The organism is Streptomyces sp. WI03-4A (assembly GCF_033792105.1).
Lineage (GTDB): Bacteria > Actinomycetota > Actinomycetes > Streptomycetales > Streptomycetaceae > Streptomyces > Streptomyces collinus_A.
The window spans coordinates 1-115,343 of the sequence record NZ_JARAUO010000002.1 but is presented as its reverse complement, the minus strand read 5'-3'; the positions used below and the strand labels follow the sequence as shown (position 1 = coordinate 115,343).

Annotated in this window: 92 protein-coding genes and 27 pseudogenes (1 of these 119 running past the window's edge); 61 read left to right on the top strand and 58 right to left on the bottom strand. The window is 68.4% G+C overall.

Annotated features, from left to right (window positions below; translation table 11 throughout):
- The 4 genes from PV343_RS03470 to PV343_RS03455 all read left to right on the top strand — a co-directional run.
- Positions 1-1,213, top strand: the 3' portion of a protein-coding gene (locus PV343_RS03470; RefSeq protein WP_319145259.1) for a WD40 repeat domain-containing protein. It extends 2,981 nt beyond the left edge of the window; 1,213 of the gene's 4,194 nt are visible here — the last part of the coding sequence; the start codon falls outside the window, past its left edge; the stop codon is at positions 1,211-1,213.
- A gap of 132 nt (positions 1,214-1,345) precedes the next feature.
- Entirely contained in the window at positions 1,346-1,618 is a 273-nt protein-coding gene (locus PV343_RS03465; protein WP_319145258.1) for a hypothetical protein, read from the top strand.
- A gap of 837 nt (positions 1,619-2,455) precedes the next feature.
- Positions 2,456-3,556: a matrixin family metalloprotease gene (locus PV343_RS03460; protein ID WP_319145257.1), complete on the top strand. Its 1,101-nt coding sequence runs from the start codon at positions 2,456-2,458 to the stop codon at positions 3,554-3,556.
- Between the two features lie 11 nt (positions 3,557-3,567).
- A complete protein-coding gene (locus PV343_RS03455) occupies positions 3,568-3,960 on the top strand; it encodes a DUF6281 family protein (protein WP_319145256.1) in 393 nt (130 codons plus the stop codon).
- Between the two features lie 358 nt (positions 3,961-4,318).
- Here PV343_RS03455 and PV343_RS03450 read toward each other — a convergent pair whose 3' ends face one another.
- The 4 genes and pseudogenes from PV343_RS03450 to PV343_RS03435 form a co-directional block, all read right to left on the bottom strand.
- On the bottom strand, positions 4,319-4,594 hold the full coding sequence (locus PV343_RS03450; RefSeq protein WP_415923446.1) for a hypothetical protein: 276 nt from the start codon (positions 4,592-4,594) through the stop codon (positions 4,319-4,321).
- 51 nt (positions 4,595-4,645) lie between these two features.
- Positions 4,646-6,067, bottom strand: a complete 1,422-nt coding sequence (locus tag PV343_RS03445) for a M1 family metallopeptidase (RefSeq protein WP_319145255.1) — start codon at positions 6,065-6,067, stop codon at positions 4,646-4,648.
- Between the two features lie 118 nt (positions 6,068-6,185).
- A pseudogene (locus tag PV343_RS03440) lies at positions 6,186-6,443 on the bottom strand (transposase); the annotation flags it as partial.
- Complete coding sequence (locus tag PV343_RS03435) at positions 6,444-7,208, bottom strand: hypothetical protein (protein ID WP_319145254.1); 765 nt, start codon at positions 7,206-7,208, stop codon at positions 6,444-6,446.
- A 322-nt stretch (positions 7,209-7,530) separates the two neighbouring features.
- On the opposite strand from PV343_RS03435, the gene PV343_RS03430 reads away from it, so the two are divergent.
- Positions 7,531-7,818: a hypothetical protein gene (locus PV343_RS03430; protein WP_319145253.1), complete on the top strand. Its 288-nt coding sequence runs from the start codon at positions 7,531-7,533 to the stop codon at positions 7,816-7,818.
- Positions 7,819-8,989: 1,171 nt separating this feature from the next.
- Here the strand turns inward: PV343_RS03430 and PV343_RS03425 are convergent.
- Positions 8,990-9,178 carry a hypothetical protein gene (locus tag PV343_RS03425; protein ID WP_319145252.1) on the bottom strand — a complete coding sequence of 63 codons (189 nt, stop codon included), beginning with the start codon at positions 9,176-9,178 and terminating at the stop codon, positions 8,990-8,992.
- A gap of 106 nt (positions 9,179-9,284) precedes the next feature.
- Here PV343_RS03425 and PV343_RS03420 point away from each other — a divergent pair, with 106 nt between their 5' ends.
- Positions 9,285-9,494: a DUF4839 domain-containing protein gene (locus tag PV343_RS03420; protein ID WP_319145251.1), complete on the top strand. Its 210-nt coding sequence runs from the start codon at positions 9,285-9,287 to the stop codon at positions 9,492-9,494.
- On the opposite strand, the pseudogene PV343_RS03415 reads toward PV343_RS03420, so the two are convergent.
- Positions 9,446-9,775 (bottom strand): annotated as a pseudogene (locus PV343_RS03415) (DUF6083 domain-containing protein); the annotation flags it as partial. The gene PV343_RS03420 and the pseudogene PV343_RS03415 overlap by 49 nt on opposite strands.
- Positions 9,776-10,414: 639 nt before the next feature.
- Between PV343_RS03415 and PV343_RS03410 the strand changes: the two are divergent.
- From PV343_RS03410 to PV343_RS03400, 4 genes are all read left to right on the top strand, one after another.
- Positions 10,415-11,959, top strand: coding sequence for a restriction endonuclease fold toxin-2 domain-containing protein (locus PV343_RS03410; RefSeq protein ID WP_319145250.1), 1,545 nt, complete (start codon positions 10,415-10,417; stop codon positions 11,957-11,959).
- Positions 11,960-11,985: 26 nt separating this feature from the next.
- Positions 11,986-12,432 (top strand): hypothetical protein, encoded by a 447-nt coding sequence (locus PV343_RS03405; protein ID WP_319145249.1) that lies wholly within the window; start codon positions 11,986-11,988, stop codon positions 12,430-12,432.
- A gap of 148 nt (positions 12,433-12,580) precedes the next feature.
- Positions 12,581-12,904 carry a helix-turn-helix domain-containing protein gene (locus PV343_RS40275; RefSeq protein WP_415923445.1) on the top strand — a complete coding sequence of 108 codons (324 nt, stop codon included), beginning with the start codon at positions 12,581-12,583 and terminating at the stop codon, positions 12,902-12,904.
- Between the two features lie 120 nt (positions 12,905-13,024).
- Positions 13,025-13,899 (top strand): IS5 family transposase gene (locus PV343_RS03400; RefSeq protein WP_415923444.1). Its coding sequence is split into 2 segments (ribosomal slippage): positions 13,025-13,406 and positions 13,406-13,899, totalling 876 coding nucleotides; the frame shifts between segments, so codons are not numbered across the junction.
- 141 nt (positions 13,900-14,040) lie between these two features.
- Here PV343_RS03400 and PV343_RS03395 read toward each other — a convergent pair.
- The 4 genes and pseudogenes from PV343_RS03395 to PV343_RS03380 all read right to left on the bottom strand — a co-directional run bounded on the left by PV343_RS03395 (position 14,041) and on the right by PV343_RS03380 (position 15,938).
- Positions 14,041-14,610 (bottom strand): hypothetical protein, encoded by a 570-nt coding sequence (locus tag PV343_RS03395; RefSeq protein ID WP_319145247.1) that lies wholly within the window; start codon positions 14,608-14,610, stop codon positions 14,041-14,043.
- Between the two features lie 675 nt (positions 14,611-15,285).
- On the bottom strand, positions 15,286-15,426 hold the full coding sequence (locus PV343_RS03390) for a hypothetical protein (RefSeq protein ID WP_319145246.1): 141 nt from the start codon (positions 15,424-15,426) through the stop codon (positions 15,286-15,288).
- Positions 15,427-15,541: 115 nt separating this feature from the next.
- Positions 15,542-15,607: pseudogene (locus tag PV343_RS03385) on the bottom strand (recombinase family protein); the annotation flags it as partial.
- 43 nt (positions 15,608-15,650) lie between these two features.
- Positions 15,651-15,938 carry a recombinase family protein gene (locus PV343_RS03380; protein ID WP_319145245.1) on the bottom strand — a complete coding sequence of 96 codons (288 nt, stop codon included), beginning with the start codon at positions 15,936-15,938 and terminating at the stop codon, positions 15,651-15,653.
- A gap of 75 nt (positions 15,939-16,013) precedes the next feature.
- Here PV343_RS03380 and PV343_RS03375 point away from each other — a divergent pair, with 75 nt between their 5' ends.
- From PV343_RS03375 to PV343_RS03365, 3 genes are read left to right on the top strand one after another with little or no spacing between them, the layout of a single operon-like run.
- Positions 16,014-16,772, top strand: a complete 759-nt coding sequence (locus PV343_RS03375; protein WP_319145244.1) for a hypothetical protein — start codon at positions 16,014-16,016, stop codon at positions 16,770-16,772.
- Positions 16,769-17,113, top strand: coding sequence for a transcriptional regulator (locus PV343_RS03370; protein ID WP_319145243.1), 345 nt, complete (start codon positions 16,769-16,771; stop codon positions 17,111-17,113). Before PV343_RS03375 ends, PV343_RS03370 begins: the two co-directional genes overlap by 4 nt.
- Positions 17,110-18,318 (top strand): acetylhydrolase, encoded by a 1,209-nt coding sequence (locus PV343_RS03365; protein WP_319145242.1) that lies wholly within the window; start codon positions 17,110-17,112, stop codon positions 18,316-18,318. The genes PV343_RS03370 and PV343_RS03365 overlap by 4 nt, the downstream gene beginning before the upstream one ends.
- Here the strand turns inward: PV343_RS03365 and PV343_RS40270 are convergent.
- The 4 genes and pseudogenes from PV343_RS40270 to PV343_RS03355 all read right to left on the bottom strand — a co-directional run.
- The gene (locus PV343_RS40270) at positions 18,219-19,112 is read right to left on the bottom strand and encodes a Tn3 family transposase (protein ID WP_415923443.1); all 894 of its coding nucleotides are present in this window, start codon (positions 19,110-19,112) and stop codon (positions 18,219-18,221) included. The genes PV343_RS03365 and PV343_RS40270 overlap by 100 nt on opposite strands.
- 25 nt (positions 19,113-19,137) lie before the next feature.
- Positions 19,138-19,329: pseudogene (locus PV343_RS40265) on the bottom strand (Tn3 family transposase); the annotation flags it as partial.
- Between the two features lie 16 nt (positions 19,330-19,345).
- Positions 19,346-19,510: pseudogene (locus tag PV343_RS40260) on the bottom strand (Tn3 family transposase); the annotation flags it as partial.
- Between the two features lie 16 nt (positions 19,511-19,526).
- Positions 19,527-19,752, bottom strand: a pseudogene (locus PV343_RS03355) (class I SAM-dependent methyltransferase); the annotation flags it as partial.
- 309 nt (positions 19,753-20,061) lie between these two features.
- On the opposite strand from PV343_RS03355, the gene PV343_RS03350 reads away from it, so the two are divergent.
- Positions 20,062-22,221, top strand: coding sequence for an NACHT domain-containing protein (locus PV343_RS03350; protein ID WP_319145241.1), 2,160 nt, complete (start codon positions 20,062-20,064; stop codon positions 22,219-22,221).
- A gap of 103 nt (positions 22,222-22,324) precedes the next feature.
- Here the strand turns inward: PV343_RS03350 and PV343_RS03345 are convergent.
- Both PV343_RS03345 and PV343_RS03340 read right to left on the bottom strand, forming a co-directional pair.
- A pseudogene (locus PV343_RS03345) lies at positions 22,325-22,450 on the bottom strand (low temperature requirement protein A); the annotation flags it as partial.
- 77 nt (positions 22,451-22,527) lie between these two features.
- Positions 22,528-23,389, bottom strand: a pseudogene (locus tag PV343_RS03340) (IS5 family transposase).
- A gap of 6 nt (positions 23,390-23,395) precedes the next feature.
- Between PV343_RS03340 and PV343_RS03335 the strand changes: the two are divergent.
- Complete coding sequence (locus PV343_RS03335; protein ID WP_415923442.1) at positions 23,396-24,286, top strand: transposase family protein; 891 nt, start codon at positions 23,396-23,398, stop codon at positions 24,284-24,286.
- A 4-nt stretch (positions 24,287-24,290) separates the two neighbouring features.
- Here the strand turns inward: PV343_RS03335 and PV343_RS03330 are convergent.
- Positions 24,291-25,058, bottom strand: a pseudogene (locus PV343_RS03330) (IS701 family transposase); the annotation flags it as partial.
- A gap of 143 nt (positions 25,059-25,201) precedes the next feature.
- On the opposite strand from PV343_RS03330, the gene PV343_RS03325 reads away from it, so the two are divergent.
- Positions 25,202-25,570, top strand: a complete 369-nt coding sequence (locus PV343_RS03325) for a hypothetical protein (protein ID WP_319145239.1) — start codon at positions 25,202-25,204, stop codon at positions 25,568-25,570.
- Here the strand turns inward: PV343_RS03325 and PV343_RS03320 are convergent.
- The 4 genes from PV343_RS03320 to PV343_RS03305 are packed head-to-tail and all read right to left on the bottom strand — an operon-like array spanning position 25,562 to position 32,080.
- The gene (locus PV343_RS03320) at positions 25,562-25,849 is read right to left on the bottom strand and encodes a hypothetical protein (protein ID WP_319145238.1); all 288 of its coding nucleotides are present in this window, start codon (positions 25,847-25,849) and stop codon (positions 25,562-25,564) included. The genes PV343_RS03325 and PV343_RS03320 overlap by 9 nt on opposite strands.
- A complete protein-coding gene (locus PV343_RS03315) occupies positions 25,849-30,555 on the bottom strand; it encodes a putative T7SS-secreted protein (protein ID WP_319145237.1) in 4,707 nt (1,568 codons plus the stop codon). Before PV343_RS03315 ends, PV343_RS03320 begins: the two co-directional genes overlap by 1 nt.
- Positions 30,555-31,223, bottom strand: coding sequence for a hypothetical protein (locus PV343_RS03310; RefSeq protein ID WP_319145236.1), 669 nt, complete (start codon positions 31,221-31,223; stop codon positions 30,555-30,557). The genes PV343_RS03315 and PV343_RS03310 overlap by 1 nt, the downstream gene beginning before the upstream one ends.
- An 8-nt stretch (positions 31,224-31,231) precedes the next feature.
- Positions 31,232-32,080: an SseB family protein gene (locus PV343_RS03305; protein WP_319145235.1), complete on the bottom strand. Its 849-nt coding sequence runs from the start codon at positions 32,078-32,080 to the stop codon at positions 31,232-31,234.
- 626 nt (positions 32,081-32,706) lie between these two features.
- Here PV343_RS03305 and PV343_RS03300 point away from each other — a divergent pair.
- From PV343_RS03300 to PV343_RS03285, 4 genes and pseudogenes are all read left to right on the top strand, one after another.
- Positions 32,707-33,252 carry a GNAT family N-acetyltransferase gene (locus PV343_RS03300; protein WP_319145234.1) on the top strand — a complete coding sequence of 182 codons (546 nt, stop codon included), beginning with the start codon at positions 32,707-32,709 and terminating at the stop codon, positions 33,250-33,252.
- A gap of 473 nt (positions 33,253-33,725) precedes the next feature.
- Positions 33,726-34,448, top strand: a complete 723-nt coding sequence (locus PV343_RS03295; RefSeq protein WP_319145233.1) for an ABC transporter ATP-binding protein — start codon at positions 33,726-33,728, stop codon at positions 34,446-34,448.
- Positions 34,445-36,679, top strand: coding sequence for an FtsX-like permease family protein (locus PV343_RS03290; protein WP_319145232.1), 2,235 nt, complete (start codon positions 34,445-34,447; stop codon positions 36,677-36,679). Before PV343_RS03295 ends, PV343_RS03290 begins: the two co-directional genes overlap by 4 nt.
- A gap of 1,297 nt (positions 36,680-37,976) precedes the next feature.
- Positions 37,977-38,853 (top strand): annotated as a pseudogene (locus PV343_RS03285) (IS5 family transposase).
- A 15-nt stretch (positions 38,854-38,868) separates the two neighbouring features.
- Here PV343_RS03285 and PV343_RS03280 read toward each other — a convergent pair.
- Together PV343_RS03280 and PV343_RS03275 are read right to left on the bottom strand one after the other, a co-directional pair.
- Positions 38,869-39,264 (bottom strand): Imm7 family immunity protein, encoded by a 396-nt coding sequence (locus PV343_RS03280; RefSeq protein WP_319145231.1) that lies wholly within the window; start codon positions 39,262-39,264, stop codon positions 38,869-38,871.
- A 548-nt stretch (positions 39,265-39,812) separates the two neighbouring features.
- A pseudogene (locus tag PV343_RS03275) lies at positions 39,813-40,596 on the bottom strand (IS5 family transposase); the annotation flags it as partial.
- 393 nt (positions 40,597-40,989) lie between these two features.
- On the opposite strand from PV343_RS03275, the gene PV343_RS03270 reads away from it, so the two are divergent.
- A complete protein-coding gene (locus tag PV343_RS03270; RefSeq protein WP_319145230.1) occupies positions 40,990-41,118 on the top strand; it encodes a hypothetical protein in 129 nt (42 codons plus the stop codon).
- Positions 41,119-41,240: 122 nt separating this feature from the next.
- Here the strand turns inward: PV343_RS03270 and PV343_RS03265 are convergent, their stop codons facing one another.
- Together PV343_RS03265 and PV343_RS03260 are read right to left on the bottom strand one after the other, a co-directional pair.
- The gene (locus PV343_RS03265; protein WP_319145229.1) at positions 41,241-41,660 is read right to left on the bottom strand and encodes a hypothetical protein; all 420 of its coding nucleotides are present in this window, start codon (positions 41,658-41,660) and stop codon (positions 41,241-41,243) included.
- A 256-nt stretch (positions 41,661-41,916) separates the two neighbouring features.
- A pseudogene (locus PV343_RS03260) lies at positions 41,917-42,832 on the bottom strand (transposase family protein).
- A gap of 189 nt (positions 42,833-43,021) precedes the next feature.
- On the opposite strand from PV343_RS03260, the gene PV343_RS03255 reads away from it, so the two are divergent.
- Together PV343_RS03255 and PV343_RS03250 are read left to right on the top strand one after the other, a co-directional pair.
- Positions 43,022-46,114: a VCBS repeat-containing protein gene (locus tag PV343_RS03255; protein ID WP_319145228.1), complete on the top strand. Its 3,093-nt coding sequence runs from the start codon at positions 43,022-43,024 to the stop codon at positions 46,112-46,114.
- Between the two features lie 149 nt (positions 46,115-46,263).
- A complete protein-coding gene (locus tag PV343_RS03250) occupies positions 46,264-46,608 on the top strand; it encodes a hypothetical protein (protein ID WP_319145227.1) in 345 nt (114 codons plus the stop codon).
- A gap of 368 nt (positions 46,609-46,976) precedes the next feature.
- Here the strand turns inward: PV343_RS03250 and PV343_RS03245 are convergent.
- Positions 46,977-47,073 (bottom strand): annotated as a pseudogene (locus PV343_RS03245).
- A 223-nt stretch (positions 47,074-47,296) separates the two neighbouring features.
- On the opposite strand from PV343_RS03245, the pseudogene PV343_RS03240 reads away from it, so the two are divergent.
- Both PV343_RS03240 and PV343_RS03235 read left to right on the top strand, forming a co-directional pair.
- Positions 47,297-47,491: pseudogene (locus PV343_RS03240) on the top strand (ATP-binding protein); the annotation flags it as partial.
- A gap of 249 nt (positions 47,492-47,740) precedes the next feature.
- Positions 47,741-48,310, top strand: coding sequence for a GNAT family N-acetyltransferase (locus PV343_RS03235; protein WP_319145226.1), 570 nt, complete (start codon positions 47,741-47,743; stop codon positions 48,308-48,310).
- Positions 48,311-48,587: 277 nt separating this feature from the next.
- On the opposite strand, the gene PV343_RS03230 is transcribed toward PV343_RS03235, so the two are convergent.
- Together PV343_RS03230 and PV343_RS03225 are read right to left on the bottom strand one after the other, a co-directional pair.
- Complete coding sequence (locus tag PV343_RS03230) at positions 48,588-49,052, bottom strand: hypothetical protein (RefSeq protein WP_319145225.1); 465 nt, start codon at positions 49,050-49,052, stop codon at positions 48,588-48,590.
- 378 nt (positions 49,053-49,430) lie between these two features.
- Positions 49,431-50,300: an RNA-binding domain-containing protein gene (locus PV343_RS03225; RefSeq protein WP_319145224.1), complete on the bottom strand. Its 870-nt coding sequence runs from the start codon at positions 50,298-50,300 to the stop codon at positions 49,431-49,433.
- Between the two features lie 302 nt (positions 50,301-50,602).
- Here PV343_RS03225 and PV343_RS03220 point away from each other — a divergent pair, with 302 nt between their 5' ends.
- Positions 50,603-51,343, top strand: coding sequence for an SAVMC3_10250 family protein (locus tag PV343_RS03220; RefSeq protein ID WP_319145223.1), 741 nt, complete (start codon positions 50,603-50,605; stop codon positions 51,341-51,343).
- 147 nt (positions 51,344-51,490) lie between these two features.
- On the opposite strand, the gene PV343_RS03215 is transcribed toward PV343_RS03220, so the two are convergent.
- The 3 genes from PV343_RS03215 to PV343_RS03205 all read right to left on the bottom strand — a co-directional run bounded on the left by PV343_RS03215 (position 51,491) and on the right by PV343_RS03205 (position 53,462).
- The gene (locus PV343_RS03215) at positions 51,491-52,186 is read right to left on the bottom strand and encodes a hypothetical protein (RefSeq protein WP_319145222.1); all 696 of its coding nucleotides are present in this window, start codon (positions 52,184-52,186) and stop codon (positions 51,491-51,493) included.
- A 447-nt stretch (positions 52,187-52,633) separates the two neighbouring features.
- Complete coding sequence (locus PV343_RS03210; protein WP_319145221.1) at positions 52,634-52,849, bottom strand: hypothetical protein; 216 nt, start codon at positions 52,847-52,849, stop codon at positions 52,634-52,636.
- A 1-nt stretch (position 52,850) separates the two neighbouring features.
- Entirely contained in the window at positions 52,851-53,462 is a 612-nt protein-coding gene (locus PV343_RS03205) for a helix-turn-helix domain-containing protein (protein WP_319145220.1), read from the bottom strand.
- Positions 53,463-53,606: 144 nt separating this feature from the next.
- On the opposite strand from PV343_RS03205, the gene PV343_RS03200 reads away from it, so the two are divergent.
- A complete protein-coding gene (locus PV343_RS03200; RefSeq protein ID WP_319145219.1) occupies positions 53,607-54,341 on the top strand; it encodes an SDR family NAD(P)-dependent oxidoreductase in 735 nt (244 codons plus the stop codon).
- A gap of 33 nt (positions 54,342-54,374) precedes the next feature.
- The gene (locus PV343_RS03195; protein ID WP_319145218.1) at positions 54,375-54,998 is read left to right on the top strand and encodes an NADPH-dependent F420 reductase; all 624 of its coding nucleotides are present in this window, start codon (positions 54,375-54,377) and stop codon (positions 54,996-54,998) included.
- Between the two features lie 143 nt (positions 54,999-55,141).
- Here the strand turns inward: PV343_RS03195 and PV343_RS03190 are convergent.
- Positions 55,142-55,396 (bottom strand): annotated as a pseudogene (locus PV343_RS03190) (hypothetical protein); the annotation flags it as partial.
- On the opposite strand from PV343_RS03190, the pseudogene PV343_RS03185 reads away from it, so the two are divergent.
- Positions 55,392-55,589 (top strand): annotated as a pseudogene (locus PV343_RS03185) (TerD-family protein); the annotation flags it as partial. The pseudogenes PV343_RS03190 and PV343_RS03185 sit on opposite strands and share 5 nt — an antisense overlap.
- A 138-nt stretch (positions 55,590-55,727) precedes the next feature.
- On the opposite strand, the gene PV343_RS03180 reads toward PV343_RS03185, so the two are convergent.
- Positions 55,728-56,006 (bottom strand): hypothetical protein, encoded by a 279-nt coding sequence (locus PV343_RS03180; protein ID WP_319145217.1) that lies wholly within the window; start codon positions 56,004-56,006, stop codon positions 55,728-55,730.
- 285 nt (positions 56,007-56,291) lie between these two features.
- On the opposite strand from PV343_RS03180, the pseudogene PV343_RS03175 reads away from it, so the two are divergent.
- Positions 56,292-56,393, top strand: a pseudogene (locus PV343_RS03175) (VOC family protein); the annotation flags it as partial.
- A gap of 404 nt (positions 56,394-56,797) precedes the next feature.
- Positions 56,798-56,968, top strand: a complete 171-nt coding sequence (locus PV343_RS03170) for a DUF5670 family protein (RefSeq protein ID WP_011113206.1) — start codon at positions 56,798-56,800, stop codon at positions 56,966-56,968.
- Between the two features lie 394 nt (positions 56,969-57,362).
- Here the strand turns inward: PV343_RS03170 and PV343_RS03165 are convergent, their stop codons facing one another.
- Positions 57,363-57,893 carry an RICIN domain-containing protein gene (locus PV343_RS03165; RefSeq protein ID WP_319145216.1) on the bottom strand — a complete coding sequence of 177 codons (531 nt, stop codon included), beginning with the start codon at positions 57,891-57,893 and terminating at the stop codon, positions 57,363-57,365.
- A gap of 958 nt (positions 57,894-58,851) precedes the next feature.
- Here PV343_RS03165 and PV343_RS03160 point away from each other — a divergent pair.
- From PV343_RS03160 to PV343_RS03125, 7 genes and pseudogenes are all read left to right on the top strand, one after another.
- The gene (locus tag PV343_RS03160; RefSeq protein WP_319145215.1) at positions 58,852-59,913 is read left to right on the top strand and encodes a hypothetical protein; all 1,062 of its coding nucleotides are present in this window, start codon (positions 58,852-58,854) and stop codon (positions 59,911-59,913) included.
- A 101-nt stretch (positions 59,914-60,014) separates the two neighbouring features.
- Positions 60,015-60,116: pseudogene (locus PV343_RS03155) on the top strand (lamin tail domain-containing protein); the annotation flags it as partial.
- Positions 60,117-60,624: 508 nt separating this feature from the next.
- Positions 60,625-61,212, top strand: coding sequence for a hypothetical protein (locus PV343_RS03150; protein WP_319145214.1), 588 nt, complete (start codon positions 60,625-60,627; stop codon positions 61,210-61,212).
- Positions 61,209-61,865 (top strand): hypothetical protein, encoded by a 657-nt coding sequence (locus PV343_RS03145; RefSeq protein ID WP_319145213.1) that lies wholly within the window; start codon positions 61,209-61,211, stop codon positions 61,863-61,865. The genes PV343_RS03150 and PV343_RS03145 overlap by 4 nt, the downstream gene beginning before the upstream one ends.
- Positions 61,865-66,522, top strand: a pseudogene (locus PV343_RS03140) (putative T7SS-secreted protein). Before PV343_RS03145 ends, PV343_RS03140 begins: the two are co-directional and overlap by 1 nt.
- Before the next feature lie 16 nt (positions 66,523-66,538).
- Positions 66,539-66,859, top strand: a complete 321-nt coding sequence (locus PV343_RS03130; protein WP_319145210.1) for a hypothetical protein — start codon at positions 66,539-66,541, stop codon at positions 66,857-66,859.
- Between the two features lie 895 nt (positions 66,860-67,754).
- A complete protein-coding gene (locus PV343_RS03125) occupies positions 67,755-68,012 on the top strand; it encodes a helicase associated domain-containing protein (protein ID WP_319145209.1) in 258 nt (85 codons plus the stop codon).
- Positions 68,013-68,435: 423 nt separating this feature from the next.
- Here PV343_RS03125 and PV343_RS03120 read toward each other — a convergent pair.
- Positions 68,436-68,879, bottom strand: a pseudogene (locus tag PV343_RS03120) (maleylpyruvate isomerase N-terminal domain-containing protein); the annotation flags it as partial.
- 139 nt (positions 68,880-69,018) lie between these two features.
- Complete coding sequence (locus tag PV343_RS03115) at positions 69,019-69,210, bottom strand: hypothetical protein (protein ID WP_319145208.1); 192 nt, start codon at positions 69,208-69,210, stop codon at positions 69,019-69,021.
- 160 nt (positions 69,211-69,370) lie between these two features.
- On the opposite strand from PV343_RS03115, the gene PV343_RS03110 reads away from it, so the two are divergent.
- Entirely contained in the window at positions 69,371-70,225 is an 855-nt protein-coding gene (locus PV343_RS03110) for a hypothetical protein (protein ID WP_319145207.1), read from the top strand.
- A gap of 261 nt (positions 70,226-70,486) precedes the next feature.
- Positions 70,487-70,651 carry a hypothetical protein gene (locus PV343_RS03105; protein ID WP_319145206.1) on the top strand — a complete coding sequence of 55 codons (165 nt, stop codon included), beginning with the start codon at positions 70,487-70,489 and terminating at the stop codon, positions 70,649-70,651.
- A 671-nt stretch (positions 70,652-71,322) separates the two neighbouring features.
- Here PV343_RS03105 and PV343_RS03100 read toward each other — a convergent pair.
- Both PV343_RS03100 and PV343_RS03095 read right to left on the bottom strand, forming a co-directional pair.
- A complete protein-coding gene (locus PV343_RS03100; protein WP_319145205.1) occupies positions 71,323-71,520 on the bottom strand; it encodes a hypothetical protein in 198 nt (65 codons plus the stop codon).
- 809 nt (positions 71,521-72,329) lie between these two features.
- The gene (locus tag PV343_RS03095; protein WP_319145204.1) at positions 72,330-72,497 is read right to left on the bottom strand and encodes a hypothetical protein; all 168 of its coding nucleotides are present in this window, start codon (positions 72,495-72,497) and stop codon (positions 72,330-72,332) included.
- Between the two features lie 342 nt (positions 72,498-72,839).
- On the opposite strand from PV343_RS03095, the gene PV343_RS03090 reads away from it, so the two are divergent.
- Together PV343_RS03090 and PV343_RS03085 are read left to right on the top strand one after the other, a co-directional pair.
- Positions 72,840-73,043, top strand: a complete 204-nt coding sequence (locus tag PV343_RS03090; RefSeq protein WP_319145203.1) for a CU044_2847 family protein — start codon at positions 72,840-72,842, stop codon at positions 73,041-73,043.
- 10 nt (positions 73,044-73,053) lie between these two features.
- Positions 73,054-77,187 carry a trypsin-like peptidase domain-containing protein gene (locus tag PV343_RS03085; protein ID WP_319145202.1) on the top strand — a complete coding sequence of 1,378 codons (4,134 nt, stop codon included), beginning with the start codon at positions 73,054-73,056 and terminating at the stop codon, positions 77,185-77,187.
- A gap of 26 nt (positions 77,188-77,213) precedes the next feature.
- Here the strand turns inward: PV343_RS03085 and PV343_RS03080 are convergent.
- From PV343_RS03080 to PV343_RS03070, 3 genes and pseudogenes are all read right to left on the bottom strand, one after another.
- Positions 77,214-77,724, bottom strand: a pseudogene (locus PV343_RS03080) (IS5 family transposase); the annotation flags it as partial.
- Positions 77,725-78,093: 369 nt separating this feature from the next.
- Positions 78,094-78,474: a glycine cleavage system H protein gene (locus tag PV343_RS03075; protein WP_319145201.1), complete on the bottom strand. Its 381-nt coding sequence runs from the start codon at positions 78,472-78,474 to the stop codon at positions 78,094-78,096.
- 1,085 nt (positions 78,475-79,559) lie between these two features.
- Positions 79,560-79,814 (bottom strand): Type 1 glutamine amidotransferase-like domain-containing protein, encoded by a 255-nt coding sequence (locus PV343_RS03070; RefSeq protein ID WP_319145200.1) that lies wholly within the window; start codon positions 79,812-79,814, stop codon positions 79,560-79,562.
- 19 nt (positions 79,815-79,833) lie between these two features.
- Between PV343_RS03070 and PV343_RS03065 the strand changes: the two genes are divergently transcribed.
- Positions 79,834-80,262, top strand: a complete 429-nt coding sequence (locus PV343_RS03065; protein WP_319145199.1) for an SCO4402 family protein — start codon at positions 79,834-79,836, stop codon at positions 80,260-80,262.
- Between the two features lie 471 nt (positions 80,263-80,733).
- Here the strand turns inward: PV343_RS03065 and PV343_RS03060 are convergent, their stop codons facing one another.
- The 3 genes from PV343_RS03060 to PV343_RS03050 form a co-directional block, all read right to left on the bottom strand.
- Positions 80,734-81,627 (bottom strand): hypothetical protein, encoded by an 894-nt coding sequence (locus tag PV343_RS03060; protein ID WP_319145198.1) that lies wholly within the window; start codon positions 81,625-81,627, stop codon positions 80,734-80,736.
- A 322-nt stretch (positions 81,628-81,949) separates the two neighbouring features.
- A complete protein-coding gene (locus PV343_RS03055; RefSeq protein ID WP_319145197.1) occupies positions 81,950-82,387 on the bottom strand; it encodes a hypothetical protein in 438 nt (145 codons plus the stop codon).
- 92 nt (positions 82,388-82,479) lie between these two features.
- Positions 82,480-82,842, bottom strand: coding sequence for a PRC-barrel domain-containing protein (locus tag PV343_RS03050; RefSeq protein WP_388240832.1), 363 nt, complete (start codon positions 82,840-82,842; stop codon positions 82,480-82,482).
- Between the two features lie 91 nt (positions 82,843-82,933).
- On the opposite strand from PV343_RS03050, the pseudogene PV343_RS40255 reads away from it, so the two are divergent.
- Positions 82,934-83,218, top strand: a pseudogene (locus PV343_RS40255) (ISKra4 family transposase); the annotation flags it as partial.
- Positions 83,219-83,330: 112 nt separating this feature from the next.
- Here PV343_RS40255 and PV343_RS40250 read toward each other — a convergent pair.
- From PV343_RS40250 to PV343_RS03030, 3 genes and pseudogenes are all read right to left on the bottom strand, one after another.
- A pseudogene (locus tag PV343_RS40250) lies at positions 83,331-83,549 on the bottom strand (NAD(P)H-dependent oxidoreductase); the annotation flags it as partial.
- A 124-nt stretch (positions 83,550-83,673) separates the two neighbouring features.
- A pseudogene (locus PV343_RS03035) lies at positions 83,674-83,772 on the bottom strand (carbohydrate ABC transporter permease); the annotation flags it as partial.
- Between the two features lie 100 nt (positions 83,773-83,872).
- Positions 83,873-84,964: a GH12 family glycosyl hydrolase domain-containing protein gene (locus PV343_RS03030; protein WP_319145519.1), complete on the bottom strand. Its 1,092-nt coding sequence runs from the start codon at positions 84,962-84,964 to the stop codon at positions 83,873-83,875.
- A 319-nt stretch (positions 84,965-85,283) separates the two neighbouring features.
- Here PV343_RS03030 and PV343_RS03025 point away from each other — a divergent pair, with 319 nt between their 5' ends.
- From PV343_RS03025 to PV343_RS03010, 4 genes and pseudogenes are all read left to right on the top strand, one after another.
- Positions 85,284-87,251 (top strand): acyl-CoA dehydrogenase, encoded by a 1,968-nt coding sequence (locus tag PV343_RS03025; protein WP_319145195.1) that lies wholly within the window; start codon positions 85,284-85,286, stop codon positions 87,249-87,251.
- A gap of 215 nt (positions 87,252-87,466) precedes the next feature.
- A pseudogene (locus PV343_RS03020) lies at positions 87,467-87,652 on the top strand (2,3-diaminopropionate biosynthesis protein SbnB); the annotation flags it as partial.
- Positions 87,653-87,813: 161 nt separating this feature from the next.
- Positions 87,814-89,553 (top strand): serine/threonine-protein kinase, encoded by a 1,740-nt coding sequence (locus PV343_RS03015; RefSeq protein ID WP_319145194.1) that lies wholly within the window; start codon positions 87,814-87,816, stop codon positions 89,551-89,553.
- A gap of 317 nt (positions 89,554-89,870) precedes the next feature.
- On the top strand, positions 89,871-91,016 hold the full coding sequence (locus PV343_RS03010) for a DUF3103 family protein (RefSeq protein ID WP_319145193.1): 1,146 nt from the start codon (positions 89,871-89,873) through the stop codon (positions 91,014-91,016).
- A gap of 1,206 nt (positions 91,017-92,222) precedes the next feature.
- On the opposite strand, the gene PV343_RS03005 is transcribed toward PV343_RS03010, so the two are convergent.
- On the bottom strand, positions 92,223-92,867 hold the full coding sequence (locus PV343_RS03005; RefSeq protein WP_319145192.1) for a GAP family protein: 645 nt from the start codon (positions 92,865-92,867) through the stop codon (positions 92,223-92,225).
- Between the two features lie 773 nt (positions 92,868-93,640).
- On the opposite strand from PV343_RS03005, the gene PV343_RS03000 reads away from it, so the two are divergent.
- The gene (locus PV343_RS03000; RefSeq protein WP_319145191.1) at positions 93,641-94,219 is read left to right on the top strand and encodes a fasciclin domain-containing protein; all 579 of its coding nucleotides are present in this window, start codon (positions 93,641-93,643) and stop codon (positions 94,217-94,219) included.
- A gap of 5 nt (positions 94,220-94,224) precedes the next feature.
- Here the strand turns inward: PV343_RS03000 and PV343_RS02995 are convergent.
- Together PV343_RS02995 and PV343_RS02990 are read right to left on the bottom strand one after the other, a co-directional pair.
- Positions 94,225-94,562 (bottom strand): annotated as a pseudogene (locus PV343_RS02995) (hypothetical protein); the annotation flags it as partial.
- A gap of 84 nt (positions 94,563-94,646) precedes the next feature.
- A complete protein-coding gene (locus tag PV343_RS02990; RefSeq protein ID WP_319145190.1) occupies positions 94,647-95,918 on the bottom strand; it encodes a hypothetical protein in 1,272 nt (423 codons plus the stop codon).
- Between the two features lie 127 nt (positions 95,919-96,045).
- Between PV343_RS02990 and PV343_RS02985 the strand changes: the two genes are divergently transcribed.
- On the top strand, positions 96,046-96,522 hold the full coding sequence (locus PV343_RS02985) for a hypothetical protein (protein WP_319145189.1): 477 nt from the start codon (positions 96,046-96,048) through the stop codon (positions 96,520-96,522).
- Positions 96,523-97,120: 598 nt separating this feature from the next.
- The gene (locus tag PV343_RS02980; RefSeq protein ID WP_319145188.1) at positions 97,121-97,354 is read left to right on the top strand and encodes a hypothetical protein; all 234 of its coding nucleotides are present in this window, start codon (positions 97,121-97,123) and stop codon (positions 97,352-97,354) included.
- 10 nt (positions 97,355-97,364) lie between these two features.
- On the opposite strand, the gene PV343_RS02975 is transcribed toward PV343_RS02980, so the two are convergent.
- The 4 genes and pseudogenes from PV343_RS02975 to PV343_RS02960 form a co-directional block, all read right to left on the bottom strand.
- Positions 97,365-97,733: a hypothetical protein gene (locus PV343_RS02975; RefSeq protein ID WP_319145186.1), complete on the bottom strand. Its 369-nt coding sequence runs from the start codon at positions 97,731-97,733 to the stop codon at positions 97,365-97,367.
- A 195-nt stretch (positions 97,734-97,928) separates the two neighbouring features.
- The gene (locus tag PV343_RS02970; RefSeq protein WP_319145185.1) at positions 97,929-98,114 is read right to left on the bottom strand and encodes a GNAT family N-acetyltransferase; all 186 of its coding nucleotides are present in this window, start codon (positions 98,112-98,114) and stop codon (positions 97,929-97,931) included.
- A 254-nt stretch (positions 98,115-98,368) separates the two neighbouring features.
- Positions 98,369-98,848, bottom strand: a pseudogene (locus tag PV343_RS02965) (transposase); the annotation flags it as partial.
- A gap of 249 nt (positions 98,849-99,097) precedes the next feature.
- Entirely contained in the window at positions 99,098-103,594 is a 4,497-nt protein-coding gene (locus PV343_RS02960) for a CHAT domain-containing protein (RefSeq protein WP_319145184.1), read from the bottom strand.
- A gap of 161 nt (positions 103,595-103,755) precedes the next feature.
- Here PV343_RS02960 and PV343_RS02955 point away from each other — a divergent pair, with 161 nt between their 5' ends.
- From PV343_RS02955 to PV343_RS02935, 5 genes are all read left to right on the top strand, one after another.
- Positions 103,756-104,112, top strand: coding sequence for a hypothetical protein (locus PV343_RS02955; RefSeq protein ID WP_319145183.1), 357 nt, complete (start codon positions 103,756-103,758; stop codon positions 104,110-104,112).
- Positions 104,113-104,120: 8 nt separating this feature from the next.
- Positions 104,121-104,945: a hypothetical protein gene (locus PV343_RS02950; protein ID WP_319145182.1), complete on the top strand. Its 825-nt coding sequence runs from the start codon at positions 104,121-104,123 to the stop codon at positions 104,943-104,945.
- Positions 104,946-105,669: 724 nt separating this feature from the next.
- Complete coding sequence (locus PV343_RS02945; protein ID WP_319145181.1) at positions 105,670-105,978, top strand: hypothetical protein; 309 nt, start codon at positions 105,670-105,672, stop codon at positions 105,976-105,978.
- A 359-nt stretch (positions 105,979-106,337) separates the two neighbouring features.
- Positions 106,338-107,234 (top strand): hypothetical protein, encoded by an 897-nt coding sequence (locus PV343_RS02940; protein ID WP_319145180.1) that lies wholly within the window; start codon positions 106,338-106,340, stop codon positions 107,232-107,234.
- 249 nt (positions 107,235-107,483) lie between these two features.
- Positions 107,484-107,909, top strand: a complete 426-nt coding sequence (locus PV343_RS02935; protein WP_319145179.1) for a DUF5958 family protein — start codon at positions 107,484-107,486, stop codon at positions 107,907-107,909.
- A gap of 195 nt (positions 107,910-108,104) precedes the next feature.
- On the opposite strand, the gene PV343_RS02930 is transcribed toward PV343_RS02935, so the two are convergent.
- The 3 genes from PV343_RS02930 to PV343_RS02920 form a co-directional block, all read right to left on the bottom strand.
- Entirely contained in the window at positions 108,105-108,401 is a 297-nt protein-coding gene (locus tag PV343_RS02930) for a hypothetical protein (protein WP_319145178.1), read from the bottom strand.
- 376 nt (positions 108,402-108,777) lie between these two features.
- The gene (locus PV343_RS02925; protein ID WP_319145177.1) at positions 108,778-109,485 is read right to left on the bottom strand and encodes a hypothetical protein; all 708 of its coding nucleotides are present in this window, start codon (positions 109,483-109,485) and stop codon (positions 108,778-108,780) included.
- 1,326 nt (positions 109,486-110,811) lie between these two features.
- Positions 110,812-111,171: a hypothetical protein gene (locus PV343_RS02920; RefSeq protein WP_319145176.1), complete on the bottom strand. Its 360-nt coding sequence runs from the start codon at positions 111,169-111,171 to the stop codon at positions 110,812-110,814.
- Between the two features lie 308 nt (positions 111,172-111,479).
- Here PV343_RS02920 and PV343_RS02915 point away from each other — a divergent pair, with 308 nt between their 5' ends.
- Positions 111,480-111,644, top strand: coding sequence for a hypothetical protein (locus PV343_RS02915; protein WP_319145175.1), 165 nt, complete (start codon positions 111,480-111,482; stop codon positions 111,642-111,644).
- A gap of 150 nt (positions 111,645-111,794) precedes the next feature.
- Here PV343_RS02915 and PV343_RS02910 read toward each other — a convergent pair whose 3' ends face one another.
- Complete coding sequence (locus PV343_RS02910) at positions 111,795-112,526, bottom strand: hypothetical protein (protein ID WP_319145174.1); 732 nt, start codon at positions 112,524-112,526, stop codon at positions 111,795-111,797.
- 185 nt (positions 112,527-112,711) lie between these two features.
- Between PV343_RS02910 and PV343_RS02905 the strand changes: the two genes are divergently transcribed.
- The 4 genes from PV343_RS02905 (at position 112,712) to PV343_RS02890 (ending at position 115,027) form a co-directional block, all read left to right on the top strand.
- Positions 112,712-113,011, top strand: coding sequence for a hypothetical protein (locus PV343_RS02905; protein ID WP_319145173.1), 300 nt, complete (start codon positions 112,712-112,714; stop codon positions 113,009-113,011).
- Between the two features lie 127 nt (positions 113,012-113,138).
- Positions 113,139-113,426, top strand: a complete 288-nt coding sequence (locus tag PV343_RS02900; RefSeq protein ID WP_319145172.1) for a hypothetical protein — start codon at positions 113,139-113,141, stop codon at positions 113,424-113,426.
- Positions 113,427-114,130: 704 nt separating this feature from the next.
- Entirely contained in the window at positions 114,131-114,385 is a 255-nt protein-coding gene (locus PV343_RS02895) for a hypothetical protein (protein ID WP_319145171.1), read from the top strand.
- A gap of 54 nt (positions 114,386-114,439) precedes the next feature.
- Positions 114,440-115,027 carry a hypothetical protein gene (locus tag PV343_RS02890; protein ID WP_319145170.1) on the top strand — a complete coding sequence of 196 codons (588 nt, stop codon included), beginning with the start codon at positions 114,440-114,442 and terminating at the stop codon, positions 115,025-115,027.
- Positions 115,028-115,343: the final 316 nt, after the last annotated feature.

The window sequence follows — 115,343 nt, the reverse complement described above, 5'->3', positions numbered from 1 at the left end:
CGGCACCACGATCGTCGCGGGCACCGCACCGACCCACCCGGACTCCGAGGGAGACCCCGCCTCAGTGTGGTTCCTCTCGGCCACCACCCTGGCGCCCAAAGCACCACCGGCGGTCACTCACCCCGGAGGAGTGACCGCGCTGGCTATCAGCGACGACCGCGCGTACACCGGCGGGTTCGACGGGCACCTGCGCGCGTGGAAGTTGAACGGAAAGCCGGTCCGGAACAGGACCATCGCGGCAAAGGTGTTCGCCGTGACCGCCACCAAAGACCCAGACCTGCTGGCCGCCTCCACCACCAACGGGATCGGCTTCTACGACGCCGCCACCCTCGAGCAGACCGGACCGTCGATCCCGCTGACGGACCCCAAGGCATTCCTGTCCGCCCTCGCGGTCAGCCCCGATACCCGACTCCTCACCGCCACGGCCGGAGCAGACCAGGACCCTCCAGTGACGTCCATGCAGCAATACCGGCTCGGCCGCGACCAATGGACCGACGAGGCCTGCGCCATCAGCGGCGGCGACCTGAGCGACGCCGAGTGGGCGCGGTACGGAGACCCGGGACTCGACAGGCAGCCCCTGTGCACCGGCCACGACCGGGCCTCCTCCCCGGCCCGGCCGTCGCCTTCCCCGACCGACTCCGGCGTGACGGGAACCAGGAAGGCGGCTCTGGTCCCGGCCAGCGGGCCGACCCGAACGCAGCATCACGCAGACTGCAGAGACTTCGGCGCGGCCGCACACCACACCTGCCACACCTTCGACGGCGGCCGCTACGCCTGGGTCAGCACACGTTCCGGCGGCCGGCAGACGCTGACCATCTACCGGTCGGAGAGAACAAACTGGCGAGCGGTGCTGCATACGCCCTCGGACACCCGACCGGAACGGGTGCAGATCTGGGCAGCCACCACAGCGCCGAGAGAGAAGGCCGTCGCCATACTCGTGCACTACCAAGGCAACCACGATGCCACCGCCCTGTCCGTCGTGGAGGACGGAAGAGTGCGCTACAGCATCACGGGCTCTGCCACGGTGGTCAGACCCGAACGCGGGGCGCTGCACCTGTGGAACCCCGGCTACATCTCCACGGACGCCTTGTGCTGTCCGACGGGCGAGGTCTCCACACTGATCGGCAGGGCGAGCGACGGCTCGTGGATGACACGCGATCAGCAAGCCGTGCCTCGCACTCAAGCACCTCCCTCTTCCGCTCCCACGCTGTAAAGGCAGCAGGCTTTCCAAGCCGCACCGCTTCCTGTGATGCAGCTCACTCCCCCTCCATCGTCACAGAGGACTCCTGATTCGCTCCACCCCTCCTTGACAGCCCGTCACCGGCCCCTGCAGGAGGAGAAAAACATGACCGGCGTACCCGACATGATCACGACGGCACAGTCCACCGTGGAAGCGGCAGGGGTCTCCGTCGAGCTCACCCCGCCATGGATGGTGGCCTTTATGACGCTGCCCCTGATGTTCGTACTGCTCAGCAGGGCCCTGCCGCGAGACCAGGGGCCGGACACGCGGCCCGCCGAGACCGACGAGAACGCGACGGCCATGCTGCGGCTGACCAGCATCATCGCCGTCTTCACGATCGCCATCTTCGTGGCCACCATCATCCTGCCCCTGCTGTGACGGCCGCCGATTCGCCGCCCCAGGCTGAAACCCTCGGGCGGCGAAGCCGCGGCGGCAGCACATCGGCGGCCCTGACTGACGTTGGGCCACGACAGCACTGCTAATGACCCGACCGCCACAAGTTCCTCGAGATCCGCCGCAACATAGTGCGGCATGCTCGACGATCCGGAAGGGGTGGAGCGGGCGTTCGAGAACGCTGGGCGGCCCTCGGGGGTTGCGAGTGAGGCGTGCGTGGTGGAGTGGGTGCAGCGGGCTACAGACCATCGCACGGGCGACTGTTGAGCGCGGGCGCGGAGGCCCCGGATACGACGCTTCTTGGAGGGTCTGCCAGTTCTTCCGCTTCCCTGGGAGGACTGACGAAGACGACGCCGGGGGCTTCGCGAGCAACTCGGTTGATGTTCATCTTCGTTCGGCGCGGACCCGGCGTACGCCGAGATGTCCGCCCTGACCGCACCCACCTTGTCCCACCATGGCGCCGTCCTTGCAGTTCCGCGTAGAACAGGGCCACATGAGGCGCCCAATTTCACCGAGGTCTGCCCCGGCCCCTGATCCGGAACCGGAGATAACCGCAGATCAACTGGATCAGGCGAGCACTGATCGACTCAAACGGAACCCAGCCGTGGCGAGCGGGCCACGACAACCAATTGCGCGCAGCGAGACCACCGTTGTGGTGACAGTCACTGGTGAGTGGCCGCGAAGGGGGCAAAATAGCGCATGATGGAACTTCGTAAGCTTACCGCTCTGTCTTAAAATAGCATAATTTACGATCAGTTGACGGTTACTTTCCACGTACTTGATCATCTCCCGCGCAGCGGGGGGACATCCAGGGGGTGGAGAGTGGCGGTGCGCAATCCAGGACTCATAGGCAGAGCGATCACGGCTTTCGCGCTCGCGGCTTCGCTTTCGGCGGTTGCCAGCGGCACGAACGTGGCCATGGCCGGAGCCGACGTCTGCGAGCTTGGCGAGGGAGAGCTGACCATCGGCGACCTGCCTGCTGGCTCCTCTGTCATCTCGTGCGATGCCGTCGGGCGGGTCGTGACGTATGACGGTACGGGTGTGACGGTGCCTGAACCTGGTACGGCTGTGAGTATCGACATGCTGACCGCGGACGGCGACACGCACGGGTTCACGCTTCAGGTCGGGACCGACGGCAAGGTTTCCTACAACCTTGGCGACGCCAGCACGGACACCTCCACGGCCGGCTCCGACAGGTTTGATCCTTTGGCGAACACCGCCGACCCAGCGGCCGATGTGCCGGCGGAGGGCGATGCGGTTGCCGACCCCTCCGACGCCTCCGAGGGTGCTGAGGTGGCCGATATAGATGCTCTCAGCGCACCTGGGGCTTGCAGCGATGGTGCGTACAAGACGAACGATCTGAAGGAGTACGGTACTTACAATTGGTACATCGGTGATGACCCGATGCCCGGGGGGCTGTCCCGGACTGACGCCAAGTGGGCGTTCTATGACGCCATCGACAACATCACTGATAGCTACAACAACTGCGGATACGGCGACTCGGTCGGCGCGAAGACGAACTTCCTGTCCGAGACTGGCCGCGAGGCGAGCGTCAGCAAGACGGGCCGCTGCACCGGCAACGACGGGATAAGTGTTTGGGACGCGGGAGACATCAAGGACAGCGCCGTCGCGACCACCTGTACGTACTCATGGTCCATGCCCGGTGTCAAGAACGACCTGCGTGAAGCTGACGTCCGTTTCAACACGCACGATTACGACTTCACCAACAAGCCGACCGGCAGTTGCTCGAACAAGTACGACATCCGTTCCGTTGGTATTCATGAAGCCGGCCACGTCTTCGGGCTGGGCCACGTCGGTGACGGACACGAAAACCTCACGATGTTCACGAACTCGTTCGTCTGCACGACGAAGGCCAGGACGCTCGGCAAGGGTGACGTCCTCGCTCTTCGCAGCGTTTACTAAGGAGACCGTTGATGAACTTGGCCGGGCGATCCGTGAGAGTGCTGCTGATGGCGGCCGTGGTGGCGTCGGCAGCCGGCTGCACATCCGGCAGCAGCACGTCGGATGAGACGGCGTCGTGCGCCTACCAGGTCACTTACAAGGGGCGGACGTACCGAGACGTCGCGAACGTGGAGTTCGCGGTCGGAGGCAAGCTCGGCACTGCCACCAAGCCGCCTTGCGACGACACCGGCGGCCAGGACGAAGACCGGGAGCCGGCAACGACGAAGACCGCCTATGCGGTGAACGGCGTTTCCCCCGAGGTGGCCATCGCCGTCGGGGACACACCCGACGACGCGACGTTTGTCGCCGTCTACTCGGGCAACAAGCTCCCGCCCGAGGTGAAGAAACTGATCAACGGCTCATGACGCAGAGTGCGGGGCACCGCCGTGCAAGTACTGGCGGTGCCCCACGCCAATCCGGGTCCGTGCGTGCCGGGTTTCGACGTGCCAACCGGTCAGCTCACCATGTCCAGCCCCGGGACCGATCCTCTCGACGGGCCGAGCCTGACTGTTCCCGCTGGATTGCTACGTGCTCGGGTCTCTTACCTCCCGGCCGGACCACCACCGGTCGGCACTGGTGGAGGTCCCGGCGACCACTTCCTGTATCAGGTGGATCTCTGGCCCTCCGATCGGACGTACGGACTCGTCATCGTCAAGCAAGGGCCGGAAATCTGGGCAGGGTAGGCCACAGGGCCACGTCGTTCAGATGATGTGTACTGGTTGATCACATGATGCCGAGGGTGATCAGTGGACGGTTGGCGTCGCGGGTGTGGTGGCGGAGTCCAGCGGCGATGTTCGTCTGGTTGGCGAGTCGGAGAGCGCCGATGGCCAGGTTGCGCAGGGATGCCATGGCACGTGGAGCGGTGCCGGTGCGTACGCGGGAGGCGTCCTCGGCGTACGTGGTGTCCCTGACGTGGTGGATCTTGTTCTCGATGCCCCAGTGGCCGCGGACGCGGCGGGCGATCTCGGTTGCGTCGGGCCCGCGTACCCCGTCGGTCACCGTCATCGTGGCGCCGACGGGGTACGCCCGTCACCCGCGAGCGGAACGACTTCAGCGGATTCGGTGCTTCCGCCAGAAGGGGCCGAGGTCCCTGTGCGTCATCGACTGTGCGGCCTTCTTGAAGTCGACGGTGGTGGAGACGCCGTACCAGTGGTCGTGGGCGTACTTCTTGATGAGGCGCCCCATGGTGCCGGCCCCGAGGACGTGCTCCAGGTCGGCCAGGACGCAGGGGCCGATCCCGTACACGACCTGGAAGTACTCGCCACGGTGTGTAGACCAGTAGGCCATCGAGTTGGTGAGCGCGGCGGTGGCGCTCGGCCAGGAGTCGTCCGGCGAGCACTCGAACCCGTCCCAGCGGTAGTAGCGCGCGTTGGCGTACTGAGCGAAACTCTCGTCCAGCCAGGGTGAGTTGTACTCGTCGTTGCCCACGACGCCGTACCACCACTGGTGGGCGATCTCATGGACGGTGGCGCCGCCCTCCTCCTCGGTGCCGAGGATGACCAGGCCGGGGTACTCCATGCCGCCGGCGAACCCGGGGGTCATCACGAGGTCTATCTCGCCGTACGGATAGCGGCCGAACTCCCTGCCGAACCGGTCGATGGCGGCGACGCCGTCCTTGCGGTTGAGGCGGACACCGGCGGCGGGCGTGTTCGGCGACCAGTACGACTTCACGCGCACGCCGTCGGGCGAGGTCTGGGTCGCGGTGCGGAACGGACCCGCTGCCCATGCGAAGTCCCGCACCCGCTTGGCGACGCTGTGGGTGACCGTACGCCCGGTACCGCCGGGGCGGGTCCATGTGCTGCCGGTCGCCGGGACCTTGAGGGCGGACGGGTGGTCGAGGCGCACCCGGAAGTCGCCCGCCAGGGTGTAGAAGCTCTCGCCGTACGACACATACGGATCGAGGTGCCACCCCCTCGCGTCGTGCACGGCGAGGACCGGCAGCGCGTTGCCCAGGAAGCGGAACGCGCCTTCGCGGCCGAAGCGGTTGTTGCGTGCGGGCACGGTGAGGGCCACGTCGAAGGAGACGGCCGTCCGCTCACCGCGTGCGAGCGGCCTCGGCAGAGCGATGCGCAGCGCCGTGCACTTCACGCCGGGGCGGCCCGGAGTGCCGCCGCGCACGTGGGAGACGCGGACGGGAGACGGTCTTCCGGATGTCCCGCAGCCGTCCTCGCCATTGCCCCACAGGCGTATGTACACCTCACGCAGGGGCCGGCTGGAGGCGTTGCGGAAGGACACCGTCTGCCGGCCCGCCCAGTGGGAGCCGTCGGCGTCGGCGCGCAACTTCACGTCGTAGCTGGGGCGGTCAGGCGTCGCGGGTTCGGCCGCTCTTACCGCGGCGCCGGGCGCCGGGCCGGACGGCGTGCCGGCCTCGGCCACGGTGGAGCCTGCTGTCGCGAGCAGCGCGAGCAGGGCGACCAGCAGACGGCGACCGGTTCTTGAGGAGCCCGTGAGCGACGAAGGCAACGAAGGCATGGCAGACGACATGCCAGCGGATCTTGTCACAGGGTTCCCCACGGCCGACACAGGCCCGCGCGAAGAGGGGAGATCGGCTCCGCTTGGGCGGCGAAAATGCCAGAGTACGCAGGGGCCCTCAGCTACTCCTCACCTGCCGGCTGAGTGCCAGGTTGTGCAGGCGGGCGATGCCCCTCATTGCGTGATGGACGCCGTCGCCCTTCAACCGGCAGTCTCGGAGGATCTTCCAGGTTTTCATGCGGGCGAAGGCATGCTCGACACGGGCGCGGACCTGGCGGTGGGAAGCGTTGTGCTCCTCCTTCCAAACCGGCAGTTCGCTCTGCCCGCGCTCGCGGCGGTGCGGGATGATCAGGCCGGTGCCCCGGTAACCGCTGTCTCACTTCACTGCGACATGGTCCCCTGGCGAAGTCGACGGCGCGGTGGTGGTGTTGCCGTAGTACACCCAGCGCCACGTGCCCGTCTTGGATGCCTTCACGGTCGTCCTGAGATCACCCGAGCTGTTCGCGTATACCTTTTTCACCGTGCTGTAGGAGGTGGCGTCACTGGGCTTGAACTGCAGGCTCACCAGGCGGCCTTCGTAGGAGGCGTACTTCTTGGTCTCCCAGTTGGCCCGCGTGACCTTGCCGGTCACGGTGATGGTCCTGCCCTTGGATACCGGCTCGGGTGAGGCGTTCACGGTCAGGCGGGAACTGCGCTTGACGTAGACCGTGAGGTCCTCATCATCAGTGTCACCGCCGCCGCCCTGGAAGGACACCTCGGCCGCGACCTTCCAGGCTCCGGCCTCGCTGTTGTGCATGTCCCACACGCTCGGGTCGAAGTACATCGTCTCGTTGAAGTCGCAGACGCCCGGGCTCACCTTGGTGCAGTCGCTCGTCTCGATGGCGTGCCACAGTCGATCACCCGTGTTGCCGCGGTAAAGGAACACCGCCGGCCACTGCCACTTGTGGGTGGTCGCCATCCGGAAGGAGCTCGGCACTGCGACCTCCTTCGACGCCCCGATCACGAGGGGCTTGCCGCCGTTCACGTGGACGCGGGTGAACGAGACCCCTCCCTCAGCCGCTCCGGCCGGGATCGTGGCCACGCCCGTGAATGCCGCCGCCGCCCCACCGGCCACGACAGCTCTCCAGAGCTTCTTCCCCACCTGATCTCCTATCTCTGTACCGAAGGCGCCGGGGGCTCATCCTCCGGCGCCTTTCAGACAGCCGGGATCCACGCTGGGTTGTGCACCTGTGGATCACGATCGGGCGTCAGACGATCTTCGCCTCGCACGAGGTGAGGCACCCGGCACCGGAGGGGTGCGATTCACGCGGCGAGGTCGCGCATGGCGGCGAGCTTCTGCTCGGCGGCGGCGAGGCTGGCCTCGATCGCGGTGACCTCGCCGAGCCATCCCTGGTTCCTCGCGAAGTCCCCTATCCTCACGAGGCAGTTGGTATGAACAGTTCATTCAGGGGGCGCGGAGCCGTATGGCCGACGAGATCAAGTACGAATACAAGACTGTGCAGACTGTTCGCGGCACCGACGGCTTGGTGATCTCGAAGATGCAGAAGGACGGCTGGGAGCTCGTGGAACAAGCCCAGGGCATGTTGCGCTCCACCCTCGACTTCCGCCGGCCGAAGAAGCCCCTGCCGCGGCTCTTGATCGGCACCGCGGTGGGCGGCCTCGTGATCCTGGCCATCGTTATCGGCGTAGCCGCACGGCGGTGCGCGCCCGGAGTTGTTTCAGGCGGTTTCGGATGCGGGTCCGCGCCATGACCACAGCCCGCGGCACCGCGCATGGACGCCCGAGGAGAGCACCAGATCTTTAGGGAGCTGCGGGCCATGGCCTCGGACCGGATCACCGTTCACCCACCGCCTCGACAACGTGAGGATGGCCGACCGAGTGATCGTCCTCGACCAGGGAACCGTGCGGGAGCAAGGCTCCTTCGACGAACTCGTCGCGACCGAGGGGGGTTTGCTCGGCGAGCTGTACGCCCTCTCCCAGGAAACGGTGGTTACTGCGAGTGCAGAGCGCTCCGCCACGTCGACTCCGACCACGCCAAGCGGATCTGGGACGCGGCTGAACGCGTCGGCATGACCAGGGCCCTGCGTGATCTCCCCAAGGAACTGGAGACGCTGCTCGCCCGGTCGGTGTGGGGCGGCCACGAGCTGTCCGGAGGGCCTTGACTACCGGATCTCCGTCGAGATCGGGTCGAGGAAGAAGAGGCACTGCTTCGCGTTCGTCCCGACCGACGGCAAGGTCCTGTGGGACGGCACCGACCTGGCCGGCGCCGACGCGGCCGACTCGCATGGCGGGGCGGCCTGGGATGACCTGGACGCACGCGTCCGGCCCTGACCGGACGCCGCCGCCCGCTGAACCTCCCGTCACCCGACGCACCTGGACCGATCGGCCCGACCTGCGCGCCGAGTGCCTCCAGGGTGCCCTGCCCGCCGCGGTCATGGCCATCTACGACCTCAGCGCCATCCCATGCGCCGAGCAGCTGCGCTGGCGCGCCCAGCGCTGCCCGCGCGGCCCGTACCAGGGCGCATGCGAAAAGGGCCGCCCCCAACCCGCCCCCAACCCACCCTTCCTGCCGCCCATCTCACTTCTGCGTCAGCCGCTGCCGAAGGCCTGCCGTCCCGGCCAACGGCCTACAGCCCTGTGAAGGGCGGAAGAGTAGTGCGTAACCCCTGCGCAGGCCATGACGCTACTCGTCAGCCGGGTACAGTCCGCGTTCGCGGCCGCTGGACGCTTGCTCGGGCGTGCCTGCACTCACCCTGGGGGGCGGCCCTGGGCAGGGTGAGCTCAAGGGCGCGGGAGGGCGTCATGGTCGGTCTGCCTCGTGTGCCCTGCCGGTGAGGCCTGAGCGTCGGGTGCGGACGGGAAGGCCCGGACTTCGCGACAAAGTACAAGGGCAAGACGGTCGCCTTCCGCAGGCACCTCGACTCACTCCCACCCGCTCAAGCTCTGCCCGACCATCCAGACCTGGGCGACCCCTTGGATGTCGCCTATGGAGTGCTCCACGCCGGCACGGCTCGCCGTGCCCTGACTGCGGTCCTCGCCGGCGATCGACTGCCGCAGGACTGGATGGAGGAGATCACCGCCCCAGGAGCAGAGGACGAGGACGAGCAGCACGCCTACATCAAACTTCTCACCGCCATCGGCGACTACCGGCCGACTTCCAACGCGAGCGAGCCGCGGCCGTTATGCACCCCGGCGCCGCCTCGGCTCGATCGTGCACATGGCGCCCCACGGCGACTACGACACCCGCTACGACTTCCTCCTGGGCCCAGGCGACAAGGGGCCGAACACGGGGATCGGCCCGGCCTTCAAGTACGAGGGCGACCGGCGTAGCCCGGTCAGCTCGGGAGGCGGCGGGGGAGCGTTGCGGGCGGGACAGACGGCGGCGTGCGGCAGACGGCACCAGCTGCTGCCGTCTCCACCCGGGTAGGCGACACCGGAGCTGACATGCCAGCGGCACGCGGCAGGTACCTGGGCGGCGGGAAGTTCGTGCGGATGAAGGCGGACGGGCCGCTGAGCGCCGCGGTGGTACCACTCGATTCGGTTGCCGCAGTGGCGGCATCGGTCGCCACCGCCCCAGGTCCGTGGAACGAGTTGGAGCAGGCGCGATGGCTGCGTAGAGCCCCTGAGAACGTAGCCAACGAGACCGCCGCTGAACTGCTCGACGTCATTCTGCTCGGCCAAGCACCAGCCCGCCCCGATCGAAGGCATGCCGCGGACTGGGTACTTCGAGCCGGCTCCTCCCGCGCAGTAGGCGCGATCGGAGCGCTGCCCCAACTGGCCAGCGTGTACCTCACAGCACACACGAACCCGGAATCCAGCAGTGGCCTGGTCGAAGTCGACCAGATGGCGCGCGCCTGCGGTATCCAGCCCGCGGAACTACCAGCCACGCTTGTCCGACTGGCGGCAACAGGGCTGCTGGGGGCATGGCAGGCTTGCCCGGACTCGGGAGATCTGCAGTGGACCCTCGCACGCGGCACGAGGTGAGGACCACGCCCGTAGCCATTCGGCCCGAGCGAGCACTCGGCGAAGGACAGCAACGACCCCACGCCGCTACCCGAACCGATCGCTGACGCCGAAGCCCGTCTGGCCTACGTAGCAGTCACGCGAACACGCCAGAGGCTGGATCTGGGAGGCCTGTCCTGGATCCACGAGACAGCTACCTGACGACTCCCAACCGCCAGCACCGGAAACCCTGGATCATCACTGCCGACTTCGAGGAGGCACGAGTGCAGCGGGCGGGGCCGAAAGACGTGTCACCGCCGATGGCTCATCGTCATCCCTTCGCCTGAGCTTGCTGTTCATGGCCATGCACGGTGATCACCGGCGTCGGCAGCGAACGGGGCATCGATGGATCTGCGGCATCAGACGGAGAACTTCGTCAACGCGTCATGGTCGATGGTGGGGCTGCGGGATCTGGTCTACGACATGGTGGGCCTGCTGTTCACGGAACTGAGTGCTCATGGCGGTATGGCGGGTGACGGTGCGGCCGGTAGAGCCTTTGCCGAGGTGTACACCGCAGCCGTGAAGGCGGTCTTCGACCAGTCAGGCTTTGCCCACCAGGTGATGGCAAGCGGCGCGGGAGCCCTGCTCAACGCATCGGAGGAACTCCTCAAGCGTGACGACAAAGTCGCAGCCAAGCTGTTGGAACAGAGCCCGTTCACACCCGGGGTCGGTGATCAGCCGGCCGGCCCGGACTGCACTCCGCGCGCCAGCCACAACGCCGAGGACTTGCCTAACGTCGTCGGCAAGACCAGCGGCATCGATCAATACCTCTTCAACGAGCGATTCCTCGGCCAGCCGGACAAGCTGCGGACCGTCGCCAAAACCTGGCGCAGCGCGGCCAAGATTCTCCACGACGCCTACTGGGACTCTCGCGACGCATGGAAGACAGCCACCCTCGATCAGGCGGGCCACGCCGCTGACGCGGTCGAGGGCTTCTTCGAGAAGTTCGTCGGCAAGACACCACCACCCGGCGAAGTGGGTAATCACGACACTCTCCTGGCGAACCTCCCCACAGCCTGCACGATGCTCGCCAACGCCTGCGACGCCTACGCCGACCACGTCGAAACCGCCAAGCAACGCCTTCCTCTGGAGAACAGCGGACTCGAGGGCGACTTCCTATGGCCCTGGCAACAGCCACAGTTCGGAGGCGACGGCCACGACGGCGGCCTGCATGACCTCATAGCCGGCGACACACGCATCACCTCGCTCGGCAACATCCCTCACGCACTGGACAGCTCCCAGTCCCGGGTGAAGATGCCCCAACCGGACAACGGCGGCTTCCTTCCCAACCTCCCGCCGTTCCTCGGCCCCCTGATCCGTGTCCCGACGCTCGTACCGGCCGCTTACCGTCCCCTGCCTCACAGCACGCCGCACATTCAGCCGGTCCCTCCGGCGATGCCTCCCGACCCGCGGTTCCCCCAGCTCACGCCCAGCCAGGGCCAGAACTTCCAGACGTGGCTCGACTCTCTGGGCAAAGGGGATATCTCCGGCGGCAAGCCGGCCGAGCAGGCCTACCAGAGACGCGTGTCGGGCTTCCCGGAGTTCGAGGTACCAATCCCAGCAGGAATCAGTCCGTCCAACACGCTCATGGTGGACGGATTCCGCAACCTCGACGGGATGGCGGTCGAGGCAAAATACGTCAACAAGCCGAACCAACGGTGCTACCGCTCGCTGGAGGACCTCCGCAAGAACCACGCGACCGGCGACAGAGATTTCCTCTACAAGGGCGACCGCTTGGAACTCCGCAAGTACGCGGCAGCGCTCAACGACCCACGCAACAAGGAGATGCGCGGTGTCGAGACGGTCACCAACAACCAAGACGCCGTCCAGTACTGGCGCATCATGATGGCGGCCTACGGCGTCAAAGGCCACGCCCGTTACGTCCCCTGACCAGCCCAATCCCAGGAAGTACCGCTATGGAACCGGAAGAGATCGCGGAACTGCGCACCACGTTCGTCTTCACCCCACCGCGTGGGCAAAGCTGGGGGCTAACCTTCGAGGGATTCGAAGCCCGGCTGCGTGAGCGGAATCCGGATACGTTCATCCGAATCGATGACGAGGAAGACGGCCCGGTCCGCGGATCATCGATGATCTTCGGGATCACTTTCGACGACGAGACCCTGGAAGGCTTTGCCAGCCTCCAACCCGAGGGCGTGGCCATCCGGGAGTGCAACGCCCACATGGCAGCCCGGGTCGCCCTCTGGCTTCGGAACAACGTGGCACCGGCCGACGTACCCGTCATGTTCAACACAGACTGGGGAATCGAGGAAGGTCTGGAACCCACCCTCGTCCCCGACGCCACTCGCCCACGGATCGTGACGGCACTCGTGCAGCACGTCGAGGAGACCGGCGGCCTCGACTGATATCGCCTCGACGGTTACCTGCACGACGAACAGGCCCCTGTACTGCAGGGCGTTCACCACACCCGGCTGGCCTAGTCATCGCTACTCACCTTCAAAGCGTGGTGTCGTAGGGGCTGACGCCTCATGAACCCTGCGATATGCCGACCGCATGAGGTATGCGCAAGGGGGCCGGACTGACCGACGAACGGCGACCTTCCGCGAAAAGTTGAGGATGGAGGCGGCCGAGCGCTTCAGGCAGGGCGACGAGAACACGGTCATCGCGCACGACCTGCGGGTCAGCGTCTGGTCGGTTCAGCGGTGGCGCAGGGCCTGGTCGCAGAACGGGCTTAGGGCCCTGGCATCCAAGGGCCCGGCATCGCTGCCGCTGCTCAGTGACGAACTGTTCGCCGTGCTCGAGCGGGAGCTGGCCAAGGGCCGGTGGCACACGGCTGGCCGGACCAGACCTGGACCCTGTCGCGGATCAAGACGCTGATCGGGCGACGGTTCCACTAGAGCTACACCGTGCAAGGGGTGGCCGCCCTGCTCAAGCGGCACGGCTGGAGCTGCTAGGGTGCGTTTCAGAAGTGGATCTTGATGTGTCAAGATCCACTTCGTGGGGAGGCACGATCTGACGAATGCGCAGTGGGCGAAGCTGGAGCCGCTGCTACCGGTCGGGAAGAAGCCCGGACGACCACCGGTGCACACGAAGCGGCAGTTGATAGACGGCATACGCTGGCGCACCCGCGCTGGTACTCCCTGGCGGGACGTGCCCGAGCGGTATGGCCCGTGGCAGACCATCTACGGTCTGTTCCGGCGTGGGCACCGCGACGGTACCTGGCACCGCATCTTCGAGCAGCTGCAGGCCCGGGCCGACGCCCAGGGGCTGATCACCTGGGACGTCTCGGTGGACTCGACCATCGCCCGCGCCCACCAGCATGCGGCGGGTGCCCGCAAAAAGGGGCTCTGCAGGTCGAGCCGCCAGGGGGTGTCTTCACCGAGCCTGACGACCACGGGCTCGGACGCTCCCGGGGCGGGCTGACCACCAAGCTCCACCTGGCGGTCGAGCAGGGCCAGAAGCCGATGTCGCTGGTGATCACGGCCGGACAGCGCGGTGACTCCCCGCAGTTCCAGGTGGTCCTGGGACGTATCCGGGTGCCCAGGCTCGGGTTGGGCCGCCCGCGCACCCGGCCCGACAAGGTTCGCGCCGACAGGGCGTACGGCTCCCGCGCGAGCCGCGGCTATCTGCGCAAGCGGGGCATCCGCTGCACGATCCCGGAGAAGCGCGACCAGATCGCCAACCGCAAGAAGCGAGGTTCCCACGGGGGCCGGCCGCCGAAGTTTGACCCGGCCGACTACAAGGAGCGCCACGCGGTGGAGTGCGGGATCAATCGCCTCAAGAGGCACCGAGCCGTGGCCACAAGGTACGACAAGTTGGCGGTCCGCTACGAGGCGACCGTGCTGGTCGCAGCCATCAACGAATGGCTATGACCAGCACATTTGAAACGCACCCTAGGGATCTTCCGCGGCGGGAGTGGCCGGTTCGGGGGGCTAGGACCAGCATCCATGCACGATGCCCCGACCACCCTTCAAGATCTTTGAGACGGCTCGTCCACTGGCACGCCGTCCGTATCAGCGCCCGTTGGCCTCCTTGAGTTCGGCCACGGTGCGCATCCACCTCTCCCCGAAGCCGACGGCCCCCGTGTCGTCGCCGGGCATGCTGAAGATGTCCGGGTTCTCGGCGAACTGGGCCATGAGGATCTGGTACAGCCCGTCGAAGAGCGGCTCGAAGAAGACCGCCAGGGACTCGGCGAATGGGGGAGGGGTCGATGGCGATGACGTGGTCCAGGAACGGGAACATGCCCCACTCGTCGATCCGCTCCCGCAGCGCGGCCTGCGCGGGGGTGTCCGCGGCAGGAGCAGTCCGTGCAGCACGTACAGCGCGTAAAACATACGCATCCCGACCAGCACCTCTCGTGCGCGCAGCAGCTTCTCGTCAGTCGCCCGCTGCACCTGGGCCACGATGTCCGCGTTCTGCTGGAGCAGTCCCCAGTCCACCTCGGACCCCTCGCCGCGCTCCGCGGCACCCAGCATCTGCGTCCAGTCCTCGGCCGTCAGCCCGAACATGCTGAAGGCGGCGAACGCCTCGGCCAGCGCGTCCGCCCCGACCTCCTGCGCGCCCAGGCCGATCGCGGCGGCCACGTGCACCATGCTCCTGCCATCCGGCCCCCGGCCTCGACCGGCACGTCCCCGCCGGCTTCGAGCGCCGCACGCACCAGCGCGAGGTTGGGCCCGCCCGCGATACGGCCCCATGAGCCGCCCGGCCGCCGCGTACAGCGCGTCCTGCCCTTCCTCGCCGGCCGCGCTGCGCGCGAACTCCACCAGCCTCTGCGACGCCGAACGTTGCAGCGCCCACGCCAGGGCCTCGCGCACGGCGGCCTCCGGCGGCTCCGGCACCGTGACCGTTCCCGGCGCCGCCCACGGCGTCCCGGCCTCGGTGAACCACGCCAGCACGGCCAGCCGCCGGTCCCGCCCCTGCCGAAGATGCCGGGCCAGCGCCGCCGCACTCTCCACCACCAGCGGATCGACCGCGTCGACGACCGATCCCCGGCCCCGCCCGAGCCCAAGGGTGAAGGCAGCACTTGGCGGACCGCCCACGGGGTTCCGCAGCAGCCGGGGAAGGACTGGCACGCCGAGCTGATGGAGCGCTGGAGAGCGATGCACTGACGACGCACCAGTGCCCCGCGTCAGCCTGGCGTAGGACACGGCGCACGGCCCCCTATCCAGCGGGCCGGCCACCGTCAGTCAGGGACGCCGAAAGCGGGTTGGTGTGGGTCAGCCCTCGGGGAGGAGCGGAACGGCCAGTAGCAGGATCGGTCAGCTGCCAGTGAGCTGGTTCGGAACGCGGCCGGAGGCGCGGAGTTCCTGCAGGTCGGGGATGTGGTTGTAGAGGGTGCCGGGGCTGACGTCGATGAGCTTGACGATCGAGGTGATCGAGTTCTCGGGAGCGGGCAGCATGTCGCGGGCGGCAACGGATGATCTCGGGGGTGGCGACGGTGGGCCTCCCGCCGACGCGGCCTCGGGCGCGTGGGGCATCCAAGCCCTCGCGGGTACCGGAGACGATCAGCTCGCGGATGAACTCGGCGAGCGCGGCGAAGACGTGGAAGACAAGCCGGCCGCCGGGGGTGGTGGTGTCCAGGCGCTCGTGCAGCGAGCAGAACCCGATCTCGCGGCGGCGCAGTTCAGCCGACCATATTCACCAAGTCCTTGTGGGAGCGGGCGTAACGGTCGAGCGCGGGGACCGCCAGGGTGTCGCCGGCGGCGAGGAAGGCGTGGCAGGCCCTGAGCTCGGGCCGGAGGTCGTCCTTGCCGGACTTCTTGTCGGCGAAGATGCGCCGGCACCCGGCCGCGGTGAGGGCATCGATCTGGCGGTCGAGCTTCTGCCCGCCGGTGGACACCCGGGCGTAGCCGATGAGGATCTCGGTGCGTTGGGCGGGTTCGGCGACCAGGAGATCGAAGGTGTCAGCCACCGGGTTTTCCGGATCCGAACTTGGAGTGCACACAGATTTCTTGCCATAACTGGTTTGTGATGCAAAGCTGACTGGGTGACAGACGCTTCGATGCCCTCGCAAGGCACGCCTCACGAAGTCCTCGCCGGTCTCGGTGAATTGACCCGCAAGGTCCGAGCCGCTCAGCGCGGCACCTGGTTTCCTCTCCTGCTGCTCGGCGCGCTCACGCTGGGCGGCATCCTGGTCAACCGCTTCACCTTCCACGTCGAGACCGTTCCCTGCCCGGCAACCGCCCCCGCCGCAGGCATGGGCTGCACCGTGGGGGTGAAGCAGGGTTCGCCGTACTACTGGGACCTCGGGCTCGCCCTCGCCTACGTCGCGACGGCGTTCTTCTATATCCGCCGCTCCCGCGACCGGGGTGTCGGCACCCCGGTCCGGCCGTACATTCTCACCGGGGTAGCCCTGCTTGGCCTGGTGGCCGCCACCACGTTCTGGGCCACCCGTCACGGGCTCCCGCAGCCCGGCGACCCGATCGACTTCTGGGGCCTGCACCTCGACCCCACTTCCGAGGCGACGGGGTTCGTCGGAATGCTCGTCGGCAACGTCACGGCCGTCGGACTGCCACTGCTCGTACTGTCCTGGGTGGAGCGCAGCCGTGCCCTGCTGCTGCTCGCCCTGGCGTACCTGGCCCTCTTCCTGGTGCCGTTCCTTACCCGCTTCCAGCTCTTCCAGTTCATCCCCGTCACCTCCCCCTGGTCCGCCGCGCCCCGCCTTGGCCTCCAGGCCTTGCTCCTCCTGCTCGGCGCCCTCGGCTTCGGCCTGGCCGAGCGATCCCGTCGGCGCGACGTCTCATGACCTCCGAGCGCGATCAGCATCCCGTCAACGGCCTGAACGACGTGGTCCACCAGCGCGTCCGTCTCGGCATCCTCACCGTGGCCCACCAGGCACGCCGGGTCGAGTTCGGCTTCCTGCGCACGGCACTCGGCCTCACCGCCGGAAATCTCAGCCAGCATCTCACCGTCCTGGAGAAGGCCGGACTGGTCGAGATCGAGAAGGGCTACGAGGGCAAGCGCGCCCGCACCTGGCTCTCCCTCACCCCCGCGGGCGAGCGCGCGCTGCGCGACGAAGTCACCCAGCTCAAGCGACTCATCCAGCAGATCGAGACACCGGCCAAGAACCCCGGGGAGGACATGTGACCACCACACCGGCCAGCCCGAGAACGGACCTGACGCGCCGGCGCATGCTCACAGCCGCTCTGGTGACGGGGGTCGGGGCCGCCGTGCCGATCAGCGCAGCGCGCCAGGCGTGGGCGGCTTCGACCGCCCCCGGTCCGTCGCAGCTCACGCTGCCCAGGCCCACCGGGCCGCACCCGGTGGGCACGGTGCCGCTTCACCTCGTCGACACCTCGCGTCCGGACCCTGTGGCCGGCCCGGGGCATCACCGCGAGTTAATGGCCAGCGTCTGGTACCCCGCTTGCAAGACGAAGGACCTGCCGCGTGCTCCCTGGATGACCCAGGGTGCGCTGCGGGCGCTTCTGGCGGACGTCGGCTTCCCCCTCGATCCCGCCCTCGGCCCACTCACCGCCGCACACGTCGGCGCACCCGTGCACCAAACGGGCCATCGCCTGCCCGTCCTCGTGTACTCGCACGGCGCGGGCAGCCATCGCGGCGACCACACCATCATGGTCCAGGAACTCGCCAGCCACGGCTACGCCGTGGTCACCGTCGACCACACGTACGACGCGTTCAGCGAGTTCCCCGACGGCCGACTCACCGTTCCGGCAGAGGTCCCGCCGTTCCTGGGGCCCCGGGACTTCGCCACGGACCTCCGGTTCGTGCTCGACGTCGTCGAGGGCCTCGCCGGCGGGCACAACCCCGACGTCGACGGCAGGCCACTGCCCCAGGGCCTGCTCTGCGCCCTCGACCCGAGGTGCATCGGCGCGTTCGGCTGGTCGAAGGGTGGCACTGCCACCGCGCTCACCATGCTCGCCGACCAGCGCGTTGGCGCCGGGCTCAGTATCGACGGTCCGATGCAGCCGACCATCACCACCGATCTGGACCGGCCGTTCATGATGATGACCGCCTCGTTTACCCGGGCCGCCATGCCGGACGTCGCCGAGTTCTGGACACACCTTCGTGGTTGGCGGCTGAACATCCAGGCCGACGGGGCCATCCACAAGACGTACGGCGACGACGCGACACTGATCCCGCAAGCGGGCAAGGTCCTCGGCATGACCAACCAGCAGATCCAGGACATGATCGGCACCCTCGATCCGGCTCGGGCGGTCCGGATCCAGCAGGCCTACCCGCTCGCGTTCTTCGACCTACACCTGCGACACCGCCGGGGACATCTGCTCGACGGCCCGAGCGCGGCCTTCCCAGAGGTGAAGTTCATCCCGTGAGAAGCGTCGGACCGCGCAATGCGCGGTCCGACCAAGGCCGCCAGTAATGCCGTCGCCATTCGGGCACGGCCTTCGCAAGGCAGGTCGTCGGTGACGGGGAAGCCGTCAGCGGCGAGCTGCTGGGCCGCCCGGTCCAGGTAGAGGCTGTTCCACAGCACCACGGCGTTCAGGGCCAAGCCAAGGGAGCCGAGCTGGTCCTCCATACCCTCGCGGTAGTTCTGCCGCAGCTCGCCGCGCTGACCGAAGAAGATCCTGCGGGCTAGACGATGGCGGGCCTCGGTGATGTTCCGCTGCTTGCCGATCATGCGGCGGTAGCCGTCGTCGGAGATGAACTGCAGCAGGTGCAGGGTTTTGAAGATCCGGCCGTAGTGGGCGAAGGCGTCGCCCAGGCCGGTCGGGCGCCCGTCCCGGGACAGCATGCGGATCAGGTCGTGGCCGCGGACCTCGCCCAGGGTGAGGGAGCCGGCCACCCGCAGCATGTCGCCCCAGTGGGAGCGGATGCGGTCCAGACGGACGGTGTGCCGGGAGGCGTCCTGCAGTGGCCCGTAGTCCGCCGTGGCGTGGGTGCGCCACAGCCGGGCGTCGGAGATGTCGGCGATGCGGGGGGAGAACTGATAGCAGCAGATCGCGAACAGGCCGAAGACGATGTCGCTGTAGCTGGCGGTGTCAGTCATGACGGTCTCCGGCTTCGGGCCGCCGTCGCGGCCCAGCGGCGCGTCCAGGATGAACAGCGAGTCGCGCAGGGTGCCGGGCACTACGACGCCGCCCAAGCCCATGAGCTGGTCGTTGACCACATTCAGGTAGCGGGGGGCTGTAGCCGGCGTGCAGGGTCTGCACCGGCACGGTGAAACGCACGCCGTCGGCGGAGGCGACCAGCCCGCCGCCCCAGGCGCGGACGATGTCGACCTTGGCCTGCGCACCGATGAGCATCCCGTTGGCGGCGGAGATGGTTTCGGCCGGCAGGTAGCCCTGGTCGACCTGGACCAGGCGGGCGCGGGTCAGGGCGGGCACGTTCGGCGGCGACCGGGGTCAGGCCGACGTTGCAGGCCTCCGCGAGCAGCAGTGCGCACACGCTGACCTCGAAGTCGTCCATGTGCGGGTCGGCACCTGAGATGTGGGTGAACGCGGTCGTCATGCCGGTCAGCTCGGCGACCTCCAGCAGCAGCTCGGGGAAGTCGATCTTCGGCAGCATGCCGTTGGCCAGCAGCAGCTGCATCCCGACGGAACAAGGCGGTCCACAGGAACGTCACTCCGAGGAGCGCTGACTCGGGTGACTCCACCCGCGCGCGGCGCAGTTCGACCTCTACCAGGTCAGAGAAGATCCAGCGCAGCGATTCGGGGTGTGTAAGCGAGACCGTCTTGCAACTCGCGTTCACGGTAGAGGCTTGCGTCGGCGAGTTCCGAACCCATTTTGCCCTCGCCGGCGGCGAAGCAGAAGTCGCAGCTGCCCATGTGGCGTGAAAGGGCTTGACTGGTCGGCGCTGTCGGTGGACTACCAGCCCAATCACACTACCGAGCAACCGATTTGACACCGCAAGCACAACCGCAAGCCTGCGACACGAGGCCTCCCGGCCAGCTCGTTCGGATCTCGACAATCCCGAGCTGGGTAGGAGGCCCCGCCTTCATACCGAGTCACCGCACTCGAGCCGGCGTCCATCAAGATCGGTACGACAACGGCTTCTCAATGCAGAGAATTGGTAACAGCCCTGCGATGAACGGGTGGGGCAGGCGATGATCCCGCCCATGGAGACGAGGAGACCAGTCGGCTGGTACTGCCTGGGAGCCATCGGCGGGCTGGTGTGCGTGGCCGCTGCGTTTTGGACGCTGCGGGCGCTGACCAAGGGACACTTGCAGTACGGCGACGCCGCAGGGGTGCTGTCCCTATTGCCGGGCGTGTTGGGCACCGTCATGGGCGTGTGGGGTGTGCGGCTGGCAGTGGTCGCGCTACGCGAGGCCCGCACCGGTCCAGTGATCGCCGCTGACCTGGCCACGCGGGTGCTGACCACCGAGGATGCGGAGTACACGCAGCTCCTGGGCGGGGACCGGCAGGCGCGGAACGGTCCGATCGACCTCGCCTTCACCTGTACGGATGCCTATGGCGTGGAGGGCGCCGCCGGCCACAGAACCTTGAAAGACATCGCCGGATATTACCTGTCGGTTCGGCCAGCACGCCTGGTCATCACTGGCCCACCCGGCAGCCGCAGCAGCCGTGGACGGCGGCGCGAAGCAGGCGACGCAGGAGCAGGAAAGACCGTCCTGGCCATCGCCCTGGTGCTCGGTCTTATCCGCGACCGACGCGAGAGTCAGCCTGTACCGGTTCGGCTCGCAGCCACCGCGTGGCCGGGCACGCCGATCCGTGACTGGCTCACCCATCACCTGGTGCGTACCTATCACCTCGCCCCGCGGGACGCCCGCCGCCTGGTCCGCGACAACCTGGTGTTCCCGGTCATCGACGGTCTGGACGAAATGGACACCACGCCCACCCCCGGCCGCACCTCCCGCGCCGCGCGACTGCTGCGTGCCGTCGACCTCCACGGACACGCCGGTGAGAAGGCTCCTGTGGTGCTGACCTGTCGTCACGTCGCCTACGAGGCTCTCGTCGCCGCGGAGGCACAGCCGCAGAAGGCAACCCGGGTGCAGATCGCCCGGATCGACCCGGAGCGAATCGTGGAGTATCTCCGGGCACGGGTCGGGTACTCGCCACGAAATCTGGCCCGCTGGCAAACCGTCCTCGACGCGGTCACCCCGCCGACCAGTCAGCCGTCGGCGCGATCGCCGCTGGCAAGGAAGCTCGACAGCCCCTGGCGACTGACGTTGGCAGCCGTCGTCTACGAGGAACGCGGCGACGACGACAGTTTCCTGCGCGACCCGGCTGACCTCCTTACCCTCGCCCGCAGCGGAGATTTCTACTGCCATCTGCTCGACCGGTACATCAAAGCCGCCGTCAATGCGCCCCTCGGCGGCGACGGCGAGCAGGCGGTTCCCCGCGCCCGGATGATCCGGCTGGACCCGCAGAGGACCTGGCGTCATCTGGCGGCTCTCGCCCGCTACCTGAACGCCAACGCCCTGCACCCTCCCCGGCGGGTGGCTGGCCGGGAGCTGTCCGGCAGCGACATCGTCCTGCACGAACTGTGGCCCTTGGCTGGTGACCGGGCCCGCATCGTCGCCGCCATCGTCACCTACGTCATATTGCTTCCGTCCTCCATCACGTTCGGCATGTTCTGCGTGCTGCTGCACTGGTCGTTCGTCATTCCCTGCGTCGTCTCCACGCTCGCCCCCTTCGCGGGGATGATGTCTTACAGACGTTCCCGGCCGGAGCCCCGAGGGCTCGACTTCCAGCAACTGCGCAGCCGCAGTGGCCTCGTGGCGTTGGTCCCCGCTGTCACGGTGGGCACCGGCCTTGGAATCGCCATCGGCATCCGTGACGGGGCCGCGCCGGGGATCGCCTTCGGTGCTGTGAACGCGGTCGTCCTCGGCACCATCCTGGGTAGCGTCGTCCAGCGGGGAAGCAGTTCCGTGATCGATCCGCGGGCGCCCGTACGGGCTGACCTGACCGGCATGCTCATCATGGTGCTCGGGTTCGGCCTCCTGCAGGGACTCGCCAGCTTGCTCGGGTTCGGGTTCGCGGGCGGGCTCGGTGTTGCGGTCGGCGCCGTGTGCGGCGTCGCGTGGGGGCTCGCTCTCGCGGTCGCCTTCGGACTCATCGGCGGCCCGGGGCCGGTCGCCATCCGCTACATGGCCTTCCTGCTCTGCGCGCGCCACTTGCCCTGGCGGCTCGGCAGATTCCTGGACCGCTGCCACCAGCTCGGACTGCTCCGCATGGCGGGCATGGCCTATCAGTTCCGCCAGCGCGAACTACAGGAGCACCTCGCCAACCGCCCCACGGCACCCATCGGTATCTGAATCCCCGATCCGGTTGTCTCCCGCTCCGGGACGACCCGGTAGAAGGCAGAAGAGAGACGGCAGACGGCGTTCTGCCCTTGACCTGCGGTGGCTCGGGGATACCCGCGACGCAGACGAGCACGCCGACCATCTGCAGGAAGGTAAGCAGCCGGTAAGGCAGATCGTCGGCGTCGTAGGAGGCGAACCAGGGGAACAACATCCATGACCAGTAGATCCCTAAGAACACCATCAGATACGTCGGCGAAGGCGCCAGGATGTGGACCGAATGGCAGCAATGATTATGCCGTCGGTCCGGGCGCTGCAGCGCTAGAGCGTGTCGTCAAACGTCACCCACATCAGCAGTGATGCGAGGGTGACGGAGGCCTGGAAGGACTGGGCGGTCTTGTCGTAGCGGGTGGCGATGCCGCGCCATTGCTTGAGGCGGTTGAAGCAGCGCTCCACGACGTTGCGGTGCTTGTAGATCGCCTTGTGGAAGGCCGGGGGCCGTCCGCCGCGTCGGCCGCGGCGGAGCCGGTTGCGGATCTAGTCGGGCCGCTCGGGAATGGTGTGGGCGATGCTCCGCTCTCGCTCGCAGCCAGGTGCGGATCGCCTTGGAGCTGTAGCCCTTGTCACCGATGACGTGCGAGGGGCGAATGCGGGGCCGGCCGGGACCGAGCCGGGGCACGTGGATGGCCTGCATGACGGCGGTGAACTGGGTGCAGTCGTTGGTGTTGCCGCCGGTGATCGTGAAGCCGAGCGGGCGGCCCAGGCCGTCGCAGGCAAGGTGAATCTTGCTGGTCAGGCCGCCCCTCGACCGTCCGAGCCCCGGGGTGCGGAGCCCCCTTTTTTTTTCGGGCCCCGGCGGCATGCTGGTGGGCCCGCACGATGGTGGAGTCGACGGACACCATCCAGTCGATGACCCCAGCCGCATCCGCCTTCGCCTGGGCGGCCCGCAACATCCGATCGAAGGTTCCGTCGGCCGCCCACCGGCGGAACCGTGTGTGCAGGGTCGCCCAGGATCCGTACCGCTCGGGCACGTCCCGCCGGGCCGACCCGGTCCGGAACTTCCACACAATCCCGTTCAGGACACCATCCGGTCGTCGCCCCGCTTCCGCCCCGACTCGGCGCGGGGCAGCAGCGGCCGCACGAACTCCCACTCGGCGTCCGACAGTTCATGGCGACGTATCACTCAACCATGATCTACCATCGGCTGCTTACGGGGATCTCTCGGCGTCATCTCGCGCGTCTGATAGAGGAGTTGGCGGTGTCGTGGCAGGCCGGTCTGGAGGGCCGCCGTCATGCTGCGCGGGGTGGGGCCAGGAAGCGGGCCGCGGGTGCCGGCGCCCGTCACCAGCTGGTCTTCGTCGACCGGCTGGTGGCCACGCTGATCCATCTGCGGCACGACCTGCCGCACTCCGTGCTGGGGCTGCTGTTCGGCGTCGACCGCTCCACCATCATCACAGAGATACGTCCGCTCCTGGCGGAGCGGGGGTGCGCGGTTCCCGACCGTCCGGGCCTGCGGTTGCGGACACTGGCGGACGTGTTCGCCTACGCCCAGGCCGAAGGCATTGAGCTGCGGCTGGACGCCACCGAGATCCAGGTCCGCCGGCCCCCGGCCGGACGCGGTGGACGGCGCGCGTTCGTGTCCGGGAAGAAGAAGCAGAACTCGATGAAGGCCACCGTCATCGCTGACTGGCGGGGTCGCACGTTATGGACGGACGCCCTGCGGCCTGGCCGTATGCACGATGCCACGGCCGCCCGCAACGAAGGCATCGCCAGCTGCTTCCAGCACTGCCCCGAGGTCGAGGTCCTCCTGGACGACGGCTACCTCGGCCTGGGCCGCGACCACCGCGGGCAAGCGATCACACCGCCCAGAAAACCGCGTCCAGGATCACTACCCGGCAGAGTCCAGCAGTGGGAACGCGACCGCCACGGGCACTCCTCCGACCGCATCACCGTCGAACACGCCCTCGCCGACCATAAACGCTGGAAGCAACTGACCCGCTGGACCCACCGCCGCGACCGCCTGCCTGACACTTACCGAGCCATCGCCGGCCTCGTCCCCGACCGCACCATCAACGCCTGAAAAACCGGCCACGACCAGGCCAAACACAACCCGCCCCGCTATCACGCACCAACTCGTAAGCCGGCTGATACGGCTCGGCATCGGCAAGCCGCGCGATCTCTTTGGGATCCGCTGCCATGACGTAGGACCAGCCGCGTTCCTCCAGCGCGAGCCGGAAGGAGATGCTGCGGCCGTAGCCGGCATCGGCCACGATCACCGGCACTGCCAGGCCCTGCTCCGCAAGACGGTCCAGCAGCCCGAGCGCCAGTCGGGTCTTGAGGCATGCCCGACCTCGTCAGGGATCCCGGCCCGCCGTCGCCTGACGTGGTCACTGGTCCACTCCTCAGGCAGGAACAGTTCCCACTCCAACGGGCACGACGCGGTGTCGGTGGCGGCGTGCACGCTGACTGCGACCTGGCAGTTCGCCCGCTTGCCCAACGCCCCTCAGTACTGGCGGGCCACCCCGGCCGAGGCGGTGCCGCATTTGGGGAACGACACATCGTCGACCACCCATACCTCGGGGCGATCGCCTCGCACAACCGCTGGGCGATCCGCCGCCGAACCGGCAACGGATCCCACGGCGACTGGTTCACGAACTGCTGCAGGGCCTGCATGTTCCCGTCCGGCAACCGCTCGGCCATCGGCTGGATCGACTTGCACCGACCGTCCAACATCAGGCCCCGCAGATAACACTCGCCCCACCGCCGCTGATCCCGCCGCGGCACCGATCCGAGACATCACCCACGAACTCCGCTAACTCACCCCGGAGCCGTTCCACTTCCCCCAGCCTCACACCCCGAAGATGCCCATCACCAGGCAAGATCACCCGACGTAACGAAGCACTACTGGCTCCCGGCCCCGTCACGGTCCGACTGCCGCCGATCTCCCCGCCCCGGGCGAGCCCGGCACCACCCCTGGACCGAAAGGGCACCCCGCATGACCACCATCCCGCCCGGCATCACAATCCGCCCCATACAGGCGAACGAACTCGACGCCTACTTCGCACTCGTGCTGCTCGTCGACCTTTACGTCCCCGACGACCGCCTGCCTGCCCTGAAGGACGCCATCGGCCAGGCCCTCGATGGGCAGGGCGGACCCTTCACGCACGGTTTCAATCACTTCCTGTTCGCCGACACCACCGATGGCACCCCCGCCTCCACGGCCGGGAAGAAGGCCGCCGCCGAGAAGACGACGGCGAGCAAGTCGGCGGCCGAGTCGGCGGGTGGCAAGAAGGCGACCACGGCCAAGCCGGTCGCGAAGAAGACGGCGGCGAAGAAGACGGCGTCCCGGAAGCGGTCAGCGTGAACGGCGGTCGAAGGGGTCCAACGTCAGCGATTCGTGGGCGCTGAGCAGTCGGCATTCGCCGGTCGTGCGGTGCACCGAGATATTGGTGGGTCCGTAGAGGAAGTACTTGTCGTCCCTGGTGGCGACGTATTTCGCCCCCTGGAAGGCGAAGTAGAAGAACTCGCCCTTCTCCGCCCGGTATCCGTCCTCCTCGAACAGGGCGAGCTCGCACTCCGACTCAGCGCTTTTCTCCCGGAGGAAATCCTTGGCCAGCTGTTCCGCTTGCTGCATCGTGTACATCAGTTGGTCCTCATCAATTTGAACGACTTATAGAGCATGGGGTCGACGAATCCCGTCTGCACGTCGACGAAAAGTACCCGACCCTGGTGGTTTATGATGTGGAACACGTGACCGGGGTCATCTGCCCAGGGGCGTGCCGCGACTATGCCGCGCGCACCGTCACCGGAGTTCCGGATATGGTCGACCATTTCCCAGAAACCCTTGTGCTCGAAGCTGCCTCCGTACACGTGCTCCAGTCGGTCGAGTTGCTGAATTTTGATGTCTCCCGGCACGGGGCTTATTCCCTCGCCGCGAAGATAGCGCTCGAATGCGTCGACGGTGTAGGTGCAGTTCGTCATCCCTCCCTCGGGATTGAACTGCTTCGCCAGGTCTGCGAGATTCGGCGTCTCGTACGGCTTCGGCGGAATCGGTGACTTCTGGGGCGCGAGCCCGAGGGGATCGCAGAGGACCGAGGGGCGGTCCACGTACCCGACGGGGTTGGCCGCCGGAGCCAGGCCGAGCGGGTCCTGGCTGACGTACTGGCCCACCTCGGGATCGTAGTACCGGAGGTAGTTGTAGTTCAGACCCGTCTCGGAGTCGCAGTACTGCCCCGGGAAACGGAGCGGAGTGTAGGCGTGACTTCGCACCGACCAGGACAGCTTTCCCCAGTTCGTGGCCTGCGACCGCCAGGCGATCTCACCGGACTCATCGATCAGCTCGCAGGGAGACCCCGAGAGATCGGACACGATGGCGAAGAAGCGGGCGTCGATCTCCTCCTGCGAGGCCGTGGCCCTCGTCCCGCGCTCGCTCTGCGCCACCGCCTCCGCGCCGTGGAGGTGCCACGTCACAGTCACCGCGTCGCCCGAGTCCCCCCAGCTGGTCGTCTGCTCGCACAGCGAGACACCGTCCCAGGCGAAGTCGACCTGCTCCAGCACGTCGACGCCGTTCTCGGCCATGCGCTGCTTGCCGACGCGCCTGCCCAGCGCGTCGTACCGGTACCGCCACACCGTTCCGTCGGGAGTGACGACCTGGGTGAGCCGGTCCTCCGCGTCCCAGCTGTAGCGCCAGGTGTCCGGCTTGCGGGACAGCCGGGTCTTCTGGCGGAGTACCACCCGTCCCGCGGCGTCGTGCTCGTAGCGGATCCGGCCGGCGCGCACCAGGTCGGCGCCCCGGTAGGCCCGGTCGCCGCACCCGTCGTCCCCGAACCGGCGCCCGGGCCAGTCGGCCGAGAGCTGGTTGCCGAGCGCGTCGTAGGAGTAGGACTCCGCCCATCCCGCTCCGCTGACCCGGGTGGTCCTTCCCGCCGGGTCCAGCTCGTACCGCCGCACGCCGTTCAGCTGGTCGTGGACCTGGAGGAGACTGCCGTCCGCGCGGTACTCGTACGTCCTCGACTGGATACGCCCGCGTGCGTGGTCCACCGCCTGGGAGATCAGCCGGTTCATCGCGTCGAACGACCGGGAGACGCTCAGGGACTCACCGAACCGGCGGCCCACCTCCCGGCCGACCCGGTCGTACTCCAGCGCGATGACACGACCGTCGGCCGTGAGCCGGAAGGGCCTCCCCGTGGAGTCGTACTCCCACGTGCTCACGGCGCCCGACGGCGTCGTTCGGGCAGTGGGCCTCCCGGACTCGTCGTAGCGGTACGCCACTTCACGGTCGCCGATCCTCTCGGAGACCAGCCGCCCGTGCCGGTCGCGCAGGAGGGTCAGGTCGGTGTGGGCGTTGGCGGCCTGCGCGATCTGGTCGGTGAAGTCGTAGGAGTACGTCATCACCTCCCCGTCGACGGTCTTGCGAACGACCTGCCCCAGTTCGTTGTGCTCGAAGGAGACGACCTGCCCGAGCGCGTTCGTTCGCGAGACCAACTCGCCGGCCGCGTTGTAGGCGTAGCGGCTGACCCGGCCGCCGAAGTCGGTCTCCGTGACCAGCCGTCCGACCGCGTCGTACGCGTATGTCCACGACAGCCCCTGGGGGTTGGTCACCCGGGTCAGGCGGAGCTCCTTGTCGTACTCGAACTCGTAGCGGGAACCGTCGGGCTCGATGCGCGCGGTGAGCAGGTCGAACCCGGAGTACTCGAAACGGGTCACGCCGCCGATCGTGTCCGTGTGGGTGAGGCAGTTGCCCTCACCGTCGTAGGTCCACGTCTCCTCGGTCCCGTCCGGGTTCCGCCGTCGAGTGATCCTGCCCTCGACGGACCACTCCATCTCACCGGTCGCGCCCATAGGGTCCGTGATCGACACGACGCGGCCGAGCGCGTCCCGCTCGTACCGCATGACGTTGCCCGCGTGATCACGTACCTCGACGGGCAGGCTGGCAGGATCACAGCGTATCTCGGTCACCCGGCCGTACTCGTCGCACAGCGAGGTCAGGCGCCCGTACTCGTCGTACTCGAAAGAGGTCCTGCCGCCCGCGGAATCGGCGACCGACGTCCGGTTTCCGCGGTCGTCGAACTCCTGCCGGACGCTGCTTCCGTCCGGGCGCACCACACGGGTGAGCAGCCCGCGGGCGTCGTAGGAGAACGTCGTGCGCCGGCCGTCCGGGCGGACGATCTCCGCCAGGTTCCCCAGGTCGTCGTAGCGGTAGGACGTCGTACGGCCGACCGCGTCCGTCTCGGACAGCAGACGGTTGAACCGGTCGTGCGTGAAGCGGCGGGTGTGCCCCGCCGGATCCACGATGGCGACGATCTGGTGCAGGTCGTTGACGAAGTACTGGCGTACCGCGCCCTGCCCGTTGACCGCCGTCGTGGTCCGCAGCCCGGTCTCCGGGTCGCGTTCGCCGTAGGACAGCCGGAGGCTCATGTGCCCTTCGGTGCTACCCTGCGCGACGCACCGGTCCGCGTCGTCGTACGCGTACTCGTACGCGTGCCCGTTGGTGTCCGTCCATGACGTCACGCGGCGCGCCTCGTCGTAACCGAACCGCAGGGGCCGCCCGGAGGAATTCACGACCTCGGTGAGATTCCCCTGCGTGTACCCGTACCGGACCAGCCGGAGGTCGGATCCGCCCTCGCCGCCGCCGGCCAGGTGCAGGCCAGTGACCAGCCCGTCGGCGCTGTCGATCCGCAGGCGGTAGCCACCGCTGTGGACGATGGCCGAGGGGACCCCCGCCTCGTCGTACTCGAAGCCGATCCAGTTGCCGTTGCCGTCGTCGATCTGTACCAGCTCGGCCAGTGCCTCGTTCCGCTCGGCGAAGTGCCACACCCGCCGGGCCTGCGGATCGGTGACCGTGTAGCCGTCGGCCTCGCGGCTCAGGGGCCAGCGCGGGCCGTGCGCCGGCATGACGGGCAGGCCCGGCGCCGGGTGCGGGTAGGAGAGCCGCATCCCGTCCTCGTGGACGAAGGCGATGCCGGCCGGGGTGATGTCCAGCCGCTGGTCGACCGTGCTCGCCCACGAAGGACCGAACCGGCGCCCGTGCGTGTAGCCCGACTCCACCCGGCGCTTGAAGGCGAACTGCAGGGAACCGGGCAGCGTCACGTCGGTCTGGGCGAGGTACATCTTGCCCGTGGCCAGGTTGATCGGGTCCGTGCCCCCGGACTCGACGTCCCCCGGAGCCTGGCTCTCGGCCGCCCCCGGGGTCTCGGCGGCGGCACCGTCCGCTGCCGCGGTCTCGGCACCTTCGGCCGCGAGTGCTCCGTCCTCGGCCACCTCCGCGGCTCCGGCCCCGTCCGAGGCCACGGCCAGCGCGGCCTGGGGGAGCAGTTCACCGCCGAACTGGAACGGGTCCGACTTGAGCGAGTTCCAGGCCGACTGCAGGGCACGGTCGGGATGCGTGGCCATGGAGACCACGCCGCCGAGCAGCTCCACCTTGTTCTGCAGGAAGGCGGCCGGGTGCGTGAGGTTGTACGGATCCATCGGGTCGAGGCTGCGGGCGAAGTTCACGATGCCCGCCGTGCCCTTGACGGCGCCGGCGAGGAAATGCGCCGCGTCGACGCTCTGGGATGCCATGAAGTCCATCCCGTCCAGCTTCAACTGCCCGCCGAGCGACGGCTCCTTGGGAGCGTGCTGGAGCGCGGCCCGCAGTTTGGTCCCGGTCTCGCCGGCGATCCTGTCCCGCTGCCGCCGGGCCGCGTCGAGGATCTCCTGCGCCTCCTGCATCGCGTGCTCGCCGGGATCCTTCTCGGAAGGCCGCGGCCCCGGGTCGTCATGGCCCAGCTCCGCCTTGAGCCGGTACGCCTCCACCTGCTCGCGGTGCGCGTCTGAGGCGGACTTGCCCTGCTTGTACCGGCGGATGGCCTCCCTGGCCTGCCCCTGCGCCCATTCGATGGTGTCGGCGAAGCCGTTCAGTGCCCCGGCCGCCTCCTGGCAGGCCGCCGCGGCCTGCAGCCACTTAGCCGGATGCAGGGCGAACTTCTCCCGGAAGGTGTCCGCCGCCCGGCCCTTCCAGCCGCCCGAGTCCACGGCCTTCATGCCCACGCCGACCTCCTCGAAGGCGGTCGCGAACACGAGCAGGTGCTTGGCCTTGTCACGGATCGTGGACGGCTTGCCGTGGATCAGATCGGACGGCTCGACGTCCGGTCCCAGCTGCCGCTCGGCAACGTGCGCACCGAGATACGAGGCGACCCGGTCTCCGCCGTGCCGCACCTTCTGGGCCACGCCGTGCGCGCCGACCTCGTCGAACATGTCGCCGGTGAGGTCGGCTCCCTCGTCGACAAGATGCCCCGTCTCACGCTTGGCGTGGTCGAAGAGGTTCTTGCCCCCGCTCAGCAACTCGCCGCCGTACTTCCAGACCGACATCAGCCCTGCCCCTCCTGCTTCAGGCCGAGCTCCTTGTTCACCGCGGCGTTGTACTCGTCCTGGTCGACACCGAGCACGGTCGGTACGCTCTCCATGCCGGGCAGCGTCTCGGTGGTCACCACGTCACGTGCCATTCCCTTGAGAACCTGTTCCGAGGCCGAGGCGCCGTCGCGGAAGGACTTCTCGCTGTAGTCCGGATGCAGCCACGCGGGCGTGGCCAGCTGCCGCCAGCTCTGGCTCTCGATCTGCTGCTCGGAGGCGTACGGGTTGCCTTCCAGGGAGTTCAGCCCGACCTTGAAGGAGTTCTTGACGAGCTGGTCCGTCTGGTACATGGTCCCCGCCGACAGCCCGACCGCCTCCGCGAACGCGTTGCCCTCGTCGACCAGGGCCCGCACCCCCCATTGCCAGCGCTCGCAGAACGAGTGGAAGTCGGCCCCGACGGACTCGTCGCCGATCGTCATGCCGTCCATCTCCAGGTCGTCGAAGCCGCGCCCCACGCCCGACCAGCCCACCTTGTCGGTGAAGCCGAGCTTGCCCAGCTCGCCCAGGGCCTTGTTGATCCCGTCGGCGATCATCGCCAGCCCGACGACCCGCAGGTCAGGAGCCCCGCCCGGAACTCCGCCGAAACCTTTCTGCCCCTCGCCGGCACCGCCGCCTGCCGCAGGCATCGCCCCCATTACTGTTCCTCCTGCCTGCCCGGCCCAGCGGCGCCGGGCGACGAATCATGGGGGCCCGGCGATGCAGCGGCGCCGGGCGACGAATCAAAGGAGCCGGGTGAGGCCGCCGGGCCGGGCGACGAGCCGGGGCCGCCGGGCCGGTCCACCGCGACCTCCTCCGGCACCACGCCCACCACCGGTGGCAGCACCAACCCCCGTGCACCGTCGGCCGCGTTCACCAGCACCCCGCAGGGCATCCCGGACTCGGCCACCGTGGGCACGGCCGCATCCAGCAACGCCGCGCCCCACACGCCGCGGTACGGCCACTGCCGATCCCCTTCTCCACGGGCCACCGCGAACCGCGCCAGCGCGGCCTCCCCGGTGAACGCGAGAATCCACCGCACCCCGCCCATGTCCACCGTCAGCGGAGCGACCCCGCCGCCCTGCCCGTCGGGCGCTCCGACCGGCACCAGCACCTGCGACCGCCGGAACTCACCCAACTGTGCCGGGAACTGCCGCCGTCGCGCCCGTGCGGCTTCCTGTTCGAGAGGGGACCCGTCCGGTGACGCGGCAGGCGCCGGTCCATCCGCGTGCTTTGCCGGAGCGACGCCTGTCCGTGCCCCGCCCGGAGCCTCCGCGCCCTCGTCGCCGTCCGGCGGTTCGGGGGCGGCCCCGGCTCCCGCCCTCCCGGCGCCCGGGCCCGTACGTTCGGTGTCCGGGCCCTTACGCCCGGTGTCCGGGCTCTTACGTCCGATGTCGAGCACCGTCTGATCGGCGATGTCCGTCAGCCGCGACCGCGGCGGCCCCAGCACGCCTGCGCTCGCTCCGGCCGGGCCGCCGCTCCCCGTGTCCCCTGCGTCGTTCACCATCAAGTCCCCGTAGCAGGACGGCCATTGCGACCAGTCCAGCGATCAAACTTCGGCAGCTTCGCACACGGGAATCACCTGTCGCAACGCGGTACGGCCAAGCACGAGCAAAGGAATCACCAAGATCGCAGGTGTCGGCCCGCCGCACTCGGCGTGCCCCTAGGCGCTCACCGAGGGGCGAGGGCGAGCCGCAGCACGATCTCGCCGTCGTCGATCTCCTATCTTGACGTGCGCTGGCCGAGCAGCTCGCCTCCCGCGCAAGATCACCGGCCTGCACTCCATGCCCTTCGACGCCGAGAACGAAGTCGACTTCCCGCGTTCTCTACGGACAATCAGAGGACGGGTTGGGAGCTTGATGATGCCAGCGGGCGATCAAGGGGCGTTCGCGCCCGATCCGGGTCAGCCCGGGTCGACCCCGACCGTGCGCATTCTGCAGCTGCCTGCCGCGCGGCGCCCACTTGCCACGGCCGGGCCCGCGGCCGGTGCTGAGCAGGATTTGGTGGCTCTCTGGTGCGGGGCGAGGCGCGTGGTCATGGGACGAGGCGCGATGTCCTGACGGGTGAGACGAGCGCGGGGCGGTGCTTGCGACAAGGCAGCGGGCCGGTCGGCAACCACGGCAGGATGGGCGCATGGAGCAACCTCTTGACGTGCCTGAACTCGCTGCTGGTGGATTCATGCTTCGGCCATGGCGTCTTTCGGACCTTCCGCTTGTCCGTGAGGCGTCGGAAGACGACCACATCCCGTTGATCACGACGGTGCCGTCGCCCTATTCCGAGGAGGCAGGCGTCGCGTTCATCGAACGGCAGTGGAACCGGGCGACCACGAGGGCTGGGTACACGTTCGCCATCGTGGCCTCCAACGATCGGCCGGTCGGCCAGGTGGGGCTGTGGCTGAGGGACCTGGCTGAGGGCCGTGCGTCACTGGGCTACTGGGTCGTCAAGTCGGCGCGTGGCCAGGGTGCCGCCGCGGCTGCCGTTGACGCAGTGGCCGGTTGGGCCTTGCGTGATCTGCGGATTCCCCGGCTCGAACTGTGGGTGGAGCCGTGGAACACGGCATCCATACGCACGGCCGAGCGTGCCGGGTTCCAGCGTGAGGGGCTTTTGCGGTCATGGCAGCAGGTGGGGGACGAACGCCGGGACATGTTCATGTATTCGCTGCTCAATGACGAGCGGTGACGTCTCTGGTCCCGTCGGCAGGCCACGGCAGGCCACGGCAGGCCACGGCAGGCCACGGCAGGCCCCGGGGGCGCGGCATGGCTCTGGCAGGCCACCCGCGGTGTGGCTCGAGCAGCGCCGCGACCGGGGACCAGTGGGGCGTCGACGCCTCTGGGCGGTCAGGCTGGGCGTAGGCCCGGCTGGTGCGCGTGCGCGGAGGAGTGGTGGGCCTGGCGAACCGCTCCAGCACCCTGCGTACCATCTGGGTGAAGACTGGCTCCTCTACATGCAACTCGAGCGACTCCGGCAGCTACATCCTGAAGGCGCGCATCGAGGAGCAGGAGCTCACGGGAACGGACAAGTACAGCTCCTGGAAGAGCTGAACACCGGCCCAACTGACCGACTCCTTTGACGGTCTAGTGCCCGCATCCCCCGGAGATTGCAGCTCTCCGGGGGATGCGGGCGTGCTGTCCCCCTTCCCCCAGAAAGTGCCCATGATTCACGCAACCCCCTTCACGGGACCCTCGACAGCCACGGCTCGACGCGTCCTCACAGCAGTTGGTCTGCAGTACGAGATCCCGGGCCGCACCCTGCTCGACTCGGCTGAACTCAGCGTCGAATCCGGTGAGTCCGTCGCCATCACCGGGCCGTCCGGCAGTGGCAAGTCCACCCTCCTGACGTGCCTGCTCGGGCTGGTCAGGCCCAGGGCTGGTCAGATCGAGATCGCCGGCAAGGACATCACGCGTCTGAGCCAGGGAAAGCTGGCAAGCCATCGCCGCGACACCATCGGCATGGTCTTCCAGTTCGCCGAGCTGCTCAACGAGTTGTCTCCTGTCGAGAACGTTGCTCTGGCTGCCCTGCTCAAGGGACGTGACAGGAAGGCCGCCTATGGGCGCGCGGAAGAGCTGCTGAGGGATCTGGGCGTTCCCGTGTTCCGCCGCGACACCGCTGACCTGTCAGGGGGCGAAAGGCAACGAACAGCGCTGGCTCGCGCTTTGATCAACGAGCCGGCCCTGCTTCTCGCCGATGAGCCTACTGGCGCCTTGGACGAGGACAACCGGGAGAGCGCTGCTGATCTGCTGTTCTCCCTTCCTGCGCGGTGGAACTGCGGGCTGGTCGTGGTGACTCACGATGCTTCGGTGGCGGCACGAGCGGACCGGCAGCTGGAACTGCGTCACGGGAAGCTGCTGCACCAGGGCGGGACGGCATCGGTATGAGACGACGCAAAGCAGCCCCCGCGAGGCTCACGAATGCCTCGCTGCGTATCGGCCGCAGCGCCGCCCGGGGCACGGAGAGCGGACGGCTGCGTCTGGTCGCACTGTGCGCCGCGACGTTCGCGGTCGCAGTCTCTTTGGCCGCATTCGTCGTCGTCGCGGCCACTTATGAAGGACGGGACAGCGTTCAGGCGGCTCGCAGTCCGCAGGTGGTGCCCCCGTCACATAAAGCTGAGGCGATCGCACGTTGGCAGGAGTCATTCGACACCATTGGTGGCGAACAGTACTCCGTCATCTACGTGGAACCGCTCACCGGCAACGCCACACCGCCGCCGGGCTTGCGTTCCTGGCCCGCCCCCGGACACTCCGCCATCTCGTACGGTGCTCTGGCGGCTGGTGCCGACGAAGAGATCGCTAGCCGCTACGGCTCGATGGACGTGCCGTTCGAGGCCGACGGCCTGGCGAGCATTGCCGAGCGCCTGATCTACGTGCGGCCCAGCGGCCACCTTGAAGAAGGCATGTACGTCAAGGGATGGGGTGGCGACTCTGCCGGAATGCCGTTCGGAGAGCCGGCATCCGTCCAGCCCGCCACAGGTTTCTACGTCCTGATCGCCGCGACATGGCTCACCCCCGCCCTCTGCCTCACCGTGATCGCCGCGCGGACTGGATCTGCGGCCCGGGACCGGCGCCAGGCCGTGCTGCATGCCCTGGGCGTGGGACGCCGTCACCGTCTGCTGATCGACCTGGGAGAAGCCGGGCCCCCCGTCCTTGTCGGCAGCGCCCTGGCCATCTTGACCCTGTGGATCTACCAGGGAACGAACTGGCCCCTGCCCGGCGTCAACTTCGTCATGACCGCACGCTATGTGCAGAGTCATGGCGCTTCGCTCTACCTGTGTGCCCTCGCCGCGGCCATCGCAGTGACAGCCGTAGCTATGACCGTGCAGCCTCGAGTGTCGGCGTCACCTCACATCCGGCCGATCGCACGTGACCGCCGGTCGCTCCTGCGCACCGCAGCCTGGCTGTGTCCGCTCGCCTTGGGCCTCGCCTTCTACGGGCCCTCGCTGCTCGGATTCGACGACAACGAGTTCCTCTTCCTGATCCCGTACACCGTGGGCGCCCTGCTCGCACTGTGCTCGCTACCCGCAGCACTGGCACTGCTCACGGCTCACTGCGGACGAGGACTGGCCTCCTGGGGGCGCCGGTACTCCAGCGCTTCGGCACTCCTCGCCGGACGCTGGCTTGCGACCAAGCCGGCTGCGCTCGCCCGAGTGATCGTCAGCATCGTCATGGTCATGGGAGTCTCCGCTCAGCTCTACACCTGGAACAACCGGGTCAGTCCGAGCGAGACCGGTGCACGCCAGGTTCAGCACCAGCTTTCGGACACCGTCATGAAGGTCGAAGGGATCGACAGGAACTCGAGCCAGCGACTCGATTCCTTCCTCAAGGCCCTGCCTGACGGACTCGCCGCACTGGCGGTGTACGAGCCGAGCGCTCCGGTGGCCGGGCAGCCAACCATGCGGATCAGTGGCTCACGGGCGGCACTGCAGCAGGCAGGTCTTCCTCTGCCGAAGGCTCATCAGCAGGTCAGCGTCACCACGGCCAACACCACGTCGCCGAGAGGAAGTGCTCTGGCCTCGGACACCACCTCGGGCCGCCCGACCGACGTGGTGACGACCGTGGGCACGGTGACGAATCCGGACGGACTCGCGTACCTGTACCTCGTAGCCCAGCCCGGCACGAAAGTGTCCGGACCCGACATCAAGCGAACGGCCAACGCTCGCCTGCTGCCCGGATGGACCGCGGATCCTCCTGGGACGGAGTGGACATCAGGTCTCGCCGTCTACCAGGAACAGGGATGGTGGCTTCCCCTGTTCGCTCTGGGCACCGTTGCCCTGCTGGCCTTCACCACCTGCCTTGCCAGCATGGCCGAGTTCCTCCGGTTCGGTCGCTCCATGGCACCGGTCGTAGTGATCGCAGGCAGCCGCAGAGTTTTCGTCCGCACGACCTTGCTGGTCTTCCTCGGTGGCTTCACGATCGCCGTGGCGGCCGGCGCCGGTGCAGCTCTCCTACTCACACTGCCGATGCTCAAGCCACCGATCAACGCGCAAGGCGTGCCCCCGGCCCTGGCAGGCACCGCCATCGCCATCGTCATGGCCACCGCCTGTGTCATCACGAGCTGGTCCGTGTGGATCACCCTTCGCGAGACAGGGCGCTGGCGGCCCGCGGGGGAGTAACAAGCATCCAGCGCCACCGCTTCTCGTGGAGCAGATACCCGGGCTGACGCGTCGGCACGGTCAGCGAACCGAGAGGCTGCGGTCGACGCTGACCGCAGTCAGTCTTGCGCTCGCGGGCCGGGCCGGTGCCCGCCTGACCGGTGTCCTCGGGGTGTCGGTCAGCCGCAGCACGGCGCCAGGTACCGGAACTCGGCCATGCTCGGCTTGAAGCGCTCCCAGCCCAGCCGGCCAGACGGCCTCAGCCACTACTCAGCGTGCACACAACACAAAACCTGAGCCAGAGCCACTTCACGTGAACGAAGCCAGGTCGCTGACCCGACGCGTCGACCCCGCTGCTCGCGGGCGTCGGCATGACCGGGACGCGAGCCTTCCCGGCCACTACGTTCCGAGTGCAAGTTCCTGTTGCACAACGGCTGGTGACCGCCCGGAGGGCGCCCTGTCCAAGCGCGGGGCTCCGGCACGCGACTCCGCCCGGTGCCGAGGAGAGGCCGAGAACCAGGAGGCTAAGGCAGTCTGCCCGCAGGATGCGGCAGCGTTCCACGAGGATGTCGGGATCCTGGCCGGGGAGAGCGATCGCCAGTTCCGCGAAACAGGCCCCGCGCGTGTCCCGGGCGGCGCGTAATGGCGCAAGTAGTCCCGCACCTCAGGCTCGAGTCCCGACAGGTCATCACCGTTGAGCGAACGAAGATGCACACCAGAGGATCGCGGCCTCTTCTCCTCCAGATCGTCGAGATCGGTCTGCGTCTCCTCTCCATCGCGCCGTGCCTCGTACTCGTAGGCGTCGTAGAGCCAGGAGTGCACCACGAACAACCTCACCCGAAGGGCGCAGGTAGAGGTACCAGATGACGCAGTCCTGCTGATCGCGCAGGAAGCGCACGAGGAACGTACCAGGCTCGACCGGACTGGGCAGAGGCTCCGAGATATCGGTCCAGCAGCCAGTCACCGAGACCACCTCCAGCGAGCAGTGCAGCGTTGTCGGTGGACGTGAACATCGCGATAGTGCGCGTGGATGTGTGCTGCATGTGAAGGGTGCCGAATGCCCGGGGTGCGGTCCACAACCCCGAACTGTCAGCCACACCGAACCAGGCACCCGTCGCGCAACATCCTGGCAAGCGAACCGGCGGACCCTCAACCGCAGTACGACGCCCCGTCCGGCGCTGGGCACATCAGCGGGATAGCGGCGCAGGTAGTAACCGTGATCTCGGCTCGACCACGCCCCGGCCTGGGAACGGGACCCGGCCTAGGGTCTGTCCGGCGGATCATGAGTGTTTCGGCTTGCCCGGCCGTGTAGTTGGTCGTGGGCCGTGGTGATCTGACGAACGAGGAATGGCGCCGGCTTGAGCCGCATCTGCCCCTCTGCGGACGGCGTGGTGGGCGGTGGGTCAGTCACCGCCGGGTGATCAACGGGATCCTTTTCCGTGAGCGGACCGGGATCCCATGGCGGGATCTGCCGGAGAGGTTCGGCAGGTGGAAGACGGTTTACGAACGGCACAGACGGTGGTCCGCGGACGGCACCTGGGACCGGATCCTCCAGGCTGTCCAGGCTGATGCCGACGCCGAGGGCCGGATCGACTGGAGCATGGTGGGCGTCGACTCGACGTGCTGCCGTGCCCACACGCCGCCGGAGCCCGCAGGAAGACACCCCGCATTCCGAAAAAAGAGCCACACCCCGGCAGCATCGCCCCGACGAGGGACTCGGAAGGTCCCGGGGCGGTCTGACGAGCAAGATTCACCTCGCCAGCGAAGGTGGTCGCAGACCTCTCGCACTGCTGATCACCCCCGGCCAATGGGGCGACGCACCACAGATGATCCCCGTACTCGAACGCATCCGAGTGGCCCGCAAGGGCGAGGGGCGCCCGCGCACCCGGCCGGGACACCTGAGCGCGGACAAGGCGTAGTCCTCCCGCAGGAACCGCCGCTACCTGCGCAGACGCCATATCAAGCACACCGTTGCCGAGCCGAAGGACCAGAGGGCCAACCGTCGGCGCCGAGGGAGCCGCGGGGGCCGGCCCACTGGGTTCGACAAGGGGCAGTACAAGCGCCGCAACGAAGTCGAGCGGACGATCAACCGCCTGACGAGCTTTCGCGCCGTCGCGACCCGCTACGACAAGCGAGCCTACGTCTTCCACGGCACCGTCACGGTGGCCACGATCCGCCTCTGGCTGCAAGCGTGACCCGTCAAAGACGCCTCAGTCGGTGAAGGGATCCTCCACCGTTGGGGTGCACGGAGACAGCAGCGCCTCCGTGTGCTGCGTGACCACGCCGCGAACGAGCCTGAGCACGATTACCTCGTTTTCGTGGCCCGGATCCTCGTCATCGCGAACGTGGAGGAGCCCATAGGAACCCGGGGCAACTACGGCCACATGCTTGAACAGTTCGACAACGTCGGGCGACGAACGGTGATTGGAGTAGCCACCAAGGTGGATGAACGGCTCACCGTTCATCCACCGGAGGTCAAGCAAGTACGGGCTGTCCATCTGGGCGATGTGAAGCTCAAGCTCATCGACGATGCGCCGCAGACGCGCCTCGTCGTCGTCCTCCGCTGCGCTCGCCCTGACCGTGATCCAACCGTGGTACTCAAACATCCAGTGATCGTAGTGATGACCTGCCTAACGTGCCGATCGCAGCATGATCCGCCAGACACGCCTCAGAGGGTGTTTCTGATGGCGGACTGTTGGTCGCTCGAAACGGGTGGTCTGCCTGAAGGACTGGTCGGTACGGTGACCCGGTGTGCTTCTACGCCATGACCTACTACAAGCTGCACTACGCGTGTGTTTCGTGCCGTGTCAGCTTCAAGCAGCATGCCTTTCCTCAGCGCGAGCACGTGTGCCCAAACTGTTCTCAGCCCCTCATTTGCGCTGGTCATGACTTCGCTCCGCCGCCCAGGCGTGATGTCCACGCGTGGTCTGTGGTGGCTGCGGTGCTGGGTGAAGGGCTGCGCTACGAGGGGCTATCGGTCTGCGGGTGTGGCAAGGAGCCCAAGTACCGCCCGCGGACACGATCCGAGCTGCGGGTGCGTCGGGTCGTTGCCGCAAGGGACGGGCTGCCGCTGTCCGAGACGTTGTCCCGACCGGACCCTCTGACCCCGTCGGCGGACTGACCTAGCACCTAAGCATGTCAGGCGGCGATGTCCGACGAGGGCTGCTGCGACGCCGACGAAGGCCAGGAAGTGCTCGGGCTTGCGCTCGTATCGACGGTGCAGGCGCCGACAGCCAGCCAGCCAGGACACTGTTCTCTCCACGACCCAGCGGTGACGGCCGAGCCGGTTCGACGATTCGGTGCCTTTGCGAGCAATGCGAGGGGTGATGTTCCGCTCTCGAAGCCATCGCCGCAGGTGGGCGTAGTCATACCCCTTGTCGGCGTGGAGTTTGTCGGGCTTGCGTCGACGAGGGCCGCGGCGGGAGCGGACCGGAGGGATACCGCAGATCAGTGGCTTCAGAGCCTGACTGTCGTGAAGGTTGGCGGCCGAGATCCCCAGGGACAGCGGAAGTCCGTTCCGGTCCGTGATCAAGTGGATCTTCCATCCGTTCTTGCCGCGATCGGTCGGATTCGGTCCCGTCAACAGCCCCCTTTTGCGGCGCGAATACTCACCGAGTCGATCGCGCAGCGGGACCAGTCCAGCTCACCACGGGCTCCCAACTCGTCCAGGATCACACGGTGTAGCCGGGCCCACACCCGTGCGCGGCTCCACTGGGCGAAACGCCGATAGACCGTTTGCCAGCACGGGCCGAACACGGGCGGCAGTTGCCGCCAGGTTCAGCCGGAGGTAGCGACGAAGATGATCCCGGCCAAGACCTCGCGATCGGCAGCTCGCCTTTCCCTCCGCCCTGCGGGCGGACTACCTCGGTCGGCGGCACGACCCGCCGAAACAGTTCCCACAGCTCCTCCGGCACCAGCCGCTCTACAAGGCCTGCCATACCCCGACAACGACATGGACCCACCATCAGAAACGGTGTCGTAGACCCACATGTAGCCGGCCACCGACTGAGCACTCATCCGTACCGGGCTGAGACTTCAACGAGTACGGCGGCATCTCGTTCACTGCGGAACAGGTTCGCCGGCACCACCGAGCCATTGAAAGGCGCCCGTGAACCCGGTGGAGTCAACAGGCGGCAGGCTCTCGCAGTGGTAGTACTCATAGGTGGACCGGCAGGGTCGGTAAGCACCCAGGTCGGTCGCACACCAAGCCGAGTCGAAGCCGACCGAAGTCATGTCAGGACCGAGTCGTCCACCAGGCATCGGCCCCCATGGATCACCGTCAGCGGGTTGTCGGCGTCAGCATCGCACTCCCCACCGACACTCCCTGACGGGTGGCCAGGCCCGCTCTCTCCGGTCAGCAGTCCGGCGCGCAGCGCGGGCCGCCGGACCTCCTGCGGGGCATCCTGCTCGGCCCGGTTCCGGGCACGTTCGTCTGTACCCAGTTGAGCACGTTCACCTGAACGCCGACACCAGCGGCAGCGGCGCCGCCGGGGGCTCCGGACGCGGGCCGAACAGGACCCGGAAGGTGCCCCGCCCGCGCCCGCGCGTCGCGCGAAACCTTCGGGCGGACTCCGAGCCGTGATCATTCGCGCGTTGCTGCAGCGGTGATGCCGGCCTGCCTCAGCTTGCGAGCCAGGTGCTCCATCTCCGGAAGCGTCCCTTCGTACTCACCGGTCACCACACGACGGGCCACGGCCTTCGCCGTCGGCAGGTCGATACCGAGCTCAGCCCGCAGCACCCGCATCACCGCGACAACCGTGGCCGACGAACCGCTCACGCGCAGCCGCCCAGGTCCGTGCTCGGAGAGCATCTGGTCCCGCCGCTCCCACGGCACCGTGCCACCGCACACCGCTGCCGCACCTCCACAGGCGGAACACGTCGCCTCGACGTCCCACCGCAAGCGGCCGCCGACGAGGGCCTGCGTCCCCCGACACGCCATCTGCGCACCGCAGTCCGGACACACACCGACGTACGAGACGGATTCGAAAACCATCTGCTCCATGCCCACCCCCAGCTCAGGCGAGATTAAGCGACGGACTCAGAGGTGCCGGGCCACCCTTGGGGATGGGTGGGGGCGGCCCGGCTGGTAGCGGCTTCCGGCTCCACCGACACTGCCCCCGCCGGGGCCAAGCCCCGCAATCCCCACCACGAGCGGGCGGACGTGCGACGGCCCGAACCTACGGCGCATGGCAGGAGGTTTAGCGAGTTGGTGCGTGATAGCGGGGCGGGTTGTGTTTGGCTTGGTCGTGGCCGGTTTTTCAGGCGTTGATGGTGCGGTCGGAGACGAGGCCGGCGATGGCTCGGTAAGTGTCAGGCAGGCGGTCGCGGCGGTGGGTCCAGCGGGTCAGTTGCTTCCAGCGTTTATGGTCGGCGAGGGCGTGTTCGACGGTGATGCGGTCGGAGGAGTGCCCGTGGCGGTCGCGTTCCCACTGCTGGACTCTGCCGGGTAGTGATCCTGGACGCGGTTTTCTGGGCGGTGTGATCGCTTGTCCGCGGTGGTCGCGGCTCAGGCCGAGGTAGCCGTCGTCCAGGAGGACCTCGACGTCGGGGCAGTGCTGGAAGCAGCTGGCGATGCCTTCGTTGCGGGCGGCCGTGGCATCGTGCACACGACCGGGCCGCAGGGCGTCCGTCCATAACGTGCGACCCCGCCAGTCAGCGATGACGGTGGCCTTCATCGTGTTCTGCTTCTTCTTCCCGGAGACGAACGCACGCCGTCCGCCGCGTCCGGCCGGGGGCCGGCGGACCTGGATCTCGGTGGCGTCCAGCCGCGGCTCGATGCCTTCGGCCTGGGCGTAGGCGAACACGTCCGCCAGCGTCCGGAAGACGCAGGCCGGGACGGTCGGGAACCGCGCACCCCCGCTCCGCCAGGAGCGGACGTATCTCTGTGATCGCACGGGTGATGGTGGAGCGGTCGACGCCGAACAGCAGCCCCAGCACGGAGTGCGGCAGGTCGTGCCGCAGATGGATCAGTGTGGCCACCAGCCGGTCGACGAAGACCAGCTGGTGACGGGCGCCGGCACCCGCGGCCCGCTTCCTGGCCCCACCCCGCGCAGCATGACGGCGGCCCTTCAGACCGGCCTGCCACGACACAGCCAACTCCTCGATCAGACGCGCGAGATGACGCCGAGAGATCCCCGTGAGCAGCCGATGTGCCAGCACTGTCCGATTGACCATGATCGCCACAGACGGATCATGCCACCGGCCAGGCACGACGCCTCACCCGCTATAACGCACCAACTCGTTAAGAGTCTGTGAAGGCCATGTAATATCAGGCGACTTCCGAGGGGGACGGACCAGGCCGGGGCCGGGGAAGAACGTGAGCGGCGTGCGTCCCCCCAGGTGCTGTTCGGGGAGGAACCCACTTTGGCCAGCCATGCTCATGTCCACCACTCCCGCGCCGGACGGGCGGCGGTGGCCGTCGCCGCCTCCGCCGCGCTGGTCGCTGCCTTCGGGCCGTCGGAGGCCGTCGCGGTCGGCGAGGCGCTGGAGACTGTCGTCCCGGCCACCTACCGCAGCACGAATGCGGTGGCCTCACTCACCAGTCCAGACACCCGCACCGGTGGTGACGGAGCGGGCGCGCGGGGCGTCTTCCATCGGCTGGAGGGCCATCCGGGTGCGGTGTGGACGCGGTACTCGGACGGCCGGACCTTCGACGAGCCGTCGACACTGGCTGGTGGACTCCGTCAGGGCACCGGCAGTGACGTTCTCGCCTACAGATTCAGTGATGGCCGGATCGGCCTCTGGAACGCGGTCGACGGAACCACGAGCGTGCTCCGTGTCCCCGAAGGCCACACCCTGTACGGCATCTTCGGCAGCACCCTCGCGACCTACCAGGACGTCACCGCCGAGGACGGTACGGTCACCCGGGTCCAGCACCTGCTGACTCCGAACCCCGACGGCAGCATGCGTGACGTGACAGTGAAGGGCGCGCCGGAGGGCATGAAAGTCGGCCGGCCGGTGCGCGGCGACAGCTCCGGGCTGTTTTTCTTCGCCGACCTCGACGGCTCGCGCCTGGTCGAGGTGGACCCGGAAACAGGCCGGCTCGGGAGTCGGACGCCTGTGCTGCACGACTCCACCTTCGTCAAACTCTCGCCCGAGCACCTCGTCGCCTACGCCGGCTCGGACGCCACCAAGGCCTACGTGTACTCCCGCGCTGATCTGTCGGCCGCCCCGACCGAGGTCACCCTGGACAGCACGACCGGCAGCGACACGGCCGACGACCTCTCCGTCGTAGGCGACTGGATCGTCCACCGGCCGGGCGGCAAGGCGCAGGTGACGGCCGTACCGATGGCGGGCGGCGCCCCGGTCACCCTCGTCGCCTCCTCCAGCAGCGGGGTATCCGCCGCCCCCGACGGCACCGCGCTCGTCATCGGCCGCACCGACGCCGACGACTGGGGCGTCCAGCGCATCCACCCCGGCGCGGACGGCAGACCGGTCGTCACCATGGTCAAGACGCTGCCCAAGCCGCCGTACCCGATCCAGGGGCTGTCGCTGGACCAGGGACGCCTGGTCGAGGCCGATGCCAGTGGCGGCACACGGGATACGTACGGGCGGACCGTCTCCGCGACCGGAACGCCGGAATTCGGAGCGCGCACGAACTACGACGGCACCGCCATGCAGCTATTCGGCTGCCCGGCGAAGGATGTCGGCTGCTCGCAGGTGTTCGGCACCGCGGCGGAAGCGACGGTGTGGCTGAACCGCGAGTCCGGGGACTACGACCTGCTCCGGGTCGACGGCCCCGGTTACGGTTGGTGGGAGCGCGGGGTACCGGCTGACGGACGGATCACCGACGTCTCCGGCGACTACGTCCTCTACGCCACCGCCACCCAGCAGTACGTCTACAAGATCGGCGACAGCTCACCGGCCAAGGTCACCCGCGCTCCCGGCGCCGCAGCCCTCTCCGGGGACCTGCTCTGGACGGCCGGCGCGGCCGCCGGTGAGGTCACGGCGTTCGACCTGAGCACGAAGAAGACCGTCGAGACCCTCATGCTCGACACCGGCTGCGTGCCCACCGAACTCCAGGCGCTCGGCCGCTACCTGTACTGGACCTGCGGCGACCGGGCCGGGGTGTACGACCGTACGACCAAGACGTCCGTGCCGGTGCCGGCCGACGAGGCGAAGCTCGGGGACGGGTACGTCGTCACGCACGACAAGCGGGCCGGAAAACTGGTGCTGACGACCGTCGCTGACGCGACGCCGGTCAGCCGGGTCATCGGCGACCTGCCGGACACCGGCGTCTCGCAGCGCGACGTGCGCTGGACGGTCGACGAGTCCGGGCCGAACGCGGCCTACGTCGACCGCCAGGAGCAGATCCACCTCGTACCGTCAGGTGTCGCCCAGCAGCCGCTGCGGCTGCTCGAGCCTGCTCAGAACGCGTCCTCGGTCACCCCGCACCCGGTCGACACCACGGCGGACACCCTGACCAGGGTGCTGCTGTCGAAGCCGGCGGCCGGCTGGCGGCTGGCCGTGCGCTCCAAGGCAACCGGCAAGGTCGTCGACAGCGCGAACAGCACCGCCGTCGCACGCGGCGAGCTGAACGTGCCCTGGTTCGGCATGAACCAGGCCGTCCCCGGGGACGTGCCGCTGCCGAACGGAACTTACGCGTGGACGCTGTCCGTCGCCCCGGCCGACGGGGTCGGCGCACCGGTCGAGGTGAGCGGCTCCGTCCGGATCGAGGCGGGCACCCCGGTGCGTCACGACCACATCGGTGCCGACGGGTTCGGTGACCTACTCACCCTCAACTCCTCGGGGCTGATGACCTTCCACCAGGGGACGGGCAAGGGCACTTTCTCCGGGAAGGCCGCGGGGGGCGGCTGGTCGACGAAGGCGGTGGCGGTGCCGTTCGGCGACCTGGACAAGGACCGGTGCAACGACGTGCTGGCACGCATGAGCGACGGCTCGCTGCGCGGCTACAAGGTTCCCTGCGAGAACGGCCTGGGCAGCGGGATGCCGTACACGAAGCTCGGCACGGGCTGGAACGCGTACGACGTGCTCACCTCGCCCGGTGATCTGACCGGGGACTCGCGGGCGGACCTCCTGGCGCGCAAGGCGTCCACCGGTGACCTGTACCTGTACGCCGCCAAGAGCAACGGAACGCTCGCGGCCGGCAAGAAGATCGCCACGGCCTGGAAGGGCTACAGCAAGGTCGTCGGCGCGGGAGACCTGAACGGCGACGGGATCGGGGACGTCCTGGCCCGGGACAAGGCCGGCATGCTCTGGCGCTACACCGGCGTCGGCAACGGCAGCCTGAAGGCGCGCGTGAAGCTCTTCTCCGACTGGGGCAGCTCGTACGACGCGATAGTCGGCGTCGGTGACATCACCGGCGACGGCAGGAGCGACCTGGTCGAACGGGACACGGCAGGCAACCTGTACCGCAACGCGGGCGACGGCAAGGGCTCGTTCGCGGCTCGCGTGAAGATCGGCACTGGCTGGCAGGGCTACAAGGGTCTCTTCTAGCCCTGCGCATAGGCACGTCATGCCCCCGGCGAGAGAATCGCTGGGGGCATGAGGGGTTGAGGGAACATAGACGTCGAGAACGTCCCGCAGCAGTTACGGGACGACCTCGCCGCGTCCTGCCTGTCAGTGGTGTTCGCCATCATGGAGCTATGGCCAACCCGAACCTGAGAACCGGCAGTATCTGGGGGCTCCACCGCGGCGACCAGGCGATTGCCCGGCTGACCGTTACCGATGTCGACATGCCGTGGACCCACGCGGAAGTCGAGACGCTTCCGGACTTCGAAGAGTTCCGTCCTGTCTTCGCCGAACAGGAACGGGCTGTCGACGCAGAGGACTGGGAACGGGCCGATGCCTGCTACACGCGAATCCGTGGATCACTAACCATGACGTTCCCGGACGGCAGCCCGGTTGCTGAGTTCATGCTGTACATACACGATGACGGCACCGCCGGCTGGCGCTGGTTCGACGAGCCCTTCGACGCTTCGAACCAGTGACGTGCTGGGTGCGCTGCTTCTGGCATGAAGACGGCATCGGGTTCTACCTCGAGCTGGACAGCGATAGATATGTGATCACATTCGGGAACGACCTCAAGGATCCCCATCTGCTGATTGCTTCTGAGTCGGCCAACTCCTCGAAGTCGGACAGCGAGCCAGCTGACTGGAAGCCCACCAATCGTGCCTTCTGGTGCACGTATGCCGAGGACTACACGCGCGTCAAGTCGGTATGGAAGCTCACCACCACCGGTAAGGAGAAGGCAGCGCTGTCCTCGATACTCGCCCCTGCACCGACTGAGCTGATCTCGTGGCCAGGCCCCGCGCTCACCACCGGCCAGTGCGGTGGTGAGCGCGGGGCCGCAAAGATGCGGAGAGGGCAGGATTCGAACCTGCGTGGACCCCTGCTGGGATCCGACCGCGAGACATGCTCGTTGGTCCCCGATCAACCACTCCGGGCACCTCTCCTCGTTCCCAGCCCCGCTGATCCCCTGGAGCTGTTCACGTGAAAAGAGTGGCAGGGGTTCCTGACGGACGACTGATGCGACTCTGACAAGGCCCGATGCGACCGGCGCGCGCCACACTGCTCGCCGGCACAACCCGTACAAGCAGGAAGCCTCAGCTCGCCGGAAAGCCTGGCCTTTCAGATCGTGGATCGCATCATTCGGCCAGGGAAGGCTGCGTCTTTTCTTCGGAGCTGCTGTTCCAGGTCCTCACCGAGCGCGAGGAGAAGAACAGCGTCGCCATCGCCTCGAACGAGTCGTTCGGCGGGTGGACGAAGACGTTCACGGACCCGCGGCTCTGCGCCGCCATCGTCGACCGGCTCACCTTCAACGGCACGATCATCGAGACCGGCACGGACTCCTACCGCCTCGCCTCCACATGAGCGAAAGCAAACGAATCCGCCAAGGCCGGCTGACCTGTCCCTCGGAGCCTCCAACGTCCACCGTTCTTTCGGACGGCGGACCGCTCACCGTTCGTTGACGATGCGACGGGACCAGACGGGCGACCTGCCGAGGCCGCAACAGTGAAATCCGTTTGCGGCGCCGCGAGTTCGCGGTCACGCTGGCGACCATGATCTCGCCGATTCGTGACCACGCGCCGTTGAACACCACGACGAACGAGGACCACGAACGTGACCCGCATCATCCGTGACTACACCCACGCAGACGAGGCGTCATGGCTCCGCTGCCGGGTGCTTTCCTTCCTTGACACGCCCTACTTCGACGACGTTCATCAGACGAAGCCACAGATCCCTGCGCCAGGCTTCGAACTGGTGGCCACGGACGAATCCGGGACCATACTCGGCGCCATGGACGTGACGGTCGACGGCGACCTGGCCACCATCGACACGGTTGCCGTCCACCCGGACCATCAGCACCAAGGACATGGCCGAGCCCTCCTCGCAGAAGCCCAATCTCGCGCCCGTGCTCTACGCCTGAACACGCTCGACGCCTGGACTCGAGACCTCCCCGACACCCTGCGCTGGTATCGAGCCATGGGCTTCACGGAGAGCAGCCACTACCTGCACGTCTACGCGAATTACTACACCGAGCCCGGCGAACCGGACCGGGCTATAGGAAGCCGGCGCCCGGGACTGAAACCGATGGCTGCCTTCCTGCACGCCAGCCTTGGCGATGAACAGCAGTTCAGGGACGAGTTCTCCCGCGTCCACGTCTGCCGTCGGTTCACCCTGGTCCTCTGACGAGGCGCCTGCCCTTCAGCCCACGACCGTCACCGAACTGCCGTCGTTTCCCAGTGAACATCCAGCGAGGTTGTGATCACTCCCTGCCGCCCAAATTCATGAACAAACGCTGTCACTTGAAGTGAACGAAGCCACCGCAAACTCGGCAGGCTCGGCAAGGAGTACCAGCGCCGTCGGCGTCCGGCCGCCGATCAGCAAGGAGGGCGGGCAGGCCGGGGCCAGGCCCCGGCCGCCGGCGGCCGCCGGACGACGCGGGTGACGGGCGGGGCTTGGCGTCTTAGGCCAGCCCCACTTCGGCGTGGAGGTGGCCGAAGGCGCGGGCCATGTGGACCAGCGCTCGGCGCATGAGGTCCTGGCGCTCGGCACGCCGCAGGGAGGGCTCGGCGGTGATCGTGACCGCCATCTCCTGCCGGGGTCCGCGGCTGCTGGGGCCGAGCGCACTGAAGTCGACGACGGACGGCAGAGCAGGGGCTGCACCGGTGTCGTCATGCCGTTCGGTGCTCAGTCGCAGCTCGGTCGTGGGCGGGGCCGTCCAGCGCCGCAGGGCCGGGTCGCCGAACACTGCAGGCAGCAGTTCGGCCGCCGTCTCCCATGCGTGGAACAGGACGTCCTGGACCTCCTCGAAGTCCAGCGGCACCCCCCGATGGCCGCCCAGCGCCGTCGTCCAGGCCGCCGTGTCCTCGATCAGGACGTCCGCGCAGGACACGGCGGCGGAGTCCATCACACCGGGGAGCGCGATCATAGCGGCGGCCGTCCGGGGCGGCGATGACACTCGTATAGCTCGCGGCATGCAGCGAGTTGTCGTGCGGGCCCGCCTGCCACCGGGCCGCTCGAAGGTCGCCGCCGCGCCTCGTCGACAGCATGGTCACCGCACCGGCCAGCGCACCGTACGGCAACTGCTGCTCCAGATCCTGGCGCCGCGCGCGGGTGATCTCCAGTGCACAGGCGTCGCTCCACGGGAGCGTCACCAGGGCGCGCAGCCGCAGCTGCGGCTGCGGCGCCTGACTCGTCCACCGACGCGCGGACCGGGTCTGCTCGAGACCGAAGCGCACGGCGGGCTCCCACCGCCATCCCCCCGTCTGGGAGCGCACCAGGCGGCCGGCGCCCCACCTGCCGCCCTTCAGGTCCACCCGCGCAGCGTCGGCGGCCACCACCCACGCACGCCCGTCCTCGCCCGCTCCCGGGCGCACGGGATAGCCCACCGCCGCCAGCGCATCCCCGCCAGCATCGCTCCGGCCGGCGGTGACGATCGCCTTCCACACCGGCGCGGCGACCACGACCGGCGGTGCGGGGGAGCCACGTACAGCACCCAGCCCGGCTCAGCGTCCCGGGCGTGGCCCACATCCTGCAGCGCGGCCCGCCCGTGAGGGTACGCCTCACCGATCGGGGCCCCCAGGCCCGCACCGGCCAGTTCCTCGTACGCCTCGCGCATCTCCCGTTCCCACTCGGGCAGGCCCTGCCCCACCCGCACAGCAGCCGGCGCCGACGGGGAGTGCGCGACGGCTTCGTGCAGGAGCCTGGACAGCGTCTCGGCGGTGGGCATGCCGCAGGCGGCGACCCCCGCGCAGAGCAGGCGCTGTATCTCGGTGCGCGCCAGCCAGTGGGTCCCGTCGGCCTCACGCACGGGCACCGCGACCGTGTCCGGGCATACCGCACCGAGCTTGCCGACCGGCGCCGCCACGACAAACAAGGTGCCCGCCTGCTGTGCAGGGATGTCGATGTAGAGCACGCAAGCGCCCTGCTGGTCGTCGGACCAGTCCACGCTGATCTGGCGCGGGGCAGGGGTGATGCGCTCGCGGATCAGCTTGCGGAACTGGTCGCGGTCGACCGAGGCGCGGTCGACCGGGATGATCCGGTCGAGGATCTCCACGTCGTCCACCAGACGCGTGGCAATGCCCAGGACCAGGACACCACCGCCACCGTTGGCGAACGCGCACACATCCTTGGCGAGTTCCTCCACCGCGCGCGGATCCCGCAGCGCGTACGGCACCGTCTTGGCGTCCAGCCACTACCCCTCCGGCTGCTCCAGCAGCAGGTCAGGCTTCTGCGCGCGCAACGCGGCACGGACGGCTTCGAGATCCATCGTCGACACCCCGAAAGTATCCCGGCCACACCCTGCCCGGCCGACCGAATTTCCCCACTCCGTGCTCGCCCGCACGCCCGAACACCCGCACGTCGTTCCCATACAGCTAGCGGCGCCTGCCACGCGACGAAGCGGTCCGCGTTCGCAGACCACCCGGCGCGAACACCGTCCCGTCCCTAGGATCGAGCCAGTGTTGCGGGAGGGGACTGATGCAGGAACTGATCTACTTGTCGGACGCCAAGCTCCGCCAGTTCGTGCCGGAGCCACAGCGCCGGTCCTGGTTCGGGCGCCGTGTCACCGGGCTCAAGCTGGGTGGGTCCGCCGCGTCGTTCTCCGGCAATGTGGAGCTTGCTCTGGACAGAGCGGGCGGGGAGCAGAACAACGCCGACCAACTCGCCGCTGTGGTCGAGCACATCGATGGACGCGCACCGTGGTATTGGGAGCGCGCCAAAGTGGGGGCCTGGGTGTACTTCGAGGCTCCGCTCTTTGCCTTCCTCCCCATGATGGGGCGCCTCAACACCGCGCTGTTCACGGACGCCCCGCCGGGCCGTGTGGAAGGTCATGATCCTGCTCACGGCACCCGTCTGCTGCTGCACGGCAGTCGCAACCACCTTGTGACGGACATCCCCTCAACGAACCTGCGAGCCGCGGGTGTCAGGGGCAGCCGCCTGCACATGGCCATCCAAACGTTGAGGTCCGTCGCACCTCCCATGGCAGATCAGATCGATGCGCCCGCACCGCCCATACCGGGACCCCGCTTCGCGGACCCGTCGGCGTTCGGCGAACTGTTCGACGCGGTCGACCGGCTCTCCGACGCCGCTGCCTGGATGCGCGGGTATGCCCGTGTCTCACTGGTCACCCAGCCCTTCGATGGCGAGGCGGGGCAAGCCCGACCCCTGGTCGTTGCGACGCCGCTGTTCGTCGCGTACGCACCCGACCTGCCCGACTAGACGGGTGACCTGGGCGCGGTTGCGGGCCCGGAGAGCCCGGCGCTCCCCAGCCTCGGCGAGCACCGCTGCTCTGGCTTCCTCCCCGGCGTCGAACGGGGCCGGAGAGAAGCGGTCGCTGGCTCTGACGTGCTGCTCCCACTCGTCCTGTCAGAACTCCACCCTCCAGCCCGGCCACAACTCCGGTACTCGGTAAGCCTGTGGTGAGGAGTAGAGGGACCACCAGCCCAGGTGGCGGCGTTCCGGGTCGAGGTGGATGCCGGAGTTGACGTGCACGTGGCAGCCCCCGTGTCCGGGGGCGTCTGCCAGGCGGTTGAGCAGGGCGGCGCCCTCACGGACAGGGTGGTCGAAGACGTCAGAGGCGACATGGCAGCGGTCGGTGCTGACCGTGATCACCACACCACCTGGGTCGGACCCGGCCAAGTCCTCGTCGTCGGGGGCGAGGAGCGGGGCCAAGGAGGGGTCCGAATCGCGGCGGCGGACGCACTCCGGGTCCAGCCCGACGTACTCGCGCAGTTCAGCCGAGCCGTCGTACAGCCAGCGGACCTCCCAGCCCGGCCACGCGGCTCGTATCAGCTCGAACATGGTCGCGCGGTGGCGGAGCTCAGTGCTGGGCCCCTCCCAGGCGAAGAACAGGAGCACCTTCCGGCCGAGGTCGAGCAGTATCCCGCCCTGGGCCATGGTGTCGTCCAACCACCAGCCGTCTTGGCGGAGTCCGGGAAGCATGGCGAGAACCGGCGTCGGCCCTTCCAGCAGGTCGAGGTCGATTCCGACCGCCCAGCCGGTCCGGTACACCTCATGTGTGCCGTTCTCGCGGACCACGATGACGTTGGCTCTGTCTCCCACTAGGGCAGGATGACCGGGCGGGAGGCTGTCAGCCATCCGTTTTCGGCGGTTTCGAGGCTCCGGCGCCCCAGAGAGTGAAGACGTGCCGACAGGGCGGGGGCCGGCGCCTTGCCTACGACCAGCGACCAGGCCCACGCCGCGATGATGGACGCCTTCCACCGACAGCTCGGCCAGTAGCCGCCGAGCCCGGCCTTCCCGTCAGCTTGCTCTGGCTGAGCCCCAGCACGGGCTGCGCCGCAGCGACCTTTCGCCCTCGACCAGGGCCCCCTGGGCCACCTCCTTGCAGTCCCTCGACCTGACACTTGTACGCGATTCATACGCGGTATGTACGCGCTATGGCGGTTGCCGCGCTGAAGAGGTCCCCGCTGGGATGCCGCCCTGGATTGCGGTGGCGGAGGCAGGTCGACAGCTCACTGAACGGCTGGCCGACGACACGATCCTCAGGGCTCATCCACCGGTTCGGTGGGCGGGCACCTCCTCGTGCCCGCGTCGTCGGCGGTCGCCGGAGAGCGCGACGATCCGGTGGACCGGTAGCGCAATGGCCCGGTGGCCGCCGGCGGGGGAGAACCCGGCGTGGCCGGTGCCGGCCTCGAAGAACGTCACCGTGCCGTGCAGGCGGTGCAGCACGGTATCGGGCCGCACCCCGCACTCGCGGAGTGCCAAGTCAGCTTGACACTTCCTCCCGTCGCCGGTCGTCGCCGGCTGTGGCGGGGATGGCGTTGTCGATGAGGACGGCGGCGATGGCGGCGGCGGTGGGGAAGGCGTCGGCGTTGAGGACCCGGGTGCGGGCGGCGGCGCCGTCGATGAGCAGCGCGAGCTGCTCGCCGAGTTGTTCGGGGTCGGCGGCGCCGGCTTCGCGGGCGGTGTCGGCGAGCCGGGCGGCGACCGCTTTCTTGTAGTCGCGCGCGTACTGGGATGCGGGGTGCTGGGGGTCGTGGAGTTCGACGGCGGCACCGATGTAGGGACACAAGGGCGTGGTGGCAGGGATATCGAAGGCGGCGAGGAGCCGGTCACGGGGCGTGAGGTCGGTGCGGTCGAACACGCTAGACAGAACGTCAGGGTCGAACCGGCGCAGGTATTCGGCGACGAGTTCGTCCTTGCCGCTGAAGTGCTGGTAGGCCGTGCGCTTGGACACCTCGGCCGTCGCGCAGAGCTGGTCCATGCCGGTGCGGTTGATGCCCTGCTCGCGGAACAGCTTCTGGGACGCGCTGAGGATGCGCTCGCGGGCGCCCCGGCCGCGGCGGCGCCCCGTGGGGCCCTTCTCCAACTCCGTCATGACCTCATGCTACCCCAGCAGGGTAACGACCGGTGTACATAGTTTGCGCCGCGGCGAGCCGCCCCGTACGGTACATACACAGGACGGTGTACATAACGCCGTCTCCCCGGATACACACGGCACCACCGATCCAAGGGAACGACCATGGGAAAGCTTGACGGCAAGGTCGCGGTCATCACCGGCGGCACCACCGGCATGGCGCTGGCCGGCGCGAAGCTGTTCGTCGAAGAAGGAGCACACGTTTTCATCACCGGCCGCCGCCAGGACGCCCTGGACGAGGCCGTGAAGCAGATCGGCCGCAACGTCACCGGCGTGCAGGGCGACGCCGCCGACCTGGACGACCTGGACCGCCTGTACGACACCGTCCAGCGGGAGAAGGGCAGCCTCGACGTGCTGTGGGCCAGCGCCGGCGGCGGCGAGCCCGCCCCGCTCGGCGAGATCACCGAGGCCCAGTTCGACACCTGGTTCGGGCTCAACGCCCGCGGCACCCTGTTCACCGTCCAGAAGGCCCTCCCGCTCTTCAACGACGGCGGCTCCATCCTCATGACCGGCTCCAACGCCTCCCTCGGCGCCTTCCCCGGCTGGAGCGTCTACGCCGGCAGCAAGGCCGTCCAGCAGGCCTGGGCCCGTATCTGGCTCAACGAACTGAAGGACCGCCGGATCCGCGTCAACGTCCTGACCCCCGGTCAGGTCGCCACCGCCAAGCAGGAAGAACTCTTCGACGAGGCCACCAAGCGCCAGTTCGAGTCCCTCATCCCCCGCGGCCAGATGGGCAGGCCCGACGAAATCGCCACCGCCGCCCTCTTCCTCGCCTCCGACGACTCCAGCTACGTCAACGGCATGGAACTCATCGCCGACGGCGGCACCACCGCCATCTGAACCGAACAACCCACACCCAGGGCAGGACATCTCATGAGCAACATCAGCATCATCGGCGCCGGGAACATGGCCCGCACCATCGGCGCGCGTGCGATATCGGGCGGCAACACCGTCGAAATCATGGGCCGGGACCAGTCCAAGGCTGCTGACCTGGCCAAGGCTCTCGGTGACGGCGCCACGACCGGAGAATGGGGCACCGTCCCGACCGGGGACATCGTCATCGTGGCGCTGTTGTACAACGGTGTCGTGCCGGCCATCGCCCAGTACGGAGACGCACTCGCGGGCAAGGTCATCGTCGACGTCAGCAACCCCTTCAACTCCACCTTCGACGGGCTGGCCCACCGCGAGGAGACCTCGATCGCGCAGGAAGTGGCCAAGGCCGCCCCGGCCAGCGCCAGCGTGGTGAAGGCGTTCAACACCATCTTCCGCCATGTCTTGGAGAAGGGCCGGCCCGACGTCTTCATCGCGGGCGACAATGCGCAGGCCAAGGCAAGTGTGGGGGCGTTCGTCGAGAGCCTCGGGCTGCGCCCGCTGGACGTCGGCGGCCTGAAGATGGCGCACTGGCTGGAAGGAGCGGGCGTGGTCACGGTAGGCCTCGCCAACCACGGGGTGGGGAACCTGGACTTCGCCCTCAGCATCGCCGAACTTACCGCCTGAGCAAATGGTTGACGGGTGCCCGCCGCCGCATCATGACGACGGGCGGTAAGCGGCACCAGGCGATGCGAGGCAGGCCTACCTCCTGGTGATGTCGAGCCTGCTGTGACATTCCTCCGGTCCTGTCCCTGGGCTGGTTTTGGCCCTCAGCGTCGGCTGTCTCCCGGCGCGAGCAGGCTGGTGACCTCGGCAATCGCCTCCGCCGACGGGTGGAAGTACTTCCGTAGGTTCTCCGGCTTCTTGTGCCGGGACTTCGCCATGAGCATCGGCAGGCTGGCCCCGGCCTCCCCGAGGTGGGTCAACCCGGAGTGCCGGTACTCGTGCAGGTCCCAGCCCGTTCCCGGCACTCCGCCGACAGCCGTGTGCACGTCCAGCAGGGCGCGGGCCTGCCCGTACGACGCCGGAGTGATCGTCGCCGAGGGCTACCAGCAACTGCTCGAGCACGACTTCGCCGGCGTTGCCGACGCCACGGCCGCGACGGTCGCCCAATTCACCAGGAACGCGGACGGGGCGTGGGAGCTGCACGAGATGATCCGGGGATACGACAGCGACCCTGTGCTTTTCACTGCGGAGATGGGCCGGCTCTCGCGGTGAGCACGGCGGCGTCGTATGGCGCAGTGGGCACTGGAATGGGAACGTGTCGACGTGCGACGGGTGACACAGGCCGAGGAGTACTTCCTGCCCGGGCTTGGGGAGAACACGGGCAGGCAGGAAGGCAGTTGCTGTATTCGGTCAGGCCGCCTCTGCCTGGGCCTCCGCGTCCTCGATCCCAGTGGGTCGGGCGGCCCGGTTCCAGCGGATGAACAGGCCTGTGGCGATCAGCAGCGTGGCCACCATCGACAGGACCGGCCAGCCGCGCAGCAGGTTGACCACTAGGGTGAACGCCACTGCCGCCGCGGCGATCCCGTTGATCCAGGCCAGTACGGGTTTGCTCTCACTGCGCGCGAAGCGGGTCATGGCGAGCAGGCCCATCCGGAAGCTGATGAACACCGCGACCGCGTAGAAGAGCACCAGCTCCTGTTCCTGGCCGGCGGCGGCGATGATGATGAGCGCTGCCGCGGCCAGGTAGACGACGATTGACCAGTACGGGGTGTGGTGGCGGTTGGTCCGGCCGAGTACCGGCGGCAGTACGCCCGGCTGCTCGGGCGTACCGGACAGGGCTTTCAGCAGGCCGGGCCCTGCCTGGAAGGAGGAGCTGGCGGCGGCGAGCAGCAGTAGCGAGCTAGTGAGTTGAAAGGCGCCGTAGAGCCAGCCGGGGCCGGCTGCGGCGTGCGTGAGGTCGGCGATCTGGGTGGAGTCGGCGCCGGGAACCCGTACTGGAATCGGTGGGGGGTCACGATCGAGGACCCGGACGGTTACCGGCTCGTGCTTTGCGAGCGGGGCTGGTCGAACGCGTAGCGGCGGGTGCTTGCCGGGCGCGCTGTCGCTCAACAAATACAGAATGCTCGCGGGCTACCCGAGATACGGCTAGGCCGTGTTGGAGGAGGTCGTGGAGTGGGAGGGAGCGGCCGTAGCGTTCCGGTTGCAGGTGTGAGCCGAGGTGTCGAGGGCGTGTCGGACGTGAGCTGTGTGAGCTGGGTGGCGGGGTTCGCCCGGGTGAGAGGTGGTGGTGCGGGCCGGTGGCGCGGGTTCAGGCTGCCGGGAGATCGCCTGCCGCTCCCACTATTGAGGGGCGGAACTAGGGGAACCAGGCAGGGCGCTCGGCGCCCGCGCATATGCCCCGCCCCGCGCGGAAATAACTCCCACCTCATGTGCTTGTCAGCAGAAGGTAAGGGCATTCGGTGGCCAGGAGGTTGATAGCTATGGTTCCCCTGCTTCTGGTTCTTCTTCTGGCCCTGATCCTCTTCGGTGCGGGTTTCGCGCTGAAGGCGCTGTGGTGGATCGCGGTGATCGTGCTCGTCGTGTGGCTGCTGGGCTTCGTCGTCCGCACCGCGGACAGCGGCGGCCGCAAGGGCCGCTGGTACCGGTGGTAGACACGAGGTACCAGGCGTGATGAGCGCGCCGCGCGAGAGGTGAGTGGGGCCCGGCCGGATACGGCCGGGCCCCACTCGCGCAACAAGCCTTCGTGTGCGCGCGGTTGGGAGGGATCGGGCGTATCGGACGCAGCGCAGGGTACGTGAGTGATGCAGCGGCCCCGCGGACCCAGCAGTGGAACCCTGCTCCTCCTGTCTACGGGGCCGCTGCCCACGGCTCGGGCCGGCCGGACAGCTCCGAACGTCCGGCTCCGGCCCCCTGACCGGGCTACAGCTCGAAGTCGAGATCGATCAGGTCGGTGAGTTCGACTTCGAGTCCGTGGGCGCGGCGGCCCTTGTCGCGGAAGTAGTGCCGAATCGGCAGCCGTCAGCGGCTACGTCCACGAGGCCAGAATCAGGTCGGCCAGTTCCACTGCGGCGATGCCCACACCTGGTTGGCTCCCTGGTAGCAGCTGTACTGCACGGCTGGGCCGAAGTCCTCGAGGCTGTAGTTGAGGATCTCCAGGCACTTCCCGCTGTTCTGGTTGCGTAGCATCATCCGGTTGCTCGGCTGCCCGGGCCCGATGAAGACCTCGACGAGCTCCCACTTCTGGTTGGCTCCGCCGTGGCAGGTGTACTGGGTCACGGTCGCGAAGTCAGCGGTGCTCCAGCCGTACACGTCCAGGCACTTCCCGCTGTTGACGTTGACCAGGTTCTGCCAGCCTCCGCCCGCCGGCTGTATGTACCACTTCTGGTTGTTCCCGCCGTGGCACGTGTACTGGTCGACGTTCGCGAGGTCGGCGGTGCTGGCATACGCCACCTCCAGGCACTTGCCGCTGTTCAGGTTGCCGAAGGTATAGGTCGTGGTCGCCTCGGCAGGCGTTGCGGCGAGGCATAAGAGGCCCGCGGCGGAGGTGGCTGCGGCAACACGTTTCAGCGAGGGCATCCGAATCACGTTCGGCCTCCAGAACGGCGACGTCGGTGGGCGGGTGGTCCCGCTCTCCTGGCTCACCAGGTTGGCCTTCGGTGCGAGTCCGCTCAATACGAAAAAGTTCGTAGCGCCGCAGGAGTTTGCGCCGAGTGAACTCCTGTGACAGCAGGCCGAGTTCGGTAAGGGCTGTGTCGCACAAGATTCTTTGTACTTTGCTCGGCGGTATGGTAACGGGTCAGGCACACTGCATGTGTGACAGCTCTGTCCGGGCACGATGCACGACTCATTCACGATTTGGCGAAAGCAATTCTCACCGAGCCCGGACCGGTGCGCGTGTGGCGACTGCTCATGGAGCGGCTGACCACCGACCCCGCCCCCCGACCTCGCCGAGCTGTTCTCTGTATGGCGGGCGACGGTGTATCGAGTGCTTGAACGCGCCCGTATCAGCCCTTGAGACTTGCGGAAGTCTGCCCTCACCAGCCGGAACCATGGCGTTTGGGGCTGGTGACACGTTCGTTATTGCACCGTCGGCCGTGACTTCATAACGCTCGGAGGTGGGTTTGTTGGTGTGTCGAGTGCTTGCTGGCCTGGGGTGTTGTGGGTTCGTTGAGAGGTCGAGGGGCGGTTGGGTCGGCGTGGGCGGGGTGTCTGAGCTGGGCCTATATGTTGTGTGTGGAGTGTGGCCCGGGTGGGTTGTAGGTAGTCCTAGCGCGTGAAGACTCGGTTTGTGTTTTCGCAGGTCAGCGCTGTTTTGCCTGCTCGGCGGATGGTGTCCTGTGACCCCGAAGTTCCAGCGCGTGTCATCGAATCTTGAGCGACGCGAGTCTGTGTGACCAAAGACTGATCGCCCTAATCGGTCTGACTGGCTGCGGGGGGGGGTTCGGCTCCCGGCAATGCTGTATGGATGTTTCGACGCAGACGGCGAGCGTGGCGTGATCGACGCTTGTACCAGAACCGAGCTGTGGCCGCCCGGATGAACGAGTTCTTCGACTCTCTTCCGGCACCGAGGAGGGGCGGTCTCTCAGACGTTGCCCGCCACTACGCCCGCACACTCTATTCCAACCATGAGCGCCTCCTGAGCGCGAAGGCCACCGCGGCATGCCCGTACTACGTCGGCCTCTCCTCAGAGCTGGGGAGCTTCACGCATGTCACCAAGCGGATAGCTCTGGTCGCGGACACGATGCTGTTGTCCGACCACGGCATCGGATCGGTGCACGAGCTCGGGGAGCTCTCTCGGAGGACTTACGGCAGCCCTTTCGATCACACGGCAGGCGGGGAAGCTCCGACACCGATTACAACCGAGACCCATCGCTACGGAATGGTGACCAAGGATCTTGCTCAGGTGGGGCGGTGGCTCCTGGTCGCTGAACCCCTTCTACGCAGCGGGCTCGCCTGGTACCTACCGGTCTACACGCGAGGACGCTCGGGCTGGCACGACACCGAAGACAGGACGTCTACCAGCAGTCCTGGCCCTTTGCCCTCGTTCAGTGACCGGTCTATCGACTTCATGGTGGAGCATGGCCGTGGTGTAGATCTGGCGGGGACCAAGCCCCTTGCCAGCCGCGTGGTCCGGCCGATCCTGGAGATCGTTCTGCCCTTCATCGACGGGCTCACCCTCACCGACTTCGCCAAGGTCACCAGGGAGGAGTTCGACTCCTACCGCTTGTACCGCGATTTCATGCGTTCCCAGCTCCTCGAACTCGACGACGCCCTGGAAGCGGTCGATTCCCAGGTGGCCCTAGAACGAATCGCGCTCTCCATCCGTGACGAGGCGAACGCCGCGGCCGCGCAGATGAGCACCGCGGCCCGGTCCCGGGCCCTCACTCGCGCCGGCGCCCTACTGGGCACCACGAGTGCCGTCCTTGCCGCAGTTCGCCCCGCGGCACTGCAAGGTGCCCTCAGTATCAGCGCGACGATCGCGGCCGGAGCCACTGGCCTGTGGCCCACCATTCAGGCATTCGCCGACACCAGACCCAAACGCGCTCATGACAAGTGGCACTATGTCTGGGTCCTGCAGAAGAAGGCCGCCCGCTGAGAGGCTAGTGCCGCGTCAGGCAACGTTCGCCCGTTCTTGCAGGCGAAAATCGGGCTGCTGCGGCTGGGATTGCCGCGTAGCCTGCACGGCTGTGGACAGTGCACGTGTGGAACAACGACCACGACACCGCGACGCTGCGCAACGACCGCGGCCGGTTCGTCGACGAGATCTCCTGGGGCCACCACCGCGGACACCGCCGCTGACCCCCCTTGATGGTGGCGGTAGGTGACGCCGGCCGGTTAGTCGGCGCCCCACCGTGGGCCTCCCCGTACTGTGGAGAGGTCCACCTGCCATGCCCAACTGCACACTCTCCGTGACTGTCACCGTTACCGTCACAGACGGCGCTGTGTCAGCGGGTTGACGACGTGACAGGGGGTGCCGCCTTCCTCTGCCAGACTGCGGCGTCATGGCTCATCGCCGCCCCTTCCCCAACCGCGAGCGCGCCTGCCGCCAGGTCGACCGCCACACCGGTACCGTCATCCCCTGGGCCTTGGCCCGCACGCGCACCGCCCCGGCTCCCGTGCTGCGTTTGGCGGACGACTTCACCACTGACGACTACTGCCTCTCCACCCGCCAACCGGTGGCGCCCGCTGGGTGTAGGAGGGGTGGGGGAGTTGTCACAGTCGGTTGACGCGTGTAGCGCGTCTGGTGTGACGCTTGTTTCCGCCAGGAGTTTGCGGCGTGCGGTGTGCAGTTGTGATGATGTGCTGCATGTCTGAGCACGGGGGTGCGGTCGATGGGCCGCAAGGCGTTCCACGGTCGCGACTCGCGGACTACGCGGACATGACGGACGCGCCGGTCGCTGTCGAGCCGACGACGTCTTCGCATGAGCAGCGCGATCAGGATGCGCAGCTGGGAGAACAGCCGACCGCTCTGGAGCGAGTGCACAGCGCTGCACTCGATAATCCCGAAGTGGCGGCGCACAGGCGGGATTTCGCGGCGCTGCTCGGCGAGTTCCGTCGTACCCCAGTCCTGGTTCCCCTTGGTGACGGCCCCGGACCGGACAACGAACGCGGCCTGCTGACTGCCGACTTGAGCGGTATCCGCTTCATCTTGGCGTTCTCGGACGAGCGGGCGCTCGCCCGTTACGCCCGGGAGCGGGGCGCCTTCGCGCGGGAGTGGACGTATCAGACGGTGCTCGGGGCGCGGCTGCTGGATGTGGCGGTGCCGGCCGCGGGGGTGCCGTGCGGGGTGGCGCTGGACTGTGCGGACGGGCCGGACGGGATGGTGTTCCCGCCGGTGCGGGGCATCGTGCCCGACGAGGCGGCGCTGGACTTCGAGGCGGGGGACGAGGCATGAGCGACGGTGGCAAGGACCTGAAGGCGGACGGGCTCGCACTGGTCGCGAAGGGCCTGACCGAGGCCCTGGGTGAGCTGAAGGAACTCGGCATGGTGGGTGAGGCGGGGGCCGGGCGCGGCTTCTCCGACATCGCGCTGTCGGGCCTCGAACTCGGCCATGAGGGGCTGACGGGTGACTTCAAGTCGTTCTGCGAGCGCTGGGAGTGGGGGGTGCGGTCGCTGGTCGCCGAGGGCAACGGGTTCGCTGTGAAGACGGGGTTGTCGGCGGGCACGTACTACGAGACCGAGCACTACGTGGAGGGTTCCTTCAAGGTGGTCGCCAACTCGGCCGTCGGCAATCCGTACGCCTCCGAGGAGGACGTGGAGAAGATGGGCTGGGGCGACATCGCCACGTCCGGGGTCTACGGCGGGAACGTGGACTACAGCAAGGAGTCCTTCGACCAGGCGATGGCCAACAGCGGGCAGGCGTGGAAGGACGCGGGCCGGGACGTGATGACCTCGCACACCCTCGGGCCCATGGGTGTCAACCCCGAGAACCTGCACAGCGCGTTCGGTGTCTCGGACCAGGAGTACAACCAGTACCTGGACGACACCTTCGGGCCCTCTCCCGAGGCCCGCGCCAAGGCCGCCGGGCAGCAGGGGAGTGAAGGCTGATGGGCGTCCTCGGAGACATAGGCGACGGCCTCAACAGCGCCCTCGGTTACGGCGAACACCTCTATGACGAGGGCAAGAAGAAGCTCGGCGAGGCCGTCGACTACGGCACCGACAAGCTGGGCGGCGCGCTGGACCACGCCGGTCTGCACGACTGGGCCGACAATGTGGAGGACTGGGGCGACGAGGTCGCCTCCGACCTGGGCGCCACCCCGGGCGAGCAGCAGCTCGGCCAGACCGAGGAGCCGGACGAGCTCGTCCACGGCCACCCGGACAGGATCCGGGAGAGCGCCAAGCACCTGAGGGACTTCCACGGCGCCTTCGACAAGGTGAGCACGGGGCTGAAGAAGGTCGACTCCTCCGGCTGGCAGGGCCAGGGCGGCGACGCGTTCCGGGAGAAGTTCGGCGTGCACCCCACCAAGTGGGCGCAGGCCGCCGAGGCCTGTGACACGGCCGCGGGGGCGCTGGAGGCGTACGCGGGCACCGTGAAGTGGGCGCAAGCCCAGGCCAAGGAGGCCGTCGAGCTCTACAAGAAGGGCGTGCAGGCGGCCAAGGCCGCGGCCGACGACTACCGGATCAAGGCCCAGGCCTACGACGCCAAGGCCCGTGCGGGTGACGACCCGGGACCGGAGCCGAAGCAGGACATGGAGGCGGGCAAGGCCGACGTCAAGGCCGCCGTCCAGAAGCTCGCCGAGGCCCGCAAGCAGCGCAACACCGCCGCCTCCGAGGCCCAGGGAAAGGTGAAGGCGGCCCTCGCGCACGCCCCCGCCGAGCCGCCGCCGCTTCAGCGCCTGGGCAACGACCTCACGGACGGCTACCAGGCCGTCAACACCGAACTCACCCACGTGGTCGGCGGCGCGCTCAAGGGCACGGCCGGCCTGCTGAACTTCGCCCGTGGCCTGAACCCCATGGACCCGTACAACCTGACCCATCCGGCCGCCTACATTCAGAACGTCAACATGACGCTGGCCGGCCTGGTCTCCACCGCCTCCCACCCCGAGCGGGTCGTCCAGGCCGCCGTCGACGGCTTCAAGAAGGACCCCTCGGAATTCGTCGGCCGCCTCATCCCCGAACTGGTCGGCACCAAGGGCGCCGGCCTCGCCCGCGGCGGACTGCGGCTCGCGGTGAAGGAAGGAGCGGAAGGAGTCGCGGAGCAGGGACTGCGCAAGACCGCCCGGAACGCCGTGGAAGAGGGCGCGGAGGACGTCTCACGCCGGCCGCTGGAGAAGGTCTGTGAGAAGGACCCCGTCGACGTCGCGACCGGCCGGATGGTGCTGCCGGTAACCGACGTCTCGCTCCCGGCCCAGCTGCCGCTGCTGCTCAAGCGGCAGTTCGAGTCCTCGTACCGCCTCGGCGGCTGGTTCGGACCAGCCTGGTCCTCCACGCTCGACCAGCGCCTGGAGATCGACGCCCAGGGCGTGGTCTTCGTCGGCGAGGACGGCCTGACCCTCGCCTACCCGCACCCGGCACCGGGCGTCCCGACGCTGCCAAGCCACGGTCCGCGCTGGCCGCTGGACAGGGTGGACGACGGGTACACCGTCACCGACCCGGATTCGCGCCAGGTACGGCACTTCGCCGACCGCTCCGACGCGCTGGCGTTGCTGGAACAGCTCGACGATCGCAACGGCAACTGGATCACTTTCGAGTACGACGCCGACGGCACACCTCGTTCGGTGATCCACAGCGGCGGCTACCGGCTGCACATCTCGACGTCGCAGGGCCGGGTCACCGCCTTGCACCTGGCCGGTGCGGCTGCGGAGGGCGGCGACCAGGAACTGGTCCGCTACGGCTACACCGACGGCCACCTCACCGAGACGACCAACTCCTGTGGCCGTCCGACCCGCTTCGGCTACGACAGCCAGGGCCGCATTACCTCCTGGACCGACACCAACGACAGCCACTTCACGTACGTCTACGACGACGAGGACCGCTGCATCCACCAGTCCGGTGCCGCCGGCCACCTGCGCTCCACCTTCACCTACGGGCCAGTCGACCCGGACACCGGCGAGCACACCACGACCATCACCGACTCCTACGGCCACGACACCCGATACCTGATCAACCGCCGCTGCCAGGTGATCGCCGAGACGGACGCCCTCGGTGCCACAACTGGTTACGTCCGCGACCGCTACAACCGCCTGCTGTCCCAGACAGACCCGCTGGGCCACACGACGACGTTCGAGTACGACGAGGCCGGCAACCTCATGCGGGTGGTCCGTCCGGACGGCCGCGAGGTACGAGCGATGCACGGTGAAGCGGGCCTGCCCGTGAAGGTGGTGAACCCGGACGGCACAGTTGTCCGCCAGACCTACGACGAGCGGGGCAACCGCACCTCGGTGACGGACCCCTCGGGCCGGACGACCCACTTCACCTACACCGGCGCCGGTCATCTGGCATCGGTCACAAACCCGCTGGGCAGCACGACGACGGTCGTCTGCGACCGCGCGGGCCTGCCGGTGCGGGTGACGGACCCGCTGGGCGCGGTCACCCGCTACGAACGGGACGCCTTCGGACGCCCGACCACGATCACGAATCCGACAGGCGCCACAACGCTGCTGGACTGGTCCGTCGAGGGCCGCCTGATCCGACGTACCGCGCCGGACGGTACGGCGGAGACGTGGACGTACGACGGCGAGGGCAACTGCACCAGCCACACGGACGCGCTCGGTGGCGTCTCCCGCTTCGAATACACCCACTTCGATCTGCTGGCGGCCCGCACGGGCCCGGACGGGGCGCGCTACGAGTTCGGCCACGACACCGAACTGCGCCTGACGAGAGTGACGAACCCGCAGGGTCTGACGTGGACGTACGAGTACGACCCTGCCGGCCGTCTGGCGAGCGAGAGGGACTTCGACGACCGAGCCCTGACGTACAACTACGATCCCGCCGGCCGCCTGCTCGCGCGGCGGAACGCGCTCGGCGAGGTGGTCTCCTTCGACCGCAACGAACTCGGCCAGGTACTGCGCAAAGACGCGGCCGGGCAGGTGACGACCTACGCCTACGACCTCACCGACCAACTCGCCCGGGCGACGGGACCGGACGGTACTACCCTGACCCTCCTGCGCGACCGCCACGGCCGCCTGCGCTCGGAGACGGTCGACGGCCGCGCGTTGACGTACACCTACGACGCTCTGGGCCGCCGCACCAGCCGAACGACGCCGACCGGGGCCGAGACGACGTGGTCCTACGACGCGGCAGGCCGACGCACCGGCATGGTGGCCTCAGGCCGCGCCATCGACTTCTCCTACGACGCCGCCGGCCGCGAACTGACCCGCCACATCGGCGGCACGATCGCCCTGGAGCACACCTTCGACGCGCTGGGCCGTCTGACGACCCAGTCGGTGACCGGCGCCGCGGGCCGCACGGTGCAGCACCGGGCCTTCAGCTACCGAGCCGACGGAAACGTCATCGGCATCGAGGACCACCTCTCCGGCAGCCGCCGATTCGACCTGGACGCGACAGGCAGGGTGACGGCGGTCCACGCAGCCGGCTGGACGGAACGGTACGCCTACGACGAGGCAGGCAACCAGATCCAGGCGTCCTGGCCCTCGGCCCACCCGGGCCAGGAGGCCACCGGAACCCGCCAGTACACGGGCACCCGCATCGCCCGCGCCGGCAACGTCCGCTACGAGCACGACGCCCTCGGCCGCATCATCCTGCGTCAGAAAACCCGGCTGTCCCGCAAGCCGGACACCTGGCGCTACACATGGGACACCGAGGACCGCCTCACCTCGGTCGTGACCCCGGACGGCACCCGCTGGCGCTACACCTACGACCCCCTGGGCCGCCGCACGGCGAAACTCCGCCTGGCAGCCGACGCCGAAACGGTGCTGGAACGGGTGGACTTCACCTGGGACGACACCACCCTCTGCGAACAGACCACCACCTCCGCCGACCTCCCCAACCCGGTCACCCTCACCTGGGACCACCAGGGCCTGCAACCCCTGACCCAGACGGAACGCATCACCGCAGCCGACGCACCCCAGCAGGAGATCGACTCCCGCTTCTTCGCCATCGTCACCGACCTCGTCGGCACCCCGAGCGAACTCATCGACGAACACGGCGACATCGCCTGGCACACCCGCAGCACGCTCTGGGGAACAACGGCATGGGCGGCCAACAGCACCACATACACACCCCTGCGCTTCCCGGGCCAGTACTACGACCCGGAAACCGGCCTCCACTACAACTACTTCCGCTCGGGTTGGAGCCTTCGCCGAATCCCGTCGCATACGTACCCAACCCGCACGCGTGGGTCGATCCCATGGGTCTGACCCCCTGCCCGCCTCGTGTCAAGGACGGGGGCTGGGACCTGAGGAATCATAATCCGCTCGACGTTGTGCCTGAAGGCGCAGAGACGCGCGTCCTCAAACCCGACCCTAATGGGGGTGCGCAAAAGGGCGTTGAATACAAATGGATAGACCCTGAGACCGGGAACACCGTTCGACTCCGGGTGCATGACAAGGACGGTACCGCACCGGCGGGCTCCAACGCGGCGAAAGGGGATGTCTACCGCATTTCGATCGGTGGAAAATATCAGGACGCTGCGGGCAACTTGTATCACCGGCAAGTTCACAACCCGAAGAGTCCGAACTACAATTCCGGTGCGGCCAACAGCACCCATATACCCTGGCCAACCCAATATCCGCTGCCCTACTGATCCTAGGTTGCAAACAATGGAATCCCACGAGTTCGTCCACATGGTACGTGACGTGCTGGATGCTGAAGCGGCCGTGCGTGAACGCACGGCCGAGGAAGTGACCGACCGGTTGAGCGCCTACTCACCGGCCCAGGTTTCAGCTTTGGCGACGCTGCTGTCGGCGGCTGCGGTATGCGAGAAGGAGACGGCGGTGCTGGAGGCCGACCTCCACGCCATCCTCGAGCTCATGTCGACCGGTCATGTGACACGTGACCACCTCTCACCATTGTGCGAGATTCGGCTCGAGGAACTGCCATCGACGCTTCGCGAATACGTGACCGATTTGCTCGAAGGCTGAGATGTATGCCTGTCGATGACCCCCCTTTCATCCAGCGGCGAGTCGAAGAATTATGCGAAGCTGTCCGGTCTTCAGTGAGGGGCATTGACACGCCGGAGTCGCCAACGCGCCTCCTGAAGATCCGGCGATTTCGCCTGTGGCCGCAAGGAGGACGACATGGCGCGGGCCTGGGACGCCGCGAAGGCGGAGGAGGTACTGCCAGGCGCGCGCGAACTCCGCGTCCCGGCCGCGCCGTTGGTAGACTGCCGCGCTGCTCACGCCGATGGCGGCGGCGGCCGCGATGACGGTGGTGCCCGGCTTGCTCAGTTCCTCGAGGAAACGGGCCACGCGCTGGGGAGTCAGCCGGATGACCCTGCTGGCCCCGTATGGGGGTGAGGCGGCGCTGACCGCGTCGCATGCGGCCGCGAACGTCGGATCGTCTCCCTGCCAGGCCCCTGCACCGCTGATACCGAGGATCGGCTCTGCCCGGCCCGGGGGGAGGCCGAGGGCCAGGAGGCGAAGGTAGTCGGCCCGCAGGGCGTGGCCGCGTTCCTCGTGCACGTCGGGATCCCGGCCGGCGAGAGCGATCGCCAGTCGGATGTCGGTGCGGGGGCCCTGGCCCACACAGCGCGCAGATCGATGCCGAGTTCCGTGGCCGCAGCGTCGGTGAACGGCCACGTCACATCCGGTTGCATCGAGCCTATGGGGTGATCATCCACCACGAGATGCAGCGCGCAACGGCTGGCGTCAACGTTGGCCCAGCCGGTGAGGCCGCTTTGGCGTGCTCTGAACAGGGCGCTGATGGTCACGGCATGGGTGATCAGGCCGGTCAGGGCCATCTCTTCCGCTTCGGCGAAGGGCGCGGTCCAGACCCAGCGGACGCCGCCCTGCGGCAGCGACCTCGCCCACCGTGTCGATGTCCCCACCGCGCACCCTGCCCGGCCAGGGCACCGACCCGCACTTCCTGGAACTGCCTGCCTGGCTCGACGCCCAACGGGCCGCCCGCCGCAACGGCGAAATCAAGGACTGGCAGATCGAACGTCTCGAGGAAGCTGGCATGGTCTGGGAACCCTGCAGCGAGAACCGGCAGATGCTGATCACCGACCCGCCAATGCGCTACGCCCGCCAATACGCCCGGGTTTGCTTGCCCACGGCCATCGCCCTGTCGGCGTAGGCAGCGGCCACCTCCGCATCCTCATGGCCGTAGACGGCCAGTGTGGACAAGTTCAGTACGCTCCGCCCAACTCCGCGCTCGGTCTCAGTTCTTCGAGGGTCCGCACAGCCTCCAGGCCGGTCTGCGCGGCTTCGGTGCTGTGCCGAGGGCTGCGGGTACGGACATCGATGAATCCGCTGCCCGCTATCCACGCAGCGGCGGTGGCTGCGTCCTGTGCCCTCAGCTTGGGGCGCCGGTGCAGGTCGTCATCGGTGAGCAGGAGGGGCAGGATGTGCGCGCTGCCCGGTGACTGGCGCCGCTATGGTCCCGGCCTCGGAAAGGCAGGGGCCTCGGCGGCCGTGGCCTCTACCGGCGGTGCCGGCCCCCAGCCTCGGAACTGCGGGCGGCGCGACACCGGTCAGTAATGGACGTTCCATCCCAGTGCTTCGGGGCGCCCGCGGTGACCTGGGCGTCGTAGGTGTGCACCACGATCTCCTGGAGCTGGTGTGGGGCGGCGCCACCGGCGGTCTGCGGCGACTGCGACGTATCCCACCAGGTCCAGCAGCCGCGATCTGGGCCGGCCTCCCGCAGTGCGTCCAGTAGCTGCTGCGCCGATGCGGCCCACCAGTCCAGCAGGGCCTCGCGCTCCCGAGGCGCAGCCGGGGCGCCCCATGCGGACTTGGCCGGCGGAGCGTCGGCAGGGCCTGCGGCGACGATGGCGGCCCACTTACGGCGCCCCTGGCCCAGGTGCTGCACCAGATCGAACAACGTCCACTCGGGGCAGGTCGGCACCTGCACGTCGAGGCTGGGCGCGGCGGCGACCACGGCGCGGAAGGCCGTCGATCGATCGTTGATCAGCCGCAGCAGATCGGGGAACTCCAGAGTCATTCCACTCTGGATGTCTGTCAGTGTGCTCCGGCAACCGGACAGCGATTTTCATGGCCGACGCGGAGGGCGCGGTGTGCCACTTGCCTACATGGCGGATCCGACCACCGGGGCGAACGGCTCGGGAGGGGACGACCCGCGCTCAGAACTCGACGACAACGCGGAAGAGTGTGGGGTCGGCGATGGCGAAGTCAGGGGAGGTGGACATGCGCTGTCGGAAGCGGGGGTTGAGCGCCACATTGACCAGGCCGAGCCGGGACTCCGGGAACAGTCTGCGGTGCAGCCGGGCGTCCCGGGGAGCCGGCCACCGGTCTCCGCCGTTCGGGCGAGGCACCGGCCGTCGCCGGTACGGCTCCCACCCGGCCGGGCATCCCTGGTCCCACGCGAGGGCACTCGGCTCCACGCGTGCGCGCTCACGCCCTTGCCCAGGAACGACCGCAGAGGCAGGACCTCGGGCCTGCCCCTGCGCACAAAGGAGGAGAAGTCGGACGCTCATGCGAGGAGCCAGGGCGGCGTGGCCGCGGTGGGCACAGGTGGCGGCGGGGGTGGTCGGCCTGGTCGGGGCGGCCCCGGCCGCGGCAGCCGACGAGGGCGGCACCGTGGTGAACTGCACGGCCAACCCCGCGGCCCTGCAGCCCGCGATCAACGCCGCCGCCCCGGGGGCGAAGCTGCTGGTGAACGGGACCTGCACCGGCCCCTTCACCATCGACAGGGACCTGACCCTGCTCGGCCGCAACCGCGCGGTCCTCAACGGCAACCAGGTCGGCCCCACCGTGACGGTCGGAGCCGTCCAGGTGCGGCTGGACAAGCTGACCATCACCAACGGCAAGGCCAACCTCGGCGGCGGCATCCTCAACAACGCCGGCGGCACGGTGACGCTGGACGATTCCACGGTGGAGCGCAACACGGCAAGCGCCGGCGGCGGCATCTTCAACAGCTCGGGCATGGTGACGCTGAACGACTCCAGGGTGGAGCGCAACACGGCAAGCGCCGGCGGCGGCATCTACAACGAGGTCGGCGTGGTGACGCTGGACGACTCCACGTTGGAGCGCAACACGGCAGAAGGCGACGGCGGCGGCATCGACAACGGCGGTGGCACGGTGACGCTGGACGACTCCACGGTGGAGCGCAACACCGCACGCTTCGGCGGCGGCATCTTCAACAACGGCACGGGCACGGTGACGCTGGAAGACTCCACGGTGGAGCGCAACACCGCGAACGGCGGCTCTGGCAGCGGCGGCGGCATCCTCAACAGCGGCGTCGCAGTGACGCTGAATGACTCCACGGTGCGCCGTAACCGCCCGGACAACTGCGCCCCGCCCGGCAGCGTCGCCGACTGCACCGGCTGACCTCCCCACACCCGCCGGCGGAACCGGCCGTCACACCAAAGCGCCCCAGCGGCCCGCCGGGCACCCGGCGGGTGGAGCCACGCCAGGCGGAAACCGCCGAGTTGACAGCGCGGCTGGAGACGCAGCGGGCCTCGTTGTAGGCCACCCGCCCTGCCTCGTCCTGTATGGCGGGCCCGCCAGTGAGGCAGGCCCGCTCGGCGGCGCGCAGGCTCGCCGGGATCACCCTTCGGGCTCGCGGCCGGGCTCAGCGATACAGCATGGGTGTACTTCGTCGTGGCTCGCGCCTACCTGACGGTGCGTCGTGACATCCCGCGGGACCTTATGGTGTTTCTGCAGGACGCGCATGAACGTCGCGGTGTTCTGCGGCAGGTCGGAGCGGTGTATCAGTTCCGGCACATCGACCTGCAACGCCATCTCACCCAGTAACAGCATGGCGCCCGATCTGGCCCCTGAGCTTGATGTCCTTGCTGGAGAAGGCTGACCGGCTACCCGGTGGAGGAATCCCGGCGGTCGCTCTCGCTTCGTAGGCTTGCCATATGGGCAGGGGCAGGGCGCCCCGGCTGAGGCTGGTTGTGGTTGCGGACGACCGCGATGCCGGTCCGCGGTCGTGCCGTGGGTGTGGTGGTCCGCTGATGCCGACGGCGAAGGCGACGCGGTGTTCTGCTCGCCGGGCGTGCCGGTCACGGCACTGGCGCAGGATGCCGCGGGCGCGGGCGCGGGCGCGGACTGAGGCGGTGCAGGCCAGCGTGACGTCCCGCCGCCTGGCCCGGCAGCACCGCCGCACCGAGGCGGTCCCGACCGTCCTCGCGGCCGTCGCCTGAAGATCCCTCCGCTGCCGTTCGGCTGCCCGTCCATCGACGCCCAATCAAACGGCAAGCCAGATCACGACCGCACCTCACAATGCCGTGAGCTGCGGAAAGAGGATGCGGCACAGGTTCTAAGAGCTGCGGCTGATCGTGCGATTTTTTGCGGCAGGCTTCGGCCGTACTGCTGGCCGTGATGCGTAGATGCGACCGACCCCGGCGGGGCACCTCACGGGGTGCCCCGCCGCAGGGGACTCTTTCGCCTGCGGCCAGATCGGCGTTTGGGCGCTCTGGTCAGCCCATCGGCACCATTCCGCCAAGGGCACCATGACCGATTGCGTCGAGTGGGCCGAAAAGGAGGGGAAGGCCCGCGCCCGAGGGGGCGAGCTCATGAATGATGGCGTCGCTGTTCGAGATGCCGTCCGCCTGCGCAGGGGCGGCGACGGACAGGGCTCCGAGAGTGAGCACGCCCAGCACAATGATCTTCTTCATGCCCTGGCAACGAGTCATGTCGCTCGGCGGCACGGGCAGACACTCCGACGCAGGAATCGAGGGCGTTCTGGGCCAGGGCGCATGCACCGAATGCATGGAGCCCCGACGCCCGCGTCTAGCGCTGTTCAAGCCCCCAACCTGCCGATCAACCGGCTGCTCTCCTGACTGTCTCACCCGTCCTATGGAGTCGATCGGTACGAGTGAGACAAACCAACGTCCCGAGGCGCAGAAGGCATCAGCGACGGGAAAACCCTGGTCAAGGCACGGCGGCTCATTGGGACGCCCAGGACGACGACACCCACCAGCAGTTGGCCGTCGACCACCTGGCCGCCGTTGCCCCCTGCGGCCTGGAGGTCCACCAGCCCGAACTGGTGGACCGCCGCGGGCTATATCTGCACCTTTCAAGCGAACCTGCTGGTCACCGGCACTGGAATCGTGCGTGACGTCAAGCATGCGCGAGGTGCGCCGTGCCACCGTGGCCGGCCACGCGAGGGACCTGCAACTCCGTGGGGCCGCCGGCGCCGAACGGAGGCAAGATCCGCAACAGCAGGCCGCGGCGTACCTCACTGACGCCCGTACTTGGCCAGCGCCTCACGACAGGCGGGCACGTACACGTCCCTAGCTGCCCGATACGCTCGCCCGTACCTCTTCCTGTCATCTTCACGGGCCTTGTCGGTGGCAGTCTCGCCATACTTGAGAGGACGTGCATCCTCTTGCATGTAGACATCACAAGCCGCTGCCTCAGCGCGGAAAACGATCTGCCTATAGCCTGTGGCATCAGCGAGCTCCTTTTCCGCCCCGTCCTTGGCTCAGGCGTAGTTCTTGATCCACTCGGCCCGGTCGTCATCGCCCCTCTGCTGGTCGACTTCGTGCCGTGCTTGTTGTCGCACTCGGTCCCGAACTTCGGTGTACAGCCGTTCACGGCGCTCGATCTTTGTGACGATCTTGCTGGCGACGACTTCTATGTCTCCAGGCACCTCATCCCACTCCTTTGGCGTGAGGGCTTCTCCCTTCTCTCGGAGGTCCTGTACTGGGCCGGGGGCGCCTTCAACGCCCCCGGCTCGGGCTTCCTGGCGTGCCTCTTATTAGCCGGGTCGGGGTGGTGTCTCCTCCATACGGCTCACTCTGAGCTGCGGCATATGCCAGTAGTACCGGATGCTGGCCGGGATTCCCGACAAACGCCCTTGAGTAACGGAGGAGGCGCCTTGACACCTCTCACTCAGATTCCGTTGGAAGGCGGGGGTCGGTCCTGGTCGAGGCGCTGGCCGGGTGCGGAGGGTCCGGTGAAGGCCGGGCGCCTTGGAAACATCATCGGAGAGGTGCCTGACACTCTGCGGAACGTTCTAGAGCCGATCACACATGCGGGCCAGGCAGACCTCGACCAGCTGCACAAGGCACAGCCTGACGAGATCACGGTGGAGTTCGGCGTGCATCGTGCGGTGGAGGCCGGTGTGGTGATCACCAAGGGCAGGGCCGCCAGCCACCTGCAGGTGACGGTGCCGTGGAAGGGCGACGGTGGCTAGCGCCGGGCCAGTGGCGGACGACGGCATGCCGGCGCACCTGCCCGCTGCGGTGGCACAGGTCCTCGGGGCCGATGGGAGCGTAGCGGGGGCGGGCTTTCTGGTGGCCGAGGACGTCCTGGTCACGTGTGCGCACGTGGTCCGGGCAGCCGGGTCCGGGCCCGGGGAGCGAGTGCTGCTGAGCTTTTCCTGCATGCAAGGTGCCGACGCACTGGAGGGACGCATCGAGGGATGGCGTGCTCCCGAGGATGAGGATGTCGCCTTCGTCCGGCTGCGTCGAAGGCCGCCGGGTGCCCAGGTGTTGTCACTGGGCTCCGCGGAGGGATGCGGCGGGCATCGGGTGCGATCGTTCGGCTTCCCGGCCCAGGCTCCGCGAGACGGGCACTGGGGCGTCGGAGAGGTAGCTGATCTTCTGCCTGCCTCGGCTGGCCGAGGCAGGCACCTTCAGCTGACCGGTGCCAACGACCTCACCACTGGATTCAGCGGTGCGCCAGTCTTCGACGAGGTGACCGGGCTGGTCATCGGCATGCTCACTGAAATCACCGCCCCTGATATCTACGCGAGAGGACAGGGCATCGCTTACGCCATCCCCTCTCAGGTGCTCCGTGAGCTTCGGCCTGAATTGACCGAGCAGGGGGTGGTCCCGTACCGCGGATTGGAGCCGTTCGACGTCGCACATGCCCGGTGGTTCTACGGCAGGGAGGAGGCAGTCCAGCAGGTATTGGCGGGGCTGGCGCGTGGACAGCGGCTGACGCTCTTGCTGGGGCCCTCCGGGTCCGGTAAGACCTCGCTGATCCAGGCGGGTGTTCTGCCCGCACTGGCCGCGGGGGAGCTGCCGGGGAGCGACGACTGGCTCCCCGTTGTCGTTCGGCCGAGGCAGGACCTGCTGGACGAGTGGGAGCGCGCGGGACTATCCGGGGCCGGCACCGATGGGCTTTCCGCGGCCGTTGACCGCATGCTCGCCGCAGATCCGACTCGGCAGCGTCTCCTGCTCGTCATCGACCAGTTCGAGGAGCTGCTCACTCAATCCAGTGCCCGTACGCCGGACTGCCGTCGGGATGTTACGGAACAGATCATCGAGGCACTAGGCGACCACCATCGGCTCAGCGTGCTCCTCGTCATGCGCGACGACTTTTACCCCCAGCTCGCCGCCGTGGCCCCACGGCTACTGGAAGCCGCAATGCCAGGAGTGCTCAACGTGCTCGCGGTGCTCAACCGGCATGAACTACACGACATCGTCACGCTGCCGATACGTGAGGCGGGAGCGCATTTCGAGCCTGGATTGCCCGGACACATCGTCACCGATGTTCTGGCTGCCGCGCCCGAGACGACCACGATCGGCCAGGCACCGGCGACCATGCTCCCCCTAGTGGAGGTGGCGTTGAGTCAGCTGTGGCTGAGACGCCACGAGGGTTATCTCACCCACGACGCATACCAGCGCATCGGCGGAGTGACGGGCAGCCTCACCACGTGGGCGGATACCGCCCTGGTCCAGCTCCCGCCACATCAACGTCCTATCGCACGGCGCATTCTGACCGCCTTGGTGAGGCCTGCGGACCCTGTTCACCACACTCCCGCGGTGCGCGCCCAGGTCCCCTTGCGAGAACTGCGGGACTTGGCGGCTGATCCCGGCACTGTGCCAGGGGATGACGGCGACTTCGGTGAGGTCCTCGCCGCCCTGACCGCCCACCGCATTGTCATCACGTACACACCGGATGCGCCACAGGACGCCGACACCTCCTCGGCGCAACCGGTGGCAGAACTGATTCACGACGCACTCATCCGCGACTGGGGCAGCCTGCGCGAGTGGGTCCGTCAGGACCACTGCTTCCAGGGGTGGCTGGAACAAGCCCGCGCCGCGCGAGCCCGCTGGGCCGAGACGTCTGACCCCGGCGACCTGCTCACCGGGACAGCACTCGTCGAAGGCCTCGATTGGGCGCAAAAACGCCATTTGCCGGAGGAGATCACTTCCTATCTGACCGCGAGCCGGCAACGTCAACAGGAGGTCCTCCGACGCAGCAGACGCCTCAACGCGGTCCTGGCTTCTGTGCTGGCCCTCGCGCTGATCGCGGCAGGGGTAGCCATGTGGCAATGGCGGACGGCCAGGGCCGAGCAACAGGCAGACGGGTCCCGGCAGATCGCGGCGAAGTCCGGTCAGCTGATCCAGACCAATCCGGACCTGGCGTCCCTGTTGGCCGTCCAGGCCTACCGCACCAGCCCCACACCCGAAGCCTTTGCGAGTCTGCAAGACGCTGCGGCGCTGCCGCTGCACCGGACTCTCATGGATCACACGCGAGAGGTGTACTCAGTCGCGTTCAGCCCGGGCGGGCGCACGCTCGCCACCGGCAGCACGGACGGTACGGCTCGCTTGTGGGGCGTCTCCGCTGGCAGAACCCGAATCGTTCTAAGAGGGCACACCGACGAGGTGTGGTCGGTCGCCTTCTCCCCGGACGGCCGCACGCTTGCCACAGGCAGCGCGGATGGCACGGCCCGCCTGTGGGATGTGGCGACGGGACGGACTCGCAGAGTTCTCCGCGGGCACACAGGCACACTGAACTCTGTGGCGTTCGGCCCTGACGGGCGCACGCTCGCCACCGGTAGCGACGACAAGACCGTCCGACTGTGGGACGTTGCCACCGGTAAGCCCCGTGCCATCCTGCGCGGCCACAGCGACTTGGTGTACTCGGTGGCCTTCAGTCCGGACGGGCGCACGCTTGCCACCGGCAGCGCCGACAACACGGCTCGGTTGTGGGATGCGGCCACTCATCAGGCGCTGACCGTCCTTAGAGGCCACACCGGTGCAGTCTGGTCCGCCAAGTTCAGTCCGGACGGGCGCACGCTTGCCACCGGCAGCGCCGACACCACCGTGCGGTTGTGGGACGTGGCCACCCGCGGTACCCGTATAACCCTGTCCGGCCATACAGCTGCGGCTTGGGCGCTCGCGTTCAGTCCTGACGGGCACACCCTCGCCACCGGAAGCCAGGACCAGACCACAATGCTGTGGGACGTGACCACCGGCACAACCCGCGGCGTCCTCGCTGGTCACAAGGGCGCGGTGGAAGCGGTGGCGTTCAGCCCTGATGGGCGCACGCTTGCCACTGGTAGTGACGATAAGACCGTCCGGTTGTGGAACCTGCTCAGCGGTAAGGCCCGCAAGATCATCACCGGTCATACGGATGCGGTCGCAGCCGTCGCGGTTACTCCCGACGGGCGCCTGCTCGCCACCGGCAGCGGCGACCATACGGTGCGGTTGTGGGACATGGCCTCAGGCAAGGCCCGCAGCACCCTTCCCGGAAATACCGGGAACGTGTATTCAGTGGCGTTCAGTCCGGACGGGCGCCTGCTCGCCGCCGGTAGCGATGATCAAACGGTGAGGCTGTGGGACGTTGCCTCAAGGAGGCTCCGCAGCACCCTCCCCGGGAACGGCGGGGCCGTGTATTCGGTCGCATTCAGTCCGGACGGAAGCACTCTCGCCGCCGGCACCGACGGCAACACCGTGCAACTGTGGGACGTTGCCACCCGCAAGGTCCGCACTCCGATCACCGTCACCCAAGGGGCTGGCTTCCCCGTGAACTCGGTCGCGTTCAGCCCAAACGGACGAACTCTTGCCACTGCCATCGGTGACACCACCGTGCAGTTTTGGGACGTGGTCACAGGCAGGCCCCGCGCCACGTTGACCGGTCATACGAACGCGGTGGACGCGGTGGCTTTCAGTCCTGACGGCCACACCCTTGCCACGGGGAGCGAGGACCAGAACGCCCGCTTGTGGGACGTTGCCACCGCCAGAACCCGCACCACGCTCACGGGCCACACCGGCCCCGTGCATTCGGCGGCGTTCAGTCCTGACGGGCGCACCCTCGCCACCGGAAGCAACGATCAAAGGGTGCGGTTGTGGGATGTGGGCACGGGCCAGGTCCGCGCCACGTTCGCAGGCCACACGGGTCCAGTGTGGTCAGTGGTGTTCAGTCGGGACGGCCGCACCCTGGCCTCCGCCAGTGACGATCGCACCGTACGTCTGTGGGACACGAGCCTCCCGGAGCCTGATGTGGCTATTCGCACCGTCTGCCGGAATGTCGGCCGCGATCTCACCCGTGATGAACGGGCGGCCTTTCTGCCCGGACTGTCAGTTGGGCGGGTGTGCCCGTGACACCTGCCTCGGGCCTTCCGCTTCTCCGGAAGCGCCGTCCCGCGGCCGCGGCGGAGCCGGTTGCGGATCTGGTCGGCCCGCTCGGGAATGGTGTGGCGATGCTCCGCTCACGCAGCCAGGTGCGGATCGCCTTGGAGCTGTAGCCCTTGTCACCGATGACGTGCTAGGGGCGAGTGCGGGGCCGGCCGGGACCGAGCCGGGGCACGTGGATGGCATGCATGACGGCGGTGAACTGGGTGCAGTCGTTGGTGTTGCCGCCGGTGATCGTGAAGCCGAGCGGGCGGCCCAGGCCGTCGCAGGCAAGGTGAATCTTGCTGGTCAGGCCGCCCCTCGACCGTCCGGTGCGGAGCCCCCTTTTCGGGCCCCGGCGGCATGCTGGTGGGCCCGCACAATGGTGGAGTCGACGGACACCATCCAGTCGACGGCCCCAGCCGCATCCGCCTTCGCCTGGGCGGCCCGCAACATCCGATCGAAGGTCCCGTCGGCCGCCCACCGGCGGAACCGTGTGTGCAGGGAACAGAGAGCACCGGGCCTCTCCGCTGAGGTTCACGGAAAGATCGCCGGGCGGGTTCCCTGGCTGGCTACGTCGGCGGGCGTAGGTCAGGGCGAGGCCGGTGCCACCGAGGGCCTCCGCGGCGTCCGGATCGTGCAGCGGGCGCAGCCCGAGGCCGGGGCCGCTGGCTCAGCCTGCCGGAGCAGGCCCGAAGGAAAGCGGGTCGGCGGATAGCGTCGCCCTGGGGACTTGGCGGAGTTGCTGGACGCCACGGGCCAGCTGGCGACTGGATGGAGCTGGAGGACGTCGCGGCGCTGCCGACGTCGACCGGCTCGCCGCGCTCGTGGACGGCCTCAACGGAGAGGACGCTGGCACCTGATGCGTCGGGCGGCGGGTGCTGTGCGGCAGGGTGGTCAGCCGACCAGTCTCTCGTATTCGGCGGCGGCGAGGAGGTTGAGGGTGGGGGCACCATCCATCGGCTTGATTCTGAACAGCCATCCTTGGTCGTAGGGGGAATGATTCACCCAGTCGGCATAAGCTTCGAGGCTTACGTTCGCCCCGATTACCTCACCGCTGAACGGGGAGTAGACCTCGTGGGTAGCCTCGGTCGACTCCACGACGCAGATGGTCTCCCCGACCCGGACGGTGCTGCCCTCCTCGGGCACCTTTACGTGCACGACGTCCGAGAGATCCTGCACGATGTAGTCAGTCAGGCCGACTGTCACGAACCCGCCCTCGTCGCGGACCCATGTGTGGTTCGCGGTGAACATGAGGCTGTCAGGAATATTCGACACGGCACGGCTCCTCTGCGGGACTCTGTGTGATCGACTATGACACTGTGTCACGGCCGCCGCACTTTGCCTCGCGACACGTGACGCCTCCTGGTGACGCAAACCGCTGGTCCGTCTGGCCACCGCGCCGTGCGGGCCGTGATGGAAGGCCGCGAAGCGCCCCGGGGATCTCTTACCTCCGGAGCGCTTCGCGTGAAGGCTTGGCCTACTAGCTGGGGATGAGCGGAAAACGGCCTGCGTGGGGATGAGCGAAAGAACGGCGAACGCGACCGTGTCGACGACCCCCTCAATCGATCGCAGGGCCGCCGCGAGTGGCACGCCGACCAACGGGAGAGACGGAGAGGAGAGATGGTGGGGGCTGCGTAGGCGGGGGTGGCGACGAGAAGGGCGCCAGCGGTCAGGGTGAGCGCCGTGACAGTGCGTCGGATGATCTTCATGCCGGTTCAGCGATCACCACAGGGCAAGGGAGACGGCTGACCGGGTTGTCCTTCCCGGCAAGACGATTCTCTCCTCCACATGTTGCATTCAATACAACATCGAGGCATCACGATGCCGCTTTCCGTGAAGACCCAGCTCAGCAGAGGCAGGGTTCCTCCTGGACATCGTCAGGAGCTGGCGGTTAGTCCGGTTCTCCCAACTTCGGCACTTGCATCGGATGCATCTCGGCTCGAATGCGGTTGAAGCGGGCGGGGTACCGACACCGGCCGCCTGCGTCGCGGGCGACGGCGACGCTGACTTCGACTGTTGGCGGCTGCCCCATCCCGCGCAGAACGTCCAGCCCGTCCAGGGGTGGCCGCTGACCGCCGGGGTGAGGAGAGCGGCCGTCGCCACGGCGGCGGTCCGGGCGAGAGTGTGGTGCGGCCCACGTAGTGCAGGCGGCCGCGGGTGTCGTAGCGGCCGAGCAGGAGGGTGCCCGGGGCGGTGAGTGGGCCGGTGACGGCGCCGACGATGGCCTCGGTCGTCTCCCGCGTCTTGTACTTCCGCCACCCCCGGACCGCGGGCCGGTAGGGGGCGTCGAGCCGCTTGAAGACGACGCCCTCGATCCGGAGCAGGGCACGGATGCCTGCTGAAGTGCTGTCCGTCCGCTGTCAGAAGGCCTTCCAGTGGCCTTCGGAGATCACTTCGACGGCGCCGTCGGCCACTTTGATGGCGGTCTGTTCGTCGATCGCGTAGGCCGGGCCCGCGATCTGGGCCGCCCAGCGCTCCGCTGCGGCCATGGTGTTGTCCGGACACTCCGGATGATCCAGGTGCGGGAAGATCGAGAAATCGACCACGCCCAGTGCGCTGTCGCCGCCAGCGGGCGGCTGGAAGCCCACGAAGTCCTCCCCGATGCGGGGGGTCATCACCAAGTAGGCTCGCAGCGTGACGGATCACGGCATTGAGTTCCCGGTATTCCGACTTCATGTTGTGCCAGCGGTTCTCGCCCTTGCGAGTCCCTCGTGGCAGCGCGATGTCTGGCTGTGCCCGGAGGAGTTCGAGAACCTGGACTACGTGGTCAATGTTCTGTTCGACGACTTCTGCAACGCAGACGATCCCGCGCCGTGGCTGGGTAAGAGCCTGCGGACGGAGGAGGAAGTCGCGCTGATGAAGGAGCTGGGTAAGGTCTATTCGGCCGTGCAGGAAGAAGTAGGTCGCGGTACCCCGGACGAGGTCTATCTTGACGCTCCAGCCTGGGGCACCGTGACCGCAGTGGCGGGCAGGTTGGCTCAGGTGATGGTCACTAATGACCTCCAGGCTGCGGCCCTCCTGCAGGAACAGCTCAGCCTTCCTTCCCCGCCAGAAGCCCGCTGAAGGGGCATCGGCGGCTGGGTGAGGATGCCGGTGCGGAGGAGCCCGGACGATGCCCAGACGTACATCTTGGCGGATGAAGCCGGCCAAGCTCCTGCCGAAACGATCCCGAGTTCCAGTAGCTGGCTGGGGATTCACGGAACTGCGGGCAATGCCGTTTTCAAGAATCGCCGCCAGGGCGGCGGGCGGCCTCGGCGAAGCCCGAGGTGCGAGCGATGTTGCGGGCCATCGTGCTCGCTGCGGCGAAGGGGATCACGAATGGGGCTATCGCTCGGCACCTGGGGGTGGGTTAAGACGGTTCGCAAGTGGCGTGGGCGGTTCGCGGCCCGGGGCATGGAGCGGCTGCTCGACGACCACCAGTCAGGACGGCCGAAGTCGTACGGGCCCGAGGTGCGGGTGGCGATCATAGCCTCTGCGGCCAGCGCCACCGCATCCGGACGAGTCCCGCTGTCTTGCCCCCACCGGCCGCCGGGGTCAGGGCTCGGAGTGCGGAAGTTGCCAGTCGAAGGGCATCAGATCCCGCTCCCAGGCGGGCGATCCGGCCAGTGCGTCGGCGGCCTCGGGTGAGCGCAGGAGACAGCGGTGGCGCAACAGTTCGCGCCGCTCGCCGGGCGTGAGGAGTCTCTCCTCGGGGCTGAGATTCTCCGGGTGGTCGGGGTGCAGGTCGGCACGGCCGTCGATCGGGCGGTCCCCCGCCACGTTGAGTCGATCGCCGGCCGGGGTCCGGTAGTCGAGGCGGAAGTCGGTGCGCCACTGGGAATTGCCGCCCCAGCCCTGGGACAGGTCGACCGTCGGCCGGTGGCGGCGCAGGAAGGTCCAGTACAGCGGTGAGCGGTCCGCGACGCCGCGCTGCGCGTACTCGATGCCGGCGCGGATCCGCACGCCGGCCCGGGTGAACAGCAGTTGGCCGAGCATCAGGCCGGGCCAGAGGAGCTCGGTGATCTCGATCGGCGCCTGCGGATCGTAGGCCTGTTCGACCTCGACGATTTCGTGGAGGAACGGGTCGAACGCGTCGCCGCCCTCGAACGGCGTCATACCGAGCGAGGTGAACACTGCCAGGTACTGGCGCTTCGAGGGCAAGGGCCGCAGGTCCGGGGAGCCGGGCTTGTCAGGGGGAGGCTGGAAGGTGAGCAGCAGCCGGTCGCTGACTCGGTGCAGGGCGTAGAGCTCCCACACAAGTTCCTGCCCGTCATGCTGCGTTCCCTTCCCGGTCCACCATGAGCTGTCTTCTGCCGCCCTGGCCAGCCAGGCGCGGTAGCTGCCCTGGGCCCGATCGAGCCAAGGCACGACGATCTTCTCGTACGGAGAGATCCCCTCGTGCCACCCCAGGGCCTCGTACAGTTCCCGTGCCTCCACCCCGTAAGACATGCCGGGAGCCTACGGGAGGTGCTGGTGGCGTCTGAGCACAGGCCCGTCCCGGATGACGGCTGCGGTCAGACAGTCCACGTCGTCTTCGCCCATAGGCAGATCGAGTGAGCTGCGCAAACGTCGAAGGGCCGCATCCCATGAACGTGACGTGCATCAGGTGCGGTTTTCAGGACGTGCTTGCGTTTACGGCAGGCTGGGGGCTGGGGTCGGATGCGCAGGAAGGTGCATTGCCGGGTGGTCGGGTTCAGCACTGCGACTTTCAGGGGGCTGCGGGCGGCGGCCTGAATGCGGGCGAGCCAGGTCCGGCTGGCTACCAGGATCGTCAGCTCTGCCGGCCACTGGGCGAGTGCTTCAGGATCGCGGACACCACACCGGCGAGCCGGAACTCCCGGCCGGGGTGGGGCCTGCTGTAGACGAGCAGTCCGTTGCCGTGCGCGGGGCTCCGGCCGCCGTACTCGACCGTCTTGCCGGAGACGGTGCGCACCAGTCGCGTGAAGGCGGGCCACACCTCGGCGTCCATCCCGGCGTGTTCGAGTAACACGGTCAATCGTTCCTGCTCGGCCCGCCGTTCCGGTGCTTGCAGCAGGGCCTCCTGCAGACGCCGTTCGGCGGCAGAGGCATGTGCGGTGGCAGACCGGCGGGCTTGCTCGGCTGCCTCGGCACGTGCGGCGGCGGACCGGCGGGCCTGTTCGGCGGCCCTGGCGCGCGCGGCGGCATCGGCATCCGCCTCCAGCCGGGCGCGGGCGGCCGCCAGGTCCACGCGCCGTGTGTCAGCAGATATGTATCCGCCGTGACGTCGCTGTTGAGGCGTAGCGGAGTCGTGGTCGACCGCCTTGTTGGGAATCGGCGGGATCAGTGGCCGGTGCCGCCGGCCCCGTAGTGGCCGCTGATCTGGTCGCGGTAGGCGGGGTCGCCCAGGTGCTTGTCCTTATCGAACTCCGGTGCGCGTTTGATCTGCTCTTTGGAGCGAGCGACAGTGATGGTGCTCGCATCGTGGTCGATGAGGGTGATCGTAGCGGCTGGGAGCAGGACCTCCTTGCCGAAGATCCACATTCCGGTGTCGACGACGATGTACTGCGATCCGACGTCGCTGGAGTGCTTGTCGACCTTGCCGATGTGTCCGTCCGTCGCTTCCACCGCATAGCCGGTCAGATCGGCGTCAGGAGTGTGGCCGGCTGTCGGCGCGTAGTTCCACATGTTCTCAGTCACGCTCATCCTCCACAGATGCGCTGGAGAGATGCCTGCGCATCTCGGTTTCCGTCTCGGGGGCTCCGAATGTCCGTGAAGCGGGCTTGTAAACGCCGTCAAGGCTGTCGACGCCTGCCACCGCTACCTGGCCGGCCACCTCGACCAACTCCGCTACGGCGCTGCCCTCGCAGCTGGCTGGCCGATCGCCACCGGCGCGGTCGAGGGTGCCTGCCGCCACCTGATCGCCGACCGCCTCGACATCACCGGCGCCCGTCGGCGGCTTCACGGAGCGGAAGCCGTACTGCGACTGCGTACCATCCTGGCCAAAGGAGACCTCGGCCTCTGCTGGCGCTACCACGCCGCCCGCGAACACGAACGCCCCTATCTCGCGCCCGACCAGAGACGTACGCAACCCGCCATCGCCCGCGCACCACCACACGGCCGCACCCTCCCGCTCCGAGCCGTAGACGCCGAGGTGATGCCGGGGGCATACCGGCCAGACCTGCCAGGTCCATGCTTCCGCCGGGCGCCGGTGGGAGCACCGTCATGCCCACAAGGGGCCCAGGTCGTCGATCGCTTCTCCGAGGCACTCGGCAGCCGTACGGCCCTGCTGGCGGCCCGTACTGCGGAAGCAGGTCCAGCAGCGACTTGAGCAGGCCGGTGCAGGCGGCCTTGTGGACCGGCGTGCCGATCACGACGCCGTCGGCTCGCGCGACCAGTTCGGTTACCTCGACATTCCCTTACGCCTCGGTAGGTCTGTGCGTCGGGTTGAGCCTTTCAGCGTCGGCAAGGCGGACACCGGCTCCCACCGGGAACCAGTCGTCCAGGGCCGCCGGGTGAACATCTCCTTGTAAGCGATCATTTGGTGGCCCCCTGGGCGAACCCGTTGTAGATGTAGCGCTGCAGGAACAGGAAGACGATCAGGGTCGGCAGGATGACCAGGACGGCGCCCGCGGAGGGATGTGGGAATGCCGCGGATGAACTGCCACACGACCCGCCCGGGAGGACGTCACCCGGGAGGGCGAGGACGAGAGGAGGAGCTGTCGCGCGAGGCGGGTCACGCGATGGCGCAGGCGGTCCCGTTGAGGCTGAAGGTCGCGGGCTTGGCGAAGGTGCCGCCGTACGTTCCCTGGAAGCCGAAGGTGACGTTCCCGCCGGCCGGGATCCGCGCGTTGTAGGAGACGCCGCTCGCCGTGACGGCCCCCGACGCCCCAGCGAGGGAGGCGTTCCAGGAACCGGTGATCTGCTGCCCGGCGGGCAGCGTGAACGCCAGCTTCCACGCGTCGAGCGGGGCGGAACCGGTGTTGGTGACGGTCACGTCCGCGGTGAAACCGCCCTGCCAGACGTTCGTGCCGTAGGACACGGTGCAGGCCGAGGACCCTCCGGAGCCCCCGGAACCGCCACCGGTGCCGGTGTTGATCGTGGAAAAAAACGAGGTCACCGCGAGGCCGGCGCCGTTCTGCCAGGGCTCGAACCCGGCCTGGACGCTGGTCAGGTACCAGTTGTTCTGCGCCAGCCCCCGCGAGACGGCCTGTCGGACGAAGTCCATGACGTCGAAGTTCCAACTGCCGATCGCGGAGGGGGCGACGAAGGACAGGACGTCGTTGGAGCCGTTGTTGCCGGACCACACCTGCCACTGGCGCCCGGCCACGGTGGCCGTGCCGACCTGCGTGCCGACGGGCTGGACGGGGCCGACCTTGTTCAGCCAGACCATGATCTCGGTCCGGTTGACCCCGTCGGTGCGGGGCGTGGGGTCGAGCCAGATGTCGTACGCGGCGTCGTACACCGCGTCGCTCACGTAGCTGTAGGAGATGCCGGTCGGCGCACTGGAGATGCTGCTGAGCTGGGCCGGAAGGGCGGTACCCGGGGAGCAGTTGGTGTAGTGGCAGCCGTTGTAGACGGACGGGTAGGACTTGGGGGCGCCGTTCGTCGGGACCGAGCCGTCGGCCTGGGTGATCCTGAACCCGGAGTCCGTGGCGGTGATGCACTGGGTCCGGCTCGTGCCCCAACGGTTGTTCTGGACGACGTAGCGGCCCTGGATCGTGGTCGACCCGAACTGTTCGCAGATCGAGGTGTCGGCGTGGGCCGCGGGGGCGGTGCCCAGCAGGGCGGCCAGGGTGGCGAGCGAGGCGAGCAGGGCGCCTAACAGGCCACACGCTCTGTGGGGGAGGGCGCAGGAGTGACGGGAAACGTTGGGAGCGCTCCCATGGCTTTCGTTTCGCAGGGACTGTAGGAGAGGGGCGTGGCCCTGACAAGGTGGTGAACGCGAATCCGTTGAACTTCTCTCGAACGCCCAGGTCGGACTGGCATCGCATGCCGTGGCCGCGCCAGACGGTGCCCCCCCCGGCCTCCGGCGGCAGCGTCCGTCAGCCGTTCGGAACCGCGCACCGGTCCCGCGCCCCGCGCCGACCACGCTTGGCGCCGGAGTCGCGTCGGTTGATAGTCGCGGCTCGGGGTAGCGAAGCGGCATGGCAACCGAGAACTGCTCCGTCTCCGCCGGCGGCCGGCTCCAGCCCGAGATCGACGTCCCGGCCCTCACCGCCGTCCTCGACGGCGAGTACGCCGGGATCCGGGACCTCGTCCGGACCAACCTGGTCACCCATGCCGCCGTCCTCGACGAGGCCGACGCGCTCGGCATCGACGCGTTCCGCGAGAGGGTCCGCGATGTCGTCGTCCAGTTGGCCTCGACCGGTCAGACCGGCATGGGCTTCCCCGGCGCATACGGCGGCGGCGACGACGTCGGCGCGTCGATCGCCGCCTTCGAGACCCTGGCATTCGGCGACCTCTCCGTCCTCGTGAAGGTCGGCGTCCAGTTCGGGCTCTTCGGCGGAGCCATCCTGCATCTCGGCACCGACTACCACCACAAGACCTACCTGCCCCGCCTGGTCACCGGAGAGCTGATGGGCTGCTTCGCCATGACCGAGGTGGGTCACGGTTCCAACGTCCAGGCGCTCGGCACCATCGCCCGCTACGACCCCGATAACCGGGAGTTCGTCCTCACCACTCCCGACGAGCAAGCTCGCAAGGACTACATAGGCAACGCCGCCCGCCACGCCGAACTCGCCGTCGTCTTCGCCCAGCTGGAGGTGGACGGCCGGACCGAGGGAGTCCATGCCTTCGTCGTTCCCCTACGCTCGGACGGCCGGGTCCTGCCCGGTGTCGCCATAGAGGACGACGGCCGGAAGATGGGCCTCAACGGCGTCGACAACGGACGCATCCGCTTCGATGGGGTACGCGTCCCCCGCGAGGCGCTCCTCGACCGCTTCGCCCAGGTCACCCCCGAAGGTCGCTATGAGAGCGCCATCGAGAACCCCGACCGACGCTTCTTCACCATGCTCGGCACCCTCGTGCAGGGCCGAGTCAGCGTTGCCGGAGCCGGAGTCAGCGTCGCCAAGGTCGCACTAGCGATCGCCACCAAGTATGCCGACCGGCGGCGCCAGTTCAAATCGTCCCGGGACACCGAGGAACAGGTACTCCTCGACTACGGCCTCCATCAGCGCCGGCTGCTCCCCCTCCTCGCCCGCACCTACGCGCTGCACTTCGCCCAGGACGTCGTACGAGCCCAGCTGCACGAGGTCTTCTCCAGCATCGAAAACGACCCGCAGGCACGGCGCCGCCTTGAGTCGCGAGCCGCCGGCATCAAGGCACTCGCCACCTGGCACGCCACCCGCGTCGTCCAGGAGTGCCGCGAGGCGTGCGGCGGCGCGGGCTACCTTGCCCGGAACCGCTTCGCCGCCCTCAAACGGGACAGCGACGTCTTCACCACCTTCGAGGGCGACAACCACGTGCTCCTCCAGCTCGTGGCCAAGGGCCTGCTCACCGACCACGCGACCGAGTTCGAGGACCTCGACCAGCTCGGTATGGTCCGCTACGTCACCGGCCTCGCCGTCGAGACCGTCATCGAGCGGACCTCGGCGCACAAACTCCTCGAACGTGTCCGCGACCTGCTGCCCGGAGGTGACGCATGGGACCGGGAAGCTGGACTCCTCGACTCGGAGTACCACCTCGCCATGGTCCGCTTCCGCGAGGAGCACATGCTCGCCGGCCTCGCCCGCCGCATGAAGCGCGGCATCCAGCAGGACGAGCCCGGCGCGGTCTTCTCGCAGATCCAGGACCACGTCATCGCCCTCGCCCGGGCCCACGTCGAACGGCTGGTCACTGAAGCCTTCGTCGACAAGGTGCGGGCTCTTCCCGAAGGCACAGAGAAGGATGCCCTGGGCCTGCTGTGCGACCTGTTCGCGCTCTCGACCATCGAAGCCGACCGCGCCTGGTTCATGGAACACGGCCGACTGACCGTCCAGCGGTCCAAGGCGATCAGCCGCGAGGTGAACGACCTCTGCCGCAAGGTGCGCCCCCGCGCCGTCGACCTCGTCGACGCCTGGGGCATCCCGGCTCCTGTCCTGCGAGCACCGGACCTGGTCGGCCCCGCCGACTGACGGCAGGGACGAGCAGCGCGGCGACGACAGCGGCTGCGGAGGCGGTGCGGACGAAACGCACAGGACGGAATCCTCTCGGAGATCACGATCGGGTCGTGATCTTCGTAGCGGCACCATGCCGCGCCACGCCCGGTGACCGGCTCCGGCTCTACCCGATCGGGCGGTGAGGCGGATGGTCGGCCGCGCTGTTCGTGACCAGGTACCGCGTCCCGACCGGCACGCTCGCCGACGTGACGGCGGGGTGGGTGACGCCGCCCGCGGACAGGCCGCTGGTGTTCTCGCCGCTCGGCCTGGGAGTGCTGGACCTCGCCGTCGGCAGGTTCGTCTACGACGAGACCGTCCGCGCGGGCCGACTCCACGTGGTCGAGGACTTCTTCCACGACCTGAGCCGGCACGGCTGACGATCCGTCCGATCCGGCGCAACTCCTCGCGACTGCGTTCGAACACCGCCGAGTCAGGGTGATTCGGCCCGGGTCTGTTGAAAGCGGAAACCCCGCAAGCGCTTGCTGACGTCATGATGTGATCGCCGCGTGGGGAGACGCGGCGGGCCTTGGGGGGTCACATGGAATCTTTGCGCGCGCTGGGGGCGGGGGATCCGGATCGGGTCGGTCCGTACCGCGTGGTGGGCCGGCTGGGTGCCGGCGGCATGGGACGGGTCTACCTGGCCCGCTCCAAGGGCGGCCGAGCCGTCGCCGTGAAGATCGTGCGGCCCGAACTCGCCGAGGATCGCGAGTTCCGGCAGCGGTTCGCCCGGGAGGTCGCCGCGGCCCGGAGGGTCAACGGCGTCTTCACGGCGGGCGTGGTGGACGCCGACCCGGACGCGGACCCGCCGTGGCTGGCCACCGCCTATGTGCCCGGCATCTCGCTGGACACCGCCGTCGCCCGGCATGGCGCCTGGCAGGCCGGCCCGGTGACCACGCTGGCCGCCGGGCTCGCCGAGGCGCTGGAGGCGATCCATGCCGCGGGGCTCGTGCACCGCGACCTCAAGCCGTCCAACGTGCTGCTCGCCGCCGACGGTCCGCGCGTCATCGACTTCGGCATCTCGACGGCGACCGAGGCGAGCGCGATCACCCGCACCGGGGTGGTGATCGGGACGCCTGGCTTCATGTCTCCGGAACAGCTCACGGGGGAGCCGGTCGGCCCGGCGAGCGACGTGTTCGCGCTGGGCGCGGTCCTCGCGTTCACCGCGTCGGGCTCCGGCCCCTTCGGCACGGGCTCGGCCCAGGGGCTGATGTACCGCATCGTCCACGGCGACCCCGATCTCGACGCGGTGCCCGGGCCGATCCGCGGTCTGGTCGGACGCTGTCTGGCCAAGCGGCCCGGCGACCGGCCGACCGTGGACGCGCTGCTGTCGGAACTGATCGACGCGGCGGGCGCGCCACGCACGGCGCTCCTGTTCACGAACGCGACGTGGCTCCCCCCGATGGTGGCTGCGGAGGTGCGCGGCGCCCGGGACGGCGGCCTCGAGGCGACGGTGCCCGAGACGCCGCCCGGGGGCGGCCGTGCGCAGGGTGGCACGCCGCCGGCCCCGGACCCCGCCGGAAGGAATCACCAGGCGCCCACCGTGACCGGGCCGGTGCCGCCGACCCCGCCGCCCGCCTACACGCCGACCGCGGTGCTGCCGACCCCCGTTCCGCGGCCGCCCGGGAAATCCTCCCGGGCGTCCACCGGCAGACGGCGAGCGGCCGTGATCGGCTCCGTTCTCGCCGGGGTGGTCGCGATCGGGCTCGTGGCGTGGCAGGCCGACGCCGTGCTCGGCGGCGGGTCCGGCTCCGGCTCGGGGGCCTCCTCGCCGGGGTCGTCGCCCTACGTCAGCCCGACGCCGCTGGACGGTCCCTCCTCGCCCGACGCCACGCCGACGCCGCTGGACAGCCCGTACACTCCGGCCGGCACGCCCGATGACACCCCGACCCCGCCCGCGAGCACCCCGCCCGAGGACAGCCCGTCCGCACCCGCCTCCGACGTGACCGACCTTTCCGGTCGGTGGAACGGGAGTTACGTCTGCAACCAGGGCATCACCGGGCTGGTGCTCACCATCGAGGACCACGGCGACGGCACCGTGGACGCCGTGTTCGCGTTCTACCCCGCGCCGTCCAACCCGCAGGTGCCGCGCGGCTCCTTCGCCATGGCGGGCACCCTCCAGGGCGGGGTGCTGACGCTGCGGGCCACACGGTGGATCGAGCAGCCGCCGAACTTCCTGGCCGTCAACCTCCAGGGCTCGTACGACACTCAGACACCGGATCACCTGGACGGCCGGGTCTACGGCCCCAACTGCACGACGTTCTCGGCGGACCGTTCCTGACCCGCCGGGCCGGTCCACCGGGGCGAGCCTGGTGGCCGGCAACACCCGTGGGCCGCCCGTGTCTACGCGCGCAACTTCCGTTGCGCATAGCAGGATTGACGAGCGGCTCGTGCGGCTGCTTCACTGACTCGGCAGTGGCTGAGCCACTCACCCACTGGCTGTTGTCCCCGAATCCCGCCGGGACTGATTTGTCATGAGCAGGGCAAACAGATCGGCGGCTCGCGGATCCGACCTCGATCACGTCGAGCGCCCGGACGCGGAACGAAATAGTGCGTCGGCGACATCTGACGCGGCGACACCGACCAACGGAGATCACGATGAGCAGAGCAAGCAGCAGACGCAGAGCACTGATCAGCGCGATCGTGTGCGCCGCCGTCGTAGGAACCGCCCAGCCCGCCGTCGCCTCCACGGTGGCCGACGGTGGCCGACGGCATCCGGCCGCCCCGCACTCCTCGGTCCACGGCGTCGAGAAGGCGGTCGCACGCTCTCTCGCCTCGTCGCTGGCACGGTCCGACTGGCGGGCGCGGGTACGGGCGGCCACGCTCGCCACCGAGGACGCCGATCTGCAGGCGCTGACTGACAAGGCCGGAAGCCTCGCGGGCAAGGCTCTGCCCGCGTCCGTGGCCGGTGCGAACCGCCGGGTCGCCGCGCTGAAGGGGCTGCCCGCCTCGACCGGTTCACTGCTTCGCGTGCGTCTCGGCGCGGCCTCCATGCGTGCCCGTCTGACCCCGGACGTGACCCCCTGGGTCGCGGTCGCCGCCTCCGACGAGCACGCGAAGACGATCACGGCGTACGACAGCCGGGGCCGCGGCCACACCGTGGACGCGACACACGTACCCACCTTCCCCTTGTACGTCTTGGAGATCGACGCGGCCGAGGCGCACAAGGCCGGACTCCGAGTGCTCCGCGACCAACTCGCCGACAACGGCGTCAGCACACCCGCGCCTCAGGGCACGCACGCCGCGGACACGGCGGGCTGGTGGGCCACCAAGGTCACCGCGGTCGAGGTGAACGACGACCAGGAACCCTGGTTCAAGGGCGCGGCCGAGATGTTCTCGCTGGTGACCGGCTTCGGACAGGACGGCAAGGCGCGCGTCGACTCGGTCGACATGCCCTACCTCGACTACGACGGGACGGTGTACTACCCCAACCAGATCCTGGTCAACTGGTCCAACTACAAGTACAACTTGGCCGACGTCGTCATGATGGAGGACGACGACGACACCAACTACAAGTCGCTCGCCCAGGCCCTCACCACGGCCCTGCTGACCGTCACCGACCAGGGCACCTACATCCCGCTGGTGAACGCGGTGCTGTCGGCGATGCCCGACTCCTGGTTCACCGACGACCCTGACTACGTGGAGTCGTGGTACACCCTGGCCAGGAACTCCACGGGACGTCTCAACGGAGCCGCCGGCAACGGCTGGATGACCGTCGAACCGTACTTCGTCGAGCAGTTCTGACCCTCGGGCCAGGGTTCACCCGAGGCCGGCGAGCGGGGCGGACGGCTGCCAGGCGACGAGCATGACGACGTCGACGGCGTCACGACGGGGCCAGTTAGCAGTAGCCGGCCCGTCGTGACTCCGAGGTCGTCCATGACGTAGGGCATGGGCCGCAGGGGCCGGTGGAGGCCGAGGAAGAAGTCGTCCCAGTGCACGAGGACGACACGGCGGGCCCCGGTCGTGACCACGACCTCGTCCCAGTAGGCACGCACGAACCCGGCCGGTCGCCTGCCCAGGTTGCCGACACCCAGATAGACGACGTCGGCGTCCACACCACGCAGCGCGCCGGGTCGGAAGTTGGCGCTGGCGTACCGGCCGTCGAGATGCCGCGTGGGCGGGCTCACCGGCACGCAAACCCCCAACGGTGCAATGCCGATCATAGCCCGGCCGCGTTCAGCAGCACCTCGGCATCGGCCCGCGCGCCCCCTCCCTCATGCCCAGGCGGGCAGTTGCGCCACGTCCAACACGCCCGCAGCACCTTCGCTTCCCTCCCGTAGCGGCTGGCGATGCGGCAGATCAGCGACGAGGTCCCCCCGGCACAGGAGCGGTCCGCGGGAGGCCAAGGACATAGGTCACTGGACCACGGTCTCGTGTCCGGTGATCCGGCCGGGCCGCATTGTCGCACCCCGCACTCAGAAGGGGATATGTGCGCGATATGTCCGCTCCACGGACGCCACCGGATGCAGTTCCTGACTCAACGCGCGGCGGGCGCGGGCCGACGTCGGCCGGTCCGCGATCGGGGGATGTCAGCCGCGTCGTGTGGCTGGGCGCGTCGCGGGTCGCTCCGGGAAGGCGGGCGAGGGTGCGGAATCAGCGGCAGGAGGCGGGAGCCTGACGATGGCTTGGGCGCGGCGGTATGACGGGGGAGGGGGCTTTGGGTCTTCCTATCGGGAGTGGCGGGTCGGGTCCCGGCTGTCGTGCCGTCGGGGGCGTGTCCCGGGGCGCCGCGCACTCCCGGGATGGGGCGGTGGGCGCGCTGACGCCCGGGTGGAGGCCGGGGCGCCGCGTCGCTGCGCGCCCCGACGCGTGCTGCGTGCGCCGCCGACTGGCTGTCTCGCGCTGTTGGCCTCTATGGCTACCTTCGTGAAAGGTCCCATGTGGACGGTGTGTTCCCGCCCGGCCTGATCGCTGCGGGCCGGTCGGGAGGAGGCGGACCGGGGCCACGCTTCAGGCAACGAGTGCGTAGATGCTGCTGCTCATCAGCCAGAGTCCGGCCAGCAGCGAGAGGGTGACGATCAGCTGGTCCTGGTGATGCTCGAGCCAAGTCCGCAGAGCGTTCAACCGAGTCTGGGCGGCGTGCCGCGCCCAGACGGTGTACAGCTCCATGACCAGAAGGCTGAGGGTGGCCAGTAGGCAGTAGCCGCTCAGGGCAAGCCAGTCGGAGAGGGAGGAGAGGTCAGCGTCGACGACCGTGGCGACGCCGGCACCCACCAGGGCCCAGGGCTGGAGCAACCAGGCGAGTGCGGCGGCGGTACCGAGCGAGGCGTTGTCGACGTGGGCTGTCCAGCTCGGCGGCCGGTACGGGCGGGGCGACTGCCGGAGCCGGTAGCCGCCGAACAGGACGAGACCGGCGCCGATGGCCAGCTTGGCGGCGAGGGCGGCGGTTGACGGCGTGCTGTGGTGGAGAGGAGGACTCCCGCCGGTCAGCAGCATGACACAGGCAACCACCACGACCAGGTCGGCCAGCCAGGACAGCAGAAAGACAAGGCCTTTACGCACACCGCGGCGCGACGCGAGCAGCAGGATGAAAGCACTATTGTGCAGCGGTCCGAGGCTGATGGCCGTGCCGATCACGACCAGGTCGACGACCATCGGCACAACCGCTCCCGGAGGTCAGACCCGCCCGGGATCCTGGACGGGTGTCTTGCACGGGCGTGCCTGAGGGCGGGGGCGTTGGTACCCGCATGGCGCCGTGTCCCGACTCTGCGGCTCATGGCCCGAAGAGGTCAAGCGAGCCACGCTGGCGCCCCCGAACCCGGGTTTCTGGCTCATGGACCGCATCACCGCAAGCGCCCGGGGTGGGCACCGCCCGCGTCGTGGTTGAGCCCGTAGACGAATGCCTGCTCACCGAGGGTATGGGCATATTCGCTGGGCCAGCCGTCCACGCGACCGGTCAGAATCGGCTTCACCGCCTGACCCAGCGCCGGCACGATCGATCGTGGACTGTGGGTGAAGCGCCGCGCGCCCGGCGGCCCGTGCCACCGTGACGGCTGCGCCGGCCACGTCCTCGGAGATCCGCCGCCGAGCGGGGCCCCGTGATGCTTCGGCCATATCGGCATCGCTTCGCTCGACATGGAGGGTCGCACTGGTCTCCGACGCCGCCGCGTGGGTCCGTCCTTGCGACCATCCTGCCCCGTCTTCCCGGTCGGTGCAGCCGGAGAGGGCGCGGGGCCAGGCGGGCTTTCACCTCATCCGTACTTCGAGATGCGATCCCCCGTAGCTCCCGGATACGCTCGCCGAGGGCCGGGTGGTAATCCAAGGAGAGCGGGGTGCAGCAGCCGCTCCCCACCCCGCCCAGCGGAAACGAAGACGTCTGCAGTCCGCACCTCTGCAGGGTTCGCCCCCTGGACGAGAGGAAGGTTGCGATGAGGTTGACCCGCACCCGTACAGCAAAGGCCGCCGCGGCAGTCGTGGTCGCCGTCCCGCTCGCACTGGGCGGTCTGGCGGCGCAGAGCCACGCGCAGGGGGCGTCTCCCAGTCCTTCGGGCACGTTCGGTCCAGGCTGTTCGTCGCTTTCTCAGAAGGCCAGCACTGCCAAGGACAAGGTTGTGGAGGCCGCGGCCGCGTATCCGCAGCTCAGCCAGTTGGTTGCGGCCACGGTCAGGGCGAAGCTGAGCAGCACTCTGGACGGAAAGCCCGATGTCACCATCTTCGCCCCCAACGACCAGGCCTTCCAGAAGGTGACCGTGTCGCAGCTTTCCTCGCTGCTGAGCAACGAGGGGCAGCTGAAGAAGGTGCTGACCTACCACGTCGTGGACAAAAAGATCACCCCGGACGAACTCTCCAATGGGTCCTTCACGACGCTGGAAGGCAGCAAGTTGACCACCTCCGGCTCGGGAACGAACTTCAAGGTGAACGGCAAGGCGACCATCGTCTGCGGCAACATCCAGGCCGCGAACGCCACCATCTACGTCGTCGACGCAGTCCTCCAGCCCCCGTCCTGACTCACGAGGGCGCACTGCAAGGCCAGAAGGCGGGCGGGAGGAGAGGTGAACCGGGGGAGTGCTGCGGCGAGATAGGTGAGCATCTCCCGCACGCGCACCTTCACCCGCTCGCCGGATCCGCCTCTGCCCGTGCAGGACGCGGGAGTCGGCGGGTTGGTCGACGCAAGCAGCGGGGGCGGGCCGAAGGATGTGGGGGGGGGCACCACCGCGGTGTTAGGGTCGCCGCCGCGCAGGCCGCGCAGGTGTCCGCAAGCCGCCACCTGCGACCGCTGCGATCGCGGGTAAGGGCGAGCAGCACGGTCCCCGAGCAGCCGCGGTGCCGCGCATGCCATGAGCAGCCGCGCTCCCCGGCTGGGTATGGGTGACTCGTACGCCTGGGATCGGATGAACAGCTCGCTGGCGTTGGTGATGTGGTTGGCGGGGTTGGTCAACGGCGGTTCTTGATGTCCCACAGGGTCTGTTCGATCGGGCCTGATCCGGCATCCACGATGCCGTACCGGCCCACGACCCTGCGTGGACTGGTCAGGCGATCTTCCTCTCCCAAGCGCGCGACGGTGTACGTCACGTCTGCGCCATGCGTGCCGAACCGCCAATAGACACTCAAGTAGCGGGGGTCCCGCGTGTGTTCGTCGAGCGCGTTGTTTTCATGCACCCTGCCTCGGTAGATTACGGAATCGATGTCTTTTTCCTTCGCCCAATGGGGAACCTTGCCGCCGTTCCACGAGTAGCTGAGACTTTCGAAGTGATCCAGACCTAGACGGTCCTTACGGCCGAAGCTCGCGGTGGCATAGAGGGCCAAATGGTCGTACGGCGTCTTGACGGGAAGTTGTACGACGGTCCGAGTGACAAGGCTGTCGCTCGCCTCGATCCAGTCTCCGGGATCCATCCACGGCTGCGCCATCACCAGTTCGCCGGGCTCGTGTACCTCCCTGCGCGTTAGCGGGCTCCTCTCCCGGAACTCACGCCGTTGCCCGGCGTCAGCGCGCCACTGCAGGCGGAGGCGGTCCTTCGTGGCAGGCGGCACCCGCACGCCCATGGCGTGGAATTCAGCGCCGACCACGTAGAAGCCCATCTCGCTGTGGTTCTCGAGTCTGATGTCAACCGGCACGGCGAACCTCTTGCGGTCCTGACTCAGCATGGCCTGTCCCACGCTCAACGTGATGAGAGGTCTGCCTCCACGTTGATACGGCTGGTACAGGTGCTGATAGCCGAAATTGGTCACCGCGAGGACCGAGGAGACGATAACTGCCGCGGCCACGCGCTTCGGAGCGGGGATGTCGACCCTTGTCCGCCACAGCAGGAACGCGGCCAACGCGGAGGCCACCGTGAGCAGGCCCCACAGAACCTGGTACGCCGTGGAGTCGCCGTCCCTGAAAACCTCCAGGGTGAGCATGGCGTTGGTCACGAATGCGGCGACCGCGCCGATCAGCGCGACCAGGCCGGAGTGCGGGAAGCAGCCCCGCAATGCGTAGTCCAATACGGCGAGGGCCCCCACGAAGGTGATGACCGAGGCGACGAACAGCACGGCACCGGTGATGCGTCCGGGGAAGTCCAGGGCGTGCATCAGGTCTTCGAGGCCGAACCATGCCAGGTATGCCGTCGTCACCAGGAGGACCAGCACGATGAAGGCCACGATCACCCACGGCCGCACCGTCGCCCAGAGACGCGAGTCGGCCCATGGTCTGAGGGGAAGCTTCACATGATCACCTCCTGAGGCGGGGTCGAGCACCATGGTTCTGGGTGATCCGTCGCATGACCCTTCGAACACCCCCGCCACTGGCATATGCCACCCGAATGCCGGGCAGTGGGTCGTCCAAGACGTCGGTATGACGCACGAGCAGGCAGAGGCAGCAGTCGATGGCATGCTGCAGACCGCTCTCCGTGAGGGTTCTTCCGGGAACGAGGTGCGGGCTGACTTTTGGCTGGCGCAGCGTCCTGATGCATGGTTCTCCGGGCCGGCGGTAACCGTCTACTACGACCGGGCGATCGGCCTGGCAGGCATCGCGGTCAACGCGCTGCGGGGCCCGCAGGTGACCCTGGACGGGATAGGCCTCGTGGGTCAGGTGCCATCACGCCTGGAGGATCAGTTCACCGTCTACCTCGAGACGCACAATAAGGACCTGCAGTACTCGCAGTGCGCCGATCCGTGCTCGGCCCAGCTTGGTTTGGTGCTCCGAGCCCAGCGGGCCGGCGACCTCGTATTGAGCCGCCCGGTGATGGTGGCCGAAGCATGGGCCGACCGTTGCTGGGACACCACGGAGGGCTGCATCCCCCAACAGGAGTGGAAGACCTTCGAGTGGTGAGTGCCAGCCGGCACCGTCGGACTGTCTGACGAGAGGCCCGCCTCTCCTGCCCACAGCGGCCCTCCCTTTCTCCGACATTACCCTTTCAAGTTCAGTAGCCACGACCCGCTCCGGCAACCTGGTGACGAACGGTTGAAGAGCTTTCACGTACCAGAATCGACTGAGAGCCTCATCCTGCTGCCTTCCCGCTGCAAGATTGCACATTCCCAGAACGGCGAGCGCCTGGCGCTGGGAAACCTGCAGCACCGTGAGCGCCGTTGCCGCCCACCGGCGTGCGTGGGCCTACGCGGTTTCGTGCCGGACTTCTATGAGGTTCTGGGCGTGGGCCTGATGAGCCGGATCTATACCGCGCGACGTACACGTCACGGCGGAATGCGACGCAAGCCGCGGCCGCCCTCCACTCTCCCGCCTCGCCCCGGGCGCGCCCACCAGGGCCGTGAACGACGCGGCGCGGCGCCGGGGGCAGGCGAGGAGATCAGTGCTGTGAAGGCGCGACGGCGAACCGGCCCCACCGATGCGGTGAAGACGATCGTCCACGACCGGGACGGCGGCGCGTGCGTGCGCTGCGGCGGCTGGCAGGACGACCGTCCACCACCGCGTGAACCGCGGTAGGGGAGGCGCCCGCGAGCAGTGGATCAACCAGGCCCACAACCTGCTGCTGACCGTGTGCAACTCGTGGTTCGAGGACCACCCGGGGGAGTCGTACGAGGCCGGGTGGCAGGTGCGTCGGCCGGAGCCGCCCAACGAGGTCCTGGTGCTCTACCCCGACGGCCGCAAGTACCGGCTGAACCCTGCCGGGGAGCGCTTCGTGACGGTGGAGGTCCCTCGATGAAGCGCCGCCGTCAGTGCACTGCCCGGCCGGATCGGTACATGGGCGACGGATGGCGGTGCCAGCGGCTCATCTGCCACGACGGCACCCGACAGGCGTCGTTCTCGGACGAGTCGACGGTGCACGTGTCATGGCGGGACGGGGACACCGTGTTCGGGTAGGAGACGCAGCCGGGCACCGTCCGCTTCTCGCCGCCGCGCAATGCTCTTGCTCCTGCTGACGCGAAACGTTCCGCCCCCTCCACCCGGCCCCCGACACTGTCCAGCTGCGTGCCCGTGACGTCGCGTCCGCCCTGCTGCGCCTGGCCTTGTGGCATAGAGGCGACCTGATGCGCCTGCTCGGCGGCGCGCTGCAGGTCCACGCCGAGGAAACCGGCCGCCACAGCACCCTGTCGGCGTGAGTGTGGACGGCATCTGTCTCCTGGTCCCGGAGGGGATCGACGCCCCGCCGGTGGGAGTTCCGGCGGGGCGGTAGTCGGCAAGGTGTCGTTTTCTTCGGCGAGGTGCCGGTGGTTCGGCACGGCGGTCAGCGCGTGCGCCGATCGCGTCCCGGCCGCGACGCTGGCTGGCGACCGATCTCACAAAGCGGTCTGCAGAGTCACTGACTGGCTCGCGAATCCGTTCCGTTCGTAGAAGCGGATCGCGTCGGAGTTGCTGGAGTACGCGGTCACCTCGGCCAGTTCGGCCCCCGCTCCCTTCGCCCACGCCGAGAACTGCGCGATCAAGCGCGCTCCAAGCCCGCCGCGGCGGTGGGCCGGCTGCACCTACATGCTCAGGAACGTCGCGATCTTGACCGGCCTCATCGCAGATCCTGCGGCGACGGCCCCGGTGAGGTGCCCGACGACCTGCCGGGCACAGTCTGTGACGAGAAGGAGTCTGGTCGGGTCGTCTATGCCAGCGGCAAAGCGTTCAGGCCCGAAGGTGCGAGGCCAGCCGACGTCGACGCTCGGATCCCTCGCGCCGGCACCTTCCGCAAACAGCGCGCTGCTGCACGCGAGAATCTGGTTGATCAGCGGGACAACCCGTTGGTGGTGCCCTTGGAACGTCCACGGCGGCGGCGCAGTGCCTCGCGGACGGCGGCGACGACCCGCTCGTCCGAACGCCCGGTGGGGCTGGAGGCGCGGGTGGTGCGGTGGTCGAGGAGCCTCCACAGGCCTTGCTTACGGTAGGCGAGCCGCATGCGCTGCACCGTGGTGCGCGATACCCGGCCAAAGCCCAGCGCGGTCAGCTCCTGGGCCTTGGCCTGCTCCCGTTCGGCCAGCGTGTACCGCTCGGGGTCGTACTGCTCGCGCACTGCTCCTTCGCTGCCGGGCCCGCCAGGCAGGCCGCGTTCGACTTCCCTGACGTGCCGTTGCCACGCCAGCGCCTTCTCACGCGCCGCGGCAGGGGCGGTCTCGAACAGCCCCCACTGCGGGGCTGCCTGAGGCGCATCGGCCCCGATGACGGTGAAGCCGGGGGCGGCGAACAGGTGCCCGGCGAGTACGGCCTCACCGCCGCCGCCGACAAGCAGTCGCCCGCCGCTGTCACTACCTGCGGCGTTGTCGCAGGATCGAGGGGCGGTCTCCGTGAGACCGCCCCCGCACGATCGAAGCCCCGCTACACTCCCGCCACCCGAAGAAAAGACCAGGTCAGACAGCGAAATCCTGCTGGAGTACGAGGGTCCGTCTTCAAAGATCACGGATCATGGCGGGGTGATACGTCGTCACCGGCTGGGTCGAGTCGCGGGCCAAAGTTCGACGCTCCCGGCTCATGCTCCCGCGTACACGTACGCCGCCCAGAGGTGTGGCCGGTCCGGCAGCCGCCCGCGTAGTTCCCGAACGGCGTGGTGCAGGGCAAGAGCGCTCTCGGCGGAACCGTCGCCGGCCGCAGCTGTGACCCGCCGGTAAAACGCGCGGGTCACCTCTTCGGCATGCATACCGTCGATCTCCCACAACGTGCCCACCACCCTGGGGAACCCGGCCAGCAGGAACGCGCTGGTGATGTGGATTGCCTCGTCGCTGAGCCGCTCTGAGCTGCGCGCCGTGCCGCACGCCGTGAGGAAGGCCAGCCGGGCGGCGTCCGGCCGGGCCTGGCAGATTTCCACAACAGACAGCTGCTCACCGCACGGCAGGTGGAGCCGGGCGCCAGACGGCTCCGCGGGATCGGTGGCCGCGTGGCAGCCGAAGTGCGCCCACCGCACACTGCCGAGCGCGTCGAGGACGGCCGCGCGCGTCGCCGCGGCGCCGATCAGCGGCTCGGGGGTGGCGAGCACCTCGGCGGCGTATCGGGCCGCAGACTCAGCGCCGGGCAGCTCGTCCTCCGGCGCGGCAACGATCAAGGCGCCGCCGCCCCCTGCATCGGTGTGCCGTTCGTGGTGTGCGGCCCGACTTCGCGCATGTGCCAGAGTCTGGAACCCCGGTACGTACGACGACACGACGGCGTCCAAGGCGGCCCCGCATCCGTGCAAGCCGCAGTCCGGCAGGGTGCATTGCGCGGCGTGCAGGGGCAGAGCGTTGAATGTCCCTGTCGGCACCCACCAGATCCGAGGCCAGGCTCCCCCTTCGGGCACGGGTTCTGTGATGTCCAAGTGATCGAGCACGGGCCTGACGATGGTGTGCCATGTCCAGGACAGACACTGCTGGACGGTGATCTTGGCATCGATCAGTTCCGTGGGGGACGGCCGCACCGCACCCATGGCATTGATCGCGTCGATGGCGTCACGCAGTCGACGCGCCTGATCCGCTGAATCGCCAGTCTCGACTGCAAGACACAGCGTGGTGATTGACTGTCCGGTGACGACGATTGCGTAGCGCAGGAATTGGCTTTGCAGGAGCAGAACCATTGGTCCGTCGGCGGCCAAGGCGCGCAACCGGTCGGCGGTAAGAGGGCGCAGGAAGCCAGCGAACTCGGGCAGCTCGCGGACGCGCCCGATGAGGTTGTCGAGACGAAGCGACGCCTGCAGCCTGTCGTAGCGGGCCCGCTCGGGGACAGAGCCGGCCACAGGGACAGAGAGCAACTCGGTGAGCTGCTTGAACTCCTCGGCCAGTTGAGGGCTGGCGGCCCGCAACTCGGTGAGATCGCCCCGGGTCTCGATCCGCCGGGAGAGCAGCAGCCCTCGCCCGCGTTCCAGTATTTCGGTGACCCGGTCGACGTGGGGACCGGTGGCGGCTCGGGCCCGGTCGGCGAGGGCGTCGAGCGGGAGCGCGTTAAGGTCCACCCCGTTGACTCGCATACGGCCGCGGTCGTCCCGGACGGCGATCACCAGCAGGATCAGCGCTGTGATCGTTCGTAGGTCGCCGTCGAAGGACATCAGCCCGTGCTCGGCAGACTGCTGATCACTGCCCCGGTCGGTGATTTGGGACAACAGCTGGACGGCTGTGTCGAGGTGGGTGAGCACGTCATCGAGGCGCGGTTCGGCCCCCGCCATGGCGAGGCGTGCCCGGCGGAACTCCTCGTGTGCCTGATGCCACGGAGGGGTCGTGGCATCGTCCGCCGTCCGGCCGCTGGTGGTACGCAGCAGGGTCAACAGCCGCTGCATCGCGGTTGCGACGGGATCCGCGGGCTCAAAGCGATCGGCAGCTTCCTGAACGGCGGCGTCCGCAGGATCCAGCGGCTCCAGGGGCAGGGGAAGGCGCAGAACGGCGGCCAGGGCCTCCGCGATGTGGAGCTGCATGCCTTCGCCGAGCCTTTCGGAACCAGCCGGAGCGATGGTGTCTGCGACGTGCAGTGCCTCGGTGAGGAGGGGCAATGCGCGCAACGGTTCGTTGCTGAGTCCCAGGGCGCGCTGCACGAGCATGCGGGCGAGCGAGATCGCGCCGTGGATCCGCCTGGGGTGGCCGGGTGGGCACGCGGCGAACGTCGCCCGGCACCGGTCGACATGGGCGTCGGTGACGTCCCTCTTCAATCCGCCGTTCGGTCCGATGCCGTCCACCAGGTCCAGCCAGATGTCACCCATCACGTCGAGTCCGAGCCCCCGTGCCACCTTAGGGTCTGCCGTGGTGCCCAGTTCCTTAATCCGCAGCGCGGCTCGTCGGGCCCGGTCGAGCTCGGCCGGGTCATGACCGAGCAGGTAGTTCTGCAGGGCGTTGTAGAACTTCAGGTCGGCGGCTTCGGCGGCCTGGCCGAGGGCGGTCGGCGAGTCCTCGGCTTCGGTGTTGTACGCAGTTCCTCCCCAGACGACCCACGGCCCTCGAGCGTCCAGCTCGGCGTTGACAGCAGCAGCCTCGCGCGCGGGTCCCGGATCGGCGCGAACCAGCGAGATCCACATCAACAACTGGACGAGCAGATGGTCGGTCGGCGCGGAGCCATCGGGCGAATAGGCGCGGGCGCACCGCAGCAGCGACGCGATCTCCTCTGCGGACGCCAGGTCAGGGGTCCGACCGGCCTGCTCGGCCACGGCGGCACCGAGGGCTGCGGACAGGTAGGCGCGCGCCCCGGTGGCATCCTCGGGGATCCGCGAGAGGAGGTCCCGCATGACGGCGATGTTGTGTTCGAGGCTGCCCAGGTCGTCGGGCCGGAGGTCGGCTACCCGAGCCAGCAAGAACGCCGCGTGGGCCCGTTCCGGATCGGCGATGGTGCCGTCGGCTTCGCCGATCGAGGCCGTGACCATCGCGATCGGCAGGGCTATCTCATAGCGGCCGTCCGCGAGAAGCCCGGTCAGCAGAGGCCCGGTCGGCGCGATAGCGGCGGCTTCCTCGACCCGGGCACGGGCATACGCGTCCAACTCGGCTGCTCTGACAGGCTCGGCCTCCCGGAGCCGAGCGGCCCGTGTTCCCGCAAGCGCAGCCAGCACAGCGACATGGAGGTGACGGCGTGGGTCTTCGGCCGAAGCGGTGGCCAGGGCGGATCGGAACCGTTCGATCTGATCGTCGGAAACCCAGTCGCCCGTCGGGTCACTCGATGACATCAGCGCGGCGCTGAGCTCTGCGAGCTCCTGGCCGACCAGCGCTTGTGCCTCGGCCTGTTCCTCGGTCCGTCCGTCCATCGTCCCGAGACCGTCTGCTCCGGGGATGTCGAAGTCGTCAGATACATCGATGAAGTCGTGCAGGTTCTCGACGAAATGGAAGAAGCCGTCGAGGAAGCGATCATCCATCCGTGGGCTTCCCGGGAAGCGGTCGCCGAAGAGCTCCTCATCGAGGAAGCGGTCGCCAAACAGGTTCTCGTCAAGGAAGCCGTCGTCGAAGGGATCCTCGTCGAGGAAGCCGCGGCCGTGAAGTAGCGGTTCTGACTCTCCCAGCTCATGAGCCCGCAGTTCGGCCGCTTCACGCGCCGCCGCCTCGTCGCCGCGCTCACGGGCTAATGCCTCCAAGGCACCGACCAGGGCGGAGACGACGTCAGCCCGCGCCGGATGGCCGGCCGGAGCGGCGTCGAGGGCCGCTCGAAGCCGTCGCACGGCGCAGGCGATCCGTCCGGCGTCGTGATCGAGCACGCCGAGCTCAGCGACCTTCCGCCCCATCAACAGGTCGAACTGCCCCGGCCAGGAGGTAGCGTGGGCCTCGAGCAGTTGTGCAAGGCGCACTGCCTCCAGCGTGTCGGGCGGGACCACCCAGGACGGCACGCCAGCGATCAGCCGGTCGACTTCGGCGAGCGTGGGCTCACCGAGCAGCCAGAACGCATCGGCCACGGTTGCAAGGGCGATCGCTGCCGCCTCAACCGTGTCCGGTCCCAGATCTTCCGACGCGACGACAGGCAGCACCTCACACACCACCCGCCCGTGCCCGGCGGCGCGCGCCAATGCATCGGGATCAGCGGCCATCTCGAACCGGGTTGTCTCGAACTCAAGGGCCTGCATCTCCAGCCCGATGTCCGGTGCGTGTTCCGGCGGAACCAGCCGCCGCGCCAGCCCGGACCAGGCAAGTGCGCGCCCCAGCGAAGCCAGCCGCTCCGCCTCTCCGGTGTCGGGCGCGTTGGCGAGCGCGCCGTGGGCATCGCCCACAAGGTGCGCGAAGCGTGCGTCGAGCAGCGGATCGGCAGGGTCGAAGTTCACGACGAGCGCGTCCGGGAACACCATGTTCCCGGACGCGCGTGGGTAGAGGAAACCGAAAGCGCTGCTCATGACGGTCGAGTCCCAGGCCGATTCGGGGTCGTCGGAGCCCAGATGCCGGTGGTAGAACGTCAAGAGGACGGCGTGGACCGCCTCCAGGTCGACGGCTGCCTCCGGTGAGGGCGTCGCCTCACGCAGCAGCGCGAACGCCTCCGTCGTCGCCTCCGGGGTTCGCAGCGGTGCGGCGCTGCGCAAGCGGTCCGCTGTCAACAGCCTTGCCATAACCCGATCGTGAAGTTCTCCCACCGAGCCAAGGTAGCGCCGCGTATCGTCATATCTCATCGGATCGGCGGCATTCGTGAGGGAGCACCGTGGGGGGTCATGCTGGGAACGGACGCGTTTTCGAGTCCGCCGTCGAGTATCTTTGCCGTAACGCCGCAGCATTGCGCGCACTCGTCGGGGGCACCCGCCGGGACGAGCCCGAGGCACTGCGCGAACGCCGACTCGCCCGCTGGGACGAGCTCTTCGCCGTCGTCCGCGACTCCGAACCGGTCGCTGAAGACTGGCGCAACGCCGTTCGCGCCCTTCACAGCGCGGTCGAGGATGCCGGCATCCCGGGCGGCATCGGCCTTGGCGTCATGATGGGGGTCGGTGACTGGCCGACCGGGCCGCCGCCCCGGTCGGTCGGTTGGGTCTGCCCCGCCAGCCGCTGCGCCCGCGTCGACCTGCCGGATGACGCCGTCCGCACCCCCGACCCGCTCTGCGCGCTGACCGGCAGTCCCCTCCGCCAGGTGGACTGAACAGGGTCATGGGTCTCCTCCTCGAACTCCAAAAGCGCATCCCAAGCGGCTGGCTGCTGCGCCGGCTGCTCCCGGCCGTGCTTTTCGTCGTGGTGGCCGTGGTCGGCGGCGGGCAGCTCGGCTGGGCGCACTGGTCCGACCTCGGCCTCGCCCGTCGACGGATTGCCGACGCGCTGCGGCTTGGCGAGGGCTTTACGTCCAGTGGCGTTGCGATGCTCGTCCTGCTTGCCGTCGCAGCAGCGGGAGCGGCCCTCGCCGTGCCGTTCGCGGCGAGCGCGGTCAGCGCGCTGGCCTGCGGCGCTTGGCCTTGGTGGCTGTCTGCGCTCGCCCGACGGCTGACCGCCCTGCGGCTGGGCCGCTGGTCGCCGCCCGACGAGATTGCCCGGGAGGCCGTGCGGGCCCGTGCCGCTGGCCGGGAGACCCTCGCCGCCCGTCTCGACGCGCGCCGCGCCCGGACTTCTTCTTTCGAGCCCGCAGGGCCGACCTGGTCCGGTGACCGCCTGCGCACCACCGAGCGGCGCATCCGGGAGACGAGCGACATGGACATCGCCGAGGCATGGACCCGCCTGGTGCTGACCGCCCCCGACTCCTTCCGCGATGCACTGACCGCCGCGCGTGATGCCTACGACGGGGCGTGCGAGGCCGTGGTCTGGAGCATTGCGTTCACCGTGGTCGGCGCTTGGTGGTGGCCCTCGGCGTTCGTCGGTGTGCTTCTAGGGCTAGCCTTCTGGCGGTCACTCCGCCAGGCCGTCGAGGCGCTTTGCCACACCACCGAGGCGGTCGTCGACCTTCTGTCGGCTCCGCCCGTCACCAGTCCTGCGCCCAGCCCCTGACGGGTTCGGACCGCGGATCCCGCCTGCGGGGAGGACAGGGCAATTCACGAAGCCGGCAGGCGGGAGCCAGGCGCCCGGACCCCGGCGACACCCGGTCACGGCGCCAAAGACGCAACCCACGCGCCTGGCAGTCACCCGCCAGCACCGGCACACCGGCCCCGTCATCCAGACGGCTTGCCGTGGCGGCGCCGACACCTCGAAAACCAAGGAGAACTGCGATGTCCCTTACGCGAACCCCGTCGACAGCCGGCCGGCGACTTGCCACCCTCGCGACCGCCGTCACCGATCCGGAAGAGGGTCCCGGAGAAGTCGAACATCACACCCTTGATCATGCAGCCGATCCTGGCGGCGCCGACGAGCCGGCCGCAAGCCCAAGACGATCACCGGCCGCACCATCGCGGCCAGTGGAACCACCCGTTCGAAGTGGGGCCCAATCACCCTGCTACAGGGACGTGAATCACACCAACACGCGCCCCCTGCGACCCGCCGCTGGGGCCAGAACAACTCCGTGCAACTGGAGCCAAATCAAGTGCTTACAGACGGAAGAGCCTGCCCGGCTTCTTCTCGCCTGCTGGGACGGCCCAGCGCTTGGGAGGCCCGCGGCCTGCACGGCCTGTCGCGTCCGGCCAACACGCAGCATCGACGGCGGGCCGCCTCAACCCGGCCACCTCGACAGTGACCGGCGGCGGCCCCTCAGCACCGGCGCCTCAGCAAGGAGACTTCTATGTCCACCACGACCCAGACCCGTCCCCGCTCCCGCAGCCGCATCCGGCGAGGTGCCGTGCTCGCGGCCACCACGCTGGCCCTGGTCGGCGGCGCGCTGGCGACCGCGCCCACCGCGTCCGCCGTCGACTCCAGCGGCTGCAACTCGGCCTGGTACTACCTCAACGGGCACATCAACACCAACGGCGTGAACATGCGCAGCGGCCCGTCCACCAGGTACTCCTCGAGGGGAGTCCTGTCCAAGGGCACCCGCACACCCCGATGCCAAGACGTCCTGCGCGGGCGGGATGGTGATGATCCTGCGGCATGATGCGATGGTGCGGTGTGTGTGGAGCGTGGAAGTGGTCTGCGAGATGTGCGCGCCGCTCATCGCGAACGCCACCGTCCTGGCGCGCGCCGCGCGACAGAACCGCACCTCCAGCCCTACGAGCCGGCCTGCCCCGACTTGCGAGCGGGTGCCGGCGCCTGCCCGGCCGAGCATCGCGGGCGGCTTCTCCTCAGCCCCCGGCGAAGGCGAACCGGCCCCCCTACGGCGCTCGCGACGCACCCCGCAACGACCCCGCCACGGAGGGTCCGGGCAAGGACGCTGACCGTGCAGCAGGAGCGCACCGGGGGCCTGCCCCGAAAAATGCGCAGCGCGATCGACACGGGGATGGACACACTGACCGGATGACCGACGACTGGCAGCGGGGTTATCCGATCGACCTACGGACCCCGCAGCAACGTGAAAAGGCGTTCAAGGACCATGTCTCGCCCGACTTCGAGCAGATGGTGAGCCGAGTTCTGGCGCGTTTCACCGGCGCTCGCGTGTACCTCCAGGACGACAACACGAAGCAGAAGATGCCCGACGTCCGGATCGACTACGACGACGGCCGGACCGGATACGCCGAGATCGGGATGGCCCTGGATCGCCACCATGCCGAAGTGGCCGGGGTCCTCAGCCGACAGCCGGACCTGGCCGCGCCGCACCTCGCCCGGAACTGGACCGTCAACGTCACTGGCTGCTTCCGCTTGAAACAGCAGGGCAAGAGGTACACCGAGTGGCTCCCTGATCTCCTGGCCCGCTTGGAGACGGCCGGCCAGCTCTACGAGTACGTCCCGCGCCCCGACAACCTTGCGGTTCACCCCGGCGCTCTTGCCGACGAGGCGCGCGCCATGGGCATCCGCGGCCTCGCGTCCCGCCCGGCCGGTGACGGCGACGGCGGGAAGGTTCAGTTCACCCTGTGGGAGATCACAGGCCCGGCCGACGTGACGTGGGAGCCGTTCCACGACTGGCTCGACGAGCATCTCAACGCCGACTCCGCGCACATGCAAGGCAACAAGGAGAAACTCGCCAGGTCGGGCGGCAACGAACGCCACGCCGTCATCGGACTGACGATGACCAGCCCCTGGGCGGCCTTCCACGCCCTCCATTTCGACGCCGACACCTTGCCGCCGCTCCCGCCGAAGCTCCCCGAAGAGTTCACGCACCTCTGGCTCATCGGCGCCCAGGCATCCGACCGTTGTCTCGCCTGGTACCCGGATCGAGGATGGTTCGAGCCACACCGGGCCTGGGCGACAGACTGACACTCGCCACGTGCCGCACTCGGCGCACCGCGCCTGGTCCGTCAGTGGGCCGAGACAATCCAGTCGCCGGGCATCGTCGGGCTCGTTGGGGCCTACTCAAGTGCTGTGGGGGTGTCTTGTGAGCCGGAGTGTGGGAGTCCTGGGCACTGGCAGATCGCGGGAGCGGACTGTCCCCGGTTCCCGCTTGCACTGTCGCGGGTGCAGATCCCGGTCATTCGCGCGGAACCCGCATCGTGAAATCATCAAGCGATGACCGGACCGAGCAGCGTCGACGGCCGCACCTTCCGACGGGAGATCGAGCGGGTCGTCAACGAGATCGCGCAGGGGCGCCGTACGTTGGAGGATGGTGCGGGCTGGTTCTCCGGCCTCGCCCCGACACGCCAGCAGGAGGTTCTGCAGGAAGTAGCCGGCTACGCGATGCAGGCGCACATTACTGCTGCGGACGGCCGTGCGGGGGTGGCGCGGTCCGGTGTGAAGCCCACGGCTAACCCCTCGGTGATGATCTGCACGGACCCGCCTCGCTACGGATTCGCGGGCCTCCCCTCCGCTGAACACGTCAAGGCTTTCCGCGTACTCGTTTCCGTGTTTGCCGTTGCTGACACTCGCCGTCGCGAGACGTACTGCAAAGGCGCCTGCGGACATGCATGGCACAACCTGCCAGCGGCGACCGAGTAGCCGTAGCACCCGTACGGGTGCGCGCAGCAGTGTGTCGGCGATCGACGTCGCTTCCTTGAGGCGGACACCGGAGCGATTGTGGACGAGGGTCTGCGCGGCGGCCACAGCAGGACTCGGGGGCTTCGGGCGGCCTTGCGGCGCACCGCGCACGGGCGGGCCCCCTACCGTCCTGGGCGCATGGCCCGCCGTTCAGAGTCAGCCATGTACCTGTTCGTGGGTATAGCAGTAGTCGTCCATGCCCTGCTGGAAGCGGCAGAGAGCCCCTTCGGAACCCGGCGGTGGGGTCTCGATCCAGGAGCCGGGAGGAGGCTCTGCGAAGGTCTCCTGCTGGCTGTTGAGGTACTTCTTACTGGCTGCTTCTGCGCGCCGCAGCCACTCTGGATCCTTCGCCAAGTTGAAGTGGCGGTTGGCTTCTATCTCGGCCTGCCGCTCACGCTCATCCTCAAGCTCAAGAGCGCGCAGCTTGCGATAGAACTCCTCTGCACCGCTCATGCCCGCTGAGGGACCATCACCGGACTCGCCCTGCTGGCGCCTGCTACCCCGTCGCCGTGACCCCCCGGCGGAGGCTGAGACCGGGCCAGCGGAGATCCCGACCCGACCACTCGAACTGACGGAGAAGGGGTTCGCCTTGATCCGGGCGCCACCGCTGCCCCTGGACAGCGGACCGAAGCGAATGCCGAACCCCATGTGTCCTCCAGACCTGTGCTGAGGCGAGTGATTCTGACATCTAGGGGCAGTGAAGCCTCAACCGGATCGATGTGAAAGTGCTGCCCGATCTAGTGGACAACTCCGTACGTGCCGCCGGGCAGCTGCTGCTCGATGGCGCGCTCGGCCACGGCGATCAGCCGGTCGCGTCCCTGTGCCCCTGTCACACGGCCGGGCCCTCTTCGCCAAGGCCCGCCTGCCGGGCCCGGAACAATGTGGTGATGGTCACCGCGTCGGTGATCTGGCCGGTCACCACCATCTGCTCCGCCTTGGCGAGCGGGACCCTGCGCGCCCGGCGGATGCCGGTGCAGTGCCCGAGCTCGCCCACTCGGTCGATGCGCGCGGCGTACAGCATCACCACCTCGGCCAGGGTCGCTGGGTCCGGCTGGACCCGGCCCATGCCGATCAGTTCCGAGGCGCTCGCCCTGAGCAGGTCCTGCAGTTGCCCGGCCGCGTTTTGAGCGTCGTCCACGTCCGCGGTTCCGGGACCTCGGACGATCTCCCACTGCCAGGTGCGGGTCGCGTGCCGGAACCGGTCGACGAGCACGACCTGACCGTCCAGCAAGGGGAGGACGGCCACGGACGGCTCCGGCCGCGTGGGGACGATCCGCAGCCGTCGGTGGTGTTGCCCGTCCGGGAGGATCACCGGGTCCTCGAGGACCATCCGCTCCTCGTCACGGTGCAGAACCTGCCCTTCGGTCATCGGCCAGCGCATGATGTCGATCGCACCGTCGCCGGGCGGACTCGAGAACAACGCGGGGCGGGTGTCGCGCAGATGCGCGTACGCGGACTCGGGCGTGTGGTCCACCCGGTCACCGACCTCGGCGGGCAGGGTGAGCAGCGAGCGTGGCCACGGCACGGCGGGCCTCACGCGGCACCTCCCCGGCCCGCGGCGAACAGCCCGGCGGCGAGCCCGGCGACGGCCGCGTGCGTATCGGCCTCGGAAGAGGACGGCTTCCGGCCGATGGCTGGGTCCTCATCGGGCGGGTTCGGGGCGGTGCGGGGGCTCACGTCATCGGCTCCATACGGATCGCTCAAGGCAGCAGGTGCCACCCCATCTACGCCCGCCCGGGCCGCCGCAGACCGCCTGCGCGCCTAACACGCCGCCGGGCGGGACGATCTCCCCGAACAACCCGGCTGCGTCTCCCGTCCCACGGACCTACCTGCCGACCGGGCGCTGCAACCACGCCAGGCACCGGCTGGCGCCCGGCGGATTCGGCCCGCGGGGGAGAGCGAGGCCCCGTCGCGGAGCCAGCAGGCGGGACCGCTGCCGCTAGCAGGTGCCGTCAGCGTCGTCGGCAGGGCGGGAGCAGCGGTGCGGCCCGTCGGACCCGTGAGACGGACCGGTGCGGGGGAACGCCGCACCAGAGGCTGCGACGGATGCCCGACGCCGACCGTGGAAGGGGAAGCGGCGTTGAAGCCGCCACCGGTGCCCTGTTGGGCTGTCTCACCAGCGGCATCCCCGTGCCGCCACCCATCGCCCGCACGGCGTGCGCCCTGACGAGCCCGCCGTGCGGGCGCCCCCCCCCCCCGCGCAACATCTCGACTCCCCATGGCAGAGGCAGGCAGGCGATGGCCCACGCGCAGGTGCGTGACGTCCCCCGCACCCCCGACGCGCCGGCCCGCGCACCCCAGCCGTTCCCCCCGCCCGCACCAGCCGACGGCCCACGGCCGCCGTCCACCCCGCCAACCTTCCTCGACGTGCTGCACCACCGATACTGCGGCCGCCTGCTGCTCGCCTCGGTGACCGGGCGCCTGTCGCTGGGCATGGTGCCCGTCGCCCTGATCCTCGCGGCCCAGGCCGACGGACTCTCCCTGGCCAGCGCGAGTCTGCCGCTGCCCGCGCACTGGCCCTTGAGACCGAGGCCGGCCTGCGCGACGTTGTCGGTCCGCCGGACGTCCAGGAGGCCCTGCCGCAGATCAAGCGGCTCGAACACCTGCGGGAAACACTCGCGGTCCTGGCCATCGCCCTCGCGCGCACTCACGGCCGCCTGGCCTGGTTTATCTCCGGTGCTCTGAACGCGCTCGAACCGGTCCTGCGCTGGCGTGCCCTGCCATCTGAGCATGGTGGCACCTTCGGCACTGTCCTCCCGAGCCCTGAGGAATACGCGGAGGCGGAGGATGCCGTCCGCCAACTCCAGGAGGCCCTTGCGCAGATCACCGCCGAATCAGTGGACCCTGGCAGCGTTCACCCAGATCAACAAGCAGATGGGGCCTGAGCGCAGCGAGTGGCGTCTCCCTCGCAGCTCGGGTGAGACGCTGGCGTTCCCTTTGCCCCCAGCATCGGGTCGGCGGGCAGCACGATTCGCACAGCACCTGTTGGTCGTGTTGTCGGAGGGCGTGGTTCGTCGGCCGGGGCCCGCAGCGCGCGGCGGACCAGGGTGACGGACAGGCCGGCCCGGTCGGCGATGTCCTGCGCGGACATGCCCTGCCCGTGCGACCCGGCGCTTGTGGGCAGGCGGGGTCGGCGCATCGAAGTCGTCGTAGTGGAGCCGGGTGCGACGATGCATGCCACCAGCACTGGTTCGTCGCCCTGACACTGGGCGGTCTGCCACACGCCGGCCGGCACGTGGTACTGGGGCGTCTGTCCGCGAGGGTCAGGGCCCGTTTTTCGAGCGGGACCTGCTGGACGGGGCGGAGGTACGGGCCCGGCTGTTGGAGCTGGCCGTGTGGCTCGGTGTCACGCAGCGCGGCCAGGGCCAGGCCGCCCGGGCTGTCACGCTGGTCCTGCACTTCGCCGACGGTGCGCGGTGGGAATAGAGCCGCCGTCTGCGGGAGCCGTCCGCGCACGAGGACGACCTGCGCGTGGCGGTCTTTTAGCTGATGGACGTGGCGGGTCTCCAGCGCGGGCGCCTGAGGGGGATCGTGCTGAAGGGCGACGACGCGGTCGCCGCCGATACCGTGGCCAAGCAGCTCAGCCTCGATCCCCGCCGTGAGGCCCGGCTGGTCATGGAGGAGGCGGCCGACCGGGGTGCGCAGAGCGGGTCAGCGGGCGTCGCGTTTGTCGATGCTCGTGTCCTGTCGCGCTGAAGATTGAGCAATCTTTTGACTGCGGCTTTCACGTTCGCCGGACGCACGAGGCCCTGCGCCGGGACCTGGCCCGCACCGGCGTGCCGGTCGGGGGTCGAACTCCGCCGGACGCGGCCGTCCGGGGGAGTTCGGTGTGGGCCGGGTCTCGAATCAGCCCAGTTGTTGGGCGTTGAGGCCGGTGAGGCGCTCGTAGGCGGGGTTTTCGTCGGGATAGAGGACCTGGATGTCGATGGGGAGGGCAGTGCCGGGATCGACGCTGTGTCCGCCGCCCTGGGGGGAGCCGAGCAGGACGGCTCCGTCGGTGCCGTTGCGGAGGATCTCGCCCCAGAAGGCGTCGGTGAAGCTCTTGGACAGTGAGGTTCCCTCCGGCAGGTCGCCGAAGCCCACGGTCCATTCCATGACGCGGGTGTCCTCGGCGTGCATCGTGAGCCGGTAGGAGTAGATGTGCCCCGGGCCTTCCGCCCAGTGGCCGCGCAGTTCCTGGTCGACGCGCAGGTTCCCGACGAAGCGGGACGCCAGCGCAGACTGGGCCTGGTCGTTCCAGGAACCGTTCGGACTCCCGGCCATGGGGATTTGCTGCAGGTTCGCGATCGAGGTCCCCCGGTCCACCGGCAGTGAATGCCCCTGCTGGTTGGCGGCCGAGAAGAGCGCATTGTCCTCGACCGTGTTGTTGACGACGGCACTCACCCCGTCACCGCTGTGGTCGAACCCGTACTCGGAGAAGTCGTTGATGTAAGCACCCATCGGAATGGCCAGGATCTTGTCGCCACGCCCCGGGGTCTGGCCCGCGTTGAAGTTGCTGGCCCGGTAGAGACAGAAGTTCCCCTCGGGGCACGCCTCGGCCCCCTGGCCGTAGATCAGCTTCGGTTCCTTGTCGCTCACTGCACTCCCTTACCGCTAACGGCAGCCGCCGGGTTCTGCGAACCGGGGCTGTTCCGGATGTTGTAGGCGGGGCGGAGCCCAGCACATCGTGACGACCGACGGCGCAGACGCCTAACCGACACACTATGCGCCCCTTTCGCTACTCAGGGTAGCGACACGTGAGACGCATCGGCCGGAGGGCCTCAGTGCAGTCCGGTGAGACTGATCTTGACTACCGGCGCCGCCACCACCGCGCGGGCCCCGACGTCCTCGGCCCGCGCCCGGTAGGCCTGGACGGTGACGAATGGGACCACCTCACCGACGCCATCGACCTCTACACCCACGCCCGTGTTCAACACCGCCTGGCCCGTGTTCAACACCGCCTGGAACGAATGCGGGAGCGCGCCACCGCCGAACGCGCCGCCCTGCTGCCGCCGACCTCACCGCTGCGCCGGCAGCCCACGCCGGGCACCAGCCCGTCCGGCCACAGGCCCCCGGCCCGCTGAAAAAGGGATTGAGCATGCACTTCACATCCGGACCCCGACGCATCCCGCGGGCAGATCGCACCGTGCAAGTGGCCTGGCTGCGCGAGTAGCCCGGTGATCCCGTCCGGGAATCGGAGATCGACCGGTCGTGAGTGTTCCCCCTCAGCAGCGGCCGGGTGACGATCGCGTCCGTGGGTGGGGGCGGCGGCTGACCGTCCCGTGGCCGGCATGCACGCTGGCCACGCACCGCCACCGCACACTCAAGTCCGACGGGACGACCCTCTACCGGCCTCATGCGGCAGCCGATACCGTCTGCGCGGTCATCGGCGAGGAACCGGACGCAGAGCAGGCGTGGATCGCGCTGGTCCCCGGCGACTTCCCCGCCCGCTATTTCGGCGACACCGAGGTCTTCCACGTCTCCGGCGGCATCGCCTGACTCGGCACCCACCACAGCGACTACGGCAGCGCTAGGGTCGCCCACGACGCCTGCTGCCCCAGCACTCCACTCCAGCCGGCCCGACACCAGCCGTCGAGCGGGAGAACTGTGGCGTGCCATGCGGATCAGGCTCGGCCGGGGCCCGCGGCGCCTGCCCAGTGGTCCTGGCCCATCCGTAAGGGAGTGTCAGTGGGCAGTGCGATGCTGACGCCGACAACTTCGCTCACGGTGATCCATGGGGGGCCGATGGCTGGTGGACGAGGTGGTCATGACGTGTCTTCGATCGGCTTCGACTCTGCTTGGTGTGCCACTGACCTGGGTGCATACCGGCCCTGCCGCTCCACCTATGAGTACTACCCCTACGAGAGCCTGCCGCCTGTCGACTGCACCAGGTTCACGGGCGCCTTTCAATGGCTCGGTGGTACCGGCGAACCTGTTCCCGAACGGGTCACGGCGCTCGATCGCCTGGCAGTGGACCTTGTCGCCAAGGGCTTGACGCTGCCTCGGGACTTCGCCACCTTCCAGGCCGACTCCACGTTGCACTGCTCGTTGGATGAGGTCTCGGTGACTGGCTGCTGGACCGATGTCTCGGAGCCTCTGCCCAGTCCGGTCGAGCCTGGTGCCTTCCTCGTGCGCCCCTGCGCGATCAGCAGGACTGCGTCATCTGGTACCTCTACCTGCGTCCTTCGGGTGAGGTGTTCGTGGTGCACTCCTGGCTCGACTACGCATACGAGTACGAGGTACGGCGCGACGGGGAGGAGACGCGGACCGATCTCGACGATCCGGAGGAGCAAAGGGCCGCGATCCTCTGGTGTGCGCCTTCGTTCGAGGAGTTCGCGTACCGGTTCTGGATCGAGAACCGTCTCTGGTATGCCCTCAACGGTGATGACCTGTCGGGACTCGAGCCCGAGGTGCGTGCCTACTTGCGCCACTACGCGCCGCCCGAGACACGCGCGTGACCATGCAATGAACGAGATGTCGCCGGACTCATTGAAGTGCTCAGCCAGGTACGGATGCACGTGCTCAACTCGGTGGCCGGCTACCTGTCGGTCTCCTTGTTGCCGGAGCCGGGGAGAACAGATGATCGACTCATGCCCATGAGTCGCAGTGCCTTCGACGGCGTTCCCTTGACCACGCTCTTCCCTCTCCTATCGTCTGCCGACGTGGAATCTCTGAGGCATTCGGCCCGTGCCATCGATGCGGCTCGTGTCGATGGAGATGGGGCGGAGTGGGAATGGGCACTGAGGCACGCGGTCTTCCCGGGCACGCAGCCATGGACGCCGATCGTCCTCGGCCTGGATGCCATCGAGCATGCGGCCAAGGGTGATCAGCTGGAGTTCCTGCTTCAGGTGGTGTGGACAGACCTGGGCCAGCTCGCAGTCGACGTGGCGGTCAACGTGGCCTGCTGGTGCGACACTGATCACGCCACCCATGACGTCGACGCTCGCAGGCTTGTCGTCGGCGAAGAGAACTCGCTACCTGCGGTGTTCCAAGCAGGCGCTGAGCGCCTGATCGGATGGCTTACCGACCCTCGCGACGCGGACTACTGGCGTGGACGAGCGGGCCTGATGGCCCGCCAGCCCTGCTGGCAAGCCCTCTAAACGGGCGATCGGGGACGGGAAAATACGCTAGGCGGATTGGTGCTGCAACGGTTGAATGCCGCCGTGGAGGCGGACGCCTGACCGTGTTCAGAGCAATGCACGCCAGCCTGCCCGCGCTCCTCTGTGCCACCCCCGTTCCCAGACCGGGCACCGGCCTCTGTCCACCCCGGAAGCGGATAGCCATAGTGGACCGACACCAGCAACCAGAACGGACGATCGTGACGACCGCGCACCCTGCAACCCCTATCGAGCGGGTCCCGGGGCGGGCTTGGACGGTCCGGCTCACCGGCTACGCCGACCGCTCCGCCGCCGTCTC

Excerpts from the sequence above, each read along its gene's own strand:
- PV343_RS03195 (WP_319145218.1), top strand. The coding sequence starts at position 54,375 with ATGAGCAACATCAGCATCATCGGCGCCGGGAACATGGCCCGCACCATC.
- PV343_RS02930 (WP_319145178.1), bottom strand. The coding sequence starts at position 108,401 with ATGAGCGGTGCAGAGGAGTTCTATCGCAAGCTGCGCGCTCTTGAGCTT.
- PV343_RS03430 (WP_319145253.1), top strand. The coding sequence starts at position 7,531 with ATGGCCGACGAGATCAAGTACGAATACAAGACTGTGCAGACTGTTCGC.
- PV343_RS03320 (WP_319145238.1), bottom strand. The coding sequence starts at position 25,849 with ATGTACACGATGCAGCAAGCGGAACAGCTGGCCAAGGATTTCCTCCGG.
- PV343_RS03125 (WP_319145209.1), top strand. The coding sequence starts at position 67,755 with ATGTCCCCACCGCGCACCCTGCCCGGCCAGGGCACCGACCCGCACTTC.
- PV343_RS03325 (WP_319145239.1), top strand. The coding sequence starts at position 25,202 with ATGACCACCATCCCGCCCGGCATCACAATCCGCCCCATACAGGCGAAC.
- PV343_RS02950 (WP_319145182.1), top strand. The coding sequence starts at position 104,121 with ATGGGTCTCCTCCTCGAACTCCAAAAGCGCATCCCAAGCGGCTGGCTG.
- PV343_RS03110 (WP_319145207.1), top strand. The coding sequence starts at position 69,371 with ATGCGAGGAGCCAGGGCGGCGTGGCCGCGGTGGGCACAGGTGGCGGCG.
- PV343_RS03465 (WP_319145258.1), top strand. The coding sequence starts at position 1,346 with ATGACCGGCGTACCCGACATGATCACGACGGCACAGTCCACCGTGGAA.
- PV343_RS03015 (WP_319145194.1), top strand. The coding sequence starts at position 87,814 with ATGGAATCTTTGCGCGCGCTGGGGGCGGGGGATCCGGATCGGGTCGGT.
- PV343_RS03150 (WP_319145214.1), top strand. The coding sequence starts at position 60,625 with ATGTCTGAGCACGGGGGTGCGGTCGATGGGCCGCAAGGCGTTCCACGG.
- PV343_RS03205 (WP_319145220.1), bottom strand. The coding sequence starts at position 53,462 with ATGACGGAGTTGGAGAAGGGCCCCACGGGGCGCCGCCGCGGCCGGGGC.
- PV343_RS03200 (WP_319145219.1), top strand. The coding sequence starts at position 53,607 with ATGGGAAAGCTTGACGGCAAGGTCGCGGTCATCACCGGCGGCACCACC.
- PV343_RS03145 (WP_319145213.1), top strand. The coding sequence starts at position 61,209 with ATGAGCGACGGTGGCAAGGACCTGAAGGCGGACGGGCTCGCACTGGTC.
- PV343_RS03300 (WP_319145234.1), top strand. The coding sequence starts at position 32,707 with ATGGAGCAACCTCTTGACGTGCCTGAACTCGCTGCTGGTGGATTCATG.
- PV343_RS03335 (WP_415923442.1), top strand. The coding sequence starts at position 23,396 with ATGATCTACCATCGGCTGCTTACGGGGATCTCTCGGCGTCATCTCGCG.
- PV343_RS03050 (WP_388240832.1), bottom strand. The coding sequence starts at position 82,842 with ATGAGCGTGACTGAGAACATGTGGAACTACGCGCCGACAGCCGGCCAC.
- PV343_RS02890 (WP_319145170.1), top strand. The coding sequence starts at position 114,440 with ATGCACGTGCTCAACTCGGTGGCCGGCTACCTGTCGGTCTCCTTGTTG.
- PV343_RS03170 (WP_011113206.1), top strand. The coding sequence starts at position 56,798 with ATGGTTCCCCTGCTTCTGGTTCTTCTTCTGGCCCTGATCCTCTTCGGT.
- PV343_RS03010 (WP_319145193.1), top strand. The coding sequence starts at position 89,871 with ATGAGCAGAGCAAGCAGCAGACGCAGAGCACTGATCAGCGCGATCGTG.
- PV343_RS03350 (WP_319145241.1), top strand. The coding sequence starts at position 20,062 with ATGGAGACGAGGAGACCAGTCGGCTGGTACTGCCTGGGAGCCATCGGC.
- PV343_RS03220 (WP_319145223.1), top strand. The coding sequence starts at position 50,603 with ATGCAGGAACTGATCTACTTGTCGGACGCCAAGCTCCGCCAGTTCGTG.
- PV343_RS03370 (WP_319145243.1), top strand. The coding sequence starts at position 16,769 with ATGACCTCCGAGCGCGATCAGCATCCCGTCAACGGCCTGAACGACGTG.
- PV343_RS03100 (WP_319145205.1), bottom strand. The coding sequence starts at position 71,520 with ATGAAGAAGATCATTGTGCTGGGCGTGCTCACTCTCGGAGCCCTGTCC.
- PV343_RS03315 (WP_319145237.1), bottom strand. The coding sequence starts at position 30,555 with ATGTCGGTCTGGAAGTACGGCGGCGAGTTGCTGAGCGGGGGCAAGAAC.
- PV343_RS03250 (WP_319145227.1), top strand. The coding sequence starts at position 46,264 with ATGGCCAACCCGAACCTGAGAACCGGCAGTATCTGGGGGCTCCACCGC.
- PV343_RS03410 (WP_319145250.1), top strand. The coding sequence starts at position 10,415 with ATGGATCTGCGGCATCAGACGGAGAACTTCGTCAACGCGTCATGGTCG.
- PV343_RS03405 (WP_319145249.1), top strand. The coding sequence starts at position 11,986 with ATGGAACCGGAAGAGATCGCGGAACTGCGCACCACGTTCGTCTTCACC.
- PV343_RS03420 (WP_319145251.1), top strand. The coding sequence starts at position 9,285 with ATGGCGCCCCACGGCGACTACGACACCCGCTACGACTTCCTCCTGGGC.
- PV343_RS02945 (WP_319145181.1), top strand. The coding sequence starts at position 105,670 with ATGTCCACCACGACCCAGACCCGTCCCCGCTCCCGCAGCCGCATCCGG.
- PV343_RS03295 (WP_319145233.1), top strand. The coding sequence starts at position 33,726 with ATGATTCACGCAACCCCCTTCACGGGACCCTCGACAGCCACGGCTCGA.
- PV343_RS03005 (WP_319145192.1), bottom strand. The coding sequence starts at position 92,867 with ATGGTCGTCGACCTGGTCGTGATCGGCACGGCCATCAGCCTCGGACCG.
- PV343_RS03060 (WP_319145198.1), bottom strand. The coding sequence starts at position 81,627 with ATGTCTTACGGGGTGGAGGCACGGGAACTGTACGAGGCCCTGGGGTGG.
- PV343_RS02940 (WP_319145180.1), top strand. The coding sequence starts at position 106,338 with ATGACCGACGACTGGCAGCGGGGTTATCCGATCGACCTACGGACCCCG.
- PV343_RS03130 (WP_319145210.1), top strand. The coding sequence starts at position 66,539 with ATGGAATCCCACGAGTTCGTCCACATGGTACGTGACGTGCTGGATGCT.
- PV343_RS03455 (WP_319145256.1), top strand. The coding sequence starts at position 3,568 with ATGAACTTGGCCGGGCGATCCGTGAGAGTGCTGCTGATGGCGGCCGTG.
- PV343_RS02960 (WP_319145184.1), bottom strand. The coding sequence starts at position 103,594 with ATGGCAAGGCTGTTGACAGCGGACCGCTTGCGCAGCGCCGCACCGCTG.
- PV343_RS03280 (WP_319145231.1), bottom strand. The coding sequence starts at position 39,264 with ATGTTTGAGTACCACGGTTGGATCACGGTCAGGGCGAGCGCAGCGGAG.
- PV343_RS03000 (WP_319145191.1), top strand. The coding sequence starts at position 93,641 with ATGAGGTTGACCCGCACCCGTACAGCAAAGGCCGCCGCGGCAGTCGTG.
- PV343_RS03265 (WP_319145229.1), bottom strand. The coding sequence starts at position 41,660 with ATGGAGCAGATGGTTTTCGAATCCGTCTCGTACGTCGGTGTGTGTCCG.
- PV343_RS03445 (WP_319145255.1), bottom strand. The coding sequence starts at position 6,067 with ATGCCTTCGTTGCCTTCGTCGCTCACGGGCTCCTCAAGAACCGGTCGC.
- PV343_RS03070 (WP_319145200.1), bottom strand. The coding sequence starts at position 79,814 with ATGACCCCCCGCATCGGGGAGGACTTCGTGGGCTTCCAGCCGCCCGCT.
- PV343_RS40275 (WP_415923445.1), top strand. The coding sequence starts at position 12,581 with ATGAGGTATGCGCAAGGGGGCCGGACTGACCGACGAACGGCGACCTTC.
- PV343_RS03310 (WP_319145236.1), bottom strand. The coding sequence starts at position 31,223 with ATGCCTGCGGCAGGCGGCGGTGCCGGCGAGGGGCAGAAAGGTTTCGGC.
- PV343_RS03230 (WP_319145225.1), bottom strand. The coding sequence starts at position 49,052 with ATGATCGCGCTCCCCGGTGTGATGGACTCCGCCGCCGTGTCCTGCGCG.
- PV343_RS02985 (WP_319145189.1), top strand. The coding sequence starts at position 96,046 with ATGACGCACGAGCAGGCAGAGGCAGCAGTCGATGGCATGCTGCAGACC.
- PV343_RS03290 (WP_319145232.1), top strand. The coding sequence starts at position 34,445 with ATGAGACGACGCAAAGCAGCCCCCGCGAGGCTCACGAATGCCTCGCTG.
- PV343_RS02935 (WP_319145179.1), top strand. The coding sequence starts at position 107,484 with ATGACCGGACCGAGCAGCGTCGACGGCCGCACCTTCCGACGGGAGATC.
- PV343_RS03390 (WP_319145246.1), bottom strand. The coding sequence starts at position 15,426 with ATGCTGCCCGCTCCCGAGAACTCGATCACCTCGATCGTCAAGCTCATC.
- PV343_RS03160 (WP_319145215.1), top strand. The coding sequence starts at position 58,852 with ATGAACGAGTTCTTCGACTCTCTTCCGGCACCGAGGAGGGGCGGTCTC.
- PV343_RS03305 (WP_319145235.1), bottom strand. The coding sequence starts at position 32,080 with ATGGTGAACGACGCAGGGGACACGGGGAGCGGCGGCCCGGCCGGAGCG.
- PV343_RS03165 (WP_319145216.1), bottom strand. The coding sequence starts at position 57,893 with ATGCCCTCGCTGAAACGTGTTGCCGCAGCCACCTCCGCCGCGGGCCTC.
- PV343_RS03025 (WP_319145195.1), top strand. The coding sequence starts at position 85,284 with ATGGCAACCGAGAACTGCTCCGTCTCCGCCGGCGGCCGGCTCCAGCCC.